This window comes from Ruegeria sp. CG3, from assembly GCF_056537205.1.
Genome location: NZ_JBQFRC010000001.1, coordinates 1 through 113,464, shown reverse-complemented (window position 1 = coordinate 113,464; position 113,464 = coordinate 1). Strand labels below are relative to the sequence as shown.

102 protein-coding genes and 4 tRNA genes (1 of these 106 cut by a window edge) are annotated in these 113,464 nt (G+C 62.4%); 50 read left to right on the top strand and 56 right to left on the bottom strand.

The features are described 5' to 3' along the window. A protein-coding gene (locus ACR0NB_RS00530; protein ID WP_480774675.1) for a translocation/assembly module TamB domain-containing protein crosses the window boundary here: on the top strand, positions 1–105 show its end. It extends 3,987 nt beyond the left edge of the window; the window shows 105 of its 4,092 coding nt (coding positions 3,988–4,092); its start codon lies off the left edge, out of view; it ends in the stop codon at positions 103–105. Positions 106–125: 20 nt separating this feature from the next. Here the strand turns inward: ACR0NB_RS00530 and dnaE are convergent, their stop codons facing one another. After that, entirely contained in the window at positions 126–3,626 is a 3,501-nt protein-coding gene (gene dnaE, locus ACR0NB_RS00525; protein ID WP_480774674.1) for a DNA polymerase III subunit alpha, read from the bottom strand. Positions 3,627–3,971: 345 nt separating this feature from the next. Here dnaE and xdhA point away from each other — a divergent pair, with 345 nt between their 5' ends. From xdhA to ACR0NB_RS00490, 7 genes are all read left to right on the top strand, one after another. After that, on the top strand, positions 3,972–5,333 hold the full coding sequence (gene xdhA / locus ACR0NB_RS00520) for a xanthine dehydrogenase small subunit (protein ID WP_480774673.1): 1,362 nt from the start codon (positions 3,972–3,974) through the stop codon (positions 5,331–5,333). After that, entirely contained in the window at positions 5,330–7,732 is a 2,403-nt protein-coding gene (gene xdhB, locus ACR0NB_RS00515; protein WP_480774672.1) for a xanthine dehydrogenase molybdopterin binding subunit, read from the top strand. The genes xdhA and xdhB overlap by 4 nt, the downstream gene beginning before the upstream one ends. After that, the gene (xdhC, locus tag ACR0NB_RS00510) at positions 7,732–8,667 is read left to right on the top strand and encodes a xanthine dehydrogenase accessory protein XdhC (RefSeq protein ID WP_170366695.1); all 936 of its coding nucleotides are present in this window, start codon (positions 7,732–7,734) and stop codon (positions 8,665–8,667) included. The genes xdhB and xdhC overlap by 1 nt, the downstream gene beginning before the upstream one ends. Further along, positions 8,664–10,181 (top strand): ABC transporter ATP-binding protein, encoded by a 1,518-nt coding sequence (locus tag ACR0NB_RS00505; RefSeq protein WP_480774671.1) that lies wholly within the window; start codon positions 8,664–8,666, stop codon positions 10,179–10,181. Before xdhC ends, ACR0NB_RS00505 begins: the two co-directional genes overlap by 4 nt. A gap of 62 nt (positions 10,182–10,243) precedes the next feature. Further along, complete coding sequence (locus ACR0NB_RS00500; RefSeq protein WP_170337792.1) at positions 10,244–11,326, top strand: ABC transporter permease; 1,083 nt, start codon at positions 10,244–10,246, stop codon at positions 11,324–11,326. Positions 11,327–11,328: 2 nt separating this feature from the next. Beyond that, entirely contained in the window at positions 11,329–12,249 is a 921-nt protein-coding gene (locus ACR0NB_RS00495) for an ABC transporter permease (protein ID WP_093962822.1), read from the top strand. 32 nt (positions 12,250–12,281) lie between these two features. Beyond that, positions 12,282–13,355, top strand: coding sequence for a BMP family ABC transporter substrate-binding protein (locus ACR0NB_RS00490; protein ID WP_170358098.1), 1,074 nt, complete (start codon positions 12,282–12,284; stop codon positions 13,353–13,355). Between the two features lie 53 nt (positions 13,356–13,408). Here ACR0NB_RS00490 and ACR0NB_RS00485 read toward each other — a convergent pair whose 3' ends face one another. From ACR0NB_RS00485 to ACR0NB_RS00475, 3 genes are all read right to left on the bottom strand, one after another. Further along, positions 13,409–14,029: a CDP-alcohol phosphatidyltransferase family protein gene (locus ACR0NB_RS00485; RefSeq protein WP_170358096.1), complete on the bottom strand. Its 621-nt coding sequence runs from the start codon at positions 14,027–14,029 to the stop codon at positions 13,409–13,411. A 70-nt stretch (positions 14,030–14,099) separates the two neighbouring features. After that, positions 14,100–15,332: an HlyD family secretion protein gene (locus tag ACR0NB_RS00480; RefSeq protein WP_170337786.1), complete on the bottom strand. Its 1,233-nt coding sequence runs from the start codon at positions 15,330–15,332 to the stop codon at positions 14,100–14,102. A 3-nt stretch (positions 15,333–15,335) separates the two neighbouring features. Continuing rightward, complete coding sequence (locus tag ACR0NB_RS00475) at positions 15,336–15,737, bottom strand: hypothetical protein (RefSeq protein ID WP_480774670.1); 402 nt, start codon at positions 15,735–15,737, stop codon at positions 15,336–15,338. 126 nt (positions 15,738–15,863) lie between these two features. On the opposite strand from ACR0NB_RS00475, the gene ACR0NB_RS00470 reads away from it, so the two are divergent. The 4 genes from ACR0NB_RS00470 to ACR0NB_RS00455 all read left to right on the top strand — a co-directional run bounded on the left by ACR0NB_RS00470 (position 15,864) and on the right by ACR0NB_RS00455 (position 18,924). Beyond that, positions 15,864–16,805 carry an aldo/keto reductase gene (locus ACR0NB_RS00470; protein ID WP_170458218.1) on the top strand — a complete coding sequence of 314 codons (942 nt, stop codon included), beginning with the start codon at positions 15,864–15,866 and terminating at the stop codon, positions 16,803–16,805. Further along, the gene (locus tag ACR0NB_RS00465; RefSeq protein ID WP_480774669.1) at positions 16,802–17,866 is read left to right on the top strand and encodes an NAD(P)/FAD-dependent oxidoreductase; all 1,065 of its coding nucleotides are present in this window, start codon (positions 16,802–16,804) and stop codon (positions 17,864–17,866) included. Before ACR0NB_RS00470 ends, ACR0NB_RS00465 begins: the two co-directional genes overlap by 4 nt. Then, the gene (locus tag ACR0NB_RS00460) at positions 17,866–18,519 is read left to right on the top strand and encodes a DUF938 domain-containing protein (RefSeq protein WP_170358090.1); all 654 of its coding nucleotides are present in this window, start codon (positions 17,866–17,868) and stop codon (positions 18,517–18,519) included. The genes ACR0NB_RS00465 and ACR0NB_RS00460 overlap by 1 nt, the downstream gene beginning before the upstream one ends. Before the next feature lie 69 nt (positions 18,520–18,588). Then, positions 18,589–18,924: a carboxymuconolactone decarboxylase family protein gene (locus ACR0NB_RS00455; RefSeq protein WP_170337780.1), complete on the top strand. Its 336-nt coding sequence runs from the start codon at positions 18,589–18,591 to the stop codon at positions 18,922–18,924. A gap of 40 nt (positions 18,925–18,964) precedes the next feature. Here the strand turns inward: ACR0NB_RS00455 and ACR0NB_RS00450 are convergent, their stop codons facing one another. From ACR0NB_RS00450 to ACR0NB_RS00435, 4 genes are all read right to left on the bottom strand, one after another. Continuing rightward, positions 18,965–21,472 carry a GcvT family protein gene (locus ACR0NB_RS00450; RefSeq protein ID WP_480774668.1) on the bottom strand — a complete coding sequence of 836 codons (2,508 nt, stop codon included), beginning with the start codon at positions 21,470–21,472 and terminating at the stop codon, positions 18,965–18,967. A gap of 176 nt (positions 21,473–21,648) precedes the next feature. Continuing rightward, complete coding sequence (locus ACR0NB_RS00445; protein ID WP_480774667.1) at positions 21,649–23,046, bottom strand: FAD-binding oxidoreductase; 1,398 nt, start codon at positions 23,044–23,046, stop codon at positions 21,649–21,651. Positions 23,047–23,135: 89 nt separating this feature from the next. Continuing rightward, positions 23,136–24,929 (bottom strand): gamma-glutamyltransferase, encoded by a 1,794-nt coding sequence (gene ggt, locus ACR0NB_RS00440; RefSeq protein ID WP_480774666.1) that lies wholly within the window; start codon positions 24,927–24,929, stop codon positions 23,136–23,138. Positions 24,930–25,067: 138 nt separating this feature from the next. After that, entirely contained in the window at positions 25,068–26,054 is a 987-nt protein-coding gene (locus ACR0NB_RS00435) for a 2-hydroxyacid dehydrogenase (protein WP_170337463.1), read from the bottom strand. A 191-nt stretch (positions 26,055–26,245) separates the two neighbouring features. On the opposite strand from ACR0NB_RS00435, the gene ACR0NB_RS00430 reads away from it, so the two are divergent. Next, complete coding sequence (locus ACR0NB_RS00430; RefSeq protein ID WP_244952386.1) at positions 26,246–26,710, top strand: SH3 domain-containing protein; 465 nt, start codon at positions 26,246–26,248, stop codon at positions 26,708–26,710. Between the two features lie 9 nt (positions 26,711–26,719). On the opposite strand, the gene ACR0NB_RS00425 is transcribed toward ACR0NB_RS00430, so the two are convergent. Then, positions 26,720–27,643, bottom strand: a complete 924-nt coding sequence (locus ACR0NB_RS00425; protein ID WP_480774665.1) for a haloalkane dehalogenase — start codon at positions 27,641–27,643, stop codon at positions 26,720–26,722. Positions 27,644–27,717: 74 nt separating this feature from the next. Between ACR0NB_RS00425 and ACR0NB_RS00420 the strand changes: the two genes are divergently transcribed. The 3 genes from ACR0NB_RS00420 to ACR0NB_RS00410 all read left to right on the top strand — a co-directional run bounded on the left by ACR0NB_RS00420 (position 27,718) and on the right by ACR0NB_RS00410 (position 31,136). Then, positions 27,718–28,707, top strand: a complete 990-nt coding sequence (locus tag ACR0NB_RS00420; protein WP_480774664.1) for an NADPH:quinone reductase — start codon at positions 27,718–27,720, stop codon at positions 28,705–28,707. Between the two features lie 90 nt (positions 28,708–28,797). Further along, a tRNA-Gln gene (locus tag ACR0NB_RS00415) sits at positions 28,798–28,872 on the top strand. A gap of 167 nt (positions 28,873–29,039) precedes the next feature. Further along, a complete protein-coding gene (locus ACR0NB_RS00410) occupies positions 29,040–31,136 on the top strand; it encodes a DUF6538 domain-containing protein (protein ID WP_480774663.1) in 2,097 nt (698 codons plus the stop codon). A gap of 118 nt (positions 31,137–31,254) precedes the next feature. Here the strand turns inward: ACR0NB_RS00410 and ACR0NB_RS00405 are convergent, their stop codons facing one another. From ACR0NB_RS00405 to ACR0NB_RS00390, 4 genes are all read right to left on the bottom strand, one after another. Next, positions 31,255–33,015, bottom strand: coding sequence for a hypothetical protein (locus tag ACR0NB_RS00405; protein WP_480774662.1), 1,761 nt, complete (start codon positions 33,013–33,015; stop codon positions 31,255–31,257). Continuing rightward, positions 33,015–33,347 carry a plasmid mobilization protein gene (locus ACR0NB_RS00400; RefSeq protein WP_480774661.1) on the bottom strand — a complete coding sequence of 111 codons (333 nt, stop codon included), beginning with the start codon at positions 33,345–33,347 and terminating at the stop codon, positions 33,015–33,017. The genes ACR0NB_RS00405 and ACR0NB_RS00400 overlap by 1 nt, the downstream gene beginning before the upstream one ends. Before the next feature lie 795 nt (positions 33,348–34,142). Then, a complete protein-coding gene (locus tag ACR0NB_RS00395) occupies positions 34,143–34,823 on the bottom strand; it encodes a helix-turn-helix domain-containing protein (RefSeq protein WP_480774660.1) in 681 nt (226 codons plus the stop codon). A gap of 8 nt (positions 34,824–34,831) precedes the next feature. Then, positions 34,832–35,017 carry a hypothetical protein gene (locus ACR0NB_RS00390; RefSeq protein ID WP_480774659.1) on the bottom strand — a complete coding sequence of 62 codons (186 nt, stop codon included), beginning with the start codon at positions 35,015–35,017 and terminating at the stop codon, positions 34,832–34,834. Between the two features lie 457 nt (positions 35,018–35,474). Between ACR0NB_RS00390 and ACR0NB_RS00385 the strand changes: the two genes are divergently transcribed. From ACR0NB_RS00385 to ACR0NB_RS00370, 4 genes are read left to right on the top strand one after another with little or no spacing between them, the layout of a single operon-like run. Further along, a complete protein-coding gene (locus tag ACR0NB_RS00385; RefSeq protein WP_480774658.1) occupies positions 35,475–36,986 on the top strand; it encodes an ATP-binding protein in 1,512 nt (503 codons plus the stop codon). Continuing rightward, the gene (locus ACR0NB_RS00380; protein WP_480774657.1) at positions 36,983–39,721 is read left to right on the top strand and encodes a Z1 domain-containing protein; all 2,739 of its coding nucleotides are present in this window, start codon (positions 36,983–36,985) and stop codon (positions 39,719–39,721) included. Before ACR0NB_RS00385 ends, ACR0NB_RS00380 begins: the two co-directional genes overlap by 4 nt. Beyond that, positions 39,714–40,661, top strand: coding sequence for a PD-(D/E)XK motif protein (locus ACR0NB_RS00375; RefSeq protein ID WP_480774656.1), 948 nt, complete (start codon positions 39,714–39,716; stop codon positions 40,659–40,661). Before ACR0NB_RS00380 ends, ACR0NB_RS00375 begins: the two co-directional genes overlap by 8 nt. 3 nt (positions 40,662–40,664) lie before the next feature. Next, entirely contained in the window at positions 40,665–42,755 is a 2,091-nt protein-coding gene (locus ACR0NB_RS00370) for an AIPR family protein (protein WP_480774655.1), read from the top strand. 7 nt (positions 42,756–42,762) lie between these two features. Here the strand turns inward: ACR0NB_RS00370 and ACR0NB_RS00365 are convergent, their stop codons facing one another. Next, positions 42,763–44,256 (bottom strand): DNA cytosine methyltransferase, encoded by a 1,494-nt coding sequence (locus tag ACR0NB_RS00365; RefSeq protein WP_480774654.1) that lies wholly within the window; start codon positions 44,254–44,256, stop codon positions 42,763–42,765. A gap of 84 nt (positions 44,257–44,340) precedes the next feature. Here ACR0NB_RS00365 and ACR0NB_RS00360 point away from each other — a divergent pair, with 84 nt between their 5' ends. From ACR0NB_RS00360 to ACR0NB_RS00340, 5 genes are all read left to right on the top strand, one after another. After that, positions 44,341–44,781 (top strand): very short patch repair endonuclease, encoded by a 441-nt coding sequence (locus ACR0NB_RS00360; RefSeq protein ID WP_480774653.1) that lies wholly within the window; start codon positions 44,341–44,343, stop codon positions 44,779–44,781. Between the two features lie 423 nt (positions 44,782–45,204). Further along, a complete protein-coding gene (locus ACR0NB_RS00355; RefSeq protein ID WP_480774652.1) occupies positions 45,205–45,675 on the top strand; it encodes a hypothetical protein in 471 nt (156 codons plus the stop codon). Positions 45,676–45,792: 117 nt separating this feature from the next. Beyond that, positions 45,793–46,788, top strand: coding sequence for a hypothetical protein (locus tag ACR0NB_RS00350; RefSeq protein ID WP_480774651.1), 996 nt, complete (start codon positions 45,793–45,795; stop codon positions 46,786–46,788). A gap of 60 nt (positions 46,789–46,848) precedes the next feature. Continuing rightward, on the top strand, positions 46,849–49,104 hold the full coding sequence (locus tag ACR0NB_RS00345; RefSeq protein WP_480774650.1) for an AAA family ATPase: 2,256 nt from the start codon (positions 46,849–46,851) through the stop codon (positions 49,102–49,104). 92 nt (positions 49,105–49,196) lie between these two features. Further along, complete coding sequence (locus ACR0NB_RS00340; protein ID WP_480774649.1) at positions 49,197–49,394, top strand: helix-turn-helix transcriptional regulator; 198 nt, start codon at positions 49,197–49,199, stop codon at positions 49,392–49,394. Between the two features lie 196 nt (positions 49,395–49,590). On the opposite strand, the gene ACR0NB_RS00335 is transcribed toward ACR0NB_RS00340, so the two are convergent. The 6 genes from ACR0NB_RS00335 to ACR0NB_RS00310 form a co-directional block, all read right to left on the bottom strand. Next, a tRNA-Phe gene (locus ACR0NB_RS00335) sits at positions 49,591–49,665 on the bottom strand. Between the two features lie 79 nt (positions 49,666–49,744). Next, positions 49,745–49,927, bottom strand: coding sequence for a DNA gyrase inhibitor YacG (locus tag ACR0NB_RS00330; protein ID WP_480774648.1), 183 nt, complete (start codon positions 49,925–49,927; stop codon positions 49,745–49,747). Further along, positions 49,924–50,946, bottom strand: coding sequence for a ribonuclease E/G (locus ACR0NB_RS00325; protein WP_480774647.1), 1,023 nt, complete (start codon positions 50,944–50,946; stop codon positions 49,924–49,926). The genes ACR0NB_RS00330 and ACR0NB_RS00325 overlap by 4 nt, the downstream gene beginning before the upstream one ends. Then, positions 50,943–51,521 (bottom strand): Maf family protein, encoded by a 579-nt coding sequence (locus tag ACR0NB_RS00320; protein ID WP_480774646.1) that lies wholly within the window; start codon positions 51,519–51,521, stop codon positions 50,943–50,945. Before ACR0NB_RS00320 ends, ACR0NB_RS00325 begins: the two co-directional genes overlap by 4 nt. A gap of 11 nt (positions 51,522–51,532) precedes the next feature. Further along, the gene (gene infA, locus ACR0NB_RS00315; RefSeq protein ID WP_005978431.1) at positions 51,533–51,751 is read right to left on the bottom strand and encodes a translation initiation factor IF-1; all 219 of its coding nucleotides are present in this window, start codon (positions 51,749–51,751) and stop codon (positions 51,533–51,535) included. 87 nt (positions 51,752–51,838) lie between these two features. Beyond that, positions 51,839–52,714, bottom strand: coding sequence for a carbon-nitrogen hydrolase family protein (locus tag ACR0NB_RS00310; protein WP_170366711.1), 876 nt, complete (start codon positions 52,712–52,714; stop codon positions 51,839–51,841). A gap of 195 nt (positions 52,715–52,909) precedes the next feature. On the opposite strand from ACR0NB_RS00310, the gene ACR0NB_RS00305 reads away from it, so the two are divergent. Then, the gene (locus ACR0NB_RS00305) at positions 52,910–54,085 is read left to right on the top strand and encodes a S41 family peptidase (protein WP_480774645.1); all 1,176 of its coding nucleotides are present in this window, start codon (positions 52,910–52,912) and stop codon (positions 54,083–54,085) included. 55 nt (positions 54,086–54,140) lie between these two features. On the opposite strand, the gene ACR0NB_RS00300 is transcribed toward ACR0NB_RS00305, so the two are convergent. From ACR0NB_RS00300 to ACR0NB_RS00260, 9 genes are all read right to left on the bottom strand, one after another. Next, positions 54,141–54,734 carry a GNAT family N-acetyltransferase gene (locus ACR0NB_RS00300; RefSeq protein WP_480774644.1) on the bottom strand — a complete coding sequence of 198 codons (594 nt, stop codon included), beginning with the start codon at positions 54,732–54,734 and terminating at the stop codon, positions 54,141–54,143. Continuing rightward, positions 54,727–55,125, bottom strand: a complete 399-nt coding sequence (locus tag ACR0NB_RS00295) for a ketosteroid isomerase-related protein (protein ID WP_480774643.1) — start codon at positions 55,123–55,125, stop codon at positions 54,727–54,729. Before ACR0NB_RS00295 ends, ACR0NB_RS00300 begins: the two co-directional genes overlap by 8 nt. Beyond that, positions 55,122–55,580 (bottom strand): arsenate-mycothiol transferase ArsC, encoded by a 459-nt coding sequence (locus tag ACR0NB_RS00290; RefSeq protein WP_480774642.1) that lies wholly within the window; start codon positions 55,578–55,580, stop codon positions 55,122–55,124. The genes ACR0NB_RS00295 and ACR0NB_RS00290 overlap by 4 nt, the downstream gene beginning before the upstream one ends. Before the next feature lie 3 nt (positions 55,581–55,583). Next, a complete protein-coding gene (locus tag ACR0NB_RS00285; RefSeq protein ID WP_093962859.1) occupies positions 55,584–56,063 on the bottom strand; it encodes a UPF0262 family protein in 480 nt (159 codons plus the stop codon). Between the two features lie 94 nt (positions 56,064–56,157). Next, positions 56,158–57,459, bottom strand: coding sequence for a histidinol dehydrogenase (gene hisD, locus ACR0NB_RS00280; protein ID WP_480774641.1), 1,302 nt, complete (start codon positions 57,457–57,459; stop codon positions 56,158–56,160). Between the two features lie 58 nt (positions 57,460–57,517). Further along, on the bottom strand, positions 57,518–58,039 hold the full coding sequence (locus ACR0NB_RS00275) for a GNAT family N-acetyltransferase (protein ID WP_170401537.1): 522 nt from the start codon (positions 58,037–58,039) through the stop codon (positions 57,518–57,520). A gap of 1 nt (position 58,040) precedes the next feature. Next, positions 58,041–58,517 carry a DUF2948 family protein gene (locus ACR0NB_RS00270; protein WP_170337450.1) on the bottom strand — a complete coding sequence of 159 codons (477 nt, stop codon included), beginning with the start codon at positions 58,515–58,517 and terminating at the stop codon, positions 58,041–58,043. Then, the gene (gene murA, locus ACR0NB_RS00265; RefSeq protein ID WP_480774640.1) at positions 58,517–59,782 is read right to left on the bottom strand and encodes a UDP-N-acetylglucosamine 1-carboxyvinyltransferase; all 1,266 of its coding nucleotides are present in this window, start codon (positions 59,780–59,782) and stop codon (positions 58,517–58,519) included. The genes ACR0NB_RS00270 and murA overlap by 1 nt, the downstream gene beginning before the upstream one ends. Positions 59,783–59,788: 6 nt before the next feature. Further along, entirely contained in the window at positions 59,789–59,944 is a 156-nt protein-coding gene (locus ACR0NB_RS00260) for a hypothetical protein (RefSeq protein WP_170337448.1), read from the bottom strand. 83 nt (positions 59,945–60,027) lie between these two features. Between ACR0NB_RS00260 and ACR0NB_RS00255 the strand changes: the two genes are divergently transcribed. Then, positions 60,028–60,102 (top strand) — tRNA-Thr (locus ACR0NB_RS00255). Between the two features lie 248 nt (positions 60,103–60,350). Here ACR0NB_RS00255 and ACR0NB_RS00250 read toward each other — a convergent pair. From ACR0NB_RS00250 to ACR0NB_RS00225, 6 genes are all read right to left on the bottom strand, one after another. Next, positions 60,351–60,704, bottom strand: a complete 354-nt coding sequence (locus ACR0NB_RS00250) for a hypothetical protein (RefSeq protein ID WP_480774639.1) — start codon at positions 60,702–60,704, stop codon at positions 60,351–60,353. A gap of 336 nt (positions 60,705–61,040) precedes the next feature. Continuing rightward, positions 61,041–61,286, bottom strand: coding sequence for a MoaD/ThiS family protein (locus tag ACR0NB_RS00245; RefSeq protein WP_040633350.1), 246 nt, complete (start codon positions 61,284–61,286; stop codon positions 61,041–61,043). After that, complete coding sequence (locus tag ACR0NB_RS00240; RefSeq protein WP_480774638.1) at positions 61,279–63,534, bottom strand: xanthine dehydrogenase family protein molybdopterin-binding subunit; 2,256 nt, start codon at positions 63,532–63,534, stop codon at positions 61,279–61,281. The genes ACR0NB_RS00245 and ACR0NB_RS00240 overlap by 8 nt, the downstream gene beginning before the upstream one ends. Then, positions 63,534–64,013, bottom strand: coding sequence for a (2Fe-2S)-binding protein (locus ACR0NB_RS00235; RefSeq protein WP_170401465.1), 480 nt, complete (start codon positions 64,011–64,013; stop codon positions 63,534–63,536). Before ACR0NB_RS00235 ends, ACR0NB_RS00240 begins: the two co-directional genes overlap by 1 nt. Then, complete coding sequence (locus ACR0NB_RS00230) at positions 64,010–64,876, bottom strand: FAD binding domain-containing protein (protein WP_170401462.1); 867 nt, start codon at positions 64,874–64,876, stop codon at positions 64,010–64,012. The genes ACR0NB_RS00235 and ACR0NB_RS00230 overlap by 4 nt, the downstream gene beginning before the upstream one ends. Positions 64,877–65,002: 126 nt before the next feature. Beyond that, positions 65,003–68,215: a reductive dehalogenase gene (locus ACR0NB_RS00225; protein ID WP_480774637.1), complete on the bottom strand. Its 3,213-nt coding sequence runs from the start codon at positions 68,213–68,215 to the stop codon at positions 65,003–65,005. A 75-nt stretch (positions 68,216–68,290) separates the two neighbouring features. Between ACR0NB_RS00225 and ACR0NB_RS00220 the strand changes: the two genes are divergently transcribed. After that, a complete protein-coding gene (locus ACR0NB_RS00220) occupies positions 68,291–69,193 on the top strand; it encodes a LysR family transcriptional regulator (RefSeq protein WP_480774636.1) in 903 nt (300 codons plus the stop codon). Here the strand turns inward: ACR0NB_RS00220 and ACR0NB_RS00215 are convergent. Next, on the bottom strand, positions 69,184–70,035 hold the full coding sequence (locus tag ACR0NB_RS00215) for a LysR substrate-binding domain-containing protein (RefSeq protein ID WP_480774635.1): 852 nt from the start codon (positions 70,033–70,035) through the stop codon (positions 69,184–69,186). The genes ACR0NB_RS00220 and ACR0NB_RS00215 overlap by 10 nt on opposite strands. 104 nt (positions 70,036–70,139) lie before the next feature. Here ACR0NB_RS00215 and ACR0NB_RS00210 point away from each other — a divergent pair, with 104 nt between their 5' ends. Next, a complete protein-coding gene (locus ACR0NB_RS00210; RefSeq protein ID WP_480774634.1) occupies positions 70,140–70,844 on the top strand; it encodes an SDR family oxidoreductase in 705 nt (234 codons plus the stop codon). Between the two features lie 4 nt (positions 70,845–70,848). Here the strand turns inward: ACR0NB_RS00210 and ACR0NB_RS00205 are convergent, their stop codons facing one another. Genes ACR0NB_RS00205 through ACR0NB_RS00190 form a run of 4 tightly spaced genes read right to left on the bottom strand, consistent with a single transcriptional unit; the run spans position 70,849 to position 76,571 of the window. Beyond that, positions 70,849–72,123 (bottom strand): NAD(P)/FAD-dependent oxidoreductase, encoded by a 1,275-nt coding sequence (locus tag ACR0NB_RS00205; RefSeq protein WP_480774633.1) that lies wholly within the window; start codon positions 72,121–72,123, stop codon positions 70,849–70,851. A 42-nt stretch (positions 72,124–72,165) separates the two neighbouring features. After that, positions 72,166–73,200: an ACP S-malonyltransferase gene (locus tag ACR0NB_RS00200; RefSeq protein ID WP_480774632.1), complete on the bottom strand. Its 1,035-nt coding sequence runs from the start codon at positions 73,198–73,200 to the stop codon at positions 72,166–72,168. Next, entirely contained in the window at positions 73,197–75,386 is a 2,190-nt protein-coding gene (locus tag ACR0NB_RS00195; RefSeq protein WP_480774631.1) for a dehydrogenase E1 component subunit alpha/beta, read from the bottom strand. Before ACR0NB_RS00195 ends, ACR0NB_RS00200 begins: the two co-directional genes overlap by 4 nt. 18 nt (positions 75,387–75,404) lie before the next feature. Beyond that, entirely contained in the window at positions 75,405–76,571 is a 1,167-nt protein-coding gene (locus tag ACR0NB_RS00190) for a pyridoxal phosphate-dependent aminotransferase (protein WP_480774630.1), read from the bottom strand. 98 nt (positions 76,572–76,669) lie between these two features. Between ACR0NB_RS00190 and ACR0NB_RS00185 the strand changes: the two genes are divergently transcribed. Continuing rightward, positions 76,670–77,554: a LysR substrate-binding domain-containing protein gene (locus ACR0NB_RS00185; RefSeq protein ID WP_480774629.1), complete on the top strand. Its 885-nt coding sequence runs from the start codon at positions 76,670–76,672 to the stop codon at positions 77,552–77,554. A 101-nt stretch (positions 77,555–77,655) separates the two neighbouring features. Here ACR0NB_RS00185 and ACR0NB_RS00180 read toward each other — a convergent pair whose 3' ends face one another. From ACR0NB_RS00180 to ACR0NB_RS00170, 3 genes are all read right to left on the bottom strand, one after another. Continuing rightward, positions 77,656–78,813 carry an acyl-CoA dehydrogenase family protein gene (locus tag ACR0NB_RS00180; RefSeq protein ID WP_480774628.1) on the bottom strand — a complete coding sequence of 386 codons (1,158 nt, stop codon included), beginning with the start codon at positions 78,811–78,813 and terminating at the stop codon, positions 77,656–77,658. A 108-nt stretch (positions 78,814–78,921) separates the two neighbouring features. Beyond that, positions 78,922–79,713, bottom strand: a complete 792-nt coding sequence (locus tag ACR0NB_RS00175; protein ID WP_170438398.1) for a TIGR03084 family metal-binding protein — start codon at positions 79,711–79,713, stop codon at positions 78,922–78,924. Between the two features lie 47 nt (positions 79,714–79,760). Continuing rightward, positions 79,761–80,324, bottom strand: coding sequence for a TetR/AcrR family transcriptional regulator (locus tag ACR0NB_RS00170; RefSeq protein WP_170529373.1), 564 nt, complete (start codon positions 80,322–80,324; stop codon positions 79,761–79,763). Positions 80,325–80,628: 304 nt separating this feature from the next. On the opposite strand from ACR0NB_RS00170, the gene ACR0NB_RS00165 reads away from it, so the two are divergent. The 3 genes from ACR0NB_RS00165 to ACR0NB_RS00155 are packed head-to-tail and all read left to right on the top strand — an operon-like array spanning position 80,629 to position 82,017. Further along, positions 80,629–81,093, top strand: a complete 465-nt coding sequence (locus ACR0NB_RS00165; RefSeq protein ID WP_480774627.1) for a nuclear transport factor 2 family protein — start codon at positions 80,629–80,631, stop codon at positions 81,091–81,093. Positions 81,094–81,106: 13 nt separating this feature from the next. Continuing rightward, complete coding sequence (locus tag ACR0NB_RS00160) at positions 81,107–81,721, top strand: pyridoxamine 5'-phosphate oxidase family protein (RefSeq protein ID WP_170529376.1); 615 nt, start codon at positions 81,107–81,109, stop codon at positions 81,719–81,721. Between the two features lie 47 nt (positions 81,722–81,768). Beyond that, entirely contained in the window at positions 81,769–82,017 is a 249-nt protein-coding gene (locus ACR0NB_RS00155) for a hypothetical protein (protein ID WP_480774626.1), read from the top strand. Positions 82,018–82,084: 67 nt separating this feature from the next. Here the strand turns inward: ACR0NB_RS00155 and ACR0NB_RS00150 are convergent, their stop codons facing one another. Continuing rightward, entirely contained in the window at positions 82,085–82,753 is a 669-nt protein-coding gene (locus ACR0NB_RS00150; RefSeq protein WP_480774625.1) for a TetR/AcrR family transcriptional regulator, read from the bottom strand. Positions 82,754–82,817: 64 nt separating this feature from the next. Between ACR0NB_RS00150 and ACR0NB_RS00145 the strand changes: the two genes are divergently transcribed. The 6 genes from ACR0NB_RS00145 (at position 82,818) to ACR0NB_RS00120 (ending at position 90,892) form a co-directional block, all read left to right on the top strand. Next, the gene (locus ACR0NB_RS00145; protein WP_480728880.1) at positions 82,818–84,134 is read left to right on the top strand and encodes a flavin-containing monooxygenase; all 1,317 of its coding nucleotides are present in this window, start codon (positions 82,818–82,820) and stop codon (positions 84,132–84,134) included. Further along, positions 84,131–85,033: a bile acid:sodium symporter family protein gene (locus tag ACR0NB_RS00140; RefSeq protein ID WP_480774624.1), complete on the top strand. Its 903-nt coding sequence runs from the start codon at positions 84,131–84,133 to the stop codon at positions 85,031–85,033. The genes ACR0NB_RS00145 and ACR0NB_RS00140 overlap by 4 nt, the downstream gene beginning before the upstream one ends. Further along, the gene (locus ACR0NB_RS00135) at positions 85,030–85,962 is read left to right on the top strand and encodes an SDR family oxidoreductase (protein WP_480774623.1); all 933 of its coding nucleotides are present in this window, start codon (positions 85,030–85,032) and stop codon (positions 85,960–85,962) included. Before ACR0NB_RS00140 ends, ACR0NB_RS00135 begins: the two co-directional genes overlap by 4 nt. Then, positions 85,959–86,717, top strand: a complete 759-nt coding sequence (locus ACR0NB_RS00130) for an SDR family NAD(P)-dependent oxidoreductase (protein WP_480774622.1) — start codon at positions 85,959–85,961, stop codon at positions 86,715–86,717. Before ACR0NB_RS00135 ends, ACR0NB_RS00130 begins: the two co-directional genes overlap by 4 nt. A gap of 133 nt (positions 86,718–86,850) precedes the next feature. Next, positions 86,851–87,723 carry an NAD(P)-dependent oxidoreductase gene (locus ACR0NB_RS00125; RefSeq protein WP_480774621.1) on the top strand — a complete coding sequence of 291 codons (873 nt, stop codon included), beginning with the start codon at positions 86,851–86,853 and terminating at the stop codon, positions 87,721–87,723. 103 nt (positions 87,724–87,826) lie between these two features. Continuing rightward, positions 87,827–90,892 (top strand): aminotransferase class III-fold pyridoxal phosphate-dependent enzyme, encoded by a 3,066-nt coding sequence (locus tag ACR0NB_RS00120; protein ID WP_480774620.1) that lies wholly within the window; start codon positions 87,827–87,829, stop codon positions 90,890–90,892. 43 nt (positions 90,893–90,935) lie between these two features. Here the strand turns inward: ACR0NB_RS00120 and ACR0NB_RS00115 are convergent, their stop codons facing one another. Together ACR0NB_RS00115 and hemP are read right to left on the bottom strand one after the other, a co-directional pair. Then, positions 90,936–91,412 (bottom strand): hypothetical protein, encoded by a 477-nt coding sequence (locus ACR0NB_RS00115; RefSeq protein WP_480774619.1) that lies wholly within the window; start codon positions 91,410–91,412, stop codon positions 90,936–90,938. Next, entirely contained in the window at positions 91,409–91,576 is a 168-nt protein-coding gene (hemP, locus tag ACR0NB_RS00110; RefSeq protein WP_005978533.1) for a hemin uptake protein HemP, read from the bottom strand. Before hemP ends, ACR0NB_RS00115 begins: the two co-directional genes overlap by 4 nt. Positions 91,577–91,796: 220 nt before the next feature. On the opposite strand from hemP, the gene gph reads away from it, so the two are divergent. Beyond that, a complete protein-coding gene (gph, locus tag ACR0NB_RS00105; RefSeq protein ID WP_480774618.1) occupies positions 91,797–92,471 on the top strand; it encodes a phosphoglycolate phosphatase in 675 nt (224 codons plus the stop codon). A gap of 221 nt (positions 92,472–92,692) precedes the next feature. Here gph and ACR0NB_RS00100 read toward each other — a convergent pair whose 3' ends face one another. Then, entirely contained in the window at positions 92,693–93,940 is a 1,248-nt protein-coding gene (locus tag ACR0NB_RS00100; RefSeq protein WP_480774617.1) for an acetate/propionate family kinase, read from the bottom strand. Continuing rightward, on the bottom strand, positions 93,937–95,325 hold the full coding sequence (locus ACR0NB_RS00095; RefSeq protein WP_480774616.1) for a bifunctional enoyl-CoA hydratase/phosphate acetyltransferase: 1,389 nt from the start codon (positions 95,323–95,325) through the stop codon (positions 93,937–93,939). Before ACR0NB_RS00095 ends, ACR0NB_RS00100 begins: the two co-directional genes overlap by 4 nt. A gap of 385 nt (positions 95,326–95,710) precedes the next feature. Between ACR0NB_RS00095 and ACR0NB_RS00090 the strand changes: the two genes are divergently transcribed. Continuing rightward, positions 95,711–96,913, top strand: a complete 1,203-nt coding sequence (locus ACR0NB_RS00090) for an APC family permease (protein ID WP_480774615.1) — start codon at positions 95,711–95,713, stop codon at positions 96,911–96,913. A gap of 44 nt (positions 96,914–96,957) precedes the next feature. Here the strand turns inward: ACR0NB_RS00090 and ACR0NB_RS00085 are convergent, their stop codons facing one another. Beyond that, positions 96,958–98,553: a GMC family oxidoreductase gene (locus ACR0NB_RS00085; protein ID WP_480774614.1), complete on the bottom strand. Its 1,596-nt coding sequence runs from the start codon at positions 98,551–98,553 to the stop codon at positions 96,958–96,960. Positions 98,554–98,661: 108 nt separating this feature from the next. Here ACR0NB_RS00085 and ACR0NB_RS00080 point away from each other — a divergent pair, with 108 nt between their 5' ends. From ACR0NB_RS00080 to ACR0NB_RS00065, 4 genes are all read left to right on the top strand, one after another. Then, a complete protein-coding gene (locus ACR0NB_RS00080; RefSeq protein ID WP_093962894.1) occupies positions 98,662–99,900 on the top strand; it encodes a TRAP transporter substrate-binding protein in 1,239 nt (412 codons plus the stop codon). Positions 99,901–99,966: 66 nt separating this feature from the next. Next, a complete protein-coding gene (locus ACR0NB_RS00075) occupies positions 99,967–100,632 on the top strand; it encodes a TRAP transporter small permease (protein ID WP_093962895.1) in 666 nt (221 codons plus the stop codon). Next, the gene (locus tag ACR0NB_RS00070; protein ID WP_093962896.1) at positions 100,632–101,990 is read left to right on the top strand and encodes a TRAP transporter large permease; all 1,359 of its coding nucleotides are present in this window, start codon (positions 100,632–100,634) and stop codon (positions 101,988–101,990) included. The genes ACR0NB_RS00075 and ACR0NB_RS00070 overlap by 1 nt, the downstream gene beginning before the upstream one ends. A gap of 11 nt (positions 101,991–102,001) precedes the next feature. Further along, a complete protein-coding gene (locus ACR0NB_RS00065) occupies positions 102,002–102,781 on the top strand; it encodes an IclR family transcriptional regulator (RefSeq protein ID WP_480433478.1) in 780 nt (259 codons plus the stop codon). Between the two features lie 98 nt (positions 102,782–102,879). Here ACR0NB_RS00065 and ACR0NB_RS00060 read toward each other — a convergent pair whose 3' ends face one another. From ACR0NB_RS00060 to ACR0NB_RS00035, 6 genes are all read right to left on the bottom strand, one after another. Continuing rightward, the gene (locus ACR0NB_RS00060) at positions 102,880–103,341 is read right to left on the bottom strand and encodes a c-type cytochrome (protein ID WP_170366788.1); all 462 of its coding nucleotides are present in this window, start codon (positions 103,339–103,341) and stop codon (positions 102,880–102,882) included. 37 nt (positions 103,342–103,378) lie between these two features. Beyond that, a complete protein-coding gene (locus tag ACR0NB_RS00055) occupies positions 103,379–104,278 on the bottom strand; it encodes a c-type cytochrome (RefSeq protein ID WP_170442278.1) in 900 nt (299 codons plus the stop codon). A gap of 9 nt (positions 104,279–104,287) precedes the next feature. Beyond that, a complete protein-coding gene (locus tag ACR0NB_RS00050) occupies positions 104,288–104,860 on the bottom strand; it encodes a c-type cytochrome (RefSeq protein ID WP_480774613.1) in 573 nt (190 codons plus the stop codon). Between the two features lie 54 nt (positions 104,861–104,914). Further along, a complete protein-coding gene (locus ACR0NB_RS00045) occupies positions 104,915–105,235 on the bottom strand; it encodes a hypothetical protein (protein WP_170595711.1) in 321 nt (106 codons plus the stop codon). Positions 105,236–105,259: 24 nt separating this feature from the next. After that, entirely contained in the window at positions 105,260–105,709 is a 450-nt protein-coding gene (locus ACR0NB_RS00040; protein ID WP_170595712.1) for a c-type cytochrome, read from the bottom strand. A gap of 283 nt (positions 105,710–105,992) precedes the next feature. Continuing rightward, positions 105,993–107,327: a tetratricopeptide repeat protein gene (locus ACR0NB_RS00035; protein WP_170392400.1), complete on the bottom strand. Its 1,335-nt coding sequence runs from the start codon at positions 107,325–107,327 to the stop codon at positions 105,993–105,995. Positions 107,328–107,426: 99 nt separating this feature from the next. Between ACR0NB_RS00035 and ACR0NB_RS00030 the strand changes: the two genes are divergently transcribed. From ACR0NB_RS00030 to ACR0NB_RS00010, 5 genes are all read left to right on the top strand, one after another. After that, positions 107,427–107,660 carry a hypothetical protein gene (locus tag ACR0NB_RS00030; protein WP_170362728.1) on the top strand — a complete coding sequence of 78 codons (234 nt, stop codon included), beginning with the start codon at positions 107,427–107,429 and terminating at the stop codon, positions 107,658–107,660. A 10-nt stretch (positions 107,661–107,670) separates the two neighbouring features. Next, complete coding sequence (gene gntH, locus ACR0NB_RS00025; RefSeq protein ID WP_217353599.1) at positions 107,671–109,143, top strand: guanitoxin biosynthesis MBL fold metallo-hydrolase GntH; 1,473 nt, start codon at positions 107,671–107,673, stop codon at positions 109,141–109,143. Positions 109,144–109,147: 4 nt separating this feature from the next. After that, positions 109,148–110,128, top strand: a complete 981-nt coding sequence (locus tag ACR0NB_RS00020) for a CobW family GTP-binding protein (protein WP_170337610.1) — start codon at positions 109,148–109,150, stop codon at positions 110,126–110,128. Between the two features lie 128 nt (positions 110,129–110,256). After that, a complete protein-coding gene (locus ACR0NB_RS00015; protein ID WP_170370967.1) occupies positions 110,257–111,930 on the top strand; it encodes a sulfatase-like hydrolase/transferase in 1,674 nt (557 codons plus the stop codon). Positions 111,931–111,977: 47 nt separating this feature from the next. Continuing rightward, the gene (locus ACR0NB_RS00010) at positions 111,978–113,204 is read left to right on the top strand and encodes a DUF3179 domain-containing (seleno)protein (RefSeq protein WP_480774612.1); all 1,227 of its coding nucleotides are present in this window, start codon (positions 111,978–111,980) and stop codon (positions 113,202–113,204) included. A 171-nt stretch (positions 113,205–113,375) separates the two neighbouring features. Here ACR0NB_RS00010 and ACR0NB_RS00005 read toward each other — a convergent pair. Continuing rightward, positions 113,376–113,452, bottom strand: a tRNA-Met gene (locus ACR0NB_RS00005). Positions 113,453–113,464: the final 12 nt, after the last annotated feature.

The window sequence follows — 113,464 nt, the reverse complement described above, 5'->3', positions numbered from 1 at the left end:
GAGGTGAACCTGAACCTGGACGTCAGCGACAGCGTGACGGTGCGCGGCACCGTAGATGGGCGCGGCGATACCGGCATCGGGATTTTCTTCGAGCGTGACTACTAGGGTTGGGCGGGACCACCACCCTAGACCTCTTCGACGGACAAGACCCCATCCAGTGATTTGATGGCACCCTTGATCTGGGGATTGATCGGGAATTCCTGCCCCAGGTCCATCTCGACCTCTCCCGGCAAGCCCGGATCCAGCAGACACAAATGGATCGGCCCTTTCGAGGCGTTTTTGGCCGCCCCCGCAGCATCCGCAAGAACGCTGGCGACCGTCGACAGCGCCTGTGATTGGTCCAAAAAGATACGAAGCCCGGTCGCGCCGGCCTCGGCCACGACTGAATCCGCCGGCCCGACCGAGCGCGCCAGCAGCTTCAGCTGGTCAGCCTCCATCGTGGCTTCGGCCGTCAGCACGACCTGCGCGCCGGTTTCCAGATATTCGCGTGATTTCTCTAGGGTTTCCGAGAACAGCGTCACCTCGTACGCCCCCGTCGGGTCGGACAGCTGTGCAAAGGCGAAACGGTTGCCCTTGGCCGATTTCCGCTCCTGTCGCCCGGCGACCACACCGGCCATCTTGGCGATCAACGGACCCGAGCGTGCCTTTTCGGTAACCTCGTCCAGCGTCATCACCTGCTTGCGTTTCAGCGCGGGCATATAGTCGTCCAGCGGGTGCCCGGAGAGGTAGAAGCCGATCGCCTTGAACTCTTCGCTCAGCCGTTCGGCGGGTAGCCAGTCGGGCGATTTCGACAGGCGCGGTTCGGGCAGGTCGTCGCCCGCCTCGCCGAACAGCGAGACCTGGTTCGAGTTCTTCTGTTCGTGGATCGCCGCCGAATACTGCACCAGCTGTTCGAGGCTTTCGAAGACCCGGCGGCGGTTCTTGTCCAGCTCGTCAAAGGCCCCCGCGCGGGCCAGCATCTCCAGCGGCCGTTTGCCGACCTTCTTCAGATCGACCCGGCGGGCAAAGTCAAAGAGGTTGACGAACGGCTTGTCGCCCCTGCCCTGCACCACGAGGTTCATCGCCTCGACGCCCACGTTCTTGAGCGCGCCCAGCGCATAGACCAGTTTGCCATCCACCACATCAAACGTCGCCTGCGACCGGTTTATGCAAGGCGGCACATAGGGCAGTTCCAAACCCTTGCGGACCTCTTCGAAATAGATCGCCAGCTTGTCGGTCAGATGGATATCGCAGTTCATGACACCGGCCATGAATTCGACCGGGTGGTTCGCCTTCAGCCAGCCGGTCTGATAGCTGACCACCGCGTAGGCCGCCGCGTGAGATTTGTTGAAGCCGTAGTTGGCGAATTTCTCCAGCAGGTCGAACACCTCGGACGCCTTCTTGGCATCTACCCCGTTCGCGGCTGCCCCGGCCTCGAATTTCGGGCGCTCGGCGTCCATCGCCTCTTTGATTTTTTTACCCATCGCGCGGCGCAGCAGGTCGGCGCCGCCGAGGCTGTAGCCCGCCATGACCTGCGCGATCTGCATCACCTGCTCCTGGTAGACGATGATGCCTTGCGTTTCTTCCAGAATGTGGTCGATCAGCGGGTGGACCGAGGTGATCTTGCGCTGGCCATTCTTGACCTCGCAATAGGTCGGGATGTTCTCCATCGGGCCGGGACGGTAGAGCGCGACCAGCGCCACGATGTCCTCGATGCAAGTGGGTTTCATGCGCTTGAGCGCATCCATCATGCCCGAGCTTTCAACCTGGAACACCGCCACCGTCTTGGCCGCGGAATAGAGCTTGTAGGTGGCCGGGTCATCCAGCGGGATGGCGTTGATCTGGTTCTCGGCCCCCTCGGCCGGCTCATAAAGCTGCCGACCGTCGGCCGCCACGTGCAATGGCCGTCCGGACTTGAAGATCAGGTCCATGGCGTTCTGGATGACCGTCAGAGTCTTGAGGCCCAGAAAGTCGAATTTCACCAGACCGGCCTGTTCGACCCACTTCATGTTGAACTGGGTGGCAGGCATGCCCGAGCGGGGGTCCTGATAGAGCGGCACCAGTTCGTCCAGCGGCCGGTCGCCGATCACCACGCCGGCGGCGTGGGTCGAAGCGTTGCGCAGCAGCCCCTCGACCTGCTGGCCGTAAGTCAGAAGGCGGTCGACCACCTCTTCGTTGCGGGCCTCTTCGCGCAGGCGCGGTTCGTCTTTCAGGGCCTTCTCGATCGACACCGGTTTGACGCCTTCGACCGGGATCATCTTGGACAGGCGGTCCACCTGGCCGTAGGGCATCTGCAGCACCCGCCCGATGTCGCGAACCGCAGCCTTGGACAAGAGCGCGCCGAAGGTGATGATCTGGCCAACCTTGTCGCGGCCGTATTTCTGCTGAACATACCGGATCACCTCTTCGCGGCGGTCCATGCAGAAGTCGATATCGAAGTCGGGCATCGACACCCGTTCGGGGTTCAGGAAGCGTTCGAACAGCAGGCTGTAACGCAGCGGGTCAAGGTCGGTAATCGTCAGCGCATAGGCCACCAGCGACCCCGCGCCCGAGCCACGGCCCGGACCGACGGGGATGTCGTGATCCTTAGCCCATTTGATGAAATCCGCAACGATCAGGAAATAACCGGGGAACCCCATGCCCTCGATGATGTCCAATTCGAAATCCAGACGCTTCTGGTATTCCTCGGGTGGGACGGCGTGCGGGATCACCGCCAGTCGGGCCTGCAGACCTACGTTGGCCTGGCGGCGTAGCTCCTCGACCTCGTCATCGGCGAATTTCGGCAGGATCGGATCCCGCTTGTAGGCCATGAAGGCGCAACGTCTGGCAATCTCGACCGTGTTTTCGATCGCCTCGGGCAGATCGGCAAAGAGCGTGACCATTTCCTGCGGCGACTTGAAGTAATGCTGCGCGGTCAGGCGGCGGCGACCTTCCTGCTGATCGACATAGGCGCCCTCGGCAATGCAGATCAGCGCATCATGCGCCTCGTACATATCCGAGGTCGGGAAATAGACGTCATTCGTGGCCACCAGAGGCAGGTTCTTGGCATAGGCCATTTCCACATGGCCGCGCTCGGTCAGGCGCTCGGCCTCGGGCTGGCCATCCTCGCCGGGATGACGTTGCAGTTCGATATAAAGCCGATCGGGGAACATCGCGGCCAACCGATCGACCAGCAACTCGGCCGCCGGACGCTGGCCCTGCTGCAACAGGCGGCCAACGGGGCCGTCCGGTCCGCCGGTCAAGCAGATCAGCCCATCGGAATGCGCAGCCAACTCCTCAAGCGTGACCTGCGGCAACTGCCCGCCCTTGTCCACATACAGGCACGAGCTGAGCTTCATCAGATGCTCGTACCCCGTCTCAGACTGTGCCAGCAGTACAATCGGCGCGGGGGGCTTGGGTTTTTCCCCCGGCTGCGCTTGGAAATATGCCAGATCAACTTGGCAGCCCATGATCGGCTGCACACCCGCACCGCTTGCGGTAACCGAAAATTCCAGCGCCGCGAACATGTTGTTGGTGTCCGTCACCGCAACTGCGGGCATGTCCATCTGCTCGCACAGCGTTGGCAGTTTTTTCAGGCGCACCGCCCCCTCAAGAAGGGAATACTCGGTGTGAACTCGGAGGTGGATGAATCGAGGAGTACTGCTCATACGAGGCAGGCTATCGCACTCGCGACCCGGGAAAAAGCCGGAACAGTTAGAGGTGATTGCTGAAAAAATAGCCGCGCATTATTCGGAGATTCCAGAAGGTGCTTCAGCCGACGCCACCTGGGTTACACCAAAATCTCTTTCAATTCAGATGCCTAGATAATAATGACGTGGTGCATATCAAGGCATGGGATCGGGAATGGTACATTCGGCAGGCAGTTTTTCTTGCCAGCGCGCACAGGCTGTTTCTAACATCTTCATGCAAGCTACAAGCCCGCTTCTTTCTCTACGTCGCATCGAGACAGGGGCACCCATGGGCGCAACCGGGTAAGGCGACGGGTTTCAAGAATGAATATCACGTTTCTTCTGAACGGAGAGACAGTGGAGCTGGCGGATGTCGATCCGACGGCCACATTGCTGGATTGGCTGCGCGAAGATCGCGGTCAGACCGGCACGAAGGAAGGCTGCAACGAGGGCGATTGCGGGGCCTGCACCGTCATGGTGACGGATGAGGCCGGCGCCAAGGCGCTGAATTCCTGCATTCTTTTTCTGCCTCAACTGCACGGCAAGGCAGTGCGCACGGTCGAGGGGGCGAGCGGGCCCGACGGCGAGCCGCATCCCGTGCAGCAGGCGATGGTGGACCTTCATGGCTCGCAATGTGGATTCTGCACGCCCGGTTTCGTGATGTCGATGGTGGCCAGCCACGCCAATGGCGCGACCGATCATGACACGCAGCTGGCCGGCAACCTGTGCCGCTGCACCGGCTATGCGCCGATCATCCGCGCCGCGAAGGCCGTCGAAGACCAGCCCGTGCCGGTCTGGGTCAAAGACAAGCCGGTCGCGGTCGAGCCCGCCTCGCCGATGATGCCACGCTCGTCCGACGAGCTGGCCGAGGTCTATGCCGCGCATCCCGAGGCGACTCTGGTAGCGGGGGCCACGGATGTCGGCCTTTGGGTGACCAAGCAGTTGCGCGACCTTGATCCGGTGATCTTTCTGGGCGGGTGTGACGATCTGAAGGAGATCTCGGTCACCGAAGACGAGGTGCGCATCGGCGCGATGGTGGACATGAACCGCATGGGCGCGGCGATGGCCGATCTGCACCCGTCCTATGCCGAGATGATCCGGCGATACGCCAGCGTGCAGGTGCGCCATGCGGCCACCGTGGGCGGCAACATCGCCAACGGCTCGCCCATCGGGGACAACCCGCCCACCCTGATCGCTCTGGGGGCGACGCTGCATCTGCGCAAGGGGGACGCGCGGCGGTCGATCCCGCTGGAGGATTTCTTTGTCGATTACGGCAAGCAGGACCGCGCGCCCGGCGAGTTCGTCGAGGCGGTCAGCTTTGCGCGTCAGGCGGACCGGCTGAAATGCTACAAGCTGAGCAAGCGCTTCGATCAGGATATCTCGGCCGTGTGCGGCTGTTTCAATATCTTCGTGTCAGATGGCGTCGTGACGCAGGCGCGGATTGCGTTCGGCGGCATGGCGGGCATTCCGAAGCGGGCCGCGGCGGTCGAGGCCGCCTTGGTCGGCAAGCCTTGGACGCACGAGACCGTTCAGGCCGCGCTGCCGGCGTTTGACAGGGATTTCACGCCGCTGACCGACATGCGCGCCTCGGCCGAATACCGGCTGGAGACGGCCAGGGCGATGTTGGAGCGGTATTTCGCCGAGGATCAGGGCGAGTTGATCAACGTTCTGGAGGTGTCGGCATGAGCGTGACCAAGCCCCTGCCCCATGACGCCGCACCCCTGCATGTGTCGGGAACCGCCCGCTATGTTGACGACATTCCGACGCCCAAGGGCACTTTGCATCTGGCGTTCGGCCTGAGCTCGATCGCCAAGGGCCGGATCACGGCGATGGACCTGTCGGACGTCCGCGCGGCCCCGGGGGTCGTGATGGTGATGACCGCTGAGGACCTGCCCTTTGCCAATGACGTCTCGCCCTCGATCCATGACGAACCGCTGCTGTCCGACGGCACCGTTCACTACGTGGGCCAGCCCGTGTTTCTGGTTGTCGCCACCAGCCATCTGGCCGCCCGCAAGGCCGCGCGGTTGGGCAAGGTCGACTATGCCGAGGAAACGCCGATCCTGACGATCGAAGAGGCTCTGGCCGCAGACAGCCGGTTCGAGGACGGCCCCCGCATCTATGCGAAGGGTGATGCAGATGCCGCCATCGCGCTGGCGTCGCATATGATCGAAGGCACGTTCGAGATCGGCGGGCAGGAGCATTTCTACCTGGAAGGTCAGGCCGCGCTGGCGGTGCCGAACGAAGGCAGCGACATGCTGGTGCATTCCTCGACCCAGCACCCGACCGAGATTCAACACAAGGTCGCCGACGCTTTGGGCGTTCCCATGCACGCGGTGCGGGTCGAAACCCGGCGGATGGGTGGCGGGTTCGGTGGCAAGGAAAGCCAGGGCAACGCGCTGGCCGTGGCCTGCGCAGTTGCGGCACGGGCAACCGGTCGAGCCTGCAAGATGCGCTATGACCGTGATGACGACATGACCATCACCGGCAAACGCCACGCCTTCCGCATCAGCTACAAGGCCGGGTTCGATGAAAACGGCCACGTTCAGGGCGTCTCGTTCAAGCATTATGCCATCTGCGGCTGGGCGCAGGACCTGTCGCTGCCGGTGGCCGACCGGGCGATGCTGCATTCGGACAATGCCTACCTGCTGCCCAACGCGCGGATCGAGAGCCATCGGCTGAAGACCAACACGCAGTCGGCCACGGCGTTTCGCGGCTTTGGTGGGCCGCAAGGCATGGTGGGGATCGAGCGGGTGATGGATCACGCGGCGCATGTGCTGGGGCTGGACCCGGTCGAGCTGCGGCGGCGGAACTACTATGAACCGGTGCACGCGGGCGATGAAGAACCGGTGCGGGACAAGCCGCTGGGCCACCCGGATCCGCACGAGGATCTGACCAGCCGCGGCGCGGTCGAAACCGGCCGCTCGGTGGTGCGCCCTGTCCCCGCGGGTGGGAACACCACCCCCTACGGCATGGAAGTCACCGATTTCGAGCTGCATCCCATGACCGAAGCCCTGCTGGAGTCCTGCGATTACGCAGCCCGCAAGGCGGCAATCGAGAAGTGGAATGCCGAAAACCGCGTGATCAAGAAGGGCATCGCCTTTTCACCGGTCAAGTTCGGGATTTCCTTCACGCTCACCCATCTGAACCAGGCCGGGGCGTTGGTGCATGTCTACCAGGACGGCTCGGTGCATCTGAACCATGGCGGCACCGAGATGGGCCAGGGCCTGTTCCAGAAAGTGGCGCAGGTAGCGGCCGCGCGGTTCGGCATTCCGCTGGAGATGGTGAAGATCACCGCGACCGATACCGCCAAAGTGCCCAACACCTCGGCCACGGCGGCCTCGTCCGGCAGCGATCTGAACGGGATGGCGGTCAAGGCCGCCTGCGACACGATCCGCGACCGGATGGCCGCCTATCTGGCCGAGCGGCATCAGACCGATCCATCGGCGGTCGTCTTTGCCGATGGCCGGGTCAGTGTGGGCGAGGAAAGCTACAGCTTTGCCGAAGCCGCGGCGCTGGCCTATCAGGGGCGTGTCAGCCTGTCGGCAACCGGGTTCTACAAGACCCCCAAGATCGAGTGGGACCGGATCGCCGGACGCGGGCGCCCGTTCTTCTATTTCGCCTATGGAGCTTCGGTGACCGAAGTCGCCGTGGACACTCTGACCGGCGAGAACCGCATCCTTCGGACGGATATCCTGCATGATGCGGGTGCTTCGCTGAACCCTGCGCTGGATATCGGGCAGGTCGAGGGCGGCTATGTGCAAGGTGCGGGCTGGCTGACGACCGAGGAACTGGTCTGGGACGACAAAGGCCGGCTGCGCACCCATGCGCCATCGACCTACAAGATCCCCGCCTGTTCGGACCGACCGGGTGTGTTCAACGTTGCGCTTTGGGATGGTAAGAACCGCGAAGACACCATCTATCGCTCAAAAGCAGTGGGCGAGCCGCCTTTCATGCTGGGCATCTCGGCCTGGCTGGCGTTGTCGAACGCGGTTGCGGCCTGCGGCGACGGGTATCCTGCGATCAATGCCCCGGCCACCGCCGAAGAGGTCTGGACCGCCATTCAACGCATGCGTGGAGGTACCTGATGGGATTTGACCGGGAGACTTTGAGGGAGGCGGTCAAGACGCATGGCAAGGTGACCCGCGTGGTCATTGCCGCAATCCGAGGCTCGTCCCCGCGCGAGGTCGGCGCCGCGATGCTGGTCTGGAAGGGCGGGCAATCCGGCACGATCGGGGGCGGCACGCTGGAGTATCAGGCGACTGAGGCCGCCCGGGTCCAGCAAAGCCCAACCTGCCTGTCCCGCCATGCGCTGGGTCCCGACCTCGGGCAATGCTGTGGCGGTGCCGTAACGCTGCTGAGCGAGGTCTATGACCTGAAATCCATCGAGGCCCTGGACGATACCGTCATCGCACGCCCGACTGCCGGTGGTGACATGCCATTGTCGGTCAAGCGGCTGCTGGCAACCGCACGCGCACAGGGTATCGCGCCTGACCCACAATTGCTTGACGGCTGGATGATCGAGCCGGTGCACACACCGACCCGCCAATTGTGGATCTGGGGGGCCGGTCATGTCGGACGGGCGCTTGTGGATGTGCTGTCGCCTCTCCCCGATCTTGCCATCACCTGGGTGGACACCGCCGCCGACCGGTTTCCAGCTGACATCCCAGCAGGTGTAACCGTGGTTCCGGCAGCAAACCCGGCCGACCTCGTGCGCCACGCACCGGTCCAAGCCGAGCACTTGGTGCTGACTTATTCACACAATCTGGATCTGGAACTGTGCAACCGGCTATTGACGCACGGTTTTCACTTTGCCGGGCTGATCGGCTCGGCTACGAAATGGGCGCGATTCCGTTCGCGCCTGGCTGCGCTGGGTCACTCACCGGCTCAGATCGCCCGGATCACCTGCCCGATCGGTGACCCATCGTTGGGCAAGCACCCGCAGATGATCGCAGTTGGTGTGGCAGCGCAAATTCTGCGCCCCGCCCGACAGAACGACTTGAAGAAGGACCAGAGCGCGTGACCACTCCACTACTGAGCTTGCAGGGGCTGACCAAGGCCTATCCCGGCGTCGTGGCCAACGACCACGTGTCCTTTGACATCGGTGAGGGCGAAGTTCACGCCCTGCTGGGCGAAAACGGCGCAGGAAAATCCACGCTGGTGAAGATGATCTACGGGCTGGTCAAGCCGGACAGCGGCACGATGCTGTTGCGCGGCCAACCCTATGCGCCGGCCGAGCCGCGCGCGGCCCGTGCCGACGGCATCGCCATGGTGTTCCAGCATTTTTCGCTGTTCGACGCGCTCAACGTGGCCGAAAACATCGCCCTGGGCATGGAAAGCCCGCCGCCGATGGGTGATCTGGCATCGCGTATTCGCGAGGTCTCGGAGACCTATGGCCTGCCGCTGGATCCGTATCGTCGGGTTGGTGACCTGTCCGCCGGTGAACGCCAGCGAGTTGAGATCATCCGCTGCCTGCTGCAGGACCCAAAGCTGCTGATCATGGACGAACCGACCTCGGTCCTGACCCCGCAGGAGGTAGATATCCTGTTCGAAACACTGAAAAAACTGCGGTCGGAAGGAACTTCGATCCTGTACATCTCGCACAAACTGGAGGAAATCCGCACGCTGTGCGACCACGCCACCATTCTGCGGCTGGGCAAGAACGTGGGTGAATGCACACCCAGCGAAACATCCGCCCGCGACATGGCAGAAATGATGGTAGGATCAGCCCTTCAGACTCCTGAACGGTCCGGGCGCGAGTTCGGACCCGTCGCGCTGGATGTTTCCGGGCTTTCGGTTCCGTCCCCTTCCGAATTCGGGACCGCGCTGAAGAACGTGCACCTGACCGTCCGCAAGGGCGAAGTCCTTGGCATCGGCGGCGTGGCCGGCAACGGTCAGGACGAACTGCTGGGCGTTCTGTCCGGTGAAATCCTGACGGACGCGGATGCGATCCGCTTCAACGGCCAGCCGATCGGCAAACTGGGCCCGACGGCCCGGCGCAGACTGGGTGTGCTGACGGCCCCAGAAGAGCGGTTGGGACATGCCGCGGCGCCGGACATGAGCCTGACGGAAAACGCTCTGCTGACCGGCTCGGTGCGCGAGTCTCTGGAGAAGAACGGTTTTTTGAGATGGGCCGACACCCGCGTGTTTGCGGAAAAGATCATTCAGGCATTCGACGTGCGGACCCCGGGGCCGGAAAACGCCGCGCGGTCGCTGTCGGGCGGCAACCTGCAGAAATTCGTCATCGGCCGGGAAGTCCTGCAAAACCCCGAAGTTCTGGTCGTGAACCAGCCGACCTGGGGCGTCGACGCCGCCGCAGCCGCTGCGATCCGTCAGGCCATTCTGGACCTTGCGGCCAAGGGAACGGCGGTGGTCTGCATCAGCCAGGACCTGGATGAACTGATGGAGATTTCCGACAGTTTCGCCGCCTTGAACGAAGGGCGCCTCAGCGCTCCGCGACCCACAACTGGCCTGACCGTCGAAGAGATCGGTCTGATGATGGGCGGCGCGCATGGGATGGAGGTGGCCCATGTGTAGCCTACGGTGCCGCCTCTGGCGCAATAATCCAAAAAAGACGAAGACTTTGGGGGGATGAGCAAATGATAGTGTTGGAGAAACGGCCACAGCCGTCCAAGGCGTGGTCTTATGCCACCCCTCTGGTCGCAGTGCTGGCGACCATGGTTTTCGGCGGGTTGCTGTTTGCAATTCTGGGCAAAAACCCGGTGGAAGCGATCGGAACCATCTTCTGGGAACCCCTGTTCGGAGAATTCTCATTCTACTACCGACCGCAACTGCTGGTGAAGGGCGCACCGTTGGTTCTGATCGCCATCGGTCTGTCGCTGGGCTTCCGCGCCGGTATCTGGAATATCGGTGCCGAGGGCCAGTACATCATGGGCGCTATCTTCGGCGCCGCGGCCGGCCTTGCCTTCTACCCTCTGGACGCGTGGTACGTCTTTCCAATCATGGTGATCGCCGGCGCGTTCGGCGGCTGGATCTGGGCGATGATCCCTGCCCTGCTCAAGGTTCGGTTTGGAACCAACGAGATTCTCGTTTCTCTGATGTTGGTTTACGTGGCCGAGCAGTTTCTGGCCTCGATGTCGCTGGGTCTGCTGAAAAACCCTGAGGGGTTCGGGTTTCCCGGCTCGCGCAACCTGCAGTCCTATGAAAGTGCCCACAATGCCGAACTGTTTGCCGGAACCGGCATGCACTGGGGCGTCGTCGCGGCCTTTATCGCGGTGATCTTTGCCTATGTCCTGCTGAACCGGCACATGCTGGGATTTCACATCCGCCTTACAGGCGAAGCTCCGCGCGCGGCACGATTTGCCGGCGTGAATCCCCCGCGGCTGATACTGTTTTGCCTGGGGCTGTCGGGCGCGTTGGCCGGTCTTGCCGGTATGTTCGAGGTCTCGGGCCCGTCCGGCGTGGTCAGCATCGACTTCAACGTGGGTTACGGCTTTACCGCGATCATCGTGGCGTTTCTGGGCCGTCTGCACCCGGTGGGCATCCTGCTGGCCGGCGGCCTGATGGCGCTGACCTATATCGGTGGCGAAATCGCACAATCGCAGCTGGGGCTGCCCGCTGCGGCCATCCAGGTGTTCCAGGGAATGCTTCTGTTCTTCCTGCTGGCCTTCGATCTTTTGACCAACTACCGCATCCGTGCGGCCCGTAGCGAGGTGGCGTGACCATGGACCTTGGAGAAATCAATCCCGTTCTTTTGCTGGCCTCGTTGATGGTTGCCGCAACCCCGCTTCTGCTCGCGGCGATCGGAGAGCTTGTCGTCGAAAAGGCCGGCGTTCTGAACCTCGGCGTCGAAGGCATGATGATCGTGGGCGCAATCAGCGGATTTGCGATCTCGGTCGAAACAGGCTCGCCATGGTTGGGTTTTGTCGCGGCGGCCGTTGGCGGTGCGCTGTTGTCGCTGCTGTTCGTTCTGCTGACCCAGTTCGCGCTGGCGAACCAGGTGGCCAGCGGTCTTGCGCTGACGCTGTTTGGCTTGGGCTTCAGTGCACTTCTGGGCCAAAGCTATGTGGGCATCAAACCGCCCAGCATGGGGGACATCCATATCCCGCTGCTCAGCGATATTCCGGTCATCGGCCCGATCCTGTTCCAACATGATCCGATCCTCTATGTCGGGATCGCGTTGACGGCAGCGGTATGGGCCACTCTGAAATACACCCGCGTCGGGCTGATCCTTCGTGCGGTGGGTGAGAACCACGATGCCGCGCATGCTCTCGGCTACAAGGTCATCAAGATCCGCATTTTGGCGATCCTGTTCGGCGGGGCCTGTGCGGGGCTTGGCGGTGCATATATCAGCCTGATCCGGGTCCCTCAGTGGACCGAAGGCATGACCGCCGGAGTCGGCTGGATTGCTCTGGCTCTGGTGGTGTTTGCCAGCTGGAAACCGTGGCGTGCCTTGCTGGGTGCCTATTTGTTTGGCGGAATCACGGTCTTGCAGCTTAATCTGCAGGCAGCGGGCGTTGCCATACCTGTCGAGTATCTGGCAATGTCGCCCTACATCATCACGATCCTTGTGCTTGTGATCCTTTCGGCCGACAAGAGCAGCGCACCTGCCTCACTGGGCCGGACCTTCCACGCCTCGCACTAGGGGCCAACTGTACCAACTTGGGGAGTAACTAAATGAAATTCACTTCACTTCTGGCAAGCGCCGCCATGGCACTTGGCCTTGCCACGGGCGCCGTGGCCGAGGACAAGACAAAGGTCGGTTTCGTCTATGTCGGCCCGGTGGGCGACGGCGGCTGGACCTATGAACACGACAAGGGCCGTCAGGCCGTCGAAAAGCACTTTGGCGACAAGGTCGAAACCGTGTACGTGGAATCGGTGCCCGAAGGCCCGGATGCCGAGCGCGTCATGACCCAGATGGCGCTGGAAGGCGCTGACCTGATCTTCACCACCTCGTTCGGCTACATGGACCCGACCATCAACGTGGCCAAGAAATTCCCGGACGTGAAATTTGAACACGCCACGGGCTACAAGACCGCCGACAACGTGTCGGTCTACTCGGCGCGTTTCTATGAGGGTCGCGCTGTCCAAGGTCATATCGCCGGCAAGATGACCAAGTCGAACATCATCGGCTACATCGGTTCGTACCCGATCCCCGAAGTGATCCGCGGCATCAACTCGGCCTTCATCCACGCCAAGAAGGTGAACCCGGATGTCGAGTTCAAGATCGTCTGGGCCTACACCTGGTTCGATCCGGCGAAAGAGGCCGACGCGGCGAAGGTTCTGATCGAACAGGGCGCAGACGTGATCCTGCAGCACACGGACTCGACCGCACCGCAAGCGGCCGCACAAGAAGCCGGCAACGTGATCACTTTCGGCCAGGCCTCGGACATGAGCGAATATGCTCCGATGCCGCGCGTCAGCTCGATCATCGACAACTGGGCGCCCTACTACATCGCGCGCACCCAGGCCGTGATGGACGGCACCTGGGAGTCGGTGAACACCTGGGACGGCATCAAGGAAGGCATGGTTGAAATTGGCGAGATTTCCGACGCCGTTCCGGCCGACGTCAAGGAAGAGGCGCTGGCCCTGAAAGCCGCGATTGCAGATGGCAGCTATCACCCGTTCACCGGGCCGCTGAGCAAGCAAGACGGCAGCGCCTGGCTGGCCGAGGGCGAAGTGGCCGATGACGGCACTCTGGCCGGCATGAACTTCTATGTCGAAGGGCTGGAAGGCGACATCCCTCAATAAGCGGGAAATGTACTGTCAGCAAACCCAAAGCCCGCCGGAAACGGCGGGCTTTTTCAGTTCCCGGAACGGTTGCCGAAACTGCGGGCTGCCAACACGATCCGGGATGTGGCAGTCAGGAAACACAAGCTGCCGAATATCCACGCCAAAGCGGCAAACGCATCTGGCACCAGACACAAAAGAACAAGGAAACCGATCGTTTCGGCCCCCTCCAGCAAACCACCGGAAAAATACAGGGCCTTCTGCCCTCTTGCGTCGGTCTTCAATCCGTGCCGGTCGGCCAGCAGCGAAAAGCCCAGAAAACTGGTGCCGTTGAAATAGAAGGACAGCAGGAGGAAAGCACCGGCCACGCCATTGGAGGCCGGGTCAGCCAGAATAAATGCGAAGGGGATGGCGCCGTAGAACAGAAAGTCGCAGGTGATATCCAGATAGCCGCCGAAATCGGTGCCGCCCCGGGCACGCGCAACAGCACCGTCCAGCCCATCCGCGAGGCGCGACAGCAGTAACGGCACCAGCGCCCAGTACGTCGCGCCGGCCACGATCAGGCCCGCTGCGACCAAACCAAGAGCCAGCCCTATCAGCGTCACCTGGTTTGCCGTAAAGCCCAACCGCGCGAGAAAACGGCCCTGTGCGTTCAGGGCCGGGTCGATAATCGGGCGGATTTGCGCATCAAACATGTGCGGCAATTAACCGGGGACCGGCACCATTTCCAGACACAATAGCGCGAGAACACTCACGTTCCCGCCATCAGTGGCCGCTTAGAACCAGCGTGTTCACAGGCATCAGGATCAGACGCAGTCGCAAGCCTGCCGCATGAACCACACCGATCGTGTCCACGACATGCAGGAATGCCCTTTCCCAGAAACCCAGATCTTCGTGTTCAAGCCTGTCGTGATTGTCGGTGTAGACATTGGCAAGACAGTTGCTGCCCGGGGGAACCTTGTCTGCCAGCCCTTCGTAAAGCGGCTCGAGGTACACGAGGATTGATCCGGGGGTTGTGTTCTGTTGAACGTCGCGCAATTCGTCGGTGGGCCGGATCTGTCCCGAAGGGATCACATCCTGCACCTGGACCACAACGACCGGAATCACCGTGAATGGCCGTGTCATACAGCCCAGCTCTCCGATCATTCCCGGTTTGATCACCTGCGCAGACATCTGGTTGAAAGCCGCCTGAAACCGGTCGCGGCCGGAATCCGTCGGAACCAGAATCCCCGCCGGGCGCATCAGCGGGCTGACAAAATCGCCGACCCGTAGCCCGAACTGTTCGACACGGCCCGTCACACCGGCGCTGATTGTCGTCTTGTCCAATTCGGCCAGTGCGGCATCCAGCTGCGCCTCGGCGCTGGCCAACTGGGCAGGGATCAGTTCTTCGATCTTCTGAACAACGGCCGCCTTTTGGGATTGCGCGGCCAGAACCTTGGCCTCGCGCTCGGCGACAAGGTTTTCCAGTCGCTCGATCTCGGTCAGGCGGACTGCGCTGGATCCCTGATCGCGCAGGGTGGTGTTGCGCTCCAAATCCTCAAGCGCCTGCGCCAGCGCCGCCTGCGCGCCTGCAATGCCGGCTTCCGCCTCGGCCAGATCCGTTTGCGCGACCTTCAGCGAGGCCTGTATCTGAGCAATCTGGGCATGTGCGGCTTCGACCTGCGCGCGCTGGGTGAAATCCTCGATACGAAAGATCGGCTGGCCCGCGGTGACCATCTGGTTGTTGGTGACATAGACCTCGGACACCCGCCCACCCAGTTGCGGAAGAATCGTCACGGTCCGGAAATAGGACGCCGCCGTTTTGCTTGCCGGATGGAAGTAGAACAGCGTGGTAATCACTGTCAGCGCAAGGATCGCGCAGGCGGTCAGCCCCCAGCGCAGTTCGTACCACATGGTGAACAGCGTGATTTCGTGGCCTATCCGTTTTCCCTGAACGAAGCGTCGGAACAGAAAGTCGGGCAGAACGGTAACCAGTGCGCACAGAAATGTTTCGATCATGCGTCAGTGCTCCTGCGGAGCGGTTGGCTCAGGGTCCAGCTCGGCGGGCGGAGGAGACGCCCCGGGTGCCAGCGACCGAATTGCATCTGCAATCGCGCGCAGGGGCGCTGCAAAGTCCGGAAACTGAAAACCCGCAACCAGGATGGCGGCAACCCAGAACAATCCGTTGTGCGTAAACAGGGCCAACAACGCCAGGATACCAACCAACTGAAACTGCGGGTGGTTGTTTTCATGGGCCATCTTCTCGGGGATCGAGTGCAACGTAAAATACGCGACACCGATCAGCAGGATCAGACCAACCGTGAAGATCACCATGAAATTGAAAAGAAAATCGCTGCCATCCGCCTGGGTCACATATGACGGAATGTGCCCTGTGGCCATTGGGTGTAGGTCTGCGCTGGACACCCTGCCCTCCTGCGTTTTTGGTTGTGAATGTTTGGAAGGGTTGATGCTCAAATTCAACCCTGATTAAAACTTGGGGCGACAATTGATCAAAGACCCCCGTTTGTCGGGCTCATTTCAGGCACTCTCATGACACTCAGGCTTTCCAATCCCGACGGCACTGACATTGGCCGTTTCACTTTTGGCACGATGCAGTTCGGGGGCCGCGCCGATGCCGAACAAAGCCGGGCCATGTTCGACGCCTGTCGCGCGGCCGGCATCACGCATTTCGATACGGCTTATGTCTATACCGACGGTGCGTCGGAAACGTTGCTGGGCCAGATGATCGCGTCTCAGCGCGAGCAACTGACGATCGCCACCAAAGCTGGCTATACAGGCGGCGCCGGCGCGGCCAACATCCGTGCGCAGTTCGACATGTCCCGCAAACGTCTGGATCAGGACATGGTCGACCTGCTGTACCTGCACCGGTTCGATCCGGACACCGATCTTGCCGAAACGTTGGAGTGTTTTGCCCAGCTCAAAGACGCGGGCAAGATCCGCTATGTCGGCTTGTCCAACTTTGCCGCCTGGCAAGTGATGAAAGCCGTGCGCGTCGCCGCGGATTTCGGCCTGACCATCGACGCGCTGCAACCGATGTACAACCTGGTCAAGCGACAGGCCGAGGTCGAGATCCTGCCGATGTGTGCGGATCAAGGTATCTCGGTTTTTGCCTACTCGCCGCTGGGTGGCGGATTGCTGACCGGAAAGTACTCCCATGGCGGTGCAGCCGGCCGGCTGTCCGAAGATGACCGATACGCCAGCCGCTATGGGGCTGAATGGATGGCCGAAACAGCTGCCGAGCTGGCCCGCTTGGGACATCAGGCTGGCGTGGATCCGGCGACGCTTGCCGTCGCTTGGGTTGCCGCCAGCCCGTTTGCCCCGTCGCCAATCATATCGGCCAGATCTGCCGAACAGCTGGCACCGTCGCTGGCTGCGCTGACGTTCGACCTTCCGGCCGAGCTCTATGCCCGCATCACGGCGCTCAGCCAGACACCGCCACCGGCGACGGACCGGCTGGAGGAGGTCCAGTGATTGATTATCTGATCATCGGCGGCGGCATTGCCGGCCTAAGCGCCGGCGCGCGTCTGTCCGAGCATGGATCGGTAACCGTACTCGAGGCCGAGGACGCGCTGGGCTATCACGCCTCGGGGCGATCGGCGGCATTGTTCGAAGAAGGTTATGGCCCACCTTCGGTCGTGGCTCTGAACAAGGCCAGCGCCGAGTTCTTTTTTTCGAACGAGTATCTGACCCCGCGCGGGTTGATGCTGGTGGCCAAAAGTGATCAGGCCGAGCAGTTCCGCAAAGACCTGAGCGAGCTGGGAATGACAGAAATCTCAGTCGCCGATGCGATGGTCCATGTTCCGGTCCTGAACCCGGAAACCGTCGCATACGCGGCGCTGAGTGAGGGCGCTTACGACATCGACACCGACCGCGTGCTGCAGGATTTCGCCCGCACCATTCGCGCCAACGCAGGATCGGTACTGACCCGCCAAAAAGTGGCGCGGATCCGCAAGGACGGCCATTGGCTGGTGGAGGCGGCCGAGGTCTTTCAAGCGCGCACCATCGTCAATGCCGCTGGTGCCTGGGCCGACGAGGTCGCAAGGATGGCCGGGATCGCACCGATCGGAATCACGCCGCGCCGCCGTTCCATGGCCCGGCTGCCGACACCCGGGGGCCATGATGTGAAAAATTGGCCGATGATGCTGGGCGCGGGTGAGACCTGGTACGCCAAACCGGATGCCGGCAAGCTGTTGGTGTCACCGTCCGAGGCCGACCCGGTCGAACCGCATGACGCCTATGCCGACGATATGGTGCTGGCCAAGGGCCTGGCCCGGTACGAAGAAATGGTGACCAGCCCGGTCACCCGTGTCGAGACCAATTGGGCCGGGCTGCGCAGCTTTGCCCCGGATGGCACGCTTGTTCTGGGTCCCGACCCGTCGGATGAAAGTTTTGTCTGGTCTGCCGGTCAGGGAGGGTACGGGTTTCAAACCGCCCCGGCCGCGTCGCGATTGGTTGCCGATCTTGCGCTGGGCCGCGCGCCCGAGTTGGATGCCGCGATGGTCTCCGCGCTGGCCGTGTCCCGGTTACGCTGATGGGCGGGCGGAAACTGCCTCCGACGGCAAGCGTCGCCTCTCAGGGTGACGGCGCGAAGATGATCGCTCCTGCGGCCAGCCGAAATACGGACGCCCTGTGCGCGTTGCTGGCCGAGATGCCCATCGCAACTGGAAACGCATTGGAACTGGCCAGCGGCACGGGCCAACACGTCGCCGCATTTGCCCGTATCTTTCCCGACCTCACTTGGCAGCCGAGCGAGATCGATCCCGCCCGCCGGGCCAGCATCGACGCCTATGGGGAGGACCTGCCAAACATCATTCCCGCCGTCGAGCTGGACGCAACCCTGCCCGGGTGGCACCACAACTTTGGCAACCAGAACCTTATCATTCTGATCAACCTCCTGCATCTGATCAGCTGGAAAGAAGCCCGGAATGTTCTGTCCGAGGCCGCATTGGCCCTTGGCCCCGGGGGGCGGTTCGTTCTCTACGGACCGTTCATGCGCCAGGGCAAGCTGATCAGCGACGGCGACCGACGCTTTCATGCCGACCTGACCCGGCGAGACCCCGAGATAGGCTACAAGGACGACAGCCAGATCAGCAACTATCTGGAAAGCACAGGGCTGCGAGTTGTCGGAGTGGTTCCTATGCCTGCGAACAATCTGGCTTTTGTCGCAGAAAAGCCCTCGATCTGATCAAGATCAAAGCCGTTCCGACGCCGCTGATACATATGCAAGATGCAATATGTAAAAGAGGCACAAGACATGACCTGGTCAGACAAGCTTGCTGAAACGCGCAGCGGATTGCGCAACCTGAACGGAGCCATACCAGATACCGCCCGCGCTTTCGGCGCGCTCGGGAAATCGGTCAAGGAAGGCGGAGCACTGGACTTCAAGACCAAGGAGTTCATCGCCTTGGGCATGTCCATCGCAGTACGGTGCGAACCCTGCATTTCGTTGCACACCGAAACACTGGTCAAGGCCGGCGCTTCGCGTGAGGAATTCTCGGACGTTCTGGCCATGGCGATCCAGATGGGTGGCGGTCCGTCGATGATGTACGCAGCCAAAGCGCTGGAGTGCTTCGACGAACTCAGCGCATAGCCAAAAAAAGGCCCCGGAGTTGTCCGGGGCCCCTGTCCGATCAACCGTCCTTGCGGATGGTCTCGTTCTTGGGGTCATAGGGACTGTCGCACGTCACGACCGCATCCCACAGCTGGTCCAGTATTTTGACCTTCAGTTTGGTACCTTCCACGGCCAGTTCGGGCTTTACATAGCCCATGCCGATGGATTTCTCGAAAGCCACCGAATACCCGCCCGAGGTCAGACGCCCCACGCGCTCACCTTCGGGCGTATACAGCGCCTCGCGGCCCCACGGGTCGGCATCCTCGGGCCCGTCGATCAGCAATGTGCAGCATTTCACCCGTACGCCGATTTCGATCAGCTTGTCCTTGCCGTGGAACTCCTTGTCCAAATCGACGAAACGCGGCAGGTCGGCCTCGAGCGGGGTGGCGTCACGGCCCAGTTCGGTGCCGAAGGCGCGATAGGATTTCTCCTGACGCAGCCAGTTCTGGGCGCGGGCACCGACCAGCTTCATGCCGTGCTTCTCGCCGGCCGTCTCCAGAAGGTCGAACAAGTAGTTCTGCATCTCAATCGGATGATGCAGTTCCCAGCCCAGCTCGCCGGTATAGGCCACGCGGATCGCGTTGACCGGGCACATGCCCAGTTCGATCTGACGTGCCGACAGCCACGGGAAGCGCTTGTTCGACAGGGCGGTTTCCGGCTCGGCGTCCTTGATGACCTCTTTCAGCACATCGCGCGATTTCGGCCCGGCGATGGCGAAAACGCCCCACTGGGTGGTCACGTCCTGGATCTCGATGTAGCCGAACTCGTCCATCTTGTCCTCGGCCGCCTTGCGCAGGAAGTCGGCGTCATACTCGGTCCAGGCACCGGCCGAGACGAGGTAGTACTCGTTCTCTTTCAGGCGAACGATCGTGTACTCGGTACGCGTGGTGCCATGCGCCGTAAGCGCATAGGTCAGGTTGATGCGGCCGACCTTGGGCAGCTTGTTGCAGGTGAACCAGTCGAGGAACTGCGTGGCGCCGGGGCCCTTGACGACATGCTTGGTGAAGGCTGACGCGTCGATCAGGCCGACACCGTTGCGGATCGCATTGGCTTCTTCGACGGCATACTGCCACCATCCACCACGGCGGAAACTGCGGCTTTCCTTGTCGAAGTTGTCGGAGGCATCGACCGGGCCAAAATAGTTGGGGCGTTCCCAACCGTTAACCCACCCAAACTGCGCGCCACGGGCTTTCTGACGATCATAAGCCGGAACGGTGCGCAGCGGACGGCAGGCCTCGCGCTCTTCGTCCGGGTGGTGCAGAATGTAGACGTGCTCGTAGCACTCTTCATTCTTGCGCGCGGCGAATTCGGTGGTCATCCAGTTGGACGAATAGCGTTTGGGGTCCAGCGAAGCCATGTCGATCTCGGCTTCGCCATCGACCATCATCTGCGCCAGATAATAGCCGGTGCCGCCGGCGGCGGTGATGCCAAAGCTGAACCCTTCGGCCAGCCACATATTTCGCAGGCCCGGCGCCGGGCCGACCAGCGGGTTGCCATCAGGCGTATAGCAGATGGGACCGTTGAAATCGTCCTTCAGGCCGGACTCGGCACAGGACGGGACACGCTCGGCCATGGCCATGTACTGATCGGCGATCCGGTCCAGATCCAGAGGGAACAGGTCAGCGCGGAAACTGTCGGGCACACCGTATTCGAAGCGTGCCGGGGCACCGTGCTCGTAGATGCCGAGGATCCAGCCGCCGCGCTCCTCACGTGCGTAGGATTCGTTGTCGGCGTCGCGCACGACCGGGTGTTCCGGATTGCCGGCTTCACGCCATTTCACCAGTTCCGGATCCTTGTCCATGACAATGAAGGTATGCTCGACCGGGATCGCGGGCATCTTGATGCCCAGCAGCTTGGCGGTACGCTGGGCATGGTTTCCCGAAGCGGTCACCACGTGCTCGGCGGTGATGACCACCTGCTCGTCGCTGGGGACAAGGTTGCCGCCCTTTTCGACCATCTTGGTGCAGGTGACTTCCCAATGGGTTCCGTTCCAATGGAACGCATCGGCCTGCATCTTGCGCACGATCTCGACACCGCGCTGGCGGGCACCCTTGGCCATCGCCTGGGTCACGTCGGCCGGATTGATGTAACCGTCCTCGGTATGGTAAAGCGCGCCCTTCAGATCCGAGGTTTCGATCAGCGGCCAGCGCTCCTTGATCTGCTCGGGCGTCAACCATTCATATTTGACGTCGCAGGTCTCCGCAGTCGAGGCATAGAGCATGAACTCATCCATGCGGTCCTGCGTCTGCGCCATGCGCAGGTTTCCGACCACCGCGAACCCCGCATTCAGGCCGGTTTCCTCTTCCAGCGTCTTGTAGAAATCCACCGAGTATTTGTGGATATGGGTTGTCGCATAGGACATGTTGAACAGCGGAAGCAGACCCGCAGCGTGCCAGGTCGAGCCCGAGGTCAACTCGTCCCTCTCGATCAGCATGACATCATCCCAGCCCGCCTTGGCCAGGTGATAGGCTATCGAGGTCCCAACGGCGCCACCGCCAACGACCAGTGCTTTGACTTGGGTTTTCATACGCCCGCTCTCCGGATTGAGTCTGTTTGGCAAGGTTTATGCCGAACGAGACCAATCAGCGCCAAGTCCATCCGACGCAAAACGGTGCAAAACCGACCTGCCGTACACGTTGGGACGCGAATCCGCGAACAGGCATACACCAACAGCCGATGGTTGCGTGCGCCTTCCCGGCCTGGTCAGACGATCTTGCCGGGGTTCATGATGTTGTCAGGATCCAGTGCGGCCTTGATCGCCGCCATGTACCGGGTCGCATCCCCAAGTTCCCGTACCAGATACGGTTTCTTGCCCTGCCCGATTCCATGCTCACCCGTGCAGGTCCCGTCCATCGAGATCGCCAGATCGTTGAGCCATCCGACAAACTGACTGGCCCGCGCCGCTTCGTCGGCATTGTCCATGTCGATCAGCACCAGCGTGTGGAAGTTTCCGTCACCGACATGACCGACGACCGGGGCCAGCAGGTCCAACTCGGCTGCCTTGTCCTGAGCCATGGTGACGCATTCGGCCAAGCGCGAGATCGGGACGCAGACATCCGTCGAGATTCCGCGCGCTCCGGGCCGAAGCTGGAGGGACGCCCAATACATGTCGTGCCGCGCCTGCCAGAGCTTGGACCTTTCTTCGGTGCTGGCCGTAGCAACAAAGCCCGTGCCGCCAAAATCCTCGGCGATTTCGCCAAAGGTTTCGGCCTGCTCCGCTGCGCCGGCCTCCGAGCCATGAAACTCGAGAAGAAGCAACGGCGTTTCCGGCAGCTTCAGCCCGGAATACGCGTTGGCCGCCTTGACCGACATCGCGTCCAGCAGTTCGATCCGGGCAACCGGAACACCGAATTGTATGGTCGTCATCACGGCCTGACAGGCCGCATCAACCGTCGGGAAAGAACACCGGGCCGAGGTAATCGCCTCGGGGATGCCGTGCAGTTTCAAAGTCAGCTCCGTGATGATGCCCAGCGTGCCCTCGGCACCGACAAGCAAGCGGGTGAGATCGTAGCCGGCCGAAGATTTTTTGGCCCGGTGACCGGTACGGATGATTTTGCCATCAGGCATAACCGCCTCGAGGCTCAGGACATTGTCCTTCATCGTTCCATAGCGAACCGCATTGGTACCCGACGCCCGGGTCGCCGCCATCCCGCCCAATGAGGCATTGGCACCGGGATCGATCGGAAAGAACAGGCCCTTGTCGCGCAGATGGGTATTCAAGTCCTCGCGGGTGACCCCAGGCTGCACGACGCAATCCAGATCACCTTCGTTCACGGCCAAGACCCGGTTCATCTGGCCAAGATCGATGCAAACGCCGCCGGCCGGCGCGTTCACGTGGCCTTCCAGCGACGTTCCGGTGCCGAAAGGGATCACGGGAACCTTGTGCGCCGCACAGGTCTTGACGATGTCCGAGACCTCTTCGGTCGAATTGGGAAAGACCACCGCGTCCGGGCTTTGGTTTTCAATCCAGGTCGTGGTGTGCCCGTGCTGCTCGCGGACCGAAGCGCCGGTCTGCAACCGGTCCCCGAACCGCTGTTTCAGAATGCTGATGGCGGTGTCGATCCCCGCCGCATTGCGGAACAATGCTGTCGCTTCAACCATGGCAACCCTCCCTTGGCGCAGTGGCGCAGGCCCAGACAATGACTAGAAGGCCCACGCCACAGGAGCAATACCCATACGCTCCGACGTGATCACTCGCCCAGTGCGATCCCTTCTCGACGGGGATCGGCTCCGCCGTGCAGACCGTCGCGGATTTCGATGGCATGAAGGCCCGAGGTCAGATCCCGCGCGTTCACTTCAAAGCCCAGCTCGCCCAACATGTCCGCAAAGACTTCGGCGCTTGTGCCGACCTCGACATCATAGGTCCCGAAACGGTTCACCAGATGAGGAAGGGCGACCGCCTGCTGGACGTCCATACCCCAGTCCGCCCAGGCAATGATAGACTTTGCGACATAACCGATGATCCGGCTGCCACCCGGAGACCCGATCGCCAGAATCGGAAACCCGTCCTGCATGACAATCGTCGGACTCATTGAGGAACGGGGGCGTTTGCCCGGTTCGATCCGGTTGGCAATCGGAACCCCGTCCCTGTGGGTCCGGAAGGAAAAGTCGGTCAGTTCGTTGTTCAGCAGAAAGCCGTTGGTCATCAGACGCGAACCAAAACCGTTCTCGATTGTCGTGGTCATCGAAAGCACGTTTCCATAGGCGTCCACGATCGAAATATGGGACGTCGACGGCAGTTCGATCGAAGCATCGTCGGCCCAGTTCAGCGCGTGGTCAAACTCAGGATTTCCCGGCGCAACCTCGGTTAATGCCCCAGCGTCATTCAGCAACGCGGCACGCTCGGCCAGATAAGGCGGATCGATCAGGCCCTGCGTCGGCATCGGAATGAAATCACTGTCGGCCATGTAGCGACCGCGATCCGCGAAGGCCAGGCGCGAGGCATCGCCGATCAGCCGCCACGCTTCGGCGCTTTCGGGACCCATCGCCGCCAAATCGTAGTTGTCGAGCATACCAAGGATCTGTCCAACCGTCAGTGCGCCCGAGGACGGCGGACCCATCCCGCAGACCTCATAGCTGCGATAGGTGGCACAGATCGGCTCGCGCTCGATCACTTGATACAAAGCCAGATCAACTCCGGACAGAACCCCCGGGTTACCCGGAGCGTTTCGGACAGTCCGCACGATGTCCGCCGCGATCTCTCCTCCATAAAAGCCCGCAGACCCTTCGGATGCCAGAACGCGCAGAGTCTCGGCATAGTCTGGGTTGGTGAGGCGCTGACCCTGCGCCAGCGGCTCGCCGTCCGGCAGGAAGTAGTTGGCCGTGTCAGGGAAGCGTGCCAGACGTTCAGCGTCGGCCTGAATCAAGCCCGCCAGCCGCGGCGAAACGACAAACCCTTCGTCGGCCAGTCGGATACCATCCTCGAACAGACCGGGCCAGGGGCTGCGGCCCCAGCGCCGATGGGCTTCCTCCAACAATGCAGGCGTGCCGGGTGTCCCGACCGAAAGCCCACCAACAACCGCGTCGAAAAATTTGAGCGGCTCGCCGTTTTTGTCCTGAAACAGGGTCGGGCTTGCCTCTCTCGGCGCGGTTTCTCGCCCATCCAAGGTGGTCAGGCGTCCGCTGGCCGCGTCGTACCAGACCAGAAAGGCACCCCCACCCAAACCCGAGGACTGCGGTTCGACCAGGCCCAAGACAACCTGAACGGCGACCATTGCATCCGCTGCCGTTCCACCGGCAGCCAGAATCTTGGCACCCGCCTCGACGGCCAGCGGGTTGGCCGCCGCAACCATCCAGGTTTTAGCTTTGACGGGCACACCGTCGGCCTTGGCCTTCAGCGCGGCGATCACCTCGTCGGTCAAGGCCTGAACCTGGCCGTCGGATGCACCCTCGGGCGCGACCTCATCGGCGGTTTGCTGGGCAAACACTGGGCTCGCCAGGGTCAGCGCGCAGGCCACAACAGTAGGGAACCAATTGGAGCACATAATAAACCTCCTTATCCAAATACTGATTCTGACAGTGCACGGCACCGTACTGCCCCGCAACCATGTGCGGGGACGACCGCCAAAGACGGCAAAGCTCTGCCTTGCAAACAGCAGGAGCCCATATGCCTTGGCGTTTTCTTACAACATCGCGGGAACGACCTGATCAGGCGGCCGATGCCCGTCTTCAAACGTCTTGATATTGATGATGACCTTTTCGCCCATCTCGATGCGCCCCTCGAGCGTCGCCGACCCCATATGCGGCAGCAGCACGACATTCGGCAGCTGCCGAAGTCGAGGGTTCACGTCGGTGCCGTGCTCGTAGACGTCCAGCCCGGCCCCGGCGATCTCGCCCGCCCGGATCATCCGGGTCAACGCGTTTTCGTCCAACACCTCGCCCCGCGACGTGTTCACGATGACCGCCGTCGGCTTCATCAGCTTAAGACGTCGCGCGTTCATCAGATGAAATGACGACGGCGTTGATGGGCAGTTGATCGAGATCACGTCCATACGCGCCACCATCTGATCGAGGCTTTCCCAATAGGTCGCCTCAAGATCCTGTTCTATTTCGGGACGCAATCGGCGACGGTTGTGGTAGTGGACCTGCATTCCGAAGGCCCGGGCGCGGCGCGCGACGGCCTGTCCGATCCGCCCCATACCCAGAATGCCCAGACGCCGGCCTCCTATCCGCCCGCCAAGGAATGCCGTCGGCGCCCAGCCGGTCCAGTCCCCCTTTTGCATAACCGACAGACCCTCGGGAATCCGGCGGGTTACGGCAAGGATCAGCGCCATCGTCATGTCGGCGGTATCGTCGGTCAGAACACCCGGCGTGTTCGAGACCAGGATGCCGCGCTGACGGGCCGTCGCGACATCGATATGGTCGACACCGGCGCCATAATTCGCAATCAGCCTCAGCCGCTCTCCGGCTTGGCCCAAAACACCAGCGTCGATCGTGTCCGTGATCGTCGGAACCAGCACATCGGCCTGTTTGACCGCCTCGACCAACTCGTCGCGCGTCATCGGTGTGTCGGTGTCCCGCAAACGGACGTCGAACAACTCGCTCAGACGTGTCTCGACCACTTCGGGCAACCGTCGCGTTACAACAACACTCAGACGTTCTCTTGGCACTTCAGCCCTCCTACCGCTTTGCATTCCGATGCGCGTCATGGCATCGTGGCGCAGGATCAGTCGGGGCACAAGAACCCCATGGGCATCGCTCCAACCTTTTTTGAAACACGGCAGACAGGCAAATCAGCGGGCAGGCAGTGAGTGCTTTCTTGAGGGCGAAACGCCCAGTTCTGGCATTTCTAACAACGCTTCTGTTCCTGACAGGCGCAATCGCGCACGCTCAGGAAAAACGTGGGCAGGTGACGAATCTGCCTTTGCCGCGCTACGTGTCGATGAAGGCGGCCGAGGCGAACGTTCGCCGCGGCCCTTCGCTGACTCATCGTGTCGACTGGGTGTTCAAGCGACGCGGCATGCCACTACAGGTGACGGCCGAATACGGCAACTGGCGCAAGGTTCAGGATCGCGACGGGGCCGGCGGATGGGTCCACTACGCACTGTTGTCAGGTGTCCGCACGGTTCTGATTGAATCGGACATGCTGCCGGTCTATGCCAGCCCCGACCCCAAATCCCCGGTCAACGCTCATTTCGAAACAGGCGTCGTGGCCCGCTTGGGCACCTGCACGGTGGATTGGTGCCGCATTTCGGCCGGTGGCTATCGCGGCTGGACCCTCAAAAGCAATCTTTGGGGCGTGGAGCCCGACGAAATCCGAGAATGAGACCGCTGCTCAGGCCGTCTCGCGGATGAAGGCCAGAACCGTTTCCGCAAGTTCCAGAGGCACGTCCTCCTGAAGGAAGTGACCGGCTTTCGGCAGCACAACATGGTTCTGTCCCGCCGCACCGGGACAAAGTTTCTGAAAAACCCCATCCACCCCGGCCATAATCCTGTCCTCAGCACCAAAAGCCGTCAGGACAGGGGTTTGCAGACCGCGGATAACGTTCCAAGCCTGTCGGTTCGGTTCAGACTCGGGGTCGTCGGGGCGGTCAGGCACCAGCATCGGAAATTGTCGCGCCCCCGCCTTGTAACGATCGTCAGGGAACGGCGCGTCATAGGAAGCGACCTCGGCCTCGGTCAGCTTTGAAACCGTTCCGCCGTAGACGATGCGGCCGGCGCGGAAATCCGGCACCTCCTGGCTGAACTGTCGCCAGGCGGCAAACGCCTCGCCCAAGGGCTGGTCCCCGGTTGGCAAGGCCGTGTTGGCAACAACGACCCGGGCGAACCTGTCTGGCATCTCGGCCCACAGGCGCAACCCGATCAATCCGCCCCAGTCCTGACAGACCAGGGTGATGTCCCGCAGATCGAGTTGACGCAGAACCTCACCCATCCAGAAGACATGCCGTGCATAGGTATAGTCGTCGCGGTCGACGGGTTTGTCGGATCTGCCGAAACCCACAAGGTCCGGAGCGATGACCCGGTGACCCGCGGCAGCGACTGGCGGGATCATGTGACGGTACAGATAAGACCAACTGGGCTCGCCGTGCATCATCAGTACTGGAGCTGCCGCGCGCGGCCCCTCGTCCAGATAGTGGACCCGCAACGCGCCGCCTTCAGTATCATCCACCTCAAGGTAGTTGGGTGCGAAATCATAGTCGGGCAGATTTTGGAACCGTTCGTCCGGTGTGCGCAACGCCTTCATCGTCTGATCTCCCATGGTTTTTTGACAGGCTAGCATTCCTGGCCCGCGACGATAGGGTGAACGTCACGACGCGACAAACCGGAGCCGCCATGAAAGCCGTCACCTACCAGACATTTGGACCCGCCGCCGATGTTCTGTCCATTCAAGAACTACCGGACACACCCCCGGGCCCGGGCGAAGTGACCGTTGCACTGGCCTATTCCGGAGTGAACCCTTCGGACGTGAAGGCACGTGCGGGGGCACGGCCCGGGATCACCAAGCCGCCTTTCCCGGTGATTGTGCCGCACAGCGACGGATCAGGTGTCATCTCGGCTGTCGGGCCTGGGGTTCCGGACTCGCGGGTGGGTCAAAGGGTCTGGATCTGGAACGGCCAGTGGGGTCGTGCGTTCGGGACGGCCGCAACCCAAATCACCCTGCCCTCGGAACAGGCTGTTCACATGCCCGACACGGTCGCGCTGCAAACCGGTGCCGTCCTCGGCATTCCCGGCCTGACCGCCAGCCACACCGTGTTTTCCGGAGGCCCGGTATCGGGTAAAACCCTGCTTGTTCACGGCGGTGCAGGAACGGTCGGATTCCTTGCCGTCCAGTTGGCCAAATGGGGCGGAGCAAAGGTGCTGGCTACAGCCAGTCCACGCAACTTCGAACGTGTGACAAAGGCCGGAGCTGATGCGGTGCTGGATTACACGGCGACCGATTTGCCCGCACAGATCCTGGACGCCAATCAAGGGCTTCCGGTCGATCGCATCGTCGATGTGGAGTTTGGCCAAAACGTCGAAACCAACGTTGCAGTTATCGCCGAAAGCGGCAGAATCAATGCGTATGGCTCGGCGCAAAATATGACGCCGACGCTTCCGTTCTACCCGCTCATGTTCAAATCGGTGACGTTGGAAATGGTTTTGGTGTATTTGCTGCCGGCCGATCTGCGCGACGAGGCCATCGCGAACCTCCACCACGCGCTGACCGACGGCGCGCTGAACTGCCCGATCCAAAAGGTCTATTCGATGGAAGACTGCGCCGCCGCACACCGCGCGGTCGAGGCCGGAAACCGAACCGGAGCGGTGCTGTTGGAGACCAAATAGATCGCCCGCAAAAAAAATTCACGGGTCTCGATTTTTTGCGGGAAAGCACTTGAACACCGTCACCAACAATCGTAGATAGCCGCTCACCGTTGGGGTGTAGCCAAGTGGTAAGGCAGCGGTTTTTGGTACCGTGTATCGTAGGTTCGAATCCTACCACCCCAGCCATCTTCTCGGAAAAATCGTTTAAAAGCAGGCATCTGAACCAATTCGCTCAGTTGGACTGAGGGCTTGGTTACACAGCTGGTTACACACGAGGTTGCACAGCCTCCTGCAAACCGGCCCGATGACGGATCTGACGGCGTTCTTGGCAGTGACCGAGAATCGAGGTCACGATGCACAGCACTCTTTACCTGACGCGACGCCCCGGGATTTATTTCTTTCGCCGGCGGGTTCCCAAGTTATCCACATGTTTGCCGCCGGTAATGGTGTCATTGGGGACGACGGATCGAAACTCGGCGCATAGATCCTGTGTGCAACTGACCGCACACATGGATCGAATGCTCGAGAACAAAGCACATCTCACGCTGCCAGAAGTCGATGTTCCTGCTTTCTTCAAGGCCGAACTCCGCGCCTATCTGGACGAGTTGCGAAATGCGCGGATGATCGAGCGAATGGATGGATCCCTGACGGCGGAACGCGCGCGCCACCATCGCCTCGAAGCGTTTGTTCTTCGCAGTCTTGTCGAGGACGGGCTGCGTGAGGAGATGCCGACGGAACGACTGCTACAGCTTCCGGTCGAAGAACGTGCGATTGCAGCGCGTATCCAAGCAACCAAGTTCAAGGAATTCATTTCACCGGCGTTCAATCAGAGCGTTCAAGAACGCGCGGCTCAATTGAAGCGCCCCGAACATCTTTCACAGCACGAAAAGCTGCGCCTTCGCTGGGCCGCAGTGGAAGCCCGCATGGCAGCGTATGACGCCGTGCAAACCAAGCCACTTCATTCCAGCGCGGCCGCCCGCAGCGCAGCTGCAGCTATGCTGCAGTCTTTGGTCGATGGAACCGACAGGCCCACTCACCCGACACCGGCCGAAGATGCCCTTGGCAACAGCGGCACGACCCAATCCACGGAGGAGCCATCGGTTGTGCCTGGCACGTCGGGCTCGCGCCAAGCGGAACCACGCCAACTAGCGGCCCCCGTGCTCACGCCCGGCGTTTCGTTGATCAAAGGTCGCATCACGGCAGATTCGATTGCGCAACAACGCGATCAGGCGCTCCAGCAACAGGAGGAAGCGCTGTTTTCGGGCGAAGCCAAAGACGCGAGGGTCGAACGTGTCTACGGGAATGACCTGTTCGGTGTCGCAGTTCGGATGACACGAAAAAAGAAGTGCAATGCTGAGACCAAGAACCAGCACCTCAAATCCGTCACGCTATTCGTTTACATCACTGGGATTCAGCTGGTGACCGATATCCGGCCCCATCACCTGGAAATCTTTGCCAACGCAATGGCGAAAATGATGCCGAAACACTATTGGAAATCTCCACGCCAGCGGGCTTTGACCTTCAAAGAACTTCTTGACGACGCCAAGACCATTCCCGACGACAAGATCGGGCTCGAGGCCGGAACCATCGAGCGACACCTCACGACGATCAAATCGGTCGTAGAGCATGCCGAATACGAAGGAACCCCGGTATTCGGAACACCAAAGGTCGCAAACCTGGTTCCGGAGGACGATCGAACCGACGCGGAAAAGACCGCAGTCTTCACTGTTCCCGACGTCCGGCGGCTCTTTGCCCACCCACTTTGGACAGGGTGCAAGAATTTCCGGGACCGGCACAAACCTGGGACCAAGCTGTTCAAGGATCATCATTACTGGATCAATTTGCTGCTCGCACATAGCGGAGCACGTCGTGCTGAGATCGCAGGTCTCTTGGTCACCGATGTCCTTGAAGAAGATGGAATTCCTTACATCTACATTCGCGCCAACCACCTGCGCGGTCTCAAGAACAAGCACAGCAAACGTCGGATCCCGAATCATCCGGAATTGATCGAATTGGGCTTTCTGGAGTTCGTTGCGACAATCAAATCGAAACAGCAATTTGTTTTGTTTCCGGCGGCGGTTCCAGCAAAAATCCGTGATGCATGCCTCGATCCGCATGCACCGCCGCCACCTTACGATCCGAAGTTCGGTGACAATCTCGATCATGTTATGCGCGAGTGTCTTTCACGCAGCCTTGACGGCAACCCCTTGAGATACAGCACCAAGAGCCTGCGCCACTACGTCAATGACACCTTGATCAACGCCCGCGGCAAAGACGGCCTGACCTTGCTTGTCAGCGACATTGATCGCCGCGATCTTCTCGGACACAAGCAGATCGACGTGAACACTGGTACCTATCGCCGGGAAGAAAAGCCCCTGGGGCCGCTCTACGCGGCTGTGCAACTCTTGCCAAGGATCATCTCCGGCATCAACCTTGGAGACGCGATATAGAGAGGCGGCAACGGTCCTGAACGCTGTCCTGGTGGTGCCTCGCGCGCTGAAGACCTGATCCTCGCAGATTTGCCTCCCGGAAAGCAAATCGGGCAAGACGAAAAGGCTGCGAAAACGCTCACAGACTTGGCTGATCCGTACTGACTTGAGCAGTCGCCTCTCCGGAGCGGATGGGAATATACTCCGCTAAAGCGTCAACCAGCGCGCCGACCCTCTCCGGATCACCGACGCCTCTCACGGTTCCATCCGGACAAAATTGGATCATGACATCGGCGATGCGGATTTGCAGCCTGCGCTCCTGATCCATTGCCAGTGCAGCTAGCTTCCCGGGAAAAACTCCCCGGGCAGCACGCACGATCAGGCCGATCAGTCGTCCTCGTGAAAGGCCGGATGTCCCAAGGTCCGACAGATCCACTCGACAGCTGACAGCATCTGCTGCTGGTTCTTCTCCACGTTTTCCAGCCGGGTGCTCATGGCCTCGAAAGCGGAAAGCCCCGGACGAATCGCCTCCAGGTTTTCGGTCTGCCGCTCCATCGCGACCCTGATCCGCCCGATCTCGGAAAGAAGTTCGTTGATCCGCGCCGAACTCTGAGCGTCCGCGCCGCGGCCGAGAACCTGGCGGAGCAGATCGCACAGTTCTTCCATCAGGGCCTCCATCGAGGCGGGTTTGGTCGTATTCGGCATTCAGTTTCTCCAATCTATTTGCCAGTGAGTTGAAGGGGGCCACGGGGACGGCCGACAAGTACTGCAGGATTCGAGCTTCGGCCATCATGACGCCGAGCGCCTTGGCCATGGCCGAGAGGTAGACCTGAAGCTTCACCCGCAGGGGCATCCCCGGCGAGGGCACAGCACTGCTTGGGCCTGCGAAATCAGGATGGCAGGGCGGAATCCTGACCTCGGGCGCTTCCAGCCGCGACGCCCAGTCCGGCTGAGGTTCGCTCCATGTTCCCTGTGAGAACCGTTTCGAATTCTGTTGCGCCCGCCGCGTCCAGTAACGCCGCAACCTCTCCAACGCCTCGGTGGGATCCGGCGCGATATCGCCGTGGCTCAGGGGGCGCCGGCCACGCACAAGCAGAGGATGAGGATCATCGGGGTGGACCAGCCTCATCGAGAACCTGTTCCGGTGCTCGATGCGGAATCCAAGGTCCGCCACGATCTCCGGAAACGGCTTGCCGTATGGGTTCGAAGCATCCGCGGCATGGTGTGCCGCGATGACCCTCGCAGCCTGCAGCAAGAAAGGCTTCGGGTCCTTCGCAGGATCGAAGGTCGTTCCATGCCGCTCAGCGGCGGCAAGACGCTTCTCAACCCAGTCAGGCCCCCGGAGCTCTTGAGCGGCGGTCCCGTCATTCGGGCTGCGCCAGCCGAAACTGAAATTCAGCACATCGCGCAGTGCATCCCACAGAAACCCGCTGCCCCGCTTCGGGGGATGCGGGTTGAAACTGCGGACTGAACCTTCAGCAGTCCTGATAAATCTCGGAATGGCGACGTTGATCTCCAACCGGTCAAGATGCGTATGAGTTCCGACGAGGACCGGCGGCCGGGATGGTTCCGGAATTCCTGCAAAGGCGACCTCGAGGAACAGATCGATCGCGGCGGACACCTGTCTCCTGGCGGCTTCATTACCTTCATTGAAATCGTGGACGTCGATGTCTTCGCAATGAAACGAAAGCGTCGTCACCCGGTATTTCCTCTTGAAGCGAAGCGCAAAGACAGCGCTCTGAAACACCGCGGGATGGCCGACCGGAAGTTCCGGCACGGGTACGCGCCTTTCAACGACTTCCGCTGACCCGACAGGCTTTCGAACTTCCGGATCCAGCAGATATGAGGCTGGCTGGCGCAGACTTTCACTGGACTGGTGTTTCGACCAACCGATCAACATCAGCCGTCCTCCCCGGTGAAACCAACGGGCGCAAACATCAGGATCATACTTTCGATCCGATGCAGCTCCAGGAGGATCAAGGCGTAGTCGGGCGCGTCCGAAGGCGGCAATTCAGCGATGGATTGGATATGGCCCAAGACCAGGTTCAGGACCCAGATGCTGTCGAGTATTTTCTCAGGTGAGACGGCTGCGCGGCGACCAAGGGCGGCTTCACGCATGAAGTCTGAACGGGTCTGACCCGAGGCTTTTGCCTTTGCATCAAGCAGGTCCCGTTCTTCTGGCGTCACATTCACCTTCAACCGCACGTCGCGTTTGTCCGGCTTCTCGCACATGCTGCTTCCTCTGCTCAAAATCTGGGCCCACTTGAGGGGCCTTGACCGTTCGTTCAACTCAGCAGCTATGTGAATAAAAACCGATCAACAGAGGCTGCCGGAAGACAGATGTGGAAAACCTGTCTGCAGTGGTGCGATTACAGAATATGCAGTGTCAGAGACACCGTCGAACCGCGCCTTCCAGATATTGTTGAGCCTCTCAAACCCAACCGCGCACCGCAGCCGTTCATCAGTGGAAGGGCGCCCATCCACCTGGAAGCCGAACTGGAAGCAGTGATATCTCGGAACACTGTGAGAGGTTGATCAGCGCAGCACTGCCTCATCCAACTGCAGTTGCCCTTGGTGCAACTTGTCGTCAGGCAGCTTGGTGACGAATTGATCCGGCCCTCGTAGCAGCACCATCCTCGACATACCAGTTGGCCATTCTCCAAGTAATTGGGGCCACAATCTGAAACGAAACAGCGTGCATTCTAGCGGCGGATACTGTGCCGGGAGTGGTTACGAGGATCGACCTGCCCAACACGACAGCATGGCGGAAATAAGTGCCGCCAAGCGTCGAGCCAGGCTCGCGGCTTGGCGGCTGTCCCACCCCTTGCCCCTTGGGGAGGAGCCTGCCATCGCGGGTTAGGCTTTGGCTCGGGTCGTCCCGTTCGGTCCAAAACGGTTCGTGCGCGACGCGAAAGCAAAAGGCTCGACCGCGTGGCGTGCAGTACTGCTTACGAACCTGACGCACCTTTTCAGTTGTTCGGCGGTGCCGGAATGCCCGGTCGGGCTGTCTGGTTGTGGACTGCCAGACTATTCCGGCACCTTGAATTCCACAATACCTTTCAACTTGAACCCGTGGTTCAAAAGAGCTTCTGCCACAAGAAATGGAAGCTGGAACAGTCCAGGAAAATCATTGACTTGTTCGCTCCTTCCGAGCCCGTACATCCAACTCCACAGTTCGTCGATGTTGCATGCCTTAATCGCCTCCTCATGCGTTCCGCTCAAGAACCACGATGCATGCCGATCCGTCATCGTGGGAACTTGGTAGCGCAGACCCGGACCAGGGACAGGTGCACAGGTGTTCTCGACCGCAACAGCAAAGTCTTCATCTTTTTGATGATGGACGGAGATGCGCAGTGCGGAGATGTTTCCGTGACTATTCCTTTGGCGATCACATCTCGCGCGGAACTTCTCTCTCAGGATCAACTTCCCTTCGACACGCGCAAACTGCTTGAATTCGCCGGGATTGCCTCTTGTCTGATAGAGTTTGAAGGGAACACGGCGGAGTTTGTCACCATATAGTTTGACCAACTCCCTTACCTGATCACGGGTCGCCAATCGCTCGCCCGACTTCCATTTGCTCACCTGTGACTGCTGAGTTCGGCACATGTCTGCAATTGCTTTCTGGGTCATTCCAGCATTCAAAGCGATATTCACAAGTTCTTTGGTTTGAGGAAACTTGTCTTTTTTTGAATTTGGTTTCTTAGTCATTGTACTTTCTAGGTTTGCCGGGGCCGGAAAGCGGCCCCGGCAATGTGAATCACGGCTTTTTTTGAACCCGCAAGTTTGTTGTTCGGGTTCAGCTGCTTGCCGCGATTTCCCTGCGCTGTGGCATGGGTCTTGTTCTGCCCCGTGGTGCCTTTGTTCGGGTTCTTGATGTCGGCGTTGTGGTTCGGCTTCTTCATATCCGCTTCCTTTTTTCTGAGTTGCAGTCCTTCAACAGATAAATGTCAAATTGCATGGGTAATACGGGCTCATGTGGAATAGTTGGGAATATCGCGGAATACTCTTCATTTGCCTGCAGCGATCCGAGGATCACGTGGTCAGCGGAGACATCCACCCACGCCCCAACTTGAAAGCTTCTTGATCTCAACCTGCACGGAATATAGCGCCAGATCGCAAGGAAATGGCGAACATTCAAACCTCAGGCAGGTAGTTTCACATACGTGCATCACCATCTTCTCAATCGAAGGCAGCTGAACGCGCGGTCGCCGGGCGAGCTTTGCGACAGCGGTGACCCGATCCGACGTTAGGAGAGAAACCGAAATGACCTCTTCACCTTCCGCGGGAACTGGTGTCAATTCGGTACACAAAGAAAGACCGCAGATTTCAAACGATAAAGACAGACAGCGAGAAGAAGCCGTGCAATCAGTCCAAGGCAAATTGCAAATCAAAGGGAAAAGGCAGGCGGATGCCACACCACATGCCGCATCGCTGATCGAAGGCATGCGGGATTTCGGATATACCTTGGAAACGGCCATGGCCGACATCATCGACAATTCAATCACCGCCGGAGCCGGGCGGGTCGAAATTCTGGCCGAAACGACGACTGACGAGCCTTGGATCGCGATCGTCGATGATGGGTCCGGCATGACCGAGGCGGAACTCATCGAAGCCATGCGGCCGGGCTCGAAAAACCCGCTGGCCGAGCGCGAAGGTCACGATCTTGGTCGCTTTGGGCTGGGGTTGAAAAGCGCGAGCTTTTCGCAGTGCCGCCGGCTTACCGTGATTTCCCGCAGGGACGGACGTACGTCGGGGGCTACTTGGGATCTGGACAAGGTCGCGAAAACGAATGTCTGGAACGTTGATCTGGAGGATGAACTTCACGGTATTCCTGCAGTGGACAGGCTGCCCGAAACCGGAACCATAGTCCTCTGGCGAAAGCTGGACCGGCTCTCGACGAATTTCCGGCACGACACGGCCAAACGGTCCGCCGAAATCAACAAGGCGCTGTCAGGCGCGGAGCGGCACCTGCGCCTTTGCTTCCACCGCTACATGGAGGGAAGCCGACCCAAGTTGAGGCTCCTGCTGAACGGTCGGCTTCTTGCGCCGATCGACCCTTTTGCCACGACCCACAAGGCAACGCAGGTCGACCCGGAAGAAGTACTACCTTTGGTCAGGGGCGAGGTCGTTACCCAATGCTATACCCTGCCGCATCACAAGATGATGTCGAGGACCGAATGGGAGGAGTTGGGCGGGCCAGAGGGGCATCTGCGGTCGCAGGGGTTCTACATCTACCGGGAAAAGCGCCTGATCATCGCAGGCAGCTGGTTGGGCTTGGCCCGGCAGACGGAATTGACAAAACTGTCACGCGTCAGGGTCGACATTCCCAACACGATGGACGCGGACTGGAAGATCGACGTGCGCAAGGCGTCAGCCCAGATGCCGCCCATGGTCCGGGAGCGCCTCCGCAGGATTGTCGAAAGGCTCCAAGGAACTTCCAAGCGGACGTATCAACGTCGCGGTCGCAAGCTGGTGTCAGAAGAAAACCTGCCGCTGTGGAACCGCATCCAGAAGGACGGCAGGATCGTGTACCGACCAAACGTCGAGCACCCGTCGATCCAAGGCTTTGCGGATCTTTTGCCCGAAGAGTTCCGACACGGATTCCGGGCCTGCATCACACTTCTAGGGTCAGGCCTGCCTGTCGCCGCGCTGCATGCCGACATGCTTGGAGGTGCCGAAAGCGTCGAGTCGGACAAATCGGATTTCGCCGAACTGGCCGAAATGGCCGAGACCGCCATTCGGGAGCTCCTGAAGATCGGCATTACAGGTTCTGACATCCTCAAGACCCTATGTTCCACCGAGCCATTCGTGAATCACAAGGATTCCGTCCGGCAACTGGTTGAAGAAATCGAGCAAGGAGAAAATTCGTGAGCGCGCAACTCAAGCATCTGGATGACGTCGTTTCCCAGTCTCTGGCGCATGAGCGCAAGAGCGGCGACGATCTTCGAAGCTTCATCAAGACAATGAACGCCGCTCTCAACGTGAACGCCGCCCCCGAGGCGTTGGAACAGCTTGCCCGCGACATCGAAGAACGGTTCGGCATCACCATGGGACTTGGCGCGACCGTCGACGACGAGAGTTTTCGCCCTTGGTTGGACGAGGCCAAGGCCAGCATCGATCCGTACTACTGGGACCGCTACAAGAAGCTGTTGCACAAAAACGGTCTTCCGCAGGACGTCATCACCGGTCTGGACCAGATCACCGACCGAATCCTCGGTCGTTTGGGCAACCCGGGACTGGCCGAAAAGTGGGATCGCCGGGGCATGGTGGTTGGTCACGTCCAGAGCGGCAAGACGGCTAACTACACCGGGCTCATCTGCAAGGCTGCCGACGCAGGGTATCGACTTATCGTCGTCATCGCCGGGATCCACAACAACCTGCGCAACCAGACCCAGGAGCGGATTGACGAGGGCTTCATCGGCCGCGACACGGGGCGCCTTGCAACCCAAGGCAAGAAGGGAAACCGGGCCATCGGTGTCGGGCTTTTCGACGACCGCAAGGTTCCGGTTAGCCTCACCAACACCTTATTCGACTTCAAGAAGGACACCGCGTCCACCAATACCAGCCAGATCGACTCCTACAAGGTTCCCGTGGTGCTTGTGATCAAGAAGAACCACAATACGTTGAGGAACCTGCTGGACTGGCTGCGCGAGAACAGCGCCCGTGGTGACGACCAGATGATCGACCAGCCCATGCTGCTGATCGACGACGAGGCCGACAACGCTTCGATCAACACCAATTACTCCAAGGAAGAGATCACGAAGATCAACGGTCAGATCCGCGATCTTCTGAACATGTTCCACCGCAGCTGCTATGTCGGGTACACTGCAACGCCCTTCGCCAACATCTTCGTAGATCCCGATCAGTACGACGACGTGCTGAAGGAAGACCTGTTTCCCAAACACTTCATCGTCGGGCTGGACGCCCCGTCGAACTACTTCGGAGCGAAGAAGATCTTCATCGACGGCATCCCGGACGAAGGCGATCCCGTCTGGCTGCGCACCATCCGCGACAACGAAGACATCCTGCCGATCAAGCACAAGATCGACCAGACGGTGGATGAACTGCCTGAAAGCCTCAAGGAAGCGGTTCGGGCATTTCTGATCGCTCGCACCATCAGGAACCTGCGCGGTCAAGCAGCTTCTCATTGTTCGATGCTCGTCAACGCCAGCCGATTCACCGACGTTCAGGGCAGGTTGCGGAATCGTCTGCACGAGTACTTGGCTGCGATTCTCGACTCCCTGCGGATCAACGGATCGCGTGGCATGGACGGACTACGCGACCCTCAGATCGCCGCCCTTCAGAAAACCTGGCAAAGGGAATACGCGGAAGCCGAACCGGATTGGAGCCGGATCCAGGGCGCCATGCTGGACGCCGTGGCATCGGCCAAAGTCGTCGAGGTCAACAGCCGCTCCAATGGGCTGGACTATTCGGGTGAATCTTCCGTTGGTCAGACCGTGATCGCAGTCGGGGGGTTCTCTCTGTCTCGGGGGCTTACGCTCGAAGGTCTGACTGTCACTTGGTTCCTGCGCAACACCATGATGTACGACACCCTGATGCAGATGGGCCGTTGGTTCGGCTATCGCGGCGGGTACGAGGATCTGTGTCGGATCTGGATGCCTTCAGAGGCGATTGACTGGTACGCCCACATCGCCGAGGCCAGTGAGGAGCTGCATCTGGAACTCAAGAAGATGGAAAAGGCCAAGGCCTCGCCTGCCGATTTCGGTCTCGCCGTGCGCAGTCATCCCGCGTCTCTACTGGTGACTGCGCGCAACAAGATGGGATCGGGCCAGAAGCATGTCCTCATCGGGTTGTCCAACGCATGGGTGGAGACAGCCAAGATCAGTGCCAAGCCAGCAGATATTTCAGCCAACGAAGACGCCGCCCGAAATCTTCTGGAGGATCTTGCCGGCGCAGGCTTCCGCCAGTCGTCAGCCGAAAAGGTGACCGGTGGTTTCCTTCTTCGAGAAGTCTCAGTGAATCTGATCGATGAATTCCTGCTGGGGTGGCGCAACCACGAACAGGCGTTCCTGACACAGACCGCGCCCATTCGGACCTACATCGGTGAGCGAAGGCATGACGAGTTGGAGAAATGGGACGTGTTGGTCACCAGCGTTTCCAACGACGCAGAGCCTTTCGAGCTTGCCGGATGGTCGGTGGGGCCACAGGAGCGCAGCGTCGGCTACAAGGATCTGGCCGACCAACTTCTTTCTATGAGCGGCAAGCGAGCACGTATCGCGTCGCGCGGCGTGGAAAAGATCGGTGTCGACCCGGTGAAGGCGAAACAGGCGGAAGAGGAATACCTCCAGAGCTTGAAGGAGGACGGAAAGCCTGAATCCCGCCGGCCCTCATTCCCGGACAGAATATACAGACAGGTCCGCGACAAGCCGCTGTTCGTGCTCCATGTCGTCAAGGTCCGGCCGCCGAAGGAAAGCGATCTCCCACACTTGGACCGGATCCCGGATCGGCCCGTCATCGGCTGGAGCATCAGCTTCCCCCAATCCGCCAAGCCGAGTGATCGCGTGGAGTACATCATCAATACCCAGAAGTTCCGGGAGATCTATGGGTCGGACGAAGAGGATGACGGAGCCTTCGAAGATGATTGAGACACCATGGAACGGACTGCCTCCCAGCGGGGCGCGGCGCGTCAACAGCAAGGGCCGTCATGATTTCTTTTGGGTGCGCATGCCTGACAACGCGCCCGCTCTGCTTCTGCGGATGTCAGATGACATGTCCGAGGTGCGCCCTCTGCCCAAGCTGAAGCATATCGGGGTATTCTACCGGGTCGTCGATGGCCGGAACTCCTATTGCATCACCTTGCAGGAAAAGGCCCACATCGACCTGTTCGAGACGTTGTGCCGGGACGTCGTGGCCGCGGCCGAACAGGCGACCGAGCCCCAGCACGCCCTGTCGCGCGCAGTCGGTCGAACACTGCGCTGGCATCACCTGCTGCGCAGCGGCGGCAGGCGTGGTCTTTCCCTTGAAGAACAGCGTGGCCTGGTTGCCGAGCTCGCCTTCCTCAGAGAGCTGGTTCAGCACATCGGACCGCTAAAGGCCGTGGATGCCTGGAAGGGCCCCGAGGACAGTGCCAAGGATTTCGAACTTCCGGGACTGTATTTCGAGATCAAGGCACGGCGCAGCGCCGCCCACCCCAAGGTGCGCATTTCATCCGAAGCGCAATTGTCGGACATCGAAGGCGCGAGGTTCTGCCTGAGGGTGCAGGAGGTCGACACCCTGCTGGGAGACGAGGGCCAAAACCTGGCCGATCACGTCCGCTGCACGGCCGAGTTGTTCGATGCGGACATTGGCGCACTGGATCTTTGGGAGCAGAGGCTCGCGGCGACCGGATATCAGGACGAAACCGTCGAGGAAGACCGCCGCTGGCATCTGGGTGCGGTGCGGACATTCGAAGTCGGAGAAGGTTTCCCCAGGTTGGTGCCACCTCTGCCGCCGGGCGTCGATGAGGTCAGCTATGCGATCCGTCTGGATGCCTGCGCAACCTTTGAGCGGTCAGAAGACCTGAACGAGATATTGCGGAGTTGTTGACGAATGTCGGATCTAGAAGAATTCCACCAGAGTTTCATCGCGGATATCCAAGGCGACGCGGATGCTTTGGGCCTGTACACTCAGGAAGCCTTTTTCGAGAAAGTCGGAGAAATCCTGACCGAGGCAGGCGAAGTTGATCAGTGCGACTATTCCTATTTTCAGGGGCGCGGTCGACGCGGCGTTTCTCTGCAGGTCAGCGGCTACGGAGGCGATCCCGCCGACAGTGACGGTGTTCTGTCGCTGATCCTGTGCGATTTTCAGATTACGCAGGAAATTCGTTTGACGCGCGGTTCCGACTTGAAAGCTCAGTTCAACAAACTGGTCGAATTCTTACGTCACGCGCGCCATGAGGCATTCAGGGACGAACTGGAAGAAACCAGCCTCGGAGCGGGTCTGGCCGATCTGATCAGCACCCGCTGGAACGGCATCGAGAAGATCAAGCTGATCTTCGTAACGAACTCGGACAACAGGGCCAAGGTTGACGCCATGCCGGCCGGCACCATCGATGACAAGCCGGTCACCTACAACGTCTGGGATCTCAAGCGCCTGCAGGCTTTCGTCGAGCAGGGCAAGGCGCGCGCCGACCTGACCATCGACTTCGCCGGGGATTTTGGCGGCGGAATCCCGGTTCTGAAAGCCTCCGGGTCGGATGCCGCACTGGAAAGCTACATCGCGGTCATTCCCGGCACGCAGCTGGCCGCCATCTACGAAAAGTGGGGCGCGCGCCTGCTGGAATCCAACGTCCGTAGCTTTCTGCAGGCCCGGGGCAACGTGAACAAGGGAATCCGAAAGACCATCCTGGAAGAGCCCCACATGTTCCTGGCCTACAACAACGGCTTGGCCGCAACTGCCGAGGGCGTTGAGTTGGCAAGGACCGAAGACGGGTTGGTCATCACCAGGGCCGACAATCTTCAGATCGTAAATGGCGGCCAGACGACGGCGTCAATTCACGCAGCGCGGAAACTGGCCGGCGAGGGTCTGAAGGACATCTTCGTCCAGATGAAACTGAGTGTCGTTCCACCGATCCTTTCGGATACGGTCGTTCCGCGCATCTCGGAATTCGCCAACAGCCAGAACAAGGTGAACGCCGCTGATTTCTTCGCCAACCACCCCTTCCACATCAGGATCGAGGAGCTTTCGCGGAAAATCCTGGCGCCGGCCGGCGTCAACGGGTACCGCGAAACCAAGTGGTTCTACGAACGGGCGAGGGGGCAGTATGCAGACGAGCGCAGCAAGAAAACCCCGGCGGAGCGGAAGAAGTGGGACGCCGAGTTTCCCCGACGCCAGTTCTTCACCAAGACCGACCTCGCCAAATTCGAGAACACTTGGAGCGGCAAACCGCACCTCGTGTCGATGGGTGCGCAGAAGAACTTTGGCGACTTTGCCAAGACCATTGAAAAGGCGTGGGGCAAGAACGGTGCGCGCATCAACGAGGCCTGGTATCGGCATCTGATTTCCAAGGCAATCATCTTCCGCAAGATGGAAAAGCTGGTTTCCACCCAGGACTGGTACGAAGGCGGCTACCGCGCAAACATCGTGACCTACGCTATCGCCAAGGTCGCACATGATGCGGCTGAGCGGGACTTGGTGGTCGACCTGAGCCGGGTCTGGCGGTCGCAGGACGTTCCCGCAGCTCTGGAGGGTGCTCTGCTTGTGGCGGCCGCCGAGGCGCAGGAGGCGATCACCAACCCGCCCGAGGGCATTCGAAACATGAGTGAGTGGGCGAAGAAGCAAGCCTGCTGGGAGGCCTTCCGCAAGCGGAAACTGTCCTACCCGGAGGAGTTTGCGGACATTCTGATCGAGCCGGAAGAGGCCTGGTCGGAAGATGACGACGTGTCGGATGACGAGAACCTGACGAAAAGCGTCGAGGCACAGACCCGTGTCTTTGAACTCGGTGCGCAGTTCTGGGCAGATGCGAAAACCTGGGGGCGCTCCAACAAGCTGCTGTCGCCATCGGAATACGGAGTGTTGGACGTCTGCTCGAAAATGCCGACGAGAATACCGACGGAAAAACAGTCTCAATTCGCAATCGAGGTTCTGAACAAACTGAAGGAAAACGGGTTCAGAGAATCCGAAGTTGCTGCGGCGCAATAGTCTGCCGTCAGCCCAGCAGCCGCCGCACAGCCTTTGCGATCTGAAATGCCAGATAGGGAGGAACTGCATTGCCGACCTGGTGGTACTGCTTGGTGCGCGGACCGCAGAACAGGTAGTTGTCCGGGAAAGTCTGCAGACGCGCGGCTTCGCGGACGGTAAGCGACCGGCACTGCATGGTATCGGGGTGGATGAAATAGTGGCCATCCTTGGAAATGTGGCTTGTGACGGTTGTCGACGGCCGATCCGAGCGCTGCGTCCGGAAGCGGTCGGCAAAATCGCCGGACCCGCGATTTCGGTGCGCCGGCTGCAAAAACTCGGGAAACTCCGCAAGCTTCGGTGACCTGCCGAACGCCCGGGTAAATGCCGACGAAAAAAGATAGCGACCCAGGTCGTCCGGAATATGCCCTCTGGTCTCGTGCTGAAGAACGACCTCCAGCCGGTCGTCCAACAGCCAGTCCGCAAGCTGCGCGGGCAATTCACCGGAGCGTTTTCGCCGGTTGCTGGAGCGAAGGCGGGGCAATCTGTTGGCCCCGGCCACGGCGCGAGCGATTTTGCGGACCTCCTGCGGCGCCGCGTCCGAGGCCGCAATGGCGGAAGCCTGTGCCTGCACGGCCGCCAGCCAGGCGTCAGCATCATCGCCGCGGCTCAACCCACTTCTCACTCGGGGCAGATCGCGCAGAACTTCAGCCACCGTCACAGGGGACTGCGGACTGCCGAGGATGGGTCCTTCGAGTTCAATTTTCTTGGCGAGGTCGCTCCGAACCCCGAGAATGATCACCCGATGCCGCGCCTGCGGAACGCCATGGTCCTCGGCCTTGATCAGGAAATCCCGGGCAGCGGCTCGGGAACCGTCCGACGGGGCGGGTTTGGACAAAGGCAGCAGAAGATAGCCGTCACCGGCCGCCTCAAGATCATCGAGAACCCGGCTGAAAATGCCGCCACCGTCCACTTGGCTGGACAGCATTCCCTTGACGTTTTCCATGACGAACGCCGCCGGGCGAAGCCTGTCCAAGATGCGTACATATTCCCGGTACAGGAAATGCCTGTGGTCGTCCTCGGGCACGTATCCAGTCTTGCCCTTGTTGCGCGCCCGACCAACCAATGAATAGGCTTGGCACGGCGGTCCGCCGATCAGGATCGTGTTGCCATTGTAGTCTTCGCGGGTGCGGTCAAGCTCGACCGCAAGTTCTTCGAAGACCCCGGACTCTCCCAGAACACGTTGCCTTGCTTCGTCCTTTGCGAGCTTCCAGTTGACCGGGTAGAGGTCGGCCCAGTTGGGCAGCGGCGAACCGTAATTCAGGGCATCATGGTATTCTTGTGGAAACTCGTCGAACGACCGAAGAAAAGCCCGCAGTTGGAGCGTCTGAATCGCGTGGTCGTCCATCTCGACCGACAGCTTGATCTTCATCGGCGCCCCGGGGTCGCGCCCAGCCTGAGAAAATCCCTCGCCCAGCCCTCCAGGACCGGCAAACAGGTCGATGATGGCAAATTCTTCCGGCATGTTCTTCCTCTGCTTCGGAGGTTCTACCAGGTTTCAACAGATGTTCCAGGTCGAAATCCGGACCGTGGGCTTTATGTTGAGCACATGACCGATACAGTTGACCGGAAGACTCGCTCACGGATGATGTCACGCATCCTCGGCAACAACACGAAACCCGAAATTCTGCTGCGCAAGGCCTTGCATGCTCAGGGTTTCCGGTTCCGCCTGAATGTCCGGAGGCTTCCGGGATCCCCTGACATCGTGCTGCCGAAGTGGCGCACTGCGATTTTCGTCCACGGTTGTTTCTGGCATCGGCATGCTGGATGCCCCAAAGCCGCCACCCCCAAGTCAAATGTTTTGTTCTGGCAGGAAAAGTTTGCAGCCAACGTGCGGCGGGACGCCGAGGCCATTAGGCGACTGCATGATCTGGGTTGGCGGACCCTCGTCGTATGGGAATGTACCGTGGGACCGGGCGTCGACGGTCAGCTCACGCGCGAGTTGGCAGAATTCCTTCGAAATAGCGGCGAAATTCACGGCGATCTTTAATCCAGTCAACACCTTGCCTTCGCGCCTAAGTTGTTCATGTAAGAACGGCCCAAAGCCGCCCTCCAGCAGTTGTCCCACATGCTACGACTGCAGTCCCACGATATAACCCCTGCGGATATTTCGCCCTCATCCCTCTTGCCCTTCCCCATACACCTCTCCTCTGGTCCATGCATCGAGGATGCGTCGGATCATCTCCGGTCGGGTAGGTATGTCCTCTTCGCGCCTGCGGGCGTCGTCGAGCAGGGTTATGAGGTCGCTGTGAAGCCGCACCATGACGGGTTGGGTGTCGGCTTTCGGGCGCCCGCGAGATTTCATGATATCACCTATTGACAGATTGATTTCGTAATATCATATTAAGCACGTGGACGACGGAGCGGCAACTCCATCGCCCACGCTGACCACCACGATCGCTAGGAGATCATCATGGCTGACACGCCCTTTAGCACGCCGCATCCCGCGGCTGAACCTCTCACTGCCCTCATTTCTGCGGACAAGCTCGCTTTCCGCGCCGCGCTCGACCAGCTTTTTGTCGCCCTGCGCGCGGACTGGCTGGTGTTCGAGACCCGGGCCGATCTGAACTCGGACCGGGGCATGGAGCTGGGCGACACCGCCGCCAGCGCCTGGTCGCTGGCCAGCGCCGGGCTGCGGGCTGTCCGGGATATGCGCGCCGCGCATCCCGACCTGCGGACCGCTGCCGGGCAGATGCTGCCGGCTGTGGACGACGGCCTGCCCACCCAGTCCAAACTGCTCCAGTTGTCCGGGGAACTCTTTGATCTGGACCGGGCGCAGAAGGCAGCCGCGCCCGATCTCCATGCGCTTCTGATGGAGGCGCAGGCCCTCGTCGAGGCCTGGCGTGGCAATCTGGCTCTCATGGGCCTGCCCCGCGCCGCCTGAGATTTTCCGACCGGCCTGCACCCTTTTCCCTGTCCGAGTTTCCCGGACAGGCCCCGCCGGCCTGTCTTCATCCCTTTCTTTTCCTCTCCACCCGCCCGCAGCCCTGCGGGCCCCCGGGTGGACTCAGTCCGGAGTTTTTTTTCCATGCCCACCAGCACCACGCTGTTTCCGTTCCCCATCGACGGGGAATTCCGTCCCGTCTTCCTCGGCCCTGTCAAAGCCCAGTGGACCACCGCCGCCGAGCGTAAAGGTTTCTCGCTGATCGGCCGCGCCGTGGATCGCCTGCATGTCGTCCTCGGCTGCCATGTCTGCGGCCAGCCCACGCTCAAGCGGATCAATGTGGTACGCGACCACGCGCCCGAGTGCCCGCACTGCATCGCCGCCCGCCGCGCCGAGGCCGCGCGGAAGGTGGGGGCCCGGCTGATCGGGCCGGACCCGCGAGGCGATCGGCATTACGGGGTCTATGAATTCTCCTGCGGTCACACTGGCCGCCGCCAGCATCACCGGGTCGAACGGGCCGCCGCCGGCGGGCACGGGCTGAGTTGCGAGACCTGCACCGAAGCCCGCCACGCCGCCGAGGCAGAGGCGCAGGGCTGGCAGCTGATCGGCAAGGCGCGGCGGCGTCACCCCAGCTATCGCCGCTATGCGCATGCTGGCGGGCACCGGCAGGACGTGGCGGTGGCCAACTTGCGCAACGGCGATGTCGATTGCTCGGGCTGCGGCGAGAGCTGGGCGTCGAAGCCCAGCCAAATCTACCTCTTCGACTTCACCCTGCTCGATCTGCCGGTGGTCAAGCTGGGGTTCAGTTCGAACCCCAGCTTCCGCCTGCGCCAGGTGCAGCGGGATCCCGGACAGACGCAAGGCAAGCTGCTGCGCGCCATTCCCATCGCGTCCGGACATCGCGCCATCTGCATCGAGAAAGCCCTGCACGCGCACATCAAGGCGCATCGCCCCGACCTGATCGTGCCGCCCTACCTGTTCCGGGGCCCGATCCGGGCGACCAGTGAGATCTATTACCATCACGCCCGGTCCTACATCCAGACTCTGCTGGAGGCGGTCGCTGCGGGTTGGAACCCCAGCGCCTCCGAGTCTCCGGACAGCGCCGCCGCCTGATCCGATCCGGGGCCGCGCGGCTGCGGCCCCCAATTCTCCATCTTGTCCAGAGTTCTCCTGATGCCCCAGACCCCACGCCCCGCGCCCGCCGGCGCGCTGTCTCCGTTTGCCCTGTCGCTCCTGCGCCCGCTGCTGCGCCGCATCGCGCTGTGGCACCGCGACCTGACCGCCGATCTCCAATCGGCCACCGACCCTGATGACGAGTCCGGCACCGGCCCGGTCCGCCCCGACGTGCGGTCTCTGCCACCGCAGCTGCGCATGGAGGAGCCATATGGCGCCACGCCCGCAGTGCATGGGATGCGCGATCGCGACATCGCCCGCGCGATCTCCGAAGGCCGAGACCCCTGGGCCGCGGCGGACGGCACCGGCGATACCAACCGCCTGCCCGATCCTCCGATCGACGCGATGGTGGCCGCCGCCCGCTTTGCCGCCTTGTTCGACGGCCCCGAGGACGTGGCCGCCGTCACCCGCGACCGGGCGCTGACGGTAATCCTCGCACCCAGCCCGGAGGATCGCCGGCTGATGTGGGCGCAGATGGACTCGATCCTCGGCTGGCTGGCGGAACTCGACGCTCCCGGCGGTGCCCGCTGGCGTGGCATCGACACGCCGATCCCGAGCACGACCGACCGGGACCGCGCCTCCAGGCGGGGTGTCGACGGGCGCGATGCCGTCGCCTCTTCCGTCCGTCAGGGCCGCAAGGCCATCTGCTTTGTCCCCGACATCGGTTCCATGTCGGACATCGAGCGGGCGCTGTGCCGGCGCGTCTTCACCCTGCCGCCGCTGTCGCGCGAGATCTGCATCGAGAACCTGCGCGCCACCCATTCCGCCACCGGCCGCGTCGCCGAGGACGCCCTGCGCGACCGACTGCCCGCCGACGGCGCGCTGTCCGCGCTGCCACTACCCGTCATCGAAGGGGCCTACTGCGATGCCACGACGCTGGTCGTGGCCGATGCCCTGGCCGACGCCGCCGCGCGGATGCACCAGCCCTCGGGGATCTCCCTGGCCGACGTGGTGCTGAACGCCGAGGTGCAGGAACCCGTCGATCGGCTGGTGGCCGATGTCCGGGCCTGGATGTCCGGACAACTGGGCTGGGATGAGGTCAGTTCCTCGGTCCTGCTGTTCGGGCCGCCGGGCAATGGCAAGACGCTCTTGGCCTCGGCTCTGGCCGGGTCGATCGGCGGGCCGCTGGTGGCGACCAGCTATTCGGACTGCCAGAAGCACGGCCATCAGGGCGACATGCTGCGCGCCCTGTCCGAGAAGGTCGAGGCGGCGATCCGTTCGGTGCCGTCGGTGTTCTTCCTCGACGAGCTCGACTCCTTCACCCATCGCAACGCGGCGCATCGCCGGTCGGATTACATCGTCGGCGTGGTCAACGGGTTGCTCGAGCATCTCTCGCGGCTCAACGACACGCCCGGCGTGGTGGTCCTCGGCGCGACCAATTTTCCGGACATGGTGGATCCGGCCGTGATCCGGCCCGGCCGCTTCGACCTGAAGCTCGAGATGGGCAATCCCGACCACGCCGCGCTTGTCCGGATTGTGCGCCTGGCCCTTGGGGACGATGCGGATGGCCTCAACCTGTCCCCGCTCGCCGACCAACTGCTGGGCCTTTCGGGCGCGCAGGTCACAGCACTTGTCCGGGACGCGCGCGGACTGGCACGGGCCGCGGGTCACCCCCTGCAGCAGCGCCACCTGGAGGCCGCCGCCCGTCGCATCGCGCCGCCGCCCGACGCGGATTTCCTGTGGCGCGCGGCAATCCACGAGGCCGGCCACATGGTCGTGGGTACCACCTGCGGGCTGGGCCTGCCCGAGCGCGCCGTGCTCACCGTGGATGGCGGCTCGGTCGAATACCCGCGCCCCCGCATCGAGACCCGCCAGACCGCGCAGGCCCGCCTGACCACTCTGCTGGCGGGCTACGCCGCCGAGCAGGTGGTCTTCGGTGAACCTTCAAGCGGGGCGGGCAACGGCCCGCATTCGGACCTTGCCCGCGCAACCGACCTCGCCCGCCGAATGCTCTTTGAATGGGGTATGGGCGATGTGCTGACCCACCTCCCGGCCAGCGGGGCCATCCTCCGGCCCGGCGATGCCGTCGACCGGGCGGTGCAGGATGTTCTCGGCAAGTGCCTAGAACAGGCAGAGGGCATCCTTCGGCAGAACCGCGACAAGCTGGCCCTCGTCGCAGAGGTGCTGTTGAAGGACAGGGAGCTGTCGAAGGAGCGGTGCCGCGGCGTGCTGGAAGGGTTTCATCCGTACAACGCCAAGCCGGTCCAGCCCGAACCCGCGATTCACGACCCGCAGCCGCCGGGAAGTTCGGGATGAACTCTTATGTGGATAACCCCGCGCGCACCATTGCATGCCGGCCCCCCGCGACATTTTTCGTTACCACAGACAACAGCAAAGCGAGATTACGAATGGCTATCGACCCGAAACTCAAACTGCTCACCGTCGAAGAAGTGGCGGAAATTTTCCGGCGCGACCGGACCACGATCGACCGCTGGTGCCGCGAACGGCCGGGCTTTCCCAAGAAATTCAGGATGGACCCTGTCGGGTCGCGGTTCCTCGCGGCCGAGATCGAGGACTACATCCGGCAGTGCATCGCGAACCGGTGAGGGGCGATTCTGGTGGCACCGGGTATTGCACGGCAGATCCAGGTCTCGGCGAGACAGGTCTGCCCGTGCGTTGCCCCGAGATGCATCACGCGGATTTGTTACCCCAGTGTTGCCCCAAGCCGGGATTCGGCTAATCCCACCACAAAAGCCCAGCGCTCGAAGTGGCAGATTTCTGTTTTATCTCAATGGGTTGAAGTGGTGCCCGGGGGCGGAATCGAACCACCGACACGAGGATTTTCAATCCACTGCTCTACCCCTGAGCTACCCGGGCACGGGAACGGCGTTTGCCGTTGGGTGCAGGCCTTCTATGACTTGCCAAACGCGGTGTCCAGAGGCTTTTTCAGATTTTTTCAGTGCGGGCGATCCTTGATTTCGAAAGCATCCTGAATCTCATCATCAAGGTCATCCTCGCGCTGCGACGGAACCGCATAGGAGCCGTTCAGCCACTTGGCCAGATCGATGTCGGCGCAGCGTTTCGAGCAAAACGGACGAAACTGTTTGACCGTATCTTCTCCGCAGATCGGGCAGCTCATCTCAGGACCTCCGACAATGGGATACGGCCGCGTTTTCGCTGCAATTCGAAATGCCCCAGCGGCGTCCAGCCGACAAGGATCGTTTCTTCGCTGTCAGCCCTGAAGGCGGCGCGGAGTGCGGATTCGAATCCGCGCCGGTCTTTTTTGGGCATCGGCGCAAGGTCGAGCGTGATCTGCCCGCCCAGCCCGCGCACGCGAAGGGCGCGCGGCAGTTCCTTGGCGCAGGCGAAATTGGCCTTTGTTCCCGCAGCCAGCGAGCCATCCGAACCAGTGTTCACATCCACGGCCACCAACGCCCGGGTAGGTTCGATATACATATGCGCCCCACCCGCCAAAGGATGGGATGCGCCGCGGGCAGCATCCAGCGCCTCGAGCACGCTATGGTCCGCGAACCCGCCCGCCTGGGTCGAGACCTCGGCCGGCTCCACCCATTCGCGCCAGGCGAGAACATGCGGTCCGTCGCCCTCGGACAGCGTTTCCGGTGCGTCTCCGGTGTCGTTCTCGACCTGCTCGGCCAGCGCCCGCATGGCGGCGATGTCTTCCGAAATCTCATCGGCATCCGCGCCCTGGCAACCGGAACGCAGGATCAGACCGAAGGGGCTGCCGTCCATCTGCACATGGGCAATCACCAGCAGCCGGTCGCGCTCCTCGTCATCGCGGATCGAGCGGGAGATGTTCAGCCCGGGCGCGTCCGGCGTGACGATGGCATAGCGGCTTTTGAACAGGATGCGGTTCGTCACTGGCAGGGCTTTGCCCGGTTCGGCATAACCCGTGACCTGCACCAGCAGCATCTCGCCCGGTGCCAACCCTTTGACCTGCCGAAGGAAAGCCGGACCATCCGGGGTGCTCAGGAACATTCCGCCCTGCCCCTTGATCGCCCGCTCGGCCCGGGCCCGGTAGATCGTACCAGGGGCAGGCGCATCGGCAGCGATCAGGAAATCATCCAGTTTACCATCCACCATCAGGGCCGCGGCTTCGCGGCCTTGAATGTGATCCAGAATGATCGTTCGACCTTTCATGATGCCTCGCGATACAGGGGGTAACCGATACCTTGCAACAGTCCTGCGGTTTCAGACAAGGGCAGCCCGACGATACCGGTGAACGAGCCCGAGATCCACGGAATGAAGGCGCCCGCGGGCCCTTGGATGGCATAGCCACCGGCTTTGCCCTGCCAATCGTCGGTAGCGAGATAGGCGTTGATTTCCACGTCCGAAAGACGCTTGACCTTGACCTGGCTGACCACGTCACGCTGCAACACCCGATCGCCGCGACGCACCGCGACCGAGGTGATCACACGGTGGCGACGTCCTGAAAGGGCATGCAGAAATTCGGCTGCCTGTCCCGCATCCTCGGGCTTGCCCAAAATGCGTCGACCCAGCGCAACCGTCGTGTCGGCGCACAGGACGATATCGTCCGGGGCCGCCTTCACGGCATGCACCTTCTCGCGGGCAATTCGCGCGCAATACGGCAGCGGAAGCTCGCCCCTTTGGGGGTCTTCGTCGATGTCGGGGGCAGAAATGGCGTCGGGCTGCACGCCAAGCTGAGCCAGCAGGTCCAGCCGTCTGGGGCTGCCCGATCCTAGAATGAACGCCATTGCGGCAGGCGTTACTTGAAGCGGTAGTTGATCCGACCCTTGGTCAGATCATAGGGGGTCATCTCGACCTGAACCTTGTCGCCGGCCAGAACACGGATGCGGTTTTTGCGCATCTTGCCTGCCGTATGTGCGATGATCTCATGGCCGTTTTCCAGCTCGACCCGAAACGTCGCATTAGGCAGGAGTTCCTTCACGACACCGGGAAATTCGAGCGTATCTTCCTTGGCCATGTTGTCTCCATCTTTGCGTTGCCCTGCAGAATCCGCAGGTGGCGCTTAAATGAGCCTATTTCGGCCTTATTTCAAGGGTGGAATCACTTAAAGACGCGACATTGTGACCGATTCGACTCGGGGCGTCTGCTCGGTCCAGTGGGATCGGTTCAGGACATGGCCATCCGCCCGAACTTCGGCGATCGCCGACAGATCGACGTCTGCGTAGGTCCAGCCGGGCTGGTTGAGCACGCCTTCCGACAGCACGCCGGTTTGTGGAAAGCCCTTGTCCGGCGGGCCGAAAACGCCTCCGGTCCCAGTGTTTGCGTCCACGGACTGGGACCATTCATTGTTACCCACCAGCGAAGCCATCACCGTAACGCATTGATTCTCCAATGCACGCGCCATCGCGCCGATACGGACCCGCCAATAGCCCGACAGGGCCTCGGTGCAGGACGGCACAAGAATCACGTCGGCCTCTGACAGGGCACGGCCCAGCAGGGGAAACTCGCTGTCATAGCATATCAGAACGCCGATCCGACCCAGCGCCGTCTCGAAGATCTTTAGCGGTCCGCCCGGTGCGATGTCCCAATCTTCGCGCTCGAACCGGGTCATGATCTGCTTGTCCTGATGATCCTGCGCGCCTGAGGGGGCGTAGAATTCGGCGCGGTTCACCGGGCGAACTGGGCCGGCCTGAACCGGGGCGGACGCACCCAGAATGTACACATTGTATGCGGCCGAGAGTCGCCGATGCAGGATTTGTACATCTTCCATCCGCTCGAATACCGCCTGGATCGAGCGTTCGAGATCCCCCGCAACCTCGGCCCCGGCCAGCGTCGAAAGCTCCATCGCGCCGTACTCGGGAAACACCAGCAGTTCAGCCCCCTGCCCCGCGGCCTGCGAAACCCAAGCGTCCAGCTTGTCTTCGTACTGCGCCCAGCTGTCCAGCCAGTCGAGATTGTAGGCGGCGGTGGCGATTTTCATGATGCGCGTTCCAATGCTGTTCTTGCGAAGAAGTAAATAGCCGTTGTTGCCCGGTGTACAGGCCAATCGGGCTGTGCGCTCCAACAGAAACTTTTGGTTCGATGCTTAGCCTTTCAAAGCAAGGGTCCGGGCCGGGAGAGCGCCGGACCCGCACCCAATCTGGACATTGCCGATCGTCCATGCGCACTGTGACCCATGTCGCTGATCGATGACCTGAAGCTCATTCTGGAGACTGTCCTGCCAAACGACCCCAGCTTTCGGCGGATCGAAAGGGTGGCGATAGACAGCTGTGTCAGCGACAGTCGACGATACGCACTTGAGGGCTCGGTCGAAGCATTTCTGCTGTCGGCGATGCGCCTTCTGGCACTTCCCAACAACGGGCACACAAGGCTGATCCCGAATGATGCAATCTCGGTGTTGCCTCTGCGGTTCGTGAGCGTGGGGCGTTCCGTCCAAGTCCTTGGGTCGGCATCGGGGGTGATCGCCCCACAAGGCACACTACTGGCAGTCAATGGCGCTGCTGTAGGCGAAATCGAGGCCGCGGCGGACAAATTTCTGGCGGGAACGCGCCAGAGGAAGCGGGTCATCGGTCCGATTATCCTGGCTTGGCCGTACGCGTTGGAACGGCTGGGATTTTCGTCCGACGACGGTATGACCGAGTATCATGTGCAGGACGAAAACGGGCAGACAACCAACCTGAAAGTAGCAAATGGAAACACCGTTCCTGCGTCGACACTCTACCCGAGAAACGAGCACGGCAAAGCCGATCCAGCATGGGAACCCGAGAGCTTTGTGGAGGTTGAGGATTGGCAGGCACTTGGGCTTTCAACTCAACTGCCAAGCTTCTTTGACCCGGGCAAAGATGCGCTGCGCAAAACCATAGCCGAGGCAGCGGATCGCGTGCGCGCTTGCTCTGACAAAACGCTTTTGATTGACGTTCGCGGAAACACCGGCGGTGATTTTCTTCTGACGATGCCTTTGATCGACGCAATCGCGCAAAGCGCAAGTCAGCGGGTCGTCGTACTTGTCGATAAATTCACGTTCTCCGCCGCGATCGTGTTTGTCGCCATCCTCAAGCATCGCTTGGGTGACAGACTCAAACTCATCGGGGAAGAAATGGGAGACGGACTGACGTTCTTTGCCGAAGGTGGGTTGCTTGACATGCCAGCGAGCGGAGCGGTCGTTCGATACTCCTCCGCCTTTCACGATTGGAGGACGGGAACGTCTGACGAAACGACACCGCCCGAAATCGCCCGGCAAATCGTGCCCGCGGGGGAATTGAACCTGGATCGGGAATGTGTCGCAGGACCCTTGGGCGCTGGAGCACGAGGAGCGTTCCATCGACGGATCCTCGAAGATTTTCGCGGCTAGACGAACGGCTGTCGGCGCGCGTGCCAGCGGGCACACACAACGCGTTGCGGCGGGTTCACAAATCCCTGATCCAGAATTGCAACGGTTTGAGTGTTTCCGAGTCCTCGCCCAGATCCTTCCACGAAAACCGGGCGATCACGCCGGGCAAGGGCGCATAGCCCCGCGCGCGCCAGAACGGGTCGAGCGGCCGATAGTCGGCCGGCCGCATCGGGTGGTCGTCCGGACGCTGCACGCCGCAAAAGGCGCATTTGGCAAAGCCCAAGGCACGGGCATGGCTTTCCCGCAGGTCAAAGAACGCATGCCCGACGCCCTGCCCCCGAAAGGCGGGCAGCAGCACGGATTCGGCGCAATAGAAGATCTGCGAAAGGTCCAGCCCGGTGCCGTCGAAAGCGGCGGCGAAATCCTCGGCATGGTCGGCCAGCGGCGCGCCGGTCGCGGCCCCCACAAGCCTTTCGCCGTCAAAAGCGACGACCACGATCGCCCGGTCGCTGTCGCGGTAGGATCGCAGGTATCCGCGCTCGTAGGCCAGATCGCCGTCATAGAGATATGGCCAGTCGCGGAACACCGAAATGCGCAGGCGCGCCACGTCGTCCAGCGCCGCCTCGAGCGCCGGCCCCGTCAGCGCGCGGACCTTCGTGACCTCAGCCACCCGACACCTGTTTCACCCAGTCAGCAAGATTGTAATAGGTGGTCACGCGGGTGATCTTGCCGTCTTTGAGGTCAAAGAACGACCCGGCGGGCAGGCGGTAGGACTGGCCCGAGGCCGCGGGCAGGCCGGCATCGGTTTCCAGATAGGTGCCGTTGACGATGTATTCGGCGGCCGCGCGGGTGCCGCCCTGGGCCTCGAAGATCACCATGTCGGTCAGGGTCTCGCGGTAGCAGCGGTTCATATGCGCGCAGAATTCGGCGAATTTCTCTTTGCCTACGCGGATCTGGCCTTCGTTCACGTGATGGGCCACGTCGTCGGACAGGCTGGCCAGCATGCCGGCCACATCCCCGGCGTTGAAGGCATCGAAATAGGCTTGGACGGTCTGGGTCATGCGATCTCCGTAGGTTCCCCCCAGCGATCCTTCAGGTGTTTGATAATCTGATCGCGGGTCTGACGGTAGTGGAGTAGCTTTTCCTCGCGCGTCTCGCCCAGTCCGGTAGGGTCCATTATTGGCCAATAATCGACATCGAGGTGAAAAACCCGCGTCAGCTCCAGCGCTTTGCGCTGGCTGGCAGGCGACAGGGCCACGATCAGGTCGAATGATCCCAGGTCATCCCCCCATTCCTGCATCTCGTCGAACGACCGCGACCGGTGGCGTGACAGTTCCACGTCGATCTCTTGGCAGACGGCGATGCTGAACCCGTCGATTTCCAGGTCGTTGTGTACCCCGGCCGACTGCACATATGTGCCCGTGCCGTAGAATTTCTTCATGATGCCTTCGGCCATGGGCGAGCGCACCGCGTTGTGGTCGCAGCAGAACAGGACCGAATGCGGCAGAGGCTTCACCCGTCAGCCTCCGAAATGAAGCACGCAGATCAGCGTGAACAGGCGGCGGGCGGTGTCGGTGTCGATCTCGGCCTTGCCCTCGAGCCGTTCCTGCAGAACCCGGCTGCCTTCGTTGTGGATGCCGCGCCGGGCCATATCGATGGTTTCGATCTGGCTGGGCGGCAGGGTCTTGACCGCATCGAAATAGCTTTCGCAGATCTGGAAGTAGTCCTTGACCACCTGCCGGAACGGACCCAGTGACAGGTGGAACTCGGCGGCTTTCTGGCTGTCTTCGGTGGTGACGTCGAACACCAGCCGCTTGTCGCGGATCGACAGTTGCACATGATAGGGGCCGTCGGGCACCAGCCGGTCGTCACGTTTGGGCAGGGCAAACGAGTTTTCCTCGAGCAGGTCATAGATCGCAACCTTGCGCTCCTGCTCGATCTCGGGCGTGGGCGGTGGCAGGTTTCGATCGTCCAGTTCGATATGCGAAATGCGGGTCATGGTCATCGACTTCCGTTCAGGTCAGGCCAGACCTAGCGCACCTATGCCCGCGGGACAACGCGGGAAACGGGCCGGACGCAAGGTCAGATGGCCGTCAACCGTTCAGCCGCTTGAGCCGAGCACCCACGGATAGCCCGTGCGCCTCCAGGCTTTCCGACCGCGCCAGCTGCTCGGCCGCCGGGCCGATGGCGCGCAGAGCCTCGGGGGTCATATGGCTGAGCGTGGTGCGTTTGAGGAAATCCATCACGCTGAGCCCCGACGAAAACCGGGCCGAGCGTGCGGTAGGCAGCACATGGTTCGGGCCGCCGACATAGTCGCCGATGGCCTCGGGCGTGTACTGGCCCAGAAAGATCGCGCCGGCATGGGTAGTCTTGCGGCTCAGCGCCGCCGGATCGGCCACGCACAGTTCCAGATGCTCGGGTGCGATGCGGTTCGACAGCGTGGCGGCCTCGTCCAGGTCGCGCACGGTGATTACAGCACCATAGTCGCGCCAGCTCGCCCCGGCGATCGCGCGTCGTTCGAGCGACTCCAGCCGTTTTTCCACCGCCTCGACCACCGCGCGGCCGAAACCGGCGTCGTCGGTGATCAGGATCGATTGGGCGCTTTCGTCATGCTCGGCCTGGCTGAGCAGGTCCAGCGCGATCCAGTCGGGGTCGTTGTCCTTGTCCGCGATCACCAGAATTTCGGAGGGCCCCGCGATCATGTCGATGCCGACCTTGCCGAACACCCGCCGCTTGGCCGCCGCGACAAAGGCGTTGCCCGGCCCGGTGATCTTGTCCACCGGCGCGATGGTTTCCGTGCCATAGGCCAGCGCCGCAATCGCCTGCGCGCCGCCGATGCGATAGATCTCGTCGACGCCTGACAGGCGCGCGGCCAGCAGGACCAGCGGGTTGACCTGCCCGTCCGGCGTGGGAACCACGATGGCCAGCCGCTCGACCCCGGCCACCTTGGCGGGAATGGCATTCATCAGCACCGAGGACGGATAGGAGGCCAACCCGCCTGGCACGTAAAGCCCCGCGGCAGAGACCGCCGACCAGCGCCAGCCCAAGGTCGCGCCCGCCTCGTCGGTCCATTCCTGATCCTGCGGCATCTGGCGCTCGTGATAGGCGCGGATGCGCGCGGCGGCCAGTTCCAGCGCCGCGCGGTCATCGTCGCTGACGGTTGCGATGGCCTGCGTCACCTCGTCGGCGCTGAAGGCCAGCGTGTCCGGCGTCAGCTGTAACCGGTCGAATTTCGCCGTCAGCTCAATCACCGCAGCGTCGCCACGCGACCGCACATCTGAAATGATCTGCGCCACGACGGCGTCGACATCGGGGCTGTCTTCGCGTTTGGCGGACAGAAGGGCTTGGAAACCGGTTTCGAAATCGGCGGATGTCGTGTCGAGGAAAACGGGCATTTGCGTACTCCGGGGCGTTTGAACGGGTCTTATCGCCCGCCGGGGCGGGCCTCAACCCTCAGCCCGGGGGGTGCAGCGATTTGCGCAGGGGGAATTGGGGCATACCGTTCCAGTCCGCGGGCTCCCCTGCAGCGACCCAGCCATACCGGCGATAGAAGCCCAACGCGGTCCGGGTGGACATCAAATGGGCCACGGGGGCCCCTGATGTGGCCAGTTCGGCCTCGAGCCGGGACAGCAACGCGGCACCGACCCCCTGCCCTGCGTGGCCCGGATCGACATAAAGCAGCGAAATCTCGGCCGGTGCGCGCAGCCCACCGACGGCGGCCACATTTCCGTTCCGCTCGGCCAGCCAGATCTGGGTGCTGGAGATGATCCAGTTGCGAACGGACTGCGGGTCCTTGTTGGCTGTCCATGCCGCGATCTTGTCTGGTTGATTTCCGTGGTCGGCCTCACACAGTCGGGTGACGGAGCGGACCAGAACCTGACTCAACCCGAACACGTCGAACACGGTGGCCCGGCGCAGCGACACGCCGGCCTGCCCCGGAGACAGCGCCTGCGAAATGCCACGCTTGTTCTGCATATCAGTCCGGGTGCCGAGGCGCCTTGCCCGAAGGCGCACGATAGGGGCGGGTCACATCCTTGAGCGTTGCATCAACCGCTTCCACCGTCAGACGGATCGCGCCATCCCCGGCCAGAACAAGCAGCACCTCGCCCGTGCCATCATCCGAAGGGTGGAACTCGATATCAAGAACCGAGAGGATCAGGTCCTTGTCGGATCGATCAACCCCCTGGCTGGACACCGACAGGACCGAGTCGAATACCAGCAGCGACTGCACGCGTTCGAAATCCCGGCCACGGCGCTCGGCTGCTTCCTTGTCCTCCCACCGGAACCGGTTGAGCAGCAAGGCAAAGCGGCGGCGGGCTGGTTGCCAGGTCATTTCGCTGACCGGAAAAACCGCATCCTGCGTCAGCGTTGCGATCACCTTGAGGTCCTCGACATCCAATGCGCCAAGGTTCAGCGGCGCCTCGCGCCCATCTTCGAATGTTGCGTCTGCCATCAGCCCTTGATCCGTTCGATTTTCGCGCCCACGCCTTCCAGCTTGCGGACCACATGCTCATATCCGCGGTCCAGATGATAGACTCGGCTGACGGTTGTTTCGCCCTCGGCCGCCAACCCGGCCAGGATCAGCGAGACCGAGGCCCGCAGATCGGTGGCCATCACCGGCGCGCCTTTCAGGCGCTCGACCCCCGTCACCGTCGCGGTGCCGCCATGCACCTCGATCTGCGCGCCCATGCGCACCAATTCGGGGGCATGCATGAAGCGGTTCTCGAAAATCCGCTCCTCCAACACCGAGGTTCCCTCGGCCGTGCACATCAGCGCCATCATCTGCGCCTGCAGGTCAGTGGGAAAGCCGGGGAACGGCTCGGTCACCACGTCCACGGCGCGCACCCGGCCATTCTTGCGAGAGACCTTCAGGCCCTGTTTCGTCTCGGCAACGACCACCCCTGCGGCCGTCAGCTTCTCGACGAAGGATTCGACCAGTGACAGGCGGCCGCCCAGCAGTTCGACCTCACCGCCGCAAACGGCGGGGGCCAGCATGTAAGTACCCAGCTCGATCCGATCGGTGACCACCTGGTGCGTGGCCCCGTGCAGGCGGTCGACACCCTGGATCTCAATGGTCGAGGTGCCCTCGCCGTCAATCTGCGCGCCCATGCTGCGCAGGCATTGAACCAGATCCACGATCTCGGGCTCGCGTGCGGCGTTTTTCAGAACCGTGGTGCCCTTGGCCAGCGTCGCGGCCATGACGATGTTCTCGGTGGCACCCACTGAGGCAAAGCGCATTTCATGCACCGCGCCCTTCAATCCACCTGGCGCCTTGGCGTGCAGGTAGCCGTCCTTCAACTCGATTTCGGCACCCAGTGCTTCCAGCCCCTCGACATGCAGGTCCATCGGCCGCGCCCCGATGGCACAGCCGCCCGGCAGCGAAACCACGGCCTGCCCGAAACGCGCCAATAGCGGCCCCAGAACAAGGTTCGAGGCCCGCATTTTGCGCACGATCTCGTAATCGGCCGTGTGACTGGTCAGATCATGGCTGGACATCGCCAGAACCTGCCCGTCCTGCAGGGCCGACACCTCGGCCCCCAGCGACTGCAGCAGCGCGGTCATGGTCTTGATGTCACTCAGACGCGGCGCGTTGGTCAGCGTCAGCGGATCTTCGCTGAGCAACGTGGCCGGCATCAGCGTCAGACAGGCATTCTTGGCCCCCGCGATCGGAATTTGGCCGTGAAGCGGCCCGTTGCCCGTTACCAGAATCGAATCCATCTGCTCTTAGTCCTTGTGCTGTCCCGGCCGGTCATCCTGTGCGCTGCGCGCCTTGGCCTGCGCCTTGCGCCGCGCCAGGTTTGCCTTGAGGGCAGCCTTGAGCCGATCTTCGCGCGCGGATCCGGATTGTCCGTGTTTTTTGGGTGATTTTTTCTCTGCCATGATCTTTCTCTACAGGAGGCGAAAAAAACCGTCCAGAGACCCTTGCGCCCCGTTTCGTTTGAGTCTAATCACCCGCCCACAGCGCTGCTGTAGCTCAGAGGTAGAGCACTCCCTTGGTAAGGGAGAGGTCGAGAGTTCAATTCTCTCCAGCAGCACCATCGCCCAAAAAGTGCATGAAACCCAAGCGCCGTCCAAACATGGATGGCCGCGCGAACCCAGATAGGGCCAGACGTGCATGATTGGAGGATGATGCCTGTTGCGTCTTGTCTTGCACCAACACCGCAATCGACCACATCCGCATCAGAAACAGTCTTTCAGAGCCAAGCTTTTCGGCAATGAGTATTTGAGGAAACGAAAAGAAGGCCCCGCGCTAAGGCGAGGCCGGTAGTGCTAGACAACGGTTCTCTTAGGACCAGCAACCCTTTCGTGCACCACCGGCCAATATTGCGTCGTACTGGCCTTTCATTTGAGCGAGTTGACCGCTCTCATCTTTATCGGCAGCAAGCAGGAACAACGCCGGCCAGAACAGCACGAGGCCCACACCCATAGCAACTGCGTCGTTCTGAGCCTTTTTGTCTTGTTCGCCTGTCAGATGGTTTACCTGGGCGACTACTCTGGCTTGCTCTTGTCTTAACTGTGTGCACGTATCGCCGGTGTATAGCGTCGTGGGCACATACGCGGCCGTAACTTTGTCAGCGGACTGGGCACACGCGGACAAAGCGAGCGAACCAGTCAAAGCGGGAATTATCAATTTTTTCATATCCGTACTCCTTTCGATGAGCACGCATTCAGAAAACAAGATATTGTCTTTTGATTTTCTGCCAAACCGTTTTTCGGCGTCGACATTAGCCCGTCATAGTTATTCTCTCAGCAGCAACGACTTCCCCAACGTCAACCAGACATGGTCGGAAATCACACACATCTGACACCTTCCCGCAATACTAATGCCAATATTGCAATACATAGCGGATCAATCCTGCCGATCCGTTTGATGGTGTTTTTTTAACGAGGGGGTACTTCGGTAGGACCAGGGGTGAGGCCGAAGCGCCGAATTCAAGACCGGGGCTTCCGGTCCTCCCCCGCCGATTTCACGGGGCTACCCGCCCCGCAACCTCTGCATCAGATAGACTTCGGCACCTTCGGGAATGGGTTCGGACAGACCCGCTGCAATGATCCGGCCATTGACGGCAACGGACACGCCCGCGTCGATCGGCGCCTGCAGTTGCGGATGAAGGCGCACCAGTTCGCGCAGCAGCTCGCCGGTTGTCGCAGCCTGAACCTGCACCACTTCCTGGCCCCCGGTCAGCGACCGGAGACCGGACCAGAGATGGACCTCAACCATTGCCCTTGAGGGCGGCCAGAATGCGCGGCGGCGACATCGGCAGTTGTCGCATCCGCACGCCCGCCGCGTTCGAGACCGCGTTCGCGATGGCTGCCAATGGCGGCACGATGCCGGTTTCACCCACGCCACGCACGCCGAACGGGTGGCCCGGGTTGGGCACCTCGACGATCACCGTGTCGATCATCGGCAGGTCGCTGGCCACAGGGATACGGTAGTCGAGGAACACCGGATTCTGCAGCCGGCCATCCTCGCCGTAGATGTATTCCTCGTTCAGCGCCCAGCCGATGCCCTGCGCCGCGCCGCCCTGGAACTGGCCCTCGACATAAGCCGGGTGGATCGCCTTGCCTGCGTCCTGGATGACCGTGTAGCGGGTGATCGAGGTCTTGCCGGTTTCGGGATCGACCTCGGCATCGACGATATGGGTGCCGAAGGACACGCCCGCGCCTTCGGGGGTCGCCTCGAAATGGCCCGAAATCGGGCCGCCGGTGCGCCCCATGTCGGCGGTGATCTCGGCCAGCGGCAGCGGGTCGAAATCGCCTGCGTTGGGGCCGGACGGCACCGCGCAGCCGTTTTCCCATTTCACCGCGTCCACGGGGATGCCCCATTTGGCCGCCGCGCGTTCGCACAGTTTCTCGACCGCGTGCTGCGCCGCCTTGATCGTGGCCAGACCGCTGGCATAGGTCACGCGCGAGCCGTGGCTGACGTCGTTGTAGCCCAGCGTGGCGGTGTCGGCGATGGTCACGCGGATGTTCTCGTACGGGATGCCCAGCACCTCGGCCGCCATCAGCGCCATCGACGCGCGCGAGCCGCCGATATCGGGCGTGCCGACCATCAGCTGCGCCGAGCCGTCCTCGGACAGGGCCAGCGACACCGAGGTCTCGCCCCCGTGGTTGAACCAGAACCCGCAGGCGATGCCCCGCCCCTGCCCCGGCTTCAGCGGCGCGGAATAATGCGGGTGGCCCTTGGCGGCTTCGAGCGTCTCGACCAGGCCGATCCGGTCATAGGTGGGGCCATAGCTGGCCTTGGTGCCCTCGCGCGCGGCGTTCTTCAGGCGTACATCGACCGGGTCGAGGCCCAATTTCTTGCACAGCTCGTCGATGACCGATTCTACCGCAAACGCCCCCATCGGCGCGCCGGGCGCGCGATAGGCGGCCTGTTTCGGGCGGTTGGACATGACGTCATAGCCCACCTGCCGCACATTGGTCAGGTTGTAGGGCGCAAAGGCGCACATCGCGGTCATATCGCCCGGGGCACCCGGAAACGCACCGCCTTGCAGGCGGAACACGCCCTGGGCGGCGGTGATGGTGCCGTCTTTCTTCATGCCGATCTTGACGTCCATCGAGGCCGAGGCGGTCGGCCCCGTGGCCCGCAGAACCTCGGACCGGGACATCACGATCTTGACCGGACGGTTGGCCTTGCGCGACAGCGCCAGCGCCACCGGTTCGATGAACACGGTGGTCTTGCCGCCGAACCCGCCGCCGATTTCCGATGCGGTTACGCGCAGCTGCGCGGTTTCGATCCCCAGCAATGCCGCGCAGGTTTTCTGCACGATCCAGTGGCCCTGGGTACAGCACCACAGCTCGCCCTTGCCGTCAGCGCCCAGCGAGGCAAGGCAGGCGTGCGGTTCGATATAGCCTTGGTGGGTGGCCTCGGTGACGAAGTGATCCTCGATCACCAGATCGGCATCGGCAAAGCCCGCCTCGACATCGCCGTGGCCGCTTTCGTGATAGCGCACGACGTTGGGGTGCATCCCCTCGGGCACCGAATAGTCGGCCGCGCCCTCGCGGATCACCGGAGCGTCGGGCGCCATCGCCTTGTCCACGTCGGTGACATGAGGCAGCACCTCGTATTCGACCTCGATCAGCTTGAGCGCATCCCGCGCCGCCAGCGCCGAGCTGGCCGCAACCGCCGCCACCGCGTGCCCGTCATAAAGCGCCTTTTCCCCGGCCATGACGTTTTCCAGAACGTTCCAGAACTCGCCCTCGAGCCCGGGCTTGAACGGAACATCGGCGAAATCGGCGCGGGTGACCACGGCTTTCACGTCCCGATGCGCCTCGGCCTTCGAGGTGTCGATCCGGACGATCCGCGCATGGGCGTGGGGCGAGCGCAGGATGGCGCCGAACAGCATGCCCGGCGCGGTCACGTCGGCCCCGAACCGGGCGCGGCCGGTGACCTTGTCCAAACCGTCGGGACGGTTCGGGCGGGTGCCCACGAAGGTGAAATGCGACTTGCGATCGTCGAGTGCCATTACGAAGCCTCCCGCAGCTCGGCGGCCGTCTCCAGAACGGCGCGGATGATCTTGTCATAACCCGTGCAGCGGCACAGGTTGCCGGCCAGCCAATAGCGGGCCTCTTCCTCGGTCGGGTCGGGGTTCTTTTCCAGCAGCGCCTTGGCGGCGACCAGAACGCCCGGTGTGCAGACCCCGCATTGCAGCGCGGCATGGTCGATGAACTTGCGCTGCAACGGGTGCAGGGTTTCGCCCCGGGCCATGCCTTCGATGGTTTCGATCTGCTTGCCCTCGGCCTCAACCCCCAGCACCAGGCAGGAACAGACGAGCCGCCCGTCCAGCGTGACCGAGCAGGCGCCGCAATCGCCGGTGCCGCAGCCTTCCTTGGCGCCGGTCAGGTTCAGCTTGTCGCGCAGACAGTCCAGTAGGGTTTCGCGCGCGTCGCACAGGTATTCGACCGTGTCGCCGTTGACGGTGGTGGTGACGTGATGCTTGGTCATGCGGTCTCTCCCTTGGCGCGGGCATAGGCGATTTTCGCGGCGCGTTTTGCCAGAACGCCGGCCACTTCGGTTCGAAATTCGATCGTGCCGCGCTTGTCGTCGATGGGTTTGCAGGCCGCCGAGGCGGCGGCGGCCAGCGCCGCCAGCGTGGCATCGTCCAGCGTGGTGCCGATCAGCGCCCGGGCGCAGTCTTCGACCAGCAGGACGGTGGGCGCCACGGCCCCCAGCGCAACGCGGGCCTCGGTGATCGTGTCACCATCGACGCGCAGGTTCACGCCCACGCCGACCACGGCGATGTCCATCTCGGTGCGCGGAATGAAGCGCAGATAGGCGTCGCCGCCACTCGCGCCCCGCGCCGGGATGTGCAGAGCCGAGATCAGTTCGCCCTGCGCCAGCGAGGTCTTGCCGGGGCCGGTCGGGATGTCCTCGACCGCCACGACCCGATCGCCGTTCGGGCCGGTCACTGTCGCCGTAACCCCTGCGGCCACAATGGCCGGAACCGAGTCGGCTGCGGGCGAGCCGTTGCACAAGTTGCCCGTCAGCGTGGCACGGCCCTGAACCTGGGTCGAACCGATCAGGTCCATCGCCTCGACTACACCGGGCCACTCGCGGCCCAGTTGGGGATGTTCGCTCATCTCGGCGCCGGTGACGGCCACGCCCAGCGTCCAGCTGCCGTCGGCGTGGCGGGTGATGTCGCGCACCCCGTCGATGGTCTTGATGTCGATCAGGGTGTCGGGGGTCACGATCTCGGACCGCAGTTGCACCAGAACGTCGGTGCCGCCGGCCAGAAACCGCGTGATGCCCGTTGCATGGGCAGCCAGATCCGAAGCTTCGGCAAAGCTGGCGGGGCGGTGATATTGCATGATTGTACCTCGCGCCTGTTGGTCAGGGTTCACTGGGTTTGGGGCGACGTTAGAGCAGCCGCGCGGCGGCGTCCATGGCCCGCGCGACCTATTTTTTCGCCTGAAAATGTCGCTTTCCGACCGGGGTCAGAGGTCGATCTCGACCACCCCGCCCGGCTCGGCCGCGCGGCTCTGGCAAAGAATCAGCGCCGATTCCCGCTGTTTGCGCGACAGGACGAAATCGCGATGCTCGACCTCGCCTGCAATCAGCCCGCATTTGCAGACGCCACAGATGCCGTCGGCGCATTTCACGTCGACATGGATGCCGGCCTCGTTCAGCACCTGCGCCGCGTCCTTGTCGGCGGGCACCTCAAGGTCACGCCCCGAGCGTGCCAGCCGCAGGGTGAACGGGTGGTTTTCATAATCGGGCTGCTCGGGCACCGAGAAATACTCCAGATGCCGGGCCTCCTCGGGCCAGCCCTGACGTTCGGCAGCCTGCATCACCGCCTCCATGTAGCGGTCCGGGCCGCATGTATAGACATGCCAGCCGTCGCGATAGCCCGCCAGGATCGTGTCCAGGTCGGCGCGGGTGCCCTCGTCCGAGACATGCAGATGCACGCGATCCGCCCAGGGCGCGGCGGCCAGATCGGCCAGATACCCGGCCTGTTCCCGAGAGGGGACGGAATAATGCAGATCGAAATCGCGGCCCAGCGCGTGCAGGCGATGCGCGAAGGCGATCATCGGGGTAATCCCAATGCCGCCGCCCATCAGCAGAGTGCGGGCGGCGGTCTCGTCCAGTTGGAAATGATTGATCGGCTTTGACACGAACACCTTGCGCCCCTCGTGAAAGATGCGATGCAGCAGGGCCGATCCGCCGCGGCCCTGATCCTCGCGCAGGACCCCGATCTGATAGGTCATGCGGTCGGCCGGGTCTCCGGACATCGAGTATTGCCGCAGGAATTCCGGCGCCACCAGCACATCCAGATGCGCGCCGGCCGTCCAATCCGGCAAGGGCGTACTATCTGGTGTGGAGAACTCGTATTTGGTGACGTCTGCCGTCATCTTCTCGACCTTCGACAGCACCAGCTGCATCACCGGCGCATCGCCCGAGATCGTGTAGCGATGCACCACCGACATGTCTCCGGCGGCCAGACGGGTCTTGTACTCCTCGGCCGTGACCATCGCCTGATAGGCGGCAATCCCGGCTTCGCGGTCCATCGCAAAGGGATAGGGCCAGGGATGCGGCGCAATGGGGGCGGGATAGACGGCCAGCGTCTGATCCTCGTATTTCAGGTCAAGATCCTTTTGCAGATCGCGCCGGTTCAGCGGGTGCGCTGTGGGCCGATAGGCGCCGTCGGGCTGCAGTTCCAGATCCCACCACCATTTCTTGGTGTCGTTCAGCCCGCCATTGCCCAGCGCATCGTCCAGTTTCGCCAGCGCGGGCGCAGCGGCGGGAATGGTCATCGCAGCCCAGCGGAAGGGGCGTTCGGCGAACAGCCCTTCCAGGTTCCAGGGGCAGGTCTTCATGCAGCGCCCGCACATCGCCCCGCCGGGCGTGGTGATCCGGTAGGTGGCGCATTTCTGGCTGTCGGATTTCCAGATCTCGTAGCCGTTGAACATCAGCTTGGGCCCGGCGGTGATCGCCCCCGAGGGGCATTCGCGAGCACATTTGTTGCAGCTTTCGCAGAACCGCTGCAGGCCAAAGTCGATGGGCTTGTCGTGGGTCATGGGCATGTCGGTGGTCACCACACCCGATTTCAGGCGCGGGCCCAGGAACGGGTTCAGAATGACCTCGCCGATGCGGCTGACCTCGCCCAGCCCCGACAGCAACAGCAGCGGCGGCTGCAGCACTTCGCCATCCATCACCGTATGCGCCTTGGCCTTGTAGCCCAGATTGCGGATCTGACGGGCCAATACCCCACCCAGCAGCGAGAACCGCAGATAGGCGCGCATCGACTGGGCGACGCTGATCCAGTCATCGCCGGATGCGCCCTCCATCGTCTCATAACCCTGGTCGATGATCATGCTAACGGCCTGATCGTGGGGCGGCACGATTTCCTCGCCGGTGGCGTCGTGGGAATACCACGCCCATTCGGGGCAGCGGCTGAGGCCCACGGCATCGACGCTCAGGAAATAGCTGGCCGCCTTGATGTTCGCCGCGTTGCGCTCGGCATCGGTGGGGCTGGCGACCTCGGCGCTGTCGCCGTCCTGCAGCAGGACGAAGGCCCCCAGCGCGCGCCGTTGGGCAAAGCTGGGCGCGGATTTTCGGACGTAGTGCCCGCCCTTCGCCGCGTCCTGCAGCGGTTTGCCCATGTCGCCGAACTGCGCCCGCGCAAACATGTCGGCGCGTTTGGGCACGCGGGGCACGTTCGCTTCGTCGATATAGGTGGTCGGGCTGTCCACGCGTTTGAGCGTCTCGAACGGGTGCGCGCCATCGACATAGCGGCGGCGGGCGAAAGGGTCGCGGTTCAGCGCGCTTTTGGCAAAACCCGCGCCCAGCCACCACGCGGGGCCTTGGGTGCGGAACCACGGCTGCCGGTCGCGCGGGTCCAGCGGTCGATCATGGGCGATTTCCAACTCGGTGGTCACGGCGGCCAGCCCGAACCGACGCCCCAGCCAGGGGGCCACGGCGGTTCCATCCTCGGCCCAGACCAACCCGGCTGCGGCGGCAAGGCGCGGCAGATCCACGTCCGAGGACATCACCGAATGCGCCCGCGCGTCATACCCCAACAAGCGGATGTAGTTGGCGATCACCACCGCGTTTTCGGTGGCCAGCAGGCAGGCGCGGTGATCCTGCGCATCCAGGATCCACTCGGCGCCGGGCTCGGCCGGATCGGGGTCGCGGTGATGTTCGTACAGGAACACGATGGCATGGAGATGGGCGGTGATCGGCCCCGGCTGGGCCGCGACGCTGTCGCGCAGGTCGGCCATGATCACGTCGATCCCCGAGGCCAGGGTCTTTGTCTGCCGGGTCTGCAGCGCATGGGCCAGCCGGTCGATATCGGGGTTGCGCCGGGGCTGGTCCAGCAGCGCCTGCGGCGGCAGAGGCCCGCAACCCATCATCGATGCATCGTTGAAATAGCCAAATGCCTTCAGGTGGTTGGCGCGCTCGACCGGATCGCCGGGCATCTCAGCCCGGGCCGGATTGACGAAGCCATCGCGGATGGTGTCCAGCATCGCCTGAAACTCGCCCATCGCGTTGACGATGCTGTCGGGCTGCTCGGGGCGGTCGAAACTCAGCACCGGCATGGGCGCTAGCGCCGACAGATCGGGCAGCGCATCCTGTCGCCGCAGCCGTTCCAGCGGAAAAGGCCCCATGTGAACGGGTCGGTTCTTGTCCGAGAAAAAGCGGATCCCCATCGCGTGCCTCCTGTTGCCAAGCTTCCCCTAGCGCGGCATGAACAGCAATACCATTCATGGCGGATCATAAACGGTATGAAGAAAATTGATTTCACGGATCTGGACGGCAAGGTCCTGCGCACCTTTCTGACGATCCTCGAGGAAAACTCAGTGTCCAAGGCCGCCGACCGCCTGGGCGTCACGCAATCGGCCATCAGCCACACGTTGGCCAAGCTGCGGCAGGTGCTGGGCGATCCGCTGTTCGTGCGGTCGGGCCAGGGGCTGCGCGCGACCGAGCGGGCGCTGGCGCTGAAAGACCCGGTGCAGAGGGTGCTGGACGGTATGCGTGCCCTGACCGACGAGCGGCCCTTTGACCCGCTGTCCGAAGAGATCACCGTCCAGATCGCCACCAACGACATGCCGCGCGAGCTGATCTTTCCGCACTTGCTGCGCGCAGCGCGGGCCGATGAGGTGCGGCTGCGGCTGGGGTTCATGCCCTCGGGCGTGCCCGACCCTGAACTGCTGCGCAGCGACCGGTGCCAGCTGATGCTGACCCCGCTGCCGCCGGACGGCCCCGACATCTTTCAAAAGCTGCTGATGAGCAGCCCGCTGATGGTGTTCTACGACGCCGAACGCCGCGACCCGCCCGCCGACTGGGCCGCCTATTGCACCTCGGACCATGTCGAGGTGCGGTTTCCCGACGGGCGCAACGCGCGGGCGGTGATGCGCGGCGTGGATCAAAGCCAGATCCGCCCGCCCACCGTGACGCTGCCGCATTTCAACGCGATCCCGGCCTTCGTGAAGGGCAGCGACCTGATCTCGACCGACACGGCGCTGATGAAACAGGGGCCTTTGGCGGCACTGGACTGTGCGCCCCTGCCCTTCGATTGTCAGCCGGTGTCGATCTACATGGTCTGGCACCAGCGGTTCGCCAACGATCCCGCCCATCGCTGGCTGCGGGGCCAGATCGCGGCGATTGCCGCCACGCTTCAGGCCTGAGCCCGCAGCCAGTCGCGCATCAGCGCCACCAGATCCGGCTGCCGTGGCTTGCGCGGGGTGACGATATGGAACCCCAGATCATCCAGCAGCACCTGCGCCAGCGGTTGCACCAACCGTCCCGCCGTCAGCTCGGCCGCGACCAGTGGCGCATTGGCCAGCGCAAAGCCCTGCCCGGCCACGGCGGCGTCGATGGCCAGGCTGGTCTGGCTGAAATTCATCATCCTCGGGCGCCCCTGAACGCCGGCGCGTTCCAGAAACAGGGGCCACAGGCCGTGTGAATCGCTCAGCATTACATGCGCCAGCAGGTCCTGCGCCGATGTCACTTGCGCGGCCAGGTCAGGGCTGCCGACGACGACGAATTCGGTGGGGAACAGCGGCTCGGCCACCAGACCGTCGCCAAATGGCGCGCGGCCCTGCCGCACCGCGATGTCCACCCCGTCCGTCTGGAAATCGGCCAGCCGCTCGCGCGCATCGACCTGCACCGAGACATCCGGGTGGTGCGCGGTGAAATCGCCCAGCCGCGGCACCAGCCATTTCGAAGCAAAGCTGGGTGTGACCGACAGGGTGATCTGACGCTGGCCGGACAGGTCTTCGACCGCCTCTTCGATCAGACGGAAAGCGCGGCGCAGGGGCGCGTGGAACCGCCGACCGGCCTCGGTCAGGCGCAGGCCGCGTGGCAGACGGTCGAACAACAGGGTGCCCAGCCGCGCCTCGAGGCCCCGGACCTGCTGCGCCACCGCCCCTTGGGTGACACCCAGTTCCTGCGCCGCCAGCCTGAAGTTCAGGTGTCGGGCCGACGCCTCGAAGGCGCGCAGGGCGTTCAGCGGAGGAAGAGCAGTCATGACGCTCACACAATAGTTTTTCTGCAGCCTTAGGGCAGAAGAACTGATTGGTCAAACGGCGGGCCACGCTTCATCTTGGCGGCAGATGGAAACGGAGAACGAAGATGACGGAAAAAGTGGCTCTGATCACCGCCGGCGGCAGCGGCATGGGCGCGGATGCGGCGCGGCGTCTGGCGGCGGACGGGTTCAAGGTTGGCATCCTGTCCTCGTCCGGCAAGGGCGAGGCGCTGGCGGCCGAGCTGGGTGGCGTAGGGGTAACCGGCTCGAACCAGTCGAATGACGACCTGCAGAGGCTGGTGGATGCGGCGATGGCCCATTGGGGGCGGATCGACGTGCTGGTAAACTCGGCCGGGCATGGCCCGCGCGCGCCGGTGCTGGAGCTGACCGACGAGGACTGGCATCAGGGGATGGAGGTCTATTTCCTGAACGCCGTGCGCCCCACAAGGCTGGTCACCCCGATCATGCAGACGCAGGGGGGCGGGTCGATCATCAACATCTCGACCTTCGCGGCGTTCGAGCCCGATCCGGTCTTTCCGACCTCGGGCGTGTTCCGGGCGGGGCTTGCGGCGTTCACCAAGCTGTTCGCCGACAGATATGCCGCCGAGAACATCCGCATGAACAACGTCCTGCCCGGCTTCATCGACAGCCTGCCGGAAAAGGAGGAGTTCAAGGCCAAGATCCCCATGGGCCGCTACGGGCGCAGCTATGACGAAATCGCCTCGGTCATCGCGTTCCTGGCCTCCGAGGGCGGCGGCTATATCACCGGGCAGAACATCCGGGTGGATGGCGGGATCACCCGCTCGTTCTGATTGGTCAGACCCTTGCCTTGACCAGATGCGTCAGCGTCGCGCCGGTCTCAAAGAAGGCGCGGCGCAGGCCTGTCCAGCTTTCGCTGTGCTCAGGCACCGGCGGCAGCGGCAGGCGGGCGGGGTCGCCCGACAGCAGGCTGTCGGCCATCATGCGACCGAACACCGTGCCCGGCCCGATCCCGCGCCCGGAATAGCCATGCGCCGACAGCGCGTTTGGCCCGATCTGCACCAGCTTCGGGATATGGTCCGAGGTCATGGCGATGCGCCCATGCCAGCCGTCCTTCAGCGGTTGGCCGGCCAGCGCGGGAAAGATCTGCGCCAGTTTCCGCGTGATCCAGCCGCGATGGGTGAAACTGCCCGCGTGGCCCAGATCACCCATCGCCCCAATCACCAGCCGCCCGGCCTGATCCATGCGGAACGAGGTCATGATCAGCCCGGTATCCCAGCACCCCTCGCCCCCCGGCAGCAGGGTGGCGCGGATCTCCTCGGGCAGCGGATCGGTGGCGTATTGAAAGTAATAGACCGGCACATAGTCCTGTCGGGTGTCGGGCAGCCCCGCGTGATAGGCGTTGGTGGCTTGGATCAGCGCCTTGGCGCGCACAGAACCCAGCGGTGTGTCCAGATGCCAGACATCGCCATCATGGCGCAGGGTCTGCACCGGGCTGTTGGCGTGGATCGCGGCCCCGGCCTGCCGCGCGGCGCGGGCGAGGCCCTGCACATAGGCCAGAGGCTGGATCGTCCCGGCGCGCGGGTCGAAGATGGCGCCGTGAAAGGCCTCGCTGCCGGTGCGGCGGGCGGTTTCCTGCGCCGACAGCAGTTCGACCGGCGCGCCGTCGGCTGACAACTGTTGGCGGCGGGTTTGGAGGTCGCGCAGGCCCTTGGGCGAATGGGCCAGATGCAGGGTTCCGGCCTGCACCGGCTCGCAATCGATGGCGTGGTCACGGATCAGGCGGAACACTTCGGCCGGGGCCTGCGCCAGCAGGGCGATCAGCCGGTCACCGGCCTCGCGGCCCAGATGGGCGCGGATCTCGGCCGGGGGCAGCCACAGCCCGGCATTGGCCAGCCCGACATTGCGGCCCGACCCGCCATGGCCGATCTGGTGCGCCTCGAGCAGACAGACCGACGCCCCCGCCTGCGCTGCGTGCAGCGCCGCCGAACAGCCCGTGTAACCGCCGCCGATCACGGCAAGGTCCACCGTGGCAGACCCGGCCAGGGGCGGGGCGTCCACCCGCTCGCGGCTGGTCTTGGTCCAGAGGCTGATTTCCGGGTCTGTGGTCATGGGCGGGATGTCCTTGAATGCGCGCGCAGATTTCCCGAGGGCTCAGCCGATGGCAAGAGGTCTTTGATCCTCGCGCCCCAAAGCGATCAGGAACGGGTCCTGCGCCTGCAGGGCCTGAAAGCTCTGCTTGTCGGACATGCCGCGCCAGTTGGCCAGCACCAGCGATTGCGCCACCGCGCCGCCTAATGTCGCGCCAGGGCCGGTGACGATGAACAGATCGGGTGCGAATTCACGGGCGGCGGTCTGCACCGCGCGGGTGAAATCGTAGGGCTCGGTCACCTGATGGCCCAGCGTGTAATCCCACAGCGCGCCCGTGTCGGTTGCCCCCGGCCACCAGATCTTGCCGCGCCCGTCGATCATCGGCAGGTCGGGCTGGGTGAACAGCGTGGCGGGCAGTTGTCGGCGACCCTCCTGCGCCACGGGGGCCTGCAGGCGCGTGTGAAAGGCCGCGTGATTGGCCAGCCGCATCGGGAACCGTTGCTGCACCACGGGCTGCGCGGCCTCGAACGCCTTGAGCCCGGCCTCATTGCCGGCCAGAACCAGCATCCCGCCCAGGTCGATCGACAGGGCGAGGTCATGTTCCGGCAGAGAGTCGATGCGCGCCACCTCGGCCAAGAGCTCGGCCTTTCGGGCCGGGTCGTCGCGCCAGTCGTCACCGGTGAAGGGATAGACCAGTTGCCCGCCGATCAGGTGGGTCTGCATCAGCGCGCCCATGGTGTTGACCACCCGGAACCCGTTTTCCGGCGACAGCGCGCCAGCAGCGGCCAGCGCGATATACCAGCCCATCGAATTGCCGGTGACAGCCACGACCTCGATATCCTCGGCCAGCGCCTGCGCATCGGCCAGCGCCGCGGCGTAGATCAGCGGCGAGGCCACGTCGCCGCGCGAATATTTGCTGACCGAGAATCGCTGCGCGCCGTCCAGCGCGGTCACCGCCTCCTGGCCCGTCTCGGCGCGGATGGCGTCGAATTCGCGGAACAGTTCCATGCGGTTCGAATGGTGACGGTGCAGATAGCCCAGCTCGGGCTTGTTGTAGGTGCCCCGGCCGGGGCAGATCAGGACGGCGGTGCGGGTCATTTTGCGGCTCCGGTCAGGGTCAGGGCGGCGGCCACGATGCCATCCTTCGAGGGCAGCGGCGCGGCATAGGCGGGGCCGGTGGCGATGAAGCAATCCTCGGCCACCACGCGGGCGGTGGGCAAGTCGGTCTGTTCGGCAAAGAGCGTCATCAGGGCCTCGGACTGGCTGCCGGTGCGGCGGCATTCATCGACGATCAGGACGTGTTTGCAGCCCCTGGTGGCCTCCAGCAGCGCCTGTTCCGGCAGCGGCGCCAGCCAGCGCATGTCGATGATGCGGGTCTTGAGGCCCGCCGCTGCCAGTTCGGGCAGCGCCTGTTTCGACAGGTAATGGCCGTTGCCGTAAGTCACGATCGCCAGATCGGTGCCATCGCCATGCACGCCCACCTCGCCCAGCGCGATCCGTTCACCGGGCACGGGGTAACGGGTCATCCACGCGCCGTCCTGCCCCTCGTGCAGGTCGCGCATCGGGTAGAGCCCTATGGGTTCCAGGAACACCACCACCCGCTGCTCCTCGCGCGCAAGCCGCACGCATTCGCGCAGCATCCGCGCCGCATCCGCCCCAGTCGAGGGGCAGGCGATGATGACGCCCGGAATATCGCGCAGCACGGCCAGCGAGTTGTCGTTGTGGAAATGCCCGCCAAAGCCCTTCTGGTATCCCAGCCCAGCAATCCGCACGACCATCGGGTTGGTGAACTGCCCGTTCGAGAAGAAGGGCAGCGTGGCAGCCTCGCCCCGGATCTGGTCCTCGGCATTGTGCAGATAGGCCAAGAACTGGATCTCGGGGATCGGGACAAAGCCGTTGTGGGCCATGCCGATGGCGAGGCCGAGGATGGACTGTTCATCCAGCAGCGTGTCGATCACCCGGTCGGGGCCGAAGCGCGCCTGCAGCTTCTGCGTCACGCCATAGACGCCGCCCTTGCGGCCCACATCCTCGCCCATGCAGACGATCTCGCCATGTTCCAGCATCAGGTCGGTCAGCGCCCAGTTGATCAGGCGGGCCATCGGCTGCGGGTCGTCCATCGCGCGCAGGTCGCTGCCAAATGCGGCGGCGCGGGCCTCGGCGCGGGGGCCGTTGGTGGGCTTGCAGGGGCGTTTCGGCGGGATCAGGCTGGCCGCGACCTCGGCGGCGGTGGCCAGATGCGGGCGGGTGGCGGCCTGCGCCGCGATGCGGTCGGTGCGGGCGCAAGTCTGCTCATAGATCTTCAGCGCCTGATCGGGCGGCAGCGCCCCGGCCTGATCCAGCAGGCGCACCGAATGCAGCAGCGGGTCGTTGGCCTCGTCGGCCTCGACCTCGGCGCGGCTGAGATAGGTGGTGGGCACATCCGCCCCCGCATGGCCATACAGCCGGACGGTCTTCAGGTGCAGGAAGGCCGGTTTGCGCCGGGTGCGGACGTATTCGGCCGCCTGCTGCGCCACCGCGAAGGTCTCATAGATGTCCAACCCGTTGGCTTGAAAATACCTGATGCCCGGGCGGTGCTCCATCGACGCCCGAATCCAGCCCTTGGGTGTCTTGACCGAGATGCCGATGCCGTTGTCCTCGCACACGAACAAGAGCGGCAGCGGGATCGATTGCACGCTGGTCCAGCCGGCGGTGTTGATCGCCCCCTGTGCGGTGGAGTGGTTGGCCGAAGCGTCGCCAAAGGAACACATGGCTATGCCGTCCTCGGGCAGTTGCCGGTGTTCGGGATCGTGCCGCCGCGCCGCGCCCAGGCTATAGGCCGCGCCCACCGCCTTGGGAAGGTGGCTGGCGATGGTCGAGGTCTGCGGCGGGATCATCAGCGCCTTGGAGCCTAGCACCTTGTGCCGCCCGCCCGAGGTCGGGTCCTCTTTGGAGCAGGCAAAGCTCAGCAGCATGTCCCAGGCGATCTGCTGGCCGGGCACCTGCTCGGCCCGGGCGATCTGAAAGGCGGCGTCGCGATAGTGCAGAAAGGCGATGTCGGTCGGGCGCAGGGCATGGGCCACGGCGGCCATGCCTTCGTGCCCTGACGAGCCGATGGTATAGAACCCCTGCCCCGCCTTCTGCATCGCCCGGCTGGTGCGGTCCAGGGCGCGGCTGAGCACCTGCGAGCGGAACAGCGACACCGCCTCGGGCGCAGTCAGGCCCGGGCGCGGCGGCGCGCCTGCGGGCAGATCGCGGTTGGCGACGCGGGTCAGGAAGTTTTCGTGAACGATCTGGGCGCGATCCATCTGGGTTCCCCGGTCAGGTCAGAGTTGGGCCGTGGCGTCGGTGATCCGCCGCAGGCCTTGGGTCAGGCTATCGGTGTCATAGGCAAAGGAAAGCCGAAAATGCCCCGGCATTCCGAAGGCCCGCCCCGGCACCACCGCAACGCCCGCCTGATCCAGCAGATGTTGGCAGAACTCGGGGTCCGAGGGCATCGCAGCGGGATTCTGCGGAAAAACGTAGAAGGCGCCGTCGGGCACCGCGCAGTTCAAACTGGCGGCGTTCAGGCCACCCACGACCAGATCGCGGCGCGCACGCATCGCCTCGCGGCGTTCGGCCAACAGGTCCTGCGGGCCGGTCAGCGCGGCCAGCGCCGCCGCCTGCGCAATGGAACAGGCGCCCGAGGTGATCTGCCCCTGCACCGCCGCCATCGCCTTGATCAGCGGCGCGGGGCCGATGCCCCAGCCGATGCGCCAGCCGGTCATCGAATAGGCCTTGGACACGCCATTCACCGTCAGCGTGCGGTCTGCCAGCGCCGGAACCGCCTGGGTAAAGGGCGTGAAGGGCACATAGGCGAGGTGCTGATAGATCTCGTCCGAGATCACCCAGACCTGAGGATGCCGCTCCAACACCGCGCCCAGCGCCTGCAATTCGGCCTCGGTGTAAACCGCCCCGGTCGGGTTCGACGGCGTGTTCAACAGCAGCCAGCGGGTGCGCGGGGTGATCGCCGCCTCCAGCTGTTCTGGGGTCAGCTTGAAGCCCTGTTCGCGCGGACAATCCAGCACGACCGGCACACCGCCCGCCAGTTTCACCATGTCGGCATAGCTGGTCCAGAAAGGCGCGGTGGTGATGACCTCATCGCCCGAATCGAGCGTCGCGAGGAACGCGCCGGCCAGCACCTGCTTGGCCCCGGTCGAGACGATGACCTGCGCCGGCTCGACCCCGGCCTGTTCCGCGATGGCGGCACGCAGGGCCGGCGTTCCGGCGGTGGCGGGGTATCGGGTCTGCCCTTCCAGCGCCGCCTTGTGCGCGGCCTCGACCACATGCGGCGGCGTGAGAAAGTCGGGCTCGCCGGTGCTGAGCGCAATCACGTCCACACCCTGCGCCCGCAGCTGCGCGGCCCGTTCCGAGATTTGGACGATCTCGGACAATTCGATCCCGTCGAGTCTCCCTGCCCGCCGAAATCCGCTCGAACTGTTCTGAATGGTCATACTCGCCCCGCTGCACTTTTCTTCCGCTGCGCCTTTTTGCTATTGGATTGGGGGATCCACCAGTGATATTCCCTCCACAAGCCATGAGGAAAAGTCATATGCTGGTGCCGCGTCGATTTCTGCCGTCCATTTCTTCCCTTTTGGCGCTCGAAGCCGTCGACCGCTTGGGCAGCGCCTCAGCAGCTGCCGATGAACTCTCGTTGACCCAAAGCGCGGTCAGTCGCCAGTTGAAGGCCGTCGAAGAACAGCTGGGCGTCGCACTGATCCAGCGCGACCAAATGCGCCTGCAGCTCACACCTGCTGGCAAGGAATACGTGGAAACTGCCCGAGCGGCGCTGCAGCAACTGGCGCAGGCCTCACTGAAGCTGAAGGCCAACCCCTCCGGCGGCTCTTTGCAACTGTCGATCCTGCCCGCCTTCGGTATGCACTGGCTGGCGCCACGGCTTCAGGATTTCGCGAAACGCCACCCCGAAGTGACGATGAACCTCAGCACACGGCTCAAGCCATTCGACTTCGGCACCGAACCCTTCGACGCGGCCATCCATTTCGGCCAGCGGGACTGGACCGGGGTGAACTATCTGCCGATCATGTGCGAAGAGGTGCTGCCGGTCTGCGCCCCAGCCTTGCTGCCAGCCGAAGCCCCGAATGCTGAATGGCTGGCCGACGCACCACTGCTGCATCTGGATACCCGGCCCGATGCGTGGGAACGCTGGTTCGCCGCGCAAGGCACCCCTGTCGAGGGCGTTCGAGGCATGCTGTTCGACCAGTTTTCGACCATGATCCAGGCTACGATCCATGGGTTGGGCGTAGCACTGCTGCCCAGCTACCTGATTTCAGCCGAGCTCGAGGCCGGCCGGTTGGTTCCGGCCTGTGCAGCTCCGCCGGTCAGCCTGGGCGACTACTATCTTGTCTGGCCGCAAAATCGCACGGAACCGGCCCCTCTTGTCTCGTTCCGCGCATGGTTGCAGGGGCAGCTGCCTTAGCCGATCCGCCTCCGCCGCGGCCGAGCATCGCTCGGGCGCGGCCGGGCCCAACCGGAGGAGGCGGCCCGCAAGGGCCGTTGACGACGGGCGGGAGCGCCCGGTCAGACGTCGATCGAGCGGGCGATGAGTTCCTTCATCACCTCGTTGGTGCCGCCATAGATCATCTGCACCCGCGCATCCGCGTAAAGCCGCGCGATCGGGTATTCCATCATGAATCCATAGCCGCCGAACAGCTGCAGGCATTCGTGCATGATCTCGTTTTGCACCTCGGAGCCCCAGTATTTCACCATCGAGGCCGTGGCCGCGTCTAGCTGACCGGCCTCCAGCTTGCCGATGCAGTCATTGACGAAGCTGCGCAGCACCTCGGCCCTGGTCTTGCATTCCGCCAGCTTGAAGCGAGTGTTCTGGAAGTCCATCACCCGCTGGCCGAACGCCTTGCGCTCTTGAGTGTATTTGACCGTCTCGGCGATGGCGAAGTCGATCGCGCCCAGCGCCATGATGCCGATGGTCAGACGTTCCCACGGCAGTTGCTTCATCAGCTGATAGAAACCCTGACCTTCTTCGGAACCCAGCAGGTTGGTCATCGGCACCTTCACGTCCTCGAAGAACAGCTCGGCGGTGTCATTGGCTTTCATGCCCAGTTTCTTTAGGTTGCGCCCCCGGCGGAAGCCCTCGGCCCCTTCGGTCTCGACCGCGATCAGAGATACGCCCTTGGAACCCAGCGACTTGTCTGTCTTGGCAGCCACGATGACCAGGTCGGCGGTCTGGCCGTTGGTGATGAAGATCTTGGACCCGTTCATCCGGTAGGAATTGCCATCCTTTTCGGCTGTGGTGCGGATCGCCTGCACGTCCGAACCGGTACCCGGTTCGGTCATGGCCAGCGCGCCGACCATCTCGCCCGAGGCCAGTTTGGGCAGCCATTTGCTCTTTTGATCCTCGCTGCCATAGGCGGTGATGTAGTGGGTCACGATCGACTGGATGCCATAGCCCCAGCCCGCATCCCCGCGCGAGGTCTGCTCATAGATCGTGACCGCATCAAAACCCATGCCGCCGCCGACGCCACCGAATTCCTCGGGGATGGCCCCGGCCATCAGCCCGGTTTCCCCGGCCTTCCGCCAGAAGTCACGGTCGACCACGCCTTGCTCGGCCCAGGCCTCGATGTTGGGCACCAGTTCATCATCCATGAACCGCCCGGCCATTTCGGCAAACATGCGGTGTTCGTCAGTGACCCAGGAAGCGGTCGAGGTAAAAAGCGACATGATTGGTTCTCCGGAATTCTGTTGGCGAAAAGGGTAGCTTTTGCCGCCGATTCCGCCAATCCGGGTGACGCCGCGTCGGTTTGCGCTGCTACGCAACGTCCTTTGGCGTCAATGCCCTACGCGATGCCGGGCACCGGGCGGCGGCGGCGTTTCCGGGGCGCCGGCGAAACACTGGGCGATGGCCATCCACTCCTGCGCGACCGGCCCCTGCACCGACAGGCCGGTATCCGCCACGTTTCGGGTCTGGGTCACTACGCGGGCAAAATCGACGGCAGGCCCTTCGATCAGGTCGGCGCCGGGCGCGCCGAATTCCCACAGCGCCCCCGACGGCGCGATCAGGCGCAGATAGGGTGCCACCGGTGGCACCGGGCGGCCATGTACCGTGTAGGTCCAACCAAAGGTGTTCACCCCCAGCACGACGATGTTGCGGATCCGGTCGGTCTCGGGCCGGGTCAGGCCAAGAATGTCGAATACCTCCTGCCCATGCGCCCAGCTCTCCATCTGCCGGGCGGTCATCGAGGACCGCACCGACATGTCCGGCCCCACCCATTTGACCCGCGACTTGGGGTCCAGCCCCGACCAGTCGCGGCCCATTCGGCTGCATAGATCAGACCATGCGGCGCGCAGATCATGTCCTCGTTCGGTGATTGCAGCGTTTTCCGTCGCGCGAAATCCCTCGGCCTGGATACGCGGCATCACCTGCTGCACCCGGGCTTGGAACGCATCCGGGTCGCGTTGTGACAGGTCGGCCATTTGGTTCCAGAAATGCAGGTGCACCAACACGTCGTCGATCGTCCAGTCTTTGAACTGGGTCACGATCTGCCAGTCCGCGGCACCCAGCCCCGTCAGTGCGTCATCAAGAACCTGACATTCTTCCAGAAAATCCGAAGCCTGCTGCATATACCCCCCTTTTACCTGCTTCAGGGAATAAAGCGGGTTTTCATGGGTCAAGCCAGCGCGTTTTTCAGCAAGACGGCAGCCGCCTCCTTGGCGTCGCGCGCGGGATCGCCGTTGCGAAGCAGCACGGCGGTGACGATCGCGCCCTCTTTCAGCAGCAGCAGCTGGCAGGCCAGCTTGTCCGGGTCCCGCGCGCCAGCCTTGCGACACAGGTCGCTGAAATATTCCAGCAGCAGGCGCTTGTGCTCGCCCGCCTGCACATGGATCGGGTGGTCGGGATCCTGATATTCGGCCCCCGCCTTGATGAACATGCAGCCGCGGTAATTGTCCTCGCGGAACCATTCGCCCAGCGCATCGAACGCGGCCAGCAGTTGATCGGCGGGGGTGTCGGCCAGTTCCTCGATCCGGCGCACGAACCAGTTGCGGAAATTCTCGTCTCGCAGGCGCAGCACCGCCAGGATCAGTTCCTCCTTGGTGCGAAAATGCTTGTACATCGAGGTCTTGGACACGCCGGTTTCGACCACCAGCCGGTCCATTCCGGTGGCGTGAAACCCGTCGCGGTAAAACACCTGCAGTGCTTTGCGGACCAGCTCGTCCCGTTTGTTCGGACGCATGATTCGGCTCCCTCATGTACAGATCAGTACATAATGCCTTTGCCGCGCAGGCGCAATTCACACCGATGAAGACACTGTTTTTAGGTCTTATTTTCCATGACGAAGGCCAGAACGAAAAACTTTTTTTGACCCAAGGGTTGAAAAAATTAACCGATCTGTACACCTTATCAGCACAGTTTACTGATCTGTACACCCAAAGGATTTGACCGATGCGACGCCGCGCCAGCCCATTTCCCGCAAGCTATGTTCCCTTCCTTCTGACCGTGGCCCTACTGGCTGCCACCCTCGCCTGAAGGCCCTGACCATGCCGCGCCCTCCCCTGCCCCCGTTCACGACGCAGACCGCCATCGAAAAGGTTCGCAAGGCCGAAGACGCCTGGAACAGCCGCAACCCCGACATCGTGACCCCGGCCTATTCCGAGGACAGCCAGTGGCGGAACCGGTCCGAGTTCCTGACCGGCCACGCCCAGATCCACGCCTTTCTGACCCGCAAATGGCGCACGGAACTGGACTATCGCCTGATCAAGGAGCTGTGGGCCTGTGACGGGAACCGCATCGCGGTGCGCTATGCCTATGAGTGGCATGACGACAGCGGCCAGTGGTTCCGCTCCTACGGTAACGAGAACTGGGAGTTCGCCGCCGATGGCCGGATGGCTCAGCGACATACGTCCTTGAACGATCTGCCGATCACCGACGCCCAGCGCCTGTTTCACTGGCCCTTGGGGCCACGGCCCGCCGACCATCCCGGCCTGTCCGATCTGAACCTGTGAAAGGAGGCACCCCATGCCCCGCGCCTTTTCCGAACTGACCTTCACTCCCGCCGTCCGCGTCCATCAAGAGCGGATGGGGTCCGCCGCCTCCTACGCCAAGTTCATCGACGGCGGCCCGCAGCAGGGTCACCTGATCGGCCCCACCGAGCAGGCCTTCATCGAGGCGCGCGACGGGTTCTATCAATCCACCGTGTCCGAGACCGGATGGCCCTATGTCCAGTATCGCGGCGGCCCGGCGGGGTTTCTGAAGGTGCTGGACGACCGGACCATCGGCTATGCCGATTTCACGGGCAACAAACAGTATATCTCGCGCGGGAATCTGGACGGCAATGACCGGATCGCGCTGATCCTTATGGACTATGCCAACCAGCGCAGGCTCAAGATCCTGGGCCGCGTGGACTTTCGCGAAGGGGCCGAGGCCGCGCGCGACCTTTTCCCTGACGCGGCCGAGGCCGAACGCGCGGCGATCATCCATGTCGCGGCGCTGGACTGGAACTGCCCGCGCCACATCACCCCTCGCTTCACCGAGGCCGAGCTGCGCCCGCATCTGAACGCGCTTGGCCGCCAATTGGCCCAGCTGCAGGCCGAGAACGACCAACTGAAGCAGGCCGTGGCCCGAAAGGCCTGAGCCACCCCCAAGACCCCGAACCCGTCAGCAACAGGAGTATCAATGCCATGCTACGCGCGATTACCAACACCCTCGCCACCCTGACCGCCGGATCGGTCTTTGCCGTCTCGGTCGTGACCGTCGGCTTCTACCTCTCGCCCGAGGCCGTGCGCGCCGCCGAGCCCGACCCGTTCCAGACCCAGTTCCGCGCCCAGACCATCGACGGGATGCAGGCCGCCTATCCCGGATTTGCCCCCTACACAGAATCCAAGGCGCAACCAAAGCCCGAGTCTTCACCCAAGCTGCCGACAAACTGACAATTGAGGTCCGAGATTTTGAATCCCTGCGCGTCTCGGGACCCCCCGCGCTATCGACTGAGCCGGGTCAGGGCCGAGCGTGGCCCGAGTGCACCATTGCCTCGATCCCCGCGGCGCAGAATTCGACCAATTGGTCGATCCCGGACAGATCGCCCCCCTGTGACAGCGCCTGCACCCGCCAGGCGCTGTTGAGATGCGCCAGCATCGCCGAGACCGAATAGACCTGGCCAGTGGCCAAAAGCGCCAGGTCGGCCTGCGGATACACTGCGGCGATCTCACGGATGAACAGCTGAGCAGTTGGGTCGAAACACTCGGCCGCAATATGGCGCCAGCGCGGATCGACCGACACATGCGCCACCAGCCGCCCGTAGGCCATCCAGCCCGGGCCGCCGGATTCGGCAAGACTGACATAGGGGCGGATGAAACAGTCCAAAATACCTCGCAGGGTCAGCGGGCCTTGCGCACGCTGATCCTCCAGCGCCTGCATCCGGATCCGGGCAAGCTCGTCGGCTCGGCGTGCGACGGTCTGGAAGAACAGCTCTTCCTTGCCGCCGCCATGGTGGTGGACCAGACCCACCTGCACCCCGGCGCGCGCGGCGATGTCGCGGACCGAGGCGCCCTCGAATCCCCGTTCGGCAAACAACGCCTCGGCCGCGTCCAGAATCCGCGCCTTGGTTTCCAGCGACCGGGCCGACGGCGCCCTTTGCCTTTGTTTTTCAATGTATTTCGCGCTCATGTTTTTCATCTTGCCTTATTTTGGACGATCGTTCAAGTTAAGCGCCACGAGCAGGGGAGGGTTCATGACACAGGCGCGCAAGGCATATGCCTTGATCGGCGCAGGTCCGATGGGGCTGGCGGCGGCCAAGGTGCTGAAGGAACAGGGCATCCCGTTCCAGGGATTCGAGCTGCATTCCGATGTGGGCGGGCTGTGGGATATCGATGCGCCACGGTCGACCATGTACGAATCCGCGCATCTGATCTCATCCAAGTCGATGACCGAATTTGCCGATTTCCCGATGGGCGACGACGTGGCCGAATACCCGTCGCACCGGCAGATGCGCGACTATTTCCGGGCCTTTGCCGATCATTTCGGACTGCGCGATCACTACGGGTTCAACACCGAAGTGATCGACGCATCGCCCTTGGGCGCGCCGGGCGATGGTTGGCGGCTGACCTGGCGGGACGATCAGGGCACGCATAGCGGTGAGTTTGCCGGGGTGCTGATCGCGAACGGCACCCTGTCGGAACCTAACATGCCCGATTTTCCCGGCCGGTTCGACGGCGAGCTGATCCACGCCTCGCAGTACCGCTATCCCAGCCAGTTCGACGGCAAGCGGGTGCTGGTCGTGGGCGCGGGCAATTCCGGGTGTGACATTGCGGTCGACGCCATCCATCACGCCGCGCAGTGCGACCTGTCGATGCGGCGCGGATACTATTTCGTGCCGAAATACGTCTTTGGCAAACCCGCCGACACGCTGGGCGGGATGATCCGCCTGCCCATGTGGCTGAAGCGTCGGATCGACGGAATGATCCTGCGCTGGTTCGTGGGCGACCCGCAGAAATACGGCTTTCCCAAGCCCGACTACAAACTGTACGAAAGCCACCCGGTGGTGAATTCGCTGGTCCTGTACCACGCGGGCCACGGCGACCTGCGCATTCGCCCCGACATCGACCGGATCGAGGGCCGCACCGTTCACTTCAAGGACGGCAGCGCCAGCGACTATGACATGATTCTGGCCGCGACCGGCTACAAGCTGCATTACCCGTTCATCGACCCCAACCTGCTGAACTGGCAGGGCGATGCGCCGCATCTGTACTTGAACGCCATGCATCCCGAACGCGACGATCTGTTTGTGCTGGGCATGATCGAGGCCACCGGGCTGGGCTGGCAAGGACGCCACGAGCAGGCCGAAATGGTGGCGCGCTATATCAAGGGTCTTCAGTCCGGCTGCCCCGTGGCCGCGGCGCTGAAGGCGGAAAAACAAAAAGACTATCAGCGCGCCACCGGAGGCATGCAGTACCTGAACCTGCCCCGCATGGCCTATTACGTGGACAAGGCGACCTATCGCAAGGCGGTGACGGATTGGATCGCGCGGTTCCGGAAAGCCCGCGCATGACCGGCATCGACGAGATCACGCTGAATTTCAGCCCCGGTTCGCTGACTCTGCTGAACGCGATTCTGGCGATCGTGATGTTCTCGATCGCCATCGACCTGTCACCACGCGACTTCGACCGGCTGCGGCGCGCGCCCAAGCCAGTGGTGGTGGGGCTGGCCTCGCAATTCCTGGTGCTGCCGGCGCTGACCTTCCTGCTGGTCTTGCTGACCGAGCCGCGCCCCTCGATCGCCTTGGGGCTGATCCTGGTGGCGGCCTGCCCGGGGGGCAATATCTCGAATTTCATCACCCATCGGGCGGGCGGAAACGCGGCGCTTTCGGTGTCGATGACCGCCTTCGCCACCATCGGGGCCATCGTGATGACCCCGTTCAACATCGCGCTGTGGGGCGGGCTGTACCCGCCGACCCGCGCCATTCTGCAGCAGACCCAGATCGACCCGATGCAGATCGCCATCATCGTCGGGCTGATGCTGATCCTGCCGCTGGTTCTGGGGGTGACTTTGAACCAGAAGCGCCCCGCCCTGACGACGCGGCTGCGCGGGCCGCTGCAGATCCTGTCCATGGCCATTTTCGTGGCTTTCATCGTGCTCGCCCTGGCGGCCAACTGGAGTTTCTTCTTGGGCTACGCCGGGGCGGTCGCCGGGCTTGTGATCGCTCACAACGCCCTGGCACTGGGGGGCGGTTGGGTTGTGGCCACTCTGACCCGGCTGTCCCCCTTTGACCGGCGTGCAGTCACGATCGAGACCGGTATCCAGAATTCGGGCCTTGGACTGGTGCTGATCTTCGCCTTTTTCAACGGCTTGGGCGGCATGGCCGTGGTGGCCGCCTTCTGGGGGATCTGGCATGCCATCTCGGGGCTGGCGCTGGCGCAGCTGATGGCTCGGACCAAGGCCGCCCGATGACCCGCATTCTGATCACCGGCGCCGCGGGGCTGGTCGGCCGCGCCCTGTTGGACGAGCTGAGCGACCACGAGGTGTTTGCCACCGACCTGCGCCGCCCGGACACGCTGCCGGAAGAGGTTCCGTTTCTGCGCATGGATGTCACCACGGGCGACTTGGCACGGGTGATCGCCAAGGTGAAGCCCGAGGTGATCGTGCACCTGGCCTCGATCGTCACGCCGCCGCCGGGCATGTCACGGGCCGAGGCCCATGCGGTGGATGTGGGCGGCACGCGCAAGGTGGTCGATGCCGCGCTGGCCCATGGCGTACGGCGGCTGGTCGTCACCTCGTCGGGAGCGGCCTATGGCTATCACGCGGACAACCCGGTGCCGCTGCGCGAAACCGATCCGGTGCGCGGCAACCCCGAGTTTCCCTATTCCGACCACAAGCGGCAGGTCGAGGAATTGCTGGCCGAGGCCCGAAGCGCCGCGCCGCAGCTGGAGCAGGTGGTGCTGCGGGTGGGCACGGTGCTGGGCGACGGCACCGACAACCAGATCACCGCCCTGTTCCGCAAACCCCGCCTGCTGGCGGTGGCGGGCAGCGACAGCCCCTTCGTGTTCATCTGGACCCGCGATCTGGCCCGCATCCTGAAACGCGCGGCCACCGACGGGCCGCCGGGGGTGTACAACGTGGCCGGGGACGGCGCGCTGAGCGTCGAAGATCTGGCCCGCGCGCTGAACAAACCCGTGCTGCGCCTGCCGCCCTGGGCGCTGAGGACGGCGCTGGCCGTGGCCCGCCCTCTGCGCCTGTCGCGCTATGGACCTGAACAGGTGCGGTTCTTGCAATACCGACCGGTTTTGGACAATACGGCGCTGAAGACCGTGTTCGGCTATGTCCCGCAGAAGACCAGCGCCGAGGTGTTCGACCTTTGGAAAAGGAGTGTGGGCCTATGAAAACCGCAGTGATCTCGGGCGGGGCCGGCGGGCTGGGTCAGGCGCTCTCGGCCGCGCTGCAAGAGCGTGGATGGCGCGTGGTCCTGCTGGATCTGAAGGTGGATGGGGTGCAGGACACCGCTACGCAGATTGCGATTGCCTGTGACCTGACCGATCCGGCGCAACTGGCGCGCGCCGTGAACGATACGCTTGCGCATTGCGACAGCATCGATCTGGTCATCTACAACGCCGGGATCACCCAGATCTGCGGGTTCGATCAGTCCGACGACGCCAGCCATCGCAAGGTGTTCGAGATCAACTATTTCGCGGCCGTCTCGATGGCACGCGCCTTTCTGCCCGCGCTGCGCCAGTCGCGCGGGGCGCATCTGGCGATCTCGTCGGTGGCGGGGTTTGCGCCCTTGTATCACCGCACGGCCTATGCGGCCTCGAAACACGCGCTGGAAGGTTTCTTCAAATCGCTGCGGTCCGAAGAACGGCCCCATGGCGTGCGGGTGCATATCGCGGCGCCCTCATTCGTGGCGACCAACCCGGGCCGGGCCGAGCGGCAGCCCGACGGCACCGCACGCCCCGGATCGGCCAGCGACGGCATGGACGAGATGACCCCCGAGGCGGCCGCCCGCGTGATCCTGCAAGGGCTGGATCGCGGGCGGCCCGTCATCCCGGTGGGCCGGGTGGCGCGGCTGGCCTGGTGGCTGAACCGGCTGGCCCCAGGCCTGTACCAGCGCCTGATGGAGCGCAATATCAGCGGCGCGTGACGCACGACCAATATTTGCGCCTTGTCTCCCGGTGCGGGGTTGCCCTTTGGGCGCGGCTTTGCTTTGTCTCTGGCAAGCATACCGGCCAGTGGGCGTTTTCTGCCTTGGACCGGTCACAGGGAGGATCTCGAAAATGGCGAAAGTTACATTCCTTGGCCTGGGCGTCATGGGCTATCCGATGGCCGGGCATCTGCAGGCGGCCGGGCATGAGGTGACCGTCTACAACCGCACTGCGGCCAAGGCGGAGAAATGGGTGTCGCAGCATGGTGGCCAGATGGCGACCACGCCGCGCGGTGCCGCCGAAGGGGCCGAGTTCGTGATGGCCTGCGTCGGCAACGACAACGATCTGCGCATGGTCTGCACCGGCGAGGACGGCGCGTTCGACGGCATGGCGGAAGGCGCGGTTTTCGTTGACCACACCACCGTTTCCGCCAAGGTCACGCGCGAGCTGTACGCGGCGGCCAAGGCGCGCGGGATTTCTTTTGTCGATGCGCCGATCTCGGGCGGTCAGGCCGGGGCCGAGAATGGGGTTCTGTCGATCATGTGCGGCGGCGACCAGGCCGCCTATGACCGGGCCGAGCCGGTGATGCAGGTCTATGCCAAGATCTGCCGCCGCATCGGAGACAGCGGCGCGGGCCAGATGACCAAGATGTGCAACCAGATCGCCATCGCAGGGCTGGTGCAGGGCCTGAGCGAAGCGCTGCACTTCGCCGAGAAGGCCGGGCTGGACGGGCGCGCGGTGGTCGAGGTGATCAGCCAGGGGGCCGCCGGCAGCTGGCAGATGTCGAACCGTTACGAGACCATGCTGGACGACCATTTCGACCACGGCTTTGCTGTGGACTGGATGCGCAAGGACCTTGGCATCTGCCTGGACACGGCGGACGAGACCGGGGCCTCGCTGCCGGTGACCGCGCTGGTCGATCAGTTCTACAAGGATGTGCAGAAGATGGGCGGCGCCCGCTGGGACACCTCGTCACTGATCAAACGCCTGCGGGCATTGGGATAAAACGGGGGGCCGTCTGCCCCCCATCGCGCCGCGGCGCGATTCCTCTCGAGGATATTTTTGGCCAGATGAAAAGGGCTCCGGCGCGCACGGGGCGGAAGTTCGAATGAATGATGTCAGTGCATTTTGGGCGGCCGCGCTGCGGCAGGTCTGGGGGATGGACGCCCGGCTCTCGCGGCTGGATGGCGAGTATGACCTGAATTTCCTGGTGCAGGCCACCAATGGGCAGGACTACGTTCTGAAGGTCATGCGGGTCGGGTGTGACCCGCAATTGGTGGATCTGCAGATCAAGGCGTTGGAGCATATCGCAGCCGAGGCCCCCGGGCTGCCGTTTCCCAAGGTGATCCCCGGGCTGGACGGCGGTTTTCTGCCGCAGATCGACGACGACGCGGGACGGCCGCGGCTGGCGTGGCTGTTGGAGCGGCTGCCGGGCCGCTGCTATGCCAAGACGGCGCCGAAATCCGAGGACCTGATCCTGAAACTGGGCCGGGTCTTGGGAGCAACCGATCGGGCGCTGGAGCGGTTTTCGCATCCCGGCCTGGAGCGGCCGGAGTTCAAATGGGACCTGACCCAGGCCGGCTGGATCGCTGATAAGCTGGATGCGGTTGCCGACCTGGATCGCGCGGCCCTTCTGCGCGAGATCTGTGCGCAGTTCGATGCCGTCTCGGGCATGCTGGCCGAGCTGCCCCGGCAGGCCATCCACAATGACGTGAATGACTACAACATCCTGGTCGAAGGAGAGCTGTCGGAGCGCCGGCATGTTTCGGGCCTGATCGACCTGGGCGACATGTGCGCCGCACCGCGGGTGTGCGAACTGGCGATCGCCGGGGCATATGTGGTGCTGGACCACACGCGCCCCGAACGGGCGCTGGCCGCGCTGGTGCGGGGCTATCACGCCGCAAACCGGCTGCGCCTGCAGGAAGTGGACCTGATCTGGCCCCTGCTGCGGATGCGGCTGGCCGTGTCGGTCGTAAACTCCACGCTGATGGCCGCCGAAAACCCGGACGACCCGTATGTGACCATCAGCCAGGCACCGGCCTGGCGGTTTCTCGAGGATGGTTCCGTCAATGGCGAACTGATGTCGGCGCGGCTGCGGGCGGTCTGCGGGCTGCCCGTCACCGACGGGGCCGAGCGCATTCACGCGTACCTGTCCGAACATCGTGGTCAGTTTGCGCAGCTGTTGGGACAAGATCTGTCGGACGTTCCGATGGGTTCGCTGTCGGTCGAAAACTCGACCTGGCCGCAGAACCCGTTTCACATGCCGCTGGACGAGGCCGCGCGGGTGGGCGCGGAATTCGGCGACGGGTTGTGGCTGGGCTATTACAACGAACCGCGCCTGATCTATGCCGAGCCGACGTTCCGCAAGGGTCCGTGGAAGGCGTCGGACCGGCGCACGGTGCATCTGGCGGTGGATGTGTTCGCGCCGGCGGGGACGCCTTTGCTGGCGCCGCTGAGCGGGCGGGTCGAGGCGGTCGAGAACCGGGCGAACCATCTGGACTATGGCGGCGTGGTGATCCTGCATCACGAAACCCCCGAGGGTGACTCGTTCTATACGCTGTACGGGCATCTGGACCCCGAGGTCTGTGACCGGCTGAAACCCGGCGATCCGGTGGCGCAGGGGGCGGCGTTCGCCCGGCTGGGCGATGCTGGCCAGAACGGCGGCTGGGCGCCGCATGTGCATTTCCAGCTGGCCCTGACCACGACCGGCATGCAGGCCGACTGGCCAGGCGTCGCCGACCCGAACGAGCTGGACCTGTGGCACGCGGTCTGCCCGAACCCGGCGGCCCTGCTGAACCTGCCGGACGAGAAAGTCTTTTATCGCCCGACCGACAAGGCCGAGATCCTGAACAAACGGCGGGCGCATTTCGGCGGCAACCTGAGCCTGACATATGACGACCCGGTGATGCTGGTGCGCGGCTGGAAGCATCACCTGTTTGACGAATGGGGGCGGCCCTATCTTGACGCCTACAACAACGTGCCGCATGTGGGGCACGCGCATCCGCGCATTCAGGCCGTGGCGGCGGATCAGTTGAAGCGGATGAATTCGAACACCCGCTATCTGCATCCCGCGCAGGTGGAATTTGCCGACAAGCTGCTGTCGAAGCTGCCCGACCACCTGCAGGTGTGCTTCTTCGTCAATTCGGGCACCGAGGCCAACGAGCTGGCCCTGCGTCTGGCGCGGGCGCATAGCGGGGCCAAGGGCATGGTGACGCCCGATCACGGCTATCACGGCAACACCAATGCGGCGGTGGCCATTTCGGCCTACAAGTTCAACAAGCCCGGCGGCGTGGGTCAGGCCGATTGGGTCGAACTGGTCGAGGTGGCCGACGATTATCGCGGCCGGTTCAAACGCGACGACCCCGACCGCGCGCGCAAATATGCCGACCTTGTGGACGACGCGATTGCCGCCCTTCAGCGCAAAGGGCACGGGGTGGCCGGCTTCATCGCCGAGACCTTCCCCTCGGTCGGGGGTCAGATCATCCCGCCAAAGGGCTATCTGCCAGCGGTCTATGAAAAGATCCGCGCCGCCGGTGGCGTCTGCATCGCAGACGAGGTGCAGACGGGCCTGGGCCGGCTGGGCGAGTACTACTTCGGATTCGAACACCGGGGCGCGTCGCCCGATATCGTGGTTCTGGGCAAGCCCATCGGCAACGGCCACCCTCTGGGCGTGCTGGTCACAACGCGCGAGATCGCCGACAGTTTCGACAACGGGATCGAGTTCTTCTCGACCTTCGGCGGCTCGACCCTGTCTTGCCGGATCGGCAAAGAGGTGCTGGACATCGTCGATGACGAGGGCCTGCAGGAGAATGCCCGCGTGATGGGCGCACGGCTGATGGATGGTCTGCGCGCGATCGAGGCCGAGTTCGCCTGCGTGGGTGATGTGCGGGGCATGGGCCTGTTTCTTGGGGTCGAGCTGATCAACCCTGACGGGTCGGAAGGCACCGAGATCTGCCGATACGTCAAGAACCGCATGCGCGACCACCGCATTCTGATCGGCAGCGAGGGGCCGAAGGACAACATCCTGAAGATCCGCCCGCCTCTGACGATCGAGGCCGAGGATGTGGACATGATCCTGTGGGCGCTGCAGTCTGTGTTGGCCGAGGTGGGCGACTTTGCCCCTGCCCCGGTGTGCGACCACAGCCATCACCATGACGGGTGCGGCTGCTGCTGAGATACGCCCCGGCCGGATTCGGCCAGGGCAGTTAACCGAGCTGTCAGTGCAGCACGGCCGAGGGGGTCTGATGGCCGGTGGACGGCAGTGGGATGGCGCTGGTCATGCGCCGCAGGGCCAGCCCGAACTCTTCGGACAGTGACGCCAGTGCGGGCGCGAAATCGGGGCGTACGATCAAGGCGGCCAGCATTATCGCATCCTCGCGCGACCCTTCCGAGGCCGCCGCGATCATCTGCGCGAAACAGCTTTCGTCCGCGCCCAGACAGGCACAGCCCAGCCCGTGCCGGATCAAGGGGCGGCGGGCGTGATGGGCGCACAGGCTACACAGACGATCCAGCGCCAGCATGGCCAGTTGCCCATGATCGGCGCCCAGCGCGATGTCGAAATCATGCGCCGCGTCGGCACGGCCGGCGGCACCGTCACTCCACATCCGCAGATACAAGACGGCACCGGCCTCGATCGGAGTCAGATCGGCCAGCCGCCCGACCGGGGCGCCGCCCCGGGTCGATGCGCCGCTCATTTTGTCAGGATCAATTTACCCGCGCGGGTGATGCGCAGGGTATACAGCTGGTCGCCCAGTTCAATATGGGCCAGGTTGCCGCCCTGCGTCAGGTCCTCGGCCTTGTGGGCCGGCAGCATCGAAACGGCATAGGCTTGGGTCGGATTCGGGTTCTGCGCGTTCATCGGGTCATCTCCGGTTGTGTTCAGGCAAAGCGCCTTTTCCGTTCAACTTTCATGGATCTGGCTGGCCCGGAACCGGGTTGGCTGCGTGTCTTCATGCTTAATCTGATAAAAATACTAAGGTATGTCAAGTGCCGGTTTCCTGCTATTCGCACACCGAACCATTGCGCCCTTGCGGCGGGTCCGCTAGGCCGGGTTTCGACCTTGAGAGACGGGAGCGGAGATGACGTCGGCAATCGTGTTTGATCTGGATGGCACGCTGGTGGACAGCCTGGCCGACATTGCGGCAGCAGCGAACCGGATGCTGGCCGATCAGGGCTATGCGCCCCTGCCCGAAGAAACGATCCGGGGATTCGTCGGCAATGGTCTGCCAAAACTGGTTGAGCGCGTGATCCTCCACTGCGGACTGAGCATTGAGCGCCATTCCGAACTGACACAGGTCACGCTGAACCATTACAGCCAGGCATCAAGTGCGATCACCAGGCCTTATCCAGGTGTCAAAGACGCTCTGCGACGACTGCGGGCTGCAAATATCGCGCTAGGGGTCTGCACCAACAAACCGGAAGCGCCCGCGCGGCATATCCTTGAGGTTCTGGATCTGGCGCAGTTCTTCGACGTGGTGATCGGCGGAGATACAGTGAAATCCCGCAAACCCGACCCCGCCCACCTGACCGCCACGTTCGAGGCACTGGGTTCAAACGACGCGCGGGTCTTTGTGGGCGACAGCGAAGTGGACGCAGAAACCGCCCAACGTGCCCAAGTCCCATTTATTCTGTATTCGGAAGGGTATCGAAAGTCGCCGGTCTCGGAACTTCCCCATTTGGCCAGCTTCGACGACTTTGCGCGCCTCCCTGACCTGGCAATGCGCATCACGGGCTTATCTGGTACCGGGCTCTAAGGCTTTGGCTGTCAAGGGATTCAACTTTTTTGGGGGTTTTTGAGGGGCCGGCTGAGGGGGTAGGTAGCCAGCCCCTCTTCGGGGAAAGTGGTAGGCCAAGTTTGACCTTGGTTAATCAGACAATAGCCCAGCCCACCTATGCCCGAAATTGGGGGTTTCCCGTAGAGAGCCATTTTTTCGAAAAATTCGCCGAAAATCCTTTGCTGACGTCCAGCGCCTGATCACTCAGGCCCCGAACCATCGGCCGGGGGCGGCGAGGCTGGGCTCGCTTTGTCCAAAAGCGTCTCGTACATGTGCGGATAGACGAAGCGAGCAGCCGCACGGGCGATCACCAGTTCCTCGTTGGTGGGGATGACCATGACCTGAACCCGGGACAGCGGTGTCGAGATAATCCGGGCGTGGTCCGTGTTGGCATCGTGGTCCAGCTCAATCCCCAACCACCCCATGTTGACGCAAATCCTTTCGCGCACCAGCGCAGAGTTCTCGCCAATCCCACCAGTGAACACCACCGCATCCAGCCCACCCAGCACAGCCGCAAGCGCACCGAGTTCACGCCGCGCACGGAAATTGAAATAGCTGATGGCCCGGCGCGCGCTGCCGCTGTCGGACTTTTCCAGCGTGCGCATGTCGCTGGACAGACCGGACAGACCCAGCAGGCCGGATTTACGATACAGAAGTTCGGTGATCTCATCCACGCTCATGCCCTTCTGGTCCATGAGGTAGAGAACGACACCGGGGTCCAACTGGCCGCATCGGGTTCCCATAGGCAGACCGTCTATGGCCGAAAACCCCATACTGGACCCGACCGAGCGACCGTGGATCATACCGCACATCGACGCGCCGTTGCCCAGATGCGCCACGATGACCCGGCCGCCATGCAGCAGCGGCGCGGTCTTGGCCAGATGACCCGAGATGTATTCGTAGCTGAGGCCGTGAAACCCATAGCGGCGCACGCCCTTGTCATAATACTCGGTCGGCAAGGCAAACGTATCGTTGACCCAGGGGTGACTGCGGTGAAAGGCGGTGTCGAAACAGGCAACCTGCACCGCATCGGGGAACCGTTCGACCGAGGCACGAACGCCGCTGAGGTTGTAGGGTTGATGCAATGGCGCAAACGGCGAGAGTTCGTCAAGCGCCGCAAGGCTTTCCGGCGTCAGCAAGATCGGTTGATCGTGGTCAGGACCACCATGAACGATGCGGTGGCCGACGGCCGCAATATTGGCCGCGGGAAACTGCTGGATGATGAGGTCCAGAACATGATTCAGGGCCTCGTGATGATCGGCAATCCCGTCTGCGACATCACCGCCCAACGTGCGGCCATCCGAGGTTTTGGCGCGGATGGTCGCGCCAGCGCTGCCGATACGGTCCACGATTCCGGTGCAGATTGCCACCGGGTCATCGGACGGCAACGAAAACAGCCCGAACTTCAGAGAGGACGAGCCCGCGTTCAGCGTGATGACATGGCTCATGACCGCCCCCCGGCAATGCGGGCGGCGTGCAGGGCAGCCACGGCGCAGGATGCCAAACGCGCCTTGTCGTCGTCGGCGCGGCTGTTCAGGATGATCGGCACCTTCGCCCCCAGAACCACCCCTGCCGCTTCGGCGTTGGCGATATATGTCAGCTGTTTGGCCAGCATGTTGCCCGCATCCAGGTTCGGAACCACAAGTATGTCGGCCTGTCCGGCCACTGGCGAGACGATCCCCTTGATCCGTGCAGCGGCCATGCTGACCGCATTGTCCATGGCCAGCGGACCGTCGACCAACCCTCCTTTGATCTGGCCCCGTTCAGCCATCTTGGACAGCAACGCCGCGTCGATCGAGGACCGAATGGCCGGGTTCACCGTCTCGACCGCCGACAATACGCCAACCTTGGGCATTTCCATCCCGATCGAGATCGCCAGATCAATCGCGTTCTGGGTAATGTCGATCTTGGTTTGCAGGTCGGGCTCGATATTGATCGCGGCGTCGGTCACCAGCAGCGGGTGCGGTTGCCCGGGCACGTCCATGACGAAAACATGGGTAAAGCGCCGGCCCGCGCGCAATCCCTGATCCTTCCGCAATGCGGCCCTCAGCAGATCATCGGTGTGCAGATGCCCCTTCATCAGCGCCCCGGCCCGGCCTTCGACCACAAGGTCGACGGCGATGCGCGCGGCTTCGCTGTGCTCTTCCGCGGCGACAATCTCGAAACCATCCAGCCTTTCGCCCAGTTCCTGCGCCGCCTGCCCGATCAGGTCCGGGCGACCGACAAGTATCGGCTCAATGATCGTTTCCCGCGCAGCCAGGATCGCGCCGCCCAGCGAGTTCGGGTCCTCCGGCGCAACGACGGCGGTCGGGATGGGATCCAGCGGCCGGGATTTCTCCAGCAACGCGTCGAAGTGACGGTGCCGCTGAACGATCAGGCCGGGAACCTCGATTTCGCGGAACGACAGGGCGCGGTCCGGCGCGATTACCACGGCTTTGCCGCTGACGATGACCGCGTCATCCCAGCATCGGGTGACGGTGGTATCCAAGACCACCTCGCGGTTTGCACGCTTTTCGGTGACGACCACGCGCGCCAAAAGCTCGTCCCCGGCCATGGCACGGCCTACGAAGTCGAACTGTTGCGATTTGTAAAGCGTCCCGGCCCCGGGAAGGATGTTTCCCAGAACAGCCGAGATCAGCGCGCCCACGAACAGCGATGGCGCCACCGCCTCGGGCCGGTCGTCTCCATCCCCGTCCTCATGGGCCAGGTGCAGCGGGTTGTGATTGCCCGAATTCGCGGCAAAGGCATAAAAGTCATCCTCGGTGCACAGACGCTTCAGTTCGGCCGTGTCCCCGATTTTGAGCTGATCATAGGGTTTGTTGTGATACTGCATCTGGTTCAATCTGCGAATGCTGCGCGCCGACCGCGGCAATGGCTGGGCCGAGCGACCGGAGCTGTGTTGCCCGGAACCTGATGGATTACACGCGAAATGTCCAACTCATACCCCGACACGTCACGTCATATTGGCGTGCACGAAGACCTTTCACGAGCGATGCAACAAGACGTTGACAGCCAGCCGGTTTTTTTGGCGCGCCCGCCATCTGGCTCCGGAAAAGGCGATGGATCTCGGCACAACCAAGCGCCAGAGTTGAACGGGATACCGCTGATTGGTAAATCTGAGCGACCTAGGATGCCGGTACACATACCATGATCGCCCCTCAGCGATTGCCCCCCACCAGCGGCGTCCCGAAGAGCACTAGCGAGGCAGAACCGTTCCCTTGACGACCGAGTTGCAGAATACGTTGATCCTGTCCGCGGTCGTGGTGGTCTTGGCCATTCTGGTTTGGCCACGTGTCGCCAATTCCCGGATGTGGAGAGCCTCGATCACCCCGCTGGCGTCGATCATCGGCAGCGGGTTCCTTGTTCTTGGTCCAATCCTGGACGTCAGCTTTGGGGATCTGGCCCCTCTGGCCATGCTTGGCCTCTGCGCCGCGGCCTGGGGGTTCGGAAGCGCAATTCGATACAACATCCGCGACATTGCGCACAGGCCCGACCGCGGCTCCGGTATCGAGCGGGCCGAAAGGGTCGCGTCGGCAAGCCTGGCTTTTGCCTACTTCATTTCGGTCGCGTACTACCTGAACCTGTTCGGCTCGTTTGGCGTGAGCTTGACCCAGGTGGATGACGCGTTTCATGCCCGCCTTGTGACCTCTGGCGTGCTTGTGCTGATCCTTTTCGTTGGCTGCACCCGGGGGTTTTCCGCGCTGGAACGGTTGGAGCAGATTTCAGTCGGCCTGAAACTGGCAATCATCGCCGGGCTGCTTGTCGGACTTGCCACGTATTTCGCCGAGCAATACCGCCAAGATGCGCTTGTCTTTGACCCGCCGGCCGAGCGCGGCTCGCACGCGTTCATGTTGTTGGCGGGCCTGATCGTCACCGTGCAGGGATTTGAAACCTCGCGTTACCTCGGCCACGCCTATGATGCGGAAACGCGCATTCGCTCCATGCGGTGGGCCCAGTTGATCGCAAGCGCGGTTTACCTGATCTATATCGGCCTGTTGACCTATTCGGTCGAACCGGGCGGCTTGGTTCTGGACGAAACGGCGATCATTGACCTGATGCAGGTCGTCGCCCCGATACTGCCCGTCCTTCTGGTTATTGCGGCCCTGTCGGCCCAGTTCAGCGCCGCCGTCGCGGATACCAGCGGGTCCGGTGGACTGCTGTCGGAGATTTCAGGCGGGCGCGTCTCTGAACGGACCGCCTATACCGTTCTGGTCGGCGTCGGATTGATACTGACCTGGACATCGAATGTCTTTGAAATCATCAGCTATGCGTCGCGCGCCTTTGCAGCCTATTACGCGCTGCAGTCCGGCATCGCGGCCCGGTCGGCGTCTCAGCAAAATCTGCCCTTCCGCGCGTTGGTGTTTGCATTGTTCTGCATTCTTGGCGCAGCAATCGCGGTATTCGGATTGCCCGTCGAATGACCCTCTGACCTTACCCAGCCAATAACTGGCCCACAGACGCCGTGTCAGCCGTGTCCCGCGATCAGATCGCTGGCCTTCTCGCCGATCATGATGGCGGGCGCATTGGTGTTTCCGCTGACGATTTCCGGCATGATCGAGCAATCTGCAACGCGCAACCCCTCGATCCCCTTCACCTTCAAATCAGGACCGACAACTGCCGCATCGGTCGTGCCCATCGCGCAGGTTCCGGTCGGATGATAGATCGACACCGAATTCGAACGCGCCCAGTCCAACGTCCCCTCATAGTCATCACAGGACAGATCCGCCGTCGGTCGGAACTCCTCGGAGATCTTTGAGGCCAACGGATTGTGGCGCGCAATGTTGCGCGCGATGTTGACGCCAGCGACGATCGTACGGCAATCGGTCTCTGTCGACAGATAATTCGGGATGATTTTGACATAGCTGGCAGGGTCCGGTCCGTCCAACCGCAACTCTCCACGGCTTTCCGGCCTAAGTTGGCAGACCGACATCGTAAAGGCCGAAAACGGGTGCACGCCTTCGCCAGGGCTGTCCGCCGACCAGGGCTGGACGTGAAATTGGATGTCCGGGGTTTGAACATCGGGACGGGTCTTCATGAAACCGGTTGCCAGACTGGCCGCCATGGTCATGGGACCGGCCCGGAACAACGCGTATTTCAGCGCGATGCGGGCCTGGTTGAACAGGCTTCGCACTTCATCGTTCAGGGTCGGCTCGTTGCACTTGAATACCAGGCGCGCCTGCAGGTGATCCTGCAGCCCCTTGCCGACGTTCGGTAAGGCGTGAACGGGCTCGATTCCGTTTGCCTTCAGATGATCCGGGTCACCGATGCCTGACAACAACAGGATCTGCGGAGAGTTGATTGCCCCCCCGGACAGGATGACCTCGCGCCGGGCTTTCACCGTTTTGGTTTCGCCCGACCGATCGCGGTAAACGACGCCTGTTGCGCGCTTGCCGTCCATGGCAACCCGCGTCACCAGCGCGCGCGTGATGATCGTCAGGTTCTGCCGGTTGCGGATGGGCTTGAGATAGGCGACGGCCGCACTGCAACGACGACCGTTGCGCGTAGTCAGCTGAAAATACCCGACGCCCTCCTGGTTGGCACCGTTGTAGTCGGGATTGAACGGATAGCCTGCGGCCTGCGCCGCGGCGACCCAGGCATCGCAGATCGGGCGCTGTATGCGCATATTGGAGACGGACAGCGGGCCACCTACGCCGTGATACTCATCCTCTCCACGCTCTTGGTCTTCGCTGCGTTTGAACAGGGGCAAAACATCGTCCCAGCCCCACCCGACGTTTCCCATCTGGCGCCAGCGGTCATAGTCCTCTTTCTGCCCGCGAACATAGAGAAGCCCGTTCAACGAGGACGACCCGCCCAACACTTTTCCGCGCGGCCAATCAATGGAACGCCCATTCAGGCCCGGGTCAGGCTCGGTGCGATAACACCAATCGACCGAGGGGTTGTGCATGGTCTTGAAGTACCCGACCGGGATGTGAATCCACGGGTTGGTGTCTGGTCCGCCCGCCTCGATCAATGCAACTTTGGTTTGGGGGTCAGCACTAAGCCGATTGGCGATGACACATCCCGCAGAACCGGCACCGACAATCACATAGTCCACTTCCATGATCGGCTCCTCCCGAAGTTGCTAAAAAAACCCTATGCAAGATGCATGAATTAAGCTAGCATTTTTTGATACAAAACGTCTCATTAATTGCGAAACGGGAGGATAGCAATGGAGATCGGACGAAAGTTAAGTGGCATTTCACGGCGGGACTTTTTCCGCGTTGCCGGACGCTATGGTATGAGTTCCACTCTGCTGGCAGCAGGGGGTTTCGGTGGGGCCATGAGCCTTGCCAATCTCGCGCAGGCTGCTGAATCCACGTATGAAAAACGGTTCTCGAAAGAGCCCAAGCACACGCTGAAATTCGGTGCAGCAGGCTTCAATACGCGCAACCTTCTGATCGAACGGGCCGGCGCCATCGAGTTCGCCCGCGACCTCGAAGAGCGCACGGACGGTGAGATTCGCATCGAGTTCATCGGCGACAACCAGATCTGTGGTCAGCTGAGCTGTGTCGAGAAAACCCAGCAGGGCATCGTGGACATTTACGCGGCCTCGACCCAGAACTCGGCCGGTGGCGCACCCTATCTGAACGTGTTGGACTATGCCTACATGTTCCCGAGCCGCGCGGCGCAGTATCATTTCTTCTACAGCCCCGCCAGCCAGCGGATCCTGCGCGAGCCGCTCGAGAAGCGCCACGGGTTGAAGTTCCTGTTCACCCACTGCGAATTGCGCGGGTTGCAGATGGGGTCGACCTTTGCGGACAAGCCCACTGTCACCAAACTGGAAGAGCTGTTTGGCACCAAGAACCGCGTGACCGGCACTCAGCTGGGTCGGATCGCGATGCAGCTGCTGAACCTTAACCCGGTTCCGGTGGCTTGGGAAGAAACGCTGGACGCACTGAAGACCGGTCTGATCGATGGGGCCGAAACCTGGGCATCGGCGGTGGCCTATGCGAACATGGCGCCGGTCGTTTCCCAGTCGGTCAACCTCAAGTTCTTCTGCGGCACCGAACACACGTCGATGTCGGCCAAGGTCTTCGACAGCCTGGGCGGCGAGTTGCAGGATGCGGTCATGGAATCGTCCTATTTCACGCAGGCCCTGATCCAGGGTGCGAACGAAGCCGCGCTGCTGAACACGGTCGGCTTCTCGGATCCGCAGCTGCCCAACACGATCTTTGCCGAGAACGGTGTGCGTGCGGCCTTCCTGCCGGACGACCAGATCAAGCTGGCCGAGGAAATGTGTGCCCCGAACTTCAACCCGGAACCCTGGGCGGAATGGCGCGAGCGCCTGAACAAATGGGCCGGCGGCATCGACACCTATCAGGAGATCTACGACATCGCGCGCGAGATCCCGGCAGACACCCTGCCGGAAAATGTCGAGCCGCGCCGTTGGTGGATGGGCCAAGCCTGATAAACTGATTTGAACCGGCCCCGCGTGGGCCGGTTCATCCGAAGACCGACTGGGAGGACGGGGTTCATGTCATTTTGGGCAGACATTGGCGCGATATTCAGCGCCTTTCTCAGCCAGGATTCCTTTGAAATTCAATCAGCGTTGGAGTCCGACGCAGCGTGGGTTGTCGGCGCCGTCGTTGCTGCGCTGGGCGGGCTTCTGGTCATGCTGATCTATCGCAAGGTTCCCTTCATCGAGCGCCATCTGGAACGATCCGTTATGGTGTATTCCTATCTCGCCATTGCGCTGATCATCTTCTGGGGCGTGATCGACAGGTTCGTCTTCAATGACCAGGAACCCTGGTCCACAACGATTCCACCCTTGCTGTTCATGGTGATGGCGTGGTTCGGGGCCTCCTACAACGTGCGCCTCAGAACGCATTTGAGCTTCAGCGAATTTCGGACCGCGATGCCACGCGGCGGGCAGTTGGCCTGCCTGATCCTGGACGCGGTGCTGTGGTTCATCTTCGCGGTCATCGTCATCGTGACCACGTCGCGGCTGGTGGCCTTGTCAGCGTCCAACTTCCAGATCGTTCTGGGCACGGACAACGTCATGCAGTGGTGGTTCCTGCTGGCGGCACCGTTGTCATTCTTTCTTATGGTCGGCCGAGTGTTCCAGAACCTGGCGGACGATCTGCGCAACTTCAAAACAGGCGAGCCGCTGATCAAGCAGGCCGTGATCGGGGCAGACTAATGGCAGACGGAACTTGGGTTACTTTAATTTCGCTCGGCGTGACATTCCTGTTCATGTTGGGCGTGCCGGTCCTTCTGGTCATCGGTTACTGGGTGATCGGCTGCTCGTTTGTTCTGGGCCTGACGCTCGACAACATGGGCGCCGAGCTTTTGAACGTGTTCAACAAGGGCTTCGCGCTGCTGGCCATGCCCCTCTTCATCCTGACCGGAGACCTGATCAACAAGTCGGGTATCGCCCGAAGGCTCAGCGACTTCGCCTATGCCTGTCTCGGTTGGATACGCGGCGGTCTGGCGATGGCTTCGCTTGGGGCCTGCGGGTTGTTCGCGGCGATCTCGGGGTCGAACTCGGCCACGACAGCCACGATCGGATCGATGCTGCACCCCGAGATGGTCAAGGGCGGGTATGACGAACGCTTCAGCGCCGCAACCGCCGCGGCAGGCGGCACGGTCGGCATCATCATCCCGCCGTCGATCATCTTCATCGTCTACGGTTTCCTGATGAACCTGCCGATTTCCGAACTGTTCGTGGCCGGCATCCTGCCCGGCGCGCTGATGGTGATCGGGATGCAGTTTGCCTGCTGGATCATCTGTCGCATGAACGGCTGGGGTCACCTGATCCCGCTGCAGCTGAACCGCGTTCTGAAAACCGCCTTCGGCGCATGGCTTGGCTTTTTTGCCATCGGTCTTGTGCTGTGGGGCATCTACACCGGCAAGTTCTCTCCGACCGAGGCCGCCGGGGTCACTGTTGGCTTCTGCGTCATCGCCGGGCTGGTGAGTTATCCGATCAACCGGATCATGGGCGCCCGCGACGATGTTTCCCCAACGGACAAGAGCTTTGCCGAAATGCTGGTGGTCGAGGGTTTCACGATCCCCGAGATCCCGTCAATCGTCATCCGTTCGGCACAGATCACCGGGATCCTGGCGCCTCTGATTGCCATCTCGGTGGTGATGCAGCAGATCCTTTCCCTGCTGGGGGCTCAGGAAACGATCGGCAATTTCGTGACCTCGATGGGGGGCTACCATGCTGTTCTGTTCACCTCGATGGTGATCGTGTTTTTCTCGGGCATGGTTCTGGAGAGCCTGCCGGTGACCATCATTCTGGCTCCGATTCTGGCGCCGATCGCAGCTTCGGTCGGGATTGATCCGATCCACTTCTCGGTGATCTTCCTTGTCGGAGCATCCATCGGCTTCATCACGCCGCCATACGGGCTGAACCTGTATGTCGCCTCGGGAGTTACGGGCGTGCCGTATTTCCGGCTTCTGCGGTATACGGTGCCTTATCTGGTGGCGTTGCTCTCGGTCTGGATTCTGGTGTCACTGGTGCCTGATCTGGCCTTGATACTACTGCCGAAAAACTAGACTGTAGCCGGATGACCGCGACGGACACACAAGACAAGGACACCCAGATTCCAACGAACCTGCGCCTGTTGCTGATCTTGGAAGAGGTCGCGCGGCGCGGGGTCGCGGTCAAACCGGCAGACCTGATCGAAGCGTTGGGTCTGGCAAAGCCGACGGTCCACCGGCTGCTGCAGACGGCCGAGGCCGAAGGGTTCCTTCAACGTGATCTGGACGGCCGGTCCTATGGGCCCGGCCCCCGGTTGCGGCAGATGTCCGTGAACACCGTTTCGTCCGAACACCTGCGCACGGCCCGCCTGGCTATCCTGCGCGGAGTGGCCGACGAAATTGGTGAGACCTGCAACCTTGCCATCCCCGACCGCGAGGGGATGATCTATCTCGATCGGGTCGAGACCAAATGGCCGCTGAGAATCCAGCTGCCGATCGGGACACAGGTGCCGTTCCACTGCACCGCCAGCGGAAAGATGTACCTCTCGACCCTACGCCGAAACACCTTGGATGGGTTTCTCTCGGCCCGCGGGCTGACCGCGAACACCGAGAAAACCATTACCGACCCCACGTCCATGCGTGCCGAGATCGCCAAAATCGCCCAGAACGGTTACTCGACCGACGACGAGGAGTTCATGCCCGGCATGGCCGCCGTCGCGGTTCCGGTCTTTGACGAGAATGACCGGCTTGCGGCCACTCTGTCCGTGCACGCCCCCACGCAGCGGCACGATCTGACAAGCCTGAAGCAATTCCTGCCACTGCTGCAGTCCGGGGCACTCAAACTGTCGGGTCTGCTTGCTTCATAGGGTGGCGAACACGGGACCGAGCCGAGCGGAGGCGAGTAGTGATCTCGCCCAACCGACTTGAGCAGACACAGAATTGACGCGTAAACTCCGACAAAAAATCAGTTGCCTGCCCGGGCTTCCGCCTCGGTACGTTGGCGTTGAATCGCGCGTTCGCGTTCGGGCCAACTGTCCTTGATGAACGCGAGGATGTCCCAGATATCCTGATCGGACAGGCTGTCGGCAAATCCCGGCATTCCGCTTTGGACCCCCGAGACTCCCATTCGCTTGAGCATCTCCTCGCCGCCCAACTTGGTATAGTCGAACAATAGGCCATCGCCATGATGCCAGGTGTGCCCGGTTCGATCATGCGGCGGGGCTGGCAGGACGCCGTCCGCATCAGGCGTTTGCCAATCGGCTTGACCCTCCAGCTTCGCCCCGTGACACGACGCACAGTTTTCGGCATAAAGCGCCGCCCCACGTAGCGGATCGGCGGATGCACCGTCAGGCACCCCTTTTGACATCCACCATTGAGCGCTGGCTACACCGATGATCACAACGGCCACCGGTGTACCCCATTTCATCATTGGCGAGATCGCTCGGCGCGGCGGCTCCACCTTTTTACCCTTCGTCATGGGCATCGAGCAGATAGGTGGCTATGGCGCGGTGGTCTTCTTCGGTCAGGAAGCGGGTGCCGTAGGTCACGACCTCGCCCATTGCGCCGCCAAATACGTCACCGTCGGGCATGATACCTGTGCGCAGGGCATAGGCCAGGCTGTCGACCGTCCAGCCCCGCCTCTGCAGGGTTGCAGAGTCGATGGCCGGCGCCTTGTCGCCGCCCGGCAATGCATCACTGCCCCTGAAGCGCTCGGAATCCGATTTTCGGGCACCCAGCAGATTGCGCCCGGTGTGGCAGGCGGCGCAGTGGGTGGCGCCTTCGACCAGCAGCCGGCCGCGGTTCCACACATCACCTTTGCCGGGGACCGGATCGGTGCGCGGAGGATCAAGGAAGGCCGCGCGCCACAGTTTCAGCCCCCAGCGCTGGTTGAAGGGAAAGGCCATCTCTTGCGCGCGGGACGGCGTGGCCGCCGGGGGCACGGTCTGGAACGCCGCCCACAGGTCGGCGATGTCCTGATCGGTGAATTCGGCGTAGAACGGGTACGGGAAGGCCGGGTAATAGGGCTGCCCGTCCGGCGCCACGCCTTGGCGTACGGCCTTGGCGAATTCCTCGATCGTCCAGCCACCGATTCCGTGGTCCGGGTCGGTGGTCAGGTTGGGGGAATACAGCGTGCCAAAGGGTGTCTTTAGCTTGACGCCGCCGGCCAGGGGCGCGCCGCCCTCGGCGAAGTTGGTGTGGCAGGCGATACAGCCGCCCGCCCGCGCCAGGTAGGCCCCGCGGTCAACGTCGCCCGTCAGGTCGGGCAGTTGCGGCGTCAGACCGATCGGCCACGCGATTACGGCGGCCAGCCCCGCCGCAGCCAGTACGGCAGAGGCAAGGACCAGACGATAGAGGCGTTTCATCGAAGCACCTTATTCCGACCGAAACCGCGTGTGACAGGCCGAGCAGGTCTGGCCCAGCATCATGAACACGCCATCGGCGGGCATGTCGGACAGCTCCTCGCGCCCGTGGGGGCCGCCCGTCATGGCCCCGCCCCCCATCATCGAAGCGCCGCCCATCATGCCCGATCCGCCCATCATGCCGGACCCTTGCCCGGCACCGGCCATCATCAGCCCGTTGTCGGCCGCGAAGGCCAGCCCCTCGGCATAGGTCTGCAGCTGTTCGGCCAGTTCGGCGAAGGCGTCCCAGTCCTGCCAGATCGCGGGTTTGGCCTCGGAGGGCATGCCATCGCTGCCTTCGGGGAACAGCCGGGTCATGCTGTCGCCGGCATGGCGGCCGATCGTCTCGGCTGCGTCTCGGACGGTGCCGGCGTCATAGGGCGTCTTGCCCTGCATCATCGGCGTCAGGGTCTTCATGGCGTCCTTCATGGCGGACATGCCGTCCATGCGTTCCTTCACGATCCCGGTGGCGCCACCATGCGCCAGGGCGGTCACGGCCACCATCCACGCCAGCACGGCGCCCGTCGTCAGCTTGAAAAAGGTCATCCTCTTGTCCTGTATGTCTGCTTCAACTCGCCCCCAGAAGAGGCCTTACCTGACTCAGGACACGGCGCGCGGCGGGGGCGGATCGAACAGGGCCACCGGCAACATCCGGTATTGGCCCGACGGGATGGCACGGCGGTTGATCGTTGAGACCAGCGCGGAAACGACGGGCGCGGCCACGGTCATGGCCACGCCGTTGCAGAAGGCCCCGCCGTGGCAATGGCCCGGGTGGCCCTGTTCGACATGGTCGGGGTCGGATGCTTCCAGATCGACGACGGCATGTGTGCCCCCATCGCCCCCATGCGCAAAGGCGGGTTCCGAGAACACCAGAAAACCGGCCAGGACCAGGCCCAAGGCCAGAATCCACCGTCCGATCATCCTGTCCGCCCAGCTGTGCAAGGTTCAGTTTATCCCGTTCTCGCGCTGCAGTTCCCTGACATAGGCAACGATGCCCTGCACGTCAGCACGGGTCAAGCCAGCGACCGGCGGCATGTCGCCAAAGCGCCAGTGGTGGGCCTGAACACCATATTGAACCGCTCGCTGAAAGGCCTCGTCCCCGTGGTGGCTGGGCTCGTAGATCTTATGCACCAAGGGCGGCGCCAGGCCTTCCAAACCCGTGGCATTCGACCCATGACAGGCTGCGCATTTGACGTCAAAGGCAACCTTGCCCATCTGGGCCGGCGCACTGAACGTCGCCGGCACGCTGACTTGCGCGATCGGATCCCCCTGCGACAGCGACGAGGTGTCGGGCACCTTCATCGCATGGCCCGCAGGTTGTTGGCTGAGGTTGTAGGCGAACACGGCAGCGCCTGCGATCAGAACGCCGCCTACCAATAGCGTCAGTTTGTTCATCGGCTCGTTTCACTCGGTTGTTTTTGGCTTGGCGCGGGCGACACCAAAACGGTCTGACACTGATCAAACCTGCTTGACCTGCCGGTCTTGCCGCCTTGCGCACAGTTTCGGGGGGACTGTCTGCCCCATTCCCGCGCTGGAAGGTCAAGAAAAGTTTGCCGCAAGTTTCCCCAAAGCCGACGATGGACTGCAGCACCGAAACGTCAACGCCGAGCTGGGCCGCGCACGAAGCCATCAGTTGGAACTTGAAGACTTCTTAGCGGCGCAGGCTGCGACGGGTCTGTCAGTACTTCGCCAGAGATCCGAGTATCTTCTTCCGTATATCGGCGTCACCCGGAAAGATCCTTTGCACCAGAAATTCGGACGGAAAATCCGGCCACGTGGCCTCCAACTCATCAACAAGTCTTTGCGCTTCGTCAAAATTGCCCAGCTGATCATGAGCGACGGCCTGGAACAAAAGTGATGGCCCGCTTACGGGCGCTCCTGCAGCAGGCGCACCCTGAAAGGCATCGACAACGTTTTCGTAGTTCCCGAGCACAAGCTGCGATACGCCCCAGATATTTCTCGCCCCAAATCGGCCGGACCCGGATCTGGCCCGCGACGGATTGCTAACCTCAGCCGCAAGTTCGGGCTCGTTCGCAATCAGGGCGGCAATCCCGACAAGGTCCAGAACATGGCCATCTTCAGGCGCTAGTTCAGCAGACAGGCGCGCGTAGTTCAAAGCCTCATCCGCGTCGCCCGAAACCGCCAATCGCCAGCCGTTCGAGGCGTTGGCCCAAGCACCCGACGGGGACAACTCAAGTGCCGTTCCTGACATCTGGGATGCTTGCCGCAACAGATCCTCTCGTGTGCCCTCGTCTTGAGACAGCAGAGCCAGTGTGGCCAAGACCTGAGCCATTCCCGCATAGCCATCGGGCAAGGCCGGGTCGAGTTCGGTGGAATGCTGAAACATTCCCAGGGCGATCTGCTGGCGTTTGACATCGAAGACCGGAAAGAACATCCCCCGCGCCTGATCCGCCAGGTTGGCCGCTTGGAGTCTGGCAAGCGATTGCTGACCAAGCGCAGCCCGTTCGGCCTGCCGGGTGGTGTTAGAGGGTTGCCCGGCCTCGTCGTTGCCGGGTCTCAGCCACATGCCCAGCATGACGATCATGGCCACAACGCCCAGCCCGACCAACAGAAGTCCACGCAGGTGCCTACGTCCACGGGGCGGGCCTTGGCTTGCCAAGTCCGACTTCGGATCATCCGGGGAAGCTTGGTGCGAAAACCGCGGTTTGTATCCGCCAGGATCGACGAAGATCCGAACGCCCTGGCCGTCCCAATGGTCTTCGTAAAACTCACGCAGCAAACGCCGTAGTCGCCTGGCCTCTACCCGAACCAGATTTCGACCACCGCTGCCATCAATGCTGCGACCGTACACTTCGACTGCGATGGCCTTGCCGCGGATCTGGGAACCGCGACCGGCGAGGGCTTCCTCGACGACATAGGTCAGAAACTGCTGAAGCCGGGGCGAAGTTTGGAACTCGGCGCTGGCGACAACGTCACGCAGCGCCTGCCGAACCAGGTCAGGTGATGGCAGCCCAACATCTTGATCTATCGATAAATCATTGGCTTGGTTCACTGCAAACTCACCCCCAACTCACGGTGACTCACTTGGCCGCCCCGGTCAACCGCACGCATCTTGATGCGAGAATAGATAGTGGGAATCGGGCTTTATCCAGTGACGGACGACCTCAAAGACGAGCTACCCGAGCTTTCGACTGCGCTTTCCAGCCAGTTCGAGGCGGACGCGTTTCTGAGCGAGGCCATCGAGGACTTCGGCAAAGTCTGCGCAAAGCTCAAGGATACGTCGATCACCGCGTCCGAGCGCGAGGAATGGGCCCACATCAAATCTGAACTTGTGAACGAGCTTCGTCGTCTGGCGAAGCGCAATCTTCGAAACGCATCCGACTGAGGGTATCGCAATGACCGACAAAGACCAAAGCAACGATCACGTAAACGAGCAAAACCAGCCAGCGGATGAAATCGAAAACCCTTCGCGCCGGCATGTCATGCAGGGGCTGGCGGCAGGTGCGGTGGCAACGGGGGCTGTCAGCTACGGCTCTGGCACAGCGCAGGCGCATGAGGGGAACGGCCCTCTGGGTGAAAGCCTGAAGAACCCCTATGGCGGCCGGCCGGCCGGCGGCATCACTCTGCCCGAGTACTTCCGGCCGACGAAGTACATGACCGGGTCGAACGCAAACTATTTCCCGCTTTCCGAGGAATTGGGGCCCGACGAGATGCGCATCTCGTTCTGCGGGTCAACGCCGTTTCCTCCGCGTGAGGATCAGGCAGGCACCTGTGTGATGGTCGAGCTGGGCAATGGAAAACGGTTCTTCTTCGATTTCGGGTCGGGCTGTGTGCGCAACATCATCGGGATGCAGGTTCCTGCGCAATTGATCAACGATATCTTCATCACGCATCTGCATGTCGATCACTACGCCGACATCCCCTATATCTACCCGTTCAGAGCCTGGTCGGGTGGCTACACGCCGCTGCGGATCCACGGCCCGTCCGGCCGGACACCCGAGCTTGGAACGGCGGGCATGGTGGACGGTATGAAGCAAATGCTGAAATGGCATTTGGAGGCCTTCGACGTATTCCCGATCGGAGACGGCTATGAAATCGAGGTCAACGAGTTCGATTTCCGTCAGGAAGGCGGCATCGTCTATGACGAAGACGGCGTCACCGTTCGCTCCTGGCCACGCAGCCATGCCAAGGACGGCGCGGTCGGGTATCGCCTGGATTGGAACGGCCTGAGCTTCGTTTGGACCGGGGACGGCCGCCCGGATGAATTGAGCCTTGAATACGGCAAAGGCGTTGATGTGTTCGTCACTGAAATGTCCGGTCAGGATATCGGCCAGTTGATGACCTACAAATACGGCCTGCCGCAGGAGCTGTTCAACTACACGATCGATACCCATCACACCTCGCATTATGCGGTTGGCAAGATGATGGCTGAGGCACGCCCCCGGCTTGCGATGGTAACGCACTACACGCAGGACGAAGACATTGATGCCGAGATGCTGGCGGGTATCCGGGCCCATTATGATGGGCTGTTCGCCTGGGGTCTGGACGTGGCCGTGGTCAACGTCACAAAAGATGCGATCTGGTATCGGAAGGCGACACTGCCCGGCAAGTCAGGCTCGGTCGCACCGTTCCGTGAATTGGGCAAGATGGAAGCCGAAGGCAAGATCACCTTGCCCGATGAAATCAAGCCACCTGCCCCGCGGTCATCGCGCGCCGAACAGCAGGACCAAAAGTACCGCGACATGGAGATCGACCCCAAGGAATACTACCCCTCCGACGTGTTCCGCGCGCCCAATCCCGAATGGCCCAGCGACTTTGTGATCAAGACCGACGACGTCATTCCAAACCGCAAGAAGAAGACGGAGTGACAGTATGATCGAGTTTGGTTCGACTGCGGCAATTCCGGTCACAATTCTTACCGGCTTTCTCGGGGCGGGGAAAACAACCCTACTGAACCGCATCCTGACCGGCAATCATGGTCTGCGGGTTGCGGTTCTGGTCAACGATTTCGGCTCGATCAATGTGGATGCTGATCTTGTGGTTGGCCTGGAAGACGATGTGATGAGCCTGGCGAATGGTTGTGTGTGCTGCTCGATCCGGGATGACCTGATCGAAACGGTCGAGGCCGTTCTCGCCCGACCGGAGAAACCGGAATACATCGTCCTCGAGGCCAGTGGCGTATCGGACCCGTCCTCGATCGCGATGACGTTCACGGACCAGAAGTTCCGGGACATGATCCGCCTCGACAGCCTGATGTGCCTTGTCGACGCCGAGCAGCTGTTCGCTGCACCAGAGCAGATGGAGTTGAAACTCAGGCAAATCGCGTTCTCCGACATGGTCATCTTGAACAAGGTGGACCTGGTCAGCAGAGAAACAGTCCAGAAAGTGCACGACTGGCTCGGCTCGCGTTTCCGCAGGTATCGCCTGGTCGAAGCGGTCAATGCGGATGTCCCGCTGAACATATTGCTGTCGGTCGGCCGGTTTGCTGCCGAACAGCTTGAGACAGAAGTGCCGGAGCATCATGAGCATGGGCCTGACTGCGGGTGCCGACACGCTGATCATTCAGACGGCTTTTCAACAACGATGATGAAGGCCGAGCAACCCATCAGCCTGTCATCGCTGAGAGGCGCAATTCGAAAGCTTCCGGGCGACGTCTATCGCCTCAAAGGATTCGTTTTCAGCGAGGAGGACCCGGACCATCGCATTCTTGTGCAGGTCGTCGGAAAGCGCATGGACATTTCACGGGATGGCGCATGGGGTGATCGAAAACCCGAGACGCGGCTTGTGGCGATCGGCGCGCCCGGTGCGCTTTCGGAACATGTGCTCACCGACGCCCTGTTCGAAACAGCCTAGTGATCACGCCGGTGGTTTGCCCCCAAACGGGGTGACCGGCCTTCATGCCACCGCCCCTGAATTTGATTTAGGGACAGAAATAATTAGACTTGTCGCAGTCGCAACCATCCTGCAACGGGGAAACCCTTATGTTCACAAGACTCTTTTGTTTGGCGCCGGCCATCTCGATCCTGTTGTCTTCCCCGCTTTTTGCGCAGGACACACCGATCATCCATGACGCACAGTACTATATTCTGGAAGCGCAGAATGGCGAGCAGTGGATTGAAGACAACGCTGCCGTCGATGCGGTGCTGGAAGAGTTCCGTGAAGGCAATGCTGGCAACCCTCCCAACATCGTGTCCATTCTGATCGACGATCTGGGTTTCGGCGACATGGGCATTCCCGAACTGAATGCGGTACGCGGAATTGAGACCCCCAACATCAATGCGTTCTCGGACGAAGCCATGCGCATGGTTCGAATGTATACCGAGCCCTCGTGCACGCCGACGCGCGTGGCCCAGATGACCGGGCGCCTGCCGGTGCGCATGGGCATGGGCGATACCACGGTCGACATAGCCGGCTTTGGCCTTCCCGGAGATGAGGTCACGCTGGCAGAGGTTCTGAAAGAGGCCGGCTATGCCACCAGCCATGTCGGCAAATGGCATATGGGTGATATCGCGGAAAGCTGGGCGATGAACCAGGGTTTCGACTATGCGCAGCATGCCATCCATCAACAGGGTCAGCTGACGATCTTTAACGATGACGCCATCCGCGAGCAGGTCTCGGTCGGCATCCAGGACTTCGAAGAGGACTATATCGTAGACGATTGGTTCCGCCCCGATCCTGCCGCCATGGCCACCGTCATCGAAGGTGAGGCTGGCGGTCCAATCCGTGAAATCCGCATGCAGCCGGGCGAGCGGTGGGACGCAGAAAAATACGATGAGATGAACGAACAGTTCCAGCTCAAGGCGCTGTCTGAACTGCAGCGGCTGGCAGGCGGCGACACCCCCTTCTTTCTGCAGTACTGGCCGATGATCCCGCTGGACAACACGCGCGCCGGACGCGATGGCCCCGAAAGCGTGAATGGCGGACTTTATGCGGACAAGTTGCAACTGCTGGACGAATATCTGGGCGTGCTGTTTGACGAGATGGAGACGCTTGGCGTAGCCGAAAACACCATCGTGGTGCTGATGGGCGACAACGGGCACTTCACAAAATATTCCCCACAGTCAGGTTTCACGCCGATGATTTTCCGCGGCGGCAAGGGAGATACGACAGAAGGCGGCGTACGTGTGGATGCCTTCATCCGTTGGCCCGGAATGATTGAGGCGGACTCGATCGTGAACAACATCATCCATGTGTCGGATCTGTATACGACCCTGTCCCGCCTGGCTGGTGCCGACGCGTTCATCCCACGGGACAGGCTTGTGGATGGGGTGGACCAATCCGCGTCAATCCTGTTCGGCGATGAGTCGAAAACGCGTCGCGATCATGTGATCATCTATTCGGTGGCATCCCCGAAGGCGATCGTGAAGGATCAGTTGAAACTGAACCTTCCGGGTGCCGGAGAAAGTGCAATTCTGGCGAATTTCTTCGATATTTATCGGGATACGCATGAAAAGTACCCGGTTTCGACCGAAGTCGGCGCGTGGGGCGGCCAGGAATTCCAGCGCATTCTGGGACGGCATCTTGCCCGAAAAAAGCTGTATCCAGATACCGAACCTGCGCGCGGCGTGCCTTATGAAGGCATCGAAAACCTGCGCCCGGAAACCGTTGCCGCGGTCGAAGCCTTTCTGACCAAACAGGCTGCGGTCGAACGCTAACTGCAGTCCGACCTCACCTCGGCCCGCCACGTTCAAGAGGCACCTCCATGCTTGCCAACCTGATCTTCTATACTGGACTCGCTATCTCGCTCGGGATTGGCTTTGTCTATTTCCGCGACCTCGGCGACGTGTCCCAGATGTTGCTGAAGGTAAAGCGAGAAAACATGATCCGCTTCATTCGCAACGAATATCGGTTGATCGGGCTTGGCCTTGCGGCTTTTGCGGTTGCTACCATAGCCCGCTTTGCGTTCGGTGCCGGCATCGGTGCGATCTGGTGGTTGGGCGCGGCTCTGGCATTGGTTCTGTATGGCTTTCCCTATGTGTGGGTCCATTTAGGGTTGAGAAACCAGCTCAACACAGCCCGGTATTACAGCATTGCCGAAGCCGAACGGTTCGTCGGACCGACCGCGCCCGTGATCGTGATAACAAACGGCGATCACGCCCGGGCACATCCTGACGCCCAGATCATGCGGCCCCACCTGGCCGGCGACGCCAAGGGGCTTGGGGGCGAAGACGTGGTCATGACCTATTGCGCAATGGCCAATCTTGGTCAGGGTTACAGGCCATCCATCGAAGGAAAACGGCTGAATCTTCAAGTTCTAGCGCAACATGGCAACAACTTGATCCTGCGGGACAACGACTCCGGGGAGCCAATCCAACACATCTATGGGTTCCGAGAAGCGGATCGGGACACCGCGTCGGACGGGCCCGCCTGCCCATTGCGTCCGGAAGCTCAAATGGAGCCATGGCCAACGTTCCGCATGACATTCCGTGGCTTCAAGAAAGCCTACCCGGACGGTGAGGTCTTTCTGAACAAGCCGTCGAGCAACCCGTTCCTGAGACTGCTGGACATGGTGCTGGAGATCGTTTTCGGATGGGGGATCGCCAGGCAGCATCAAGAGGCTGACCCCGTCATGGACAACATGGAGCGCGCGCCCGACACACGCCTGCCCAACAAGACACCTGTTTGGGGCGTGACCATCGGGTCGGATGCCGTCTGTTGGACCGACGACTTCTTGGTTGACCAGAACTGGCTGGTGAACACACAAGTCGGTGGGCGTGATCTTGTGGTGCAAATAGACCCGCATTTCGAAAGCCTCGGGGTCTGGTACAACGACAGCGGCAACCCAGTAAAGCGTTGTGACTTTTGGGGAAATAGCGATCAAGGGCAACTCACGCGGGTTGAAACCTTGCGCGCCGGGCTGTTCTGGCACGTCTGGGCAGAGTTCTTTCCCAACACAGATGTCAATCGCATTGGCGGCAGCGCGACGTAAGTTAGGCGGATTGGCTCACCGGGCGTGAAAGTGCCGCGCCACAGTGGAACGCTTTCGGAGAAACACTCCCAAAGCCCTTCTGCTCGGCGCCCCAAGACACTACCCTATCGGTAAAGGGCTACCCTTGACCCAAAGCTAGGGATTTTGTGGATAGTTTTGATTTTGTGGATTTGGTTGCGGGAGCAGGATTTGAACCTGCGACCTTCAGGTTATGAGCCTGACGAGCTACCGGGCTGCTCCATCCCGCGACACTTTGGGTT

Excerpts from the sequence above, each read along its gene's own strand:
- dnaE (WP_480774674.1), bottom strand. The coding sequence starts at position 3,626 with ATGAGCAGTACTCCTCGATTCATCCACCTCCGAGTTCACACCGAGTAT.
- xdhA (WP_480774673.1), top strand. The coding sequence starts at position 3,972 with ATGAATATCACGTTTCTTCTGAACGGAGAGACAGTGGAGCTGGCGGAT.
- xdhB (WP_480774672.1), top strand. The coding sequence starts at position 5,330 with ATGAGCGTGACCAAGCCCCTGCCCCATGACGCCGCACCCCTGCATGTG.
- xdhC (WP_170366695.1), top strand. The coding sequence starts at position 7,732 with ATGGGATTTGACCGGGAGACTTTGAGGGAGGCGGTCAAGACGCATGGC.
- ACR0NB_RS00500 (WP_170337792.1), top strand. The coding sequence starts at position 10,244 with ATGATAGTGTTGGAGAAACGGCCACAGCCGTCCAAGGCGTGGTCTTAT.
- ACR0NB_RS00495 (WP_093962822.1), top strand. The coding sequence starts at position 11,329 with ATGGACCTTGGAGAAATCAATCCCGTTCTTTTGCTGGCCTCGTTGATG.
- ACR0NB_RS00490 (WP_170358098.1), top strand. The coding sequence starts at position 12,282 with ATGAAATTCACTTCACTTCTGGCAAGCGCCGCCATGGCACTTGGCCTT.
- ACR0NB_RS00485 (WP_170358096.1), bottom strand. The coding sequence starts at position 14,029 with ATGTTTGATGCGCAAATCCGCCCGATTATCGACCCGGCCCTGAACGCA.
- ACR0NB_RS00480 (WP_170337786.1), bottom strand. The coding sequence starts at position 15,332 with ATGATCGAAACATTTCTGTGCGCACTGGTTACCGTTCTGCCCGACTTT.
- ACR0NB_RS00470 (WP_170458218.1), top strand. The coding sequence starts at position 15,864 with ATGACACTCAGGCTTTCCAATCCCGACGGCACTGACATTGGCCGTTTC.
- ACR0NB_RS00460 (WP_170358090.1), top strand. The coding sequence starts at position 17,866 with ATGGGCGGGCGGAAACTGCCTCCGACGGCAAGCGTCGCCTCTCAGGGT.
- ACR0NB_RS00455 (WP_170337780.1), top strand. The coding sequence starts at position 18,589 with ATGACCTGGTCAGACAAGCTTGCTGAAACGCGCAGCGGATTGCGCAAC.
- ACR0NB_RS00450 (WP_480774668.1), bottom strand. The coding sequence starts at position 21,472 with ATGAAAACCCAAGTCAAAGCACTGGTCGTTGGCGGTGGCGCCGTTGGG.
- ACR0NB_RS00445 (WP_480774667.1), bottom strand. The coding sequence starts at position 23,046 with ATGGTTGAAGCGACAGCATTGTTCCGCAATGCGGCGGGGATCGACACC.
- ggt (WP_480774666.1), bottom strand. The coding sequence starts at position 24,929 with ATGTGCTCCAATTGGTTCCCTACTGTTGTGGCCTGCGCGCTGACCCTG.
- ACR0NB_RS00425 (WP_480774665.1), bottom strand. The coding sequence starts at position 27,643 with ATGGGAGATCAGACGATGAAGGCGTTGCGCACACCGGACGAACGGTTC.
- ACR0NB_RS00420 (WP_480774664.1), top strand. The coding sequence starts at position 27,718 with ATGAAAGCCGTCACCTACCAGACATTTGGACCCGCCGCCGATGTTCTG.
- ACR0NB_RS00410 (WP_480774663.1), top strand. The coding sequence starts at position 29,040 with ATGCACAGCACTCTTTACCTGACGCGACGCCCCGGGATTTATTTCTTT.
- ACR0NB_RS00405 (WP_480774662.1), bottom strand. The coding sequence starts at position 33,015 with ATGTTGATCGGTTGGTCGAAACACCAGTCCAGTGAAAGTCTGCGCCAG.
- ACR0NB_RS00400 (WP_480774661.1), bottom strand. The coding sequence starts at position 33,347 with ATGTGCGAGAAGCCGGACAAACGCGACGTGCGGTTGAAGGTGAATGTG.
- ACR0NB_RS00395 (WP_480774660.1), bottom strand. The coding sequence starts at position 34,823 with ATGACTAAGAAACCAAATTCAAAAAAAGACAAGTTTCCTCAAACCAAA.
- ACR0NB_RS00390 (WP_480774659.1), bottom strand. The coding sequence starts at position 35,017 with ATGAAGAAGCCGAACCACAACGCCGACATCAAGAACCCGAACAAAGGC.
- ACR0NB_RS00375 (WP_480774656.1), top strand. The coding sequence starts at position 39,714 with ATGATTGAGACACCATGGAACGGACTGCCTCCCAGCGGGGCGCGGCGC.
- ACR0NB_RS00370 (WP_480774655.1), top strand. The coding sequence starts at position 40,665 with ATGTCGGATCTAGAAGAATTCCACCAGAGTTTCATCGCGGATATCCAA.
- ACR0NB_RS00365 (WP_480774654.1), bottom strand. The coding sequence starts at position 44,256 with ATGCCGGAAGAATTTGCCATCATCGACCTGTTTGCCGGTCCTGGAGGG.
- ACR0NB_RS00360 (WP_480774653.1), top strand. The coding sequence starts at position 44,341 with ATGACCGATACAGTTGACCGGAAGACTCGCTCACGGATGATGTCACGC.
- ACR0NB_RS00355 (WP_480774652.1), top strand. The coding sequence starts at position 45,205 with ATGGCTGACACGCCCTTTAGCACGCCGCATCCCGCGGCTGAACCTCTC.
- ACR0NB_RS00345 (WP_480774650.1), top strand. The coding sequence starts at position 46,849 with ATGCCCCAGACCCCACGCCCCGCGCCCGCCGGCGCGCTGTCTCCGTTT.
- ACR0NB_RS00340 (WP_480774649.1), top strand. The coding sequence starts at position 49,197 with ATGGCTATCGACCCGAAACTCAAACTGCTCACCGTCGAAGAAGTGGCG.
- ACR0NB_RS00330 (WP_480774648.1), bottom strand. The coding sequence starts at position 49,927 with ATGAGCTGCCCGATCTGCGGAGAAGATACGGTCAAACAGTTTCGTCCG.
- ACR0NB_RS00325 (WP_480774647.1), bottom strand. The coding sequence starts at position 50,946 with ATGAAAGGTCGAACGATCATTCTGGATCACATTCAAGGCCGCGAAGCC.
- ACR0NB_RS00320 (WP_480774646.1), bottom strand. The coding sequence starts at position 51,521 with ATGGCGTTCATTCTAGGATCGGGCAGCCCCAGACGGCTGGACCTGCTG.
- infA (WP_005978431.1), bottom strand. The coding sequence starts at position 51,751 with ATGGCCAAGGAAGATACGCTCGAATTTCCCGGTGTCGTGAAGGAACTC.
- ACR0NB_RS00310 (WP_170366711.1), bottom strand. The coding sequence starts at position 52,714 with ATGAAAATCGCCACCGCCGCCTACAATCTCGACTGGCTGGACAGCTGG.
- ACR0NB_RS00305 (WP_480774645.1), top strand. The coding sequence starts at position 52,910 with ATGTCGCTGATCGATGACCTGAAGCTCATTCTGGAGACTGTCCTGCCA.
- ACR0NB_RS00295 (WP_480774643.1), bottom strand. The coding sequence starts at position 55,125 with ATGACCCAGACCGTCCAAGCCTATTTCGATGCCTTCAACGCCGGGGAT.
- ACR0NB_RS00285 (WP_093962859.1), bottom strand. The coding sequence starts at position 56,063 with ATGACCCGCATTTCGCATATCGAACTGGACGATCGAAACCTGCCACCG.
- hisD (WP_480774641.1), bottom strand. The coding sequence starts at position 57,459 with ATGCCCGTTTTCCTCGACACGACATCCGCCGATTTCGAAACCGGTTTC.
- ACR0NB_RS00275 (WP_170401537.1), bottom strand. The coding sequence starts at position 58,039 with ATGCAGAACAAGCGTGGCATTTCGCAGGCGCTGTCTCCGGGGCAGGCC.
- ACR0NB_RS00270 (WP_170337450.1), bottom strand. The coding sequence starts at position 58,517 with ATGGCAGACGCAACATTCGAAGATGGGCGCGAGGCGCCGCTGAACCTT.
- murA (WP_480774640.1), bottom strand. The coding sequence starts at position 59,782 with ATGGATTCGATTCTGGTAACGGGCAACGGGCCGCTTCACGGCCAAATT.
- ACR0NB_RS00260 (WP_170337448.1), bottom strand. The coding sequence starts at position 59,944 with ATGGCAGAGAAAAAATCACCCAAAAAACACGGACAATCCGGATCCGCG.
- ACR0NB_RS00250 (WP_480774639.1), bottom strand. The coding sequence starts at position 60,704 with ATGAAAAAATTGATAATTCCCGCTTTGACTGGTTCGCTCGCTTTGTCC.
- ACR0NB_RS00245 (WP_040633350.1), bottom strand. The coding sequence starts at position 61,286 with ATGGTTGAGGTCCATCTCTGGTCCGGTCTCCGGTCGCTGACCGGGGGC.
- ACR0NB_RS00240 (WP_480774638.1), bottom strand. The coding sequence starts at position 63,534 with ATGGCACTCGACGATCGCAAGTCGCATTTCACCTTCGTGGGCACCCGC.
- ACR0NB_RS00235 (WP_170401465.1), bottom strand. The coding sequence starts at position 64,013 with ATGACCAAGCATCACGTCACCACCACCGTCAACGGCGACACGGTCGAA.
- ACR0NB_RS00230 (WP_170401462.1), bottom strand. The coding sequence starts at position 64,876 with ATGCAATATCACCGCCCCGCCAGCTTTGCCGAAGCTTCGGATCTGGCT.
- ACR0NB_RS00225 (WP_480774637.1), bottom strand. The coding sequence starts at position 68,215 with ATGGGGATCCGCTTTTTCTCGGACAAGAACCGACCCGTTCACATGGGG.
- ACR0NB_RS00220 (WP_480774636.1), top strand. The coding sequence starts at position 68,291 with ATGAAGAAAATTGATTTCACGGATCTGGACGGCAAGGTCCTGCGCACC.
- ACR0NB_RS00215 (WP_480774635.1), bottom strand. The coding sequence starts at position 70,035 with ATGACTGCTCTTCCTCCGCTGAACGCCCTGCGCGCCTTCGAGGCGTCG.
- ACR0NB_RS00210 (WP_480774634.1), top strand. The coding sequence starts at position 70,140 with ATGACGGAAAAAGTGGCTCTGATCACCGCCGGCGGCAGCGGCATGGGC.
- ACR0NB_RS00205 (WP_480774633.1), bottom strand. The coding sequence starts at position 72,123 with ATGACCACAGACCCGGAAATCAGCCTCTGGACCAAGACCAGCCGCGAG.
- ACR0NB_RS00200 (WP_480774632.1), bottom strand. The coding sequence starts at position 73,200 with ATGACCCGCACCGCCGTCCTGATCTGCCCCGGCCGGGGCACCTACAAC.
- ACR0NB_RS00195 (WP_480774631.1), bottom strand. The coding sequence starts at position 75,386 with ATGGATCGCGCCCAGATCGTTCACGAAAACTTCCTGACCCGCGTCGCC.
- ACR0NB_RS00190 (WP_480774630.1), bottom strand. The coding sequence starts at position 76,571 with ATGACCATTCAGAACAGTTCGAGCGGATTTCGGCGGGCAGGGAGACTC.
- ACR0NB_RS00185 (WP_480774629.1), top strand. The coding sequence starts at position 76,670 with ATGCTGGTGCCGCGTCGATTTCTGCCGTCCATTTCTTCCCTTTTGGCG.
- ACR0NB_RS00180 (WP_480774628.1), bottom strand. The coding sequence starts at position 78,813 with ATGTCGCTTTTTACCTCGACCGCTTCCTGGGTCACTGACGAACACCGC.
- ACR0NB_RS00175 (WP_170438398.1), bottom strand. The coding sequence starts at position 79,713 with ATGCAGCAGGCTTCGGATTTTCTGGAAGAATGTCAGGTTCTTGATGAC.
- ACR0NB_RS00170 (WP_170529373.1), bottom strand. The coding sequence starts at position 80,324 with ATGCGTCCGAACAAACGGGACGAGCTGGTCCGCAAAGCACTGCAGGTG.
- ACR0NB_RS00165 (WP_480774627.1), top strand. The coding sequence starts at position 80,629 with ATGCCGCGCCCTCCCCTGCCCCCGTTCACGACGCAGACCGCCATCGAA.
- ACR0NB_RS00160 (WP_170529376.1), top strand. The coding sequence starts at position 81,107 with ATGCCCCGCGCCTTTTCCGAACTGACCTTCACTCCCGCCGTCCGCGTC.
- ACR0NB_RS00155 (WP_480774626.1), top strand. The coding sequence starts at position 81,769 with ATGCTACGCGCGATTACCAACACCCTCGCCACCCTGACCGCCGGATCG.
- ACR0NB_RS00150 (WP_480774625.1), bottom strand. The coding sequence starts at position 82,753 with ATGAGCGCGAAATACATTGAAAAACAAAGGCAAAGGGCGCCGTCGGCC.
- ACR0NB_RS00145 (WP_480728880.1), top strand. The coding sequence starts at position 82,818 with ATGACACAGGCGCGCAAGGCATATGCCTTGATCGGCGCAGGTCCGATG.
- ACR0NB_RS00140 (WP_480774624.1), top strand. The coding sequence starts at position 84,131 with ATGACCGGCATCGACGAGATCACGCTGAATTTCAGCCCCGGTTCGCTG.
- ACR0NB_RS00135 (WP_480774623.1), top strand. The coding sequence starts at position 85,030 with ATGACCCGCATTCTGATCACCGGCGCCGCGGGGCTGGTCGGCCGCGCC.
- ACR0NB_RS00130 (WP_480774622.1), top strand. The coding sequence starts at position 85,959 with ATGAAAACCGCAGTGATCTCGGGCGGGGCCGGCGGGCTGGGTCAGGCG.
- ACR0NB_RS00125 (WP_480774621.1), top strand. The coding sequence starts at position 86,851 with ATGGCGAAAGTTACATTCCTTGGCCTGGGCGTCATGGGCTATCCGATG.
- ACR0NB_RS00120 (WP_480774620.1), top strand. The coding sequence starts at position 87,827 with ATGAATGATGTCAGTGCATTTTGGGCGGCCGCGCTGCGGCAGGTCTGG.
- ACR0NB_RS00115 (WP_480774619.1), bottom strand. The coding sequence starts at position 91,412 with ATGAGCGGCGCATCGACCCGGGGCGGCGCCCCGGTCGGGCGGCTGGCC.
- hemP (WP_005978533.1), bottom strand. The coding sequence starts at position 91,576 with ATGAACGCGCAGAACCCGAATCCGACCCAAGCCTATGCCGTTTCGATG.
- gph (WP_480774618.1), top strand. The coding sequence starts at position 91,797 with ATGACGTCGGCAATCGTGTTTGATCTGGATGGCACGCTGGTGGACAGC.
- ACR0NB_RS00100 (WP_480774617.1), bottom strand. The coding sequence starts at position 93,940 with ATGAGCCATGTCATCACGCTGAACGCGGGCTCGTCCTCTCTGAAGTTC.
- ACR0NB_RS00095 (WP_480774616.1), bottom strand. The coding sequence starts at position 95,325 with ATGCAGTATCACAACAAACCCTATGATCAGCTCAAAATCGGGGACACG.
- ACR0NB_RS00085 (WP_480774614.1), bottom strand. The coding sequence starts at position 98,553 with ATGGAAGTGGACTATGTGATTGTCGGTGCCGGTTCTGCGGGATGTGTC.
- ACR0NB_RS00080 (WP_093962894.1), top strand. The coding sequence starts at position 98,662 with ATGGAGATCGGACGAAAGTTAAGTGGCATTTCACGGCGGGACTTTTTC.
- ACR0NB_RS00075 (WP_093962895.1), top strand. The coding sequence starts at position 99,967 with ATGTCATTTTGGGCAGACATTGGCGCGATATTCAGCGCCTTTCTCAGC.
- ACR0NB_RS00070 (WP_093962896.1), top strand. The coding sequence starts at position 100,632 with ATGGCAGACGGAACTTGGGTTACTTTAATTTCGCTCGGCGTGACATTC.
- ACR0NB_RS00065 (WP_480433478.1), top strand. The coding sequence starts at position 102,002 with ATGACCGCGACGGACACACAAGACAAGGACACCCAGATTCCAACGAAC.
- ACR0NB_RS00060 (WP_170366788.1), bottom strand. The coding sequence starts at position 103,341 with ATGAAATGGGGTACACCGGTGGCCGTTGTGATCATCGGTGTAGCCAGC.
- ACR0NB_RS00055 (WP_170442278.1), bottom strand. The coding sequence starts at position 104,278 with ATGAAACGCCTCTATCGTCTGGTCCTTGCCTCTGCCGTACTGGCTGCG.
- ACR0NB_RS00050 (WP_480774613.1), bottom strand. The coding sequence starts at position 104,860 with ATGACCTTTTTCAAGCTGACGACGGGCGCCGTGCTGGCGTGGATGGTG.
- ACR0NB_RS00045 (WP_170595711.1), bottom strand. The coding sequence starts at position 105,235 with ATGATCGGACGGTGGATTCTGGCCTTGGGCCTGGTCCTGGCCGGTTTT.
- ACR0NB_RS00040 (WP_170595712.1), bottom strand. The coding sequence starts at position 105,709 with ATGAACAAACTGACGCTATTGGTAGGCGGCGTTCTGATCGCAGGCGCT.
- gntH (WP_217353599.1), top strand. The coding sequence starts at position 107,671 with ATGACCGACAAAGACCAAAGCAACGATCACGTAAACGAGCAAAACCAG.
- ACR0NB_RS00020 (WP_170337610.1), top strand. The coding sequence starts at position 109,148 with ATGATCGAGTTTGGTTCGACTGCGGCAATTCCGGTCACAATTCTTACC.
- ACR0NB_RS00015 (WP_170370967.1), top strand. The coding sequence starts at position 110,257 with ATGTTCACAAGACTCTTTTGTTTGGCGCCGGCCATCTCGATCCTGTTG.
- ACR0NB_RS00010 (WP_480774612.1), top strand. The coding sequence starts at position 111,978 with ATGCTTGCCAACCTGATCTTCTATACTGGACTCGCTATCTCGCTCGGG.